Raw genomic sequence first — 108,895 nt, 5'->3', positions numbered from 1 at the left:
GCCGGGCCGCAGCGTCCTCCTGTCCCGGCAGGGCGACTACGTGGTGTGGGGCCGGGGCGTCGACCACTCCTGGTGTGCGGAGGAGGAGTCGGTGGTGCTGACGGTCCGCTGGCCCTCCGTCCCGGGCTACCGATCTATTCCTTGACACGAATATTCGCGGCGAGGAATACTACGGGGCATGGACGCACTCCTCGCCGCCCTGGCCGACCCGGCCCGCCTGCGGCTGGTCAACCTGCTGGCCGAGCGGCCGCGCCCGGTCGGGGTCCTCGCCGAACTCGCCGGGGCGCGCCAGCCGCAGACCACCAAGCACCTCCAGACCCTGGAGCGGGCCGGCGTCGTCAGCTCCCAGCGCTCTGGACAGCGCCGCGTCTACGCGCTCGACGCGGCCCCGCTGCGCGACCTGGCCGCCGCGCTCCTCCGGCTCGCCGACGCCGCGGACCGCAGCGGCGGTGCGGACACGACGTACGAGCGCTACGGGCGCAGCCTGAGCGCGGAGCGGTCCGCAGCCCAGGAGGCCGGGTGGGCCGACGGGCGCTCGTTCGCCTTCCACCGCTCGCTGGCGGCGCCGGCCGAGCTGGTCTGGCGCCACCTGACCGAGGCGCCCCTGCTGGCCCACTGGTGGACGCCCGACGACCTCCGCATGCACCACCTGGTCTTCGAGGCGCGGCCGGGCGGGCGGATCGTCCAGGAGTACCGCGACGCCGAGGACACCGACGGCTCGGGACCGGTCGCCGGACGCGCCGAGGGGATCGTCGAGGACGCACGCCCCGGCGAGCGCCTGACCTACCGGCTCTCTCCGGTCCTCCCGGACGGGAGCCCCGCCTTCACCGCCCACGTCGACCTCGCCCTGACACCGACCGGCAGCGGCACCACCGACCTGGACGTCCACTGGCGGCTCGCCGAGAGCACCGTCGACTCCGCGGACTTCGTCGCGGGGATCGAGATCGGTTTCGGCCAGAGCCTGGACAGGCTCACGGCGGCCCTCGCCGCCGACACCGACAGCACCAGCAGAAGGAGCACGACATGACCGACTCCACCGCCCGCAGGGTGACCGCCAACCTGGTCCTCAGCCTCGACGGGCGCTACAACGGCCCCGGCGGCGCGGCCGACTTCGGCGCGTTCGTCCCGTACGTGACCACCGAGGTGGCGCGGGACCAGCTCACCCGCATCTGGGAGAACGCGACGACGGCCGTCCTCGGCCGGGTCAACGCCGAGGGATTCCTGGGCTTCTGGCCGACGGTCGCGGACAGCGAGGAGGCCGACCCGCGGGACCGCGGCTACGCCAAGTGGCTCGTCCACACGGAGAAGGTGGTCTTCTCGACGACGCTCACCGAGGCCCCGTGGGAACGCACCCGCCTGGTGAACGCCCCCGCCGCGGACGTCGTGGCCGACCTCAGGAGCACCGGCGAGGGGGACATCCTCGTCAACAGCAGCGCGAGCGTCATCAAGGCCCTGCTGTCGGCGGACCTGCTCGACCGGCTGTACCTCATCGTCGTCCCCGAGGTCCTCGGCGGCGGACAGCGCCTGTTCGAGGACGGCCTGCCCGACTCCCACTGGAAACTGACCCATCACGAGGTCGGCGAGCTGGGCGAGACGGCCCTGGTCTACGACCGGGTCCGCTGAGGCCGCCCACGGCGACCCTGTCGCTCCGTCCACGGGACACCGGGCGACGCAGAGGAGCGACGTCCACGAGCTGTCCCGCCGAGCCACCGGCTCCCGGTCCCTCACCGCCTACGGGACCAAGGCGTCCTACGAACCCCAGCAGGGCGTCCGCGGCTACCAGCGTGCCCCGCGGGGCTACCAGCCCGTCTTCGCCCAGTCCGTCTCCCGGCACGGCTCGCGTGCCGCCACCGGCGGCAAGGACGGCGACCTCGTGCTCGCCCTGTGGGACCGTGCTGCGGCCGAGGGGCTCACTCCCTCCGGCCGGCAGTTCGGTCCCGACGTGCGGACGCTCCTCGCGGCCATGGACACCCTCGGGTACGGCAATCTCAGCGGGCGCGGCGAGCAGGAACTGCGGGGCGCCGCCGTACGCCTGCACGAGCGGCTCCCCGGCCTGTTCCGGCGGATCGCCGCGCACTCCGAGCCCATCGACGTCGTCACCTCCGGTGAGGCACGCGCCGTCGCCAGCGGCGACGTGTTCACCGGCGCGCTCACCTCCGACGACCCCGCCCTCAGGTTCCTCGTCCGGCCCGCCCGCTCCGACCGGGACCTGCTCTACTTCCACAAGTCGGCCGGCGGCGCCGCCTACCGCGACTACATCGACCATGACCAGCGGCTGGCCACCACCTTGAAGGACATCACCGACCAGCCGGCCACCGCGCAGGCCGCCCGGCGGGTCCTAAAGCGGATCTTCAAGCCCGCGTTCGTCCGGCGCGTCGCGGACGGCGAGTTCTCCTCCGTCGCCTCGGCCGTCGACGTCGCCCGGGCCGTCTACGGCCTCTACGCGATCGCCCCGAGCATGAGCGCCGAGATGCCGCACCACCGGGCCCTGCCCATGGGGCGCTACATCGCGCCGCGCGACGCCGCGTGGTTCGGGTACCTGAGCGACGCCGAGGACTTCTACGAGAAGGGCCCGGGGTTCGCGGACAGCGACATCACCTACCGGATGGCGGACGTCCTGCTCGATGACTTCTTCCGGCAGGTCGAGGCCAAGCGCGCCGGTACCAGCACGCTGGGCGCGGAACTGTGCTTCACGCACGCCGAGGAGATCATCCCGCTGGCCGCGCTGATGGGCCTGCCGGGCAGCACCGAGGCTGCGGTGCCCGGCCGGCCGTACACCTACGCGAACAATGCGTGGCGCGGGGCGTCCGTCGCCCCCATGGCCGCGAACATCCAGTGGGACGTCTTCCGCAAGGGCGACACCTACCTGGTGCGCATGCTCTACAACGAGAAGGAGACCGCCTTCAAGCAGGGCTGCCGCCCCGTGTCCCGGGGCAGCGCCCTCTACGACCTGGACGAGCTGGAACGCTGCTTCGGCCGCGCGAGCTGAGGCGGCGCGCCGCGCCCCACGGCCCGGCGGTGCCTATCGTGGGGGCGTGGCGGACGACGTGTCCACGTTCCCCCGACCCACCGGAGAGCACCTCATGAGGATCCACCGGCACCGAGCTGCTGCTGGAGCCGTCCGGGCACCCCGCGGTGGGGCCGTACCGGGCGGCACTCGTGCAGGACGGCATCCCGGCCGCCTCGTTCGCGGTGGACGACGTGCGGGCGGAGTTCGAGCGGCTGCGCGCCCTCGGCGTCCGGTTCACGCAGGAACCGCTGGAGACGGGGACGGTCACCACCGCCGTCCTGGACGACACGTGCGGCAATCTGGTGCAGATCGCGCACAGTGACCAGCAGCGCCGGGCGGAAGTCTGAGGCACCCCTAGTCCCGGGGGGTGCCGTCCCAGCGCCACGTGGTGGGGCGGGGGCGTCCGGGCAGGTCGGCGCGCCCGGTGGCCCACAGCAGGGTGGCCCAGGGGTCGGTGGACGTCGGGGCGTCCGGGAACAGCCGGGCGAGCACCCGCGCGCACAGGTCGGCGGGCGGGTCCCAGGGCAGGCCGAGCCCCTGGGCCAGGTCGTACGTGTGGACCACGGTCTCGACGATCCCCATGGCGGCGAAGCCCTCGGCGTCGGAGGCGCCGTGGACGTGGTGGGCGCGCACGTGCGACTGCGTCGTCCGCACCATGGCGACCAGCAGCGCCCCGCACGCCTCCAGCACCTGCAGCAGTCCCGCCGGTCCGGCGGCCCGGTCGGCGTGCACGGCGTTCGCGGGCCCGCCGGGCCGCCGGCTCTCCCACACGAACGGCACCTCACCGTTGGACGGCGGTGTCCTCGGCCCGAGTTGGACGGCGTACGCGAAGAGGTCGTCGCTGAGGTGTTCCACGGTCTCCCAGCAGTCCCACTCCAGCGAACCGGCCTTCCCCTCCCAGGCCCCGTCCGGTGCCTGGCGCAGCAGCGCCACGGCGAGCTGTACGGCGAGATCGAGGTCATCGGCGGTGACGGGCGTCCGGCGGGGGCCGCCCTCGGCTGTTCGCGACATGGCGGGACGGTATCGCGGCGGGCGGGAGCGACGCCTGTCGATTGTTTCAGGCGCCGCGCTCCGTCGGCTCCGGAGCCGGTCGGGGCGTGAGCGCGGTGAGGAAGGTGCCGGGCAGCCAGCGGGCCGCCGCCCACAGGCAGGTGCCCAGCCAGGCCGTCGCGAACAGCCAGCCGGCGACGACGTCCGTGAACCAGTGCACCCCGAGGTAGACGCGGGTCAGTCCGACCGACAGCCCCCAGCAGACGACGGCGACCTGGAGGGCCCGGCCGCCGCGGGGGGCGCGCAGGGCGAGGGCGACGAGGAGGATGCCCGCGGTGAGGGCCGCCGTGGTGGTGTGCCCGGACGGGAACGCCCAGCCGGTCGCGTGCGCGGCCCAGTCGGAGCGCGGGGGCCGGGGGCGGTGGACGCGGGTCATCGTGGCGTAGCGCAGGGCCTGGCCCGTCGCCAGGCAGCCCAGGGCAAGGGCGGCTGCCCGCAGTCTTTGCCACGTGGTCCGTCCGGCCAGAGCGCCGGCCAGGGCCGCGAGCGCGTAGGGGACGACGCCGCTGCCGGTGGCGGTCACCCCCCGGGCCAGCGCCACCAGTTCGTCGGGGCGGTGGCCGACGGACCAGGTCAGGAAGGTGCCGTCCAGCCAGAGCGGTGCGCCCGCTCCGCCCACCACGATCATCGTCAGCACCGCGAAGGCCGTCCAGGCGCCGACACCGGCGCTGCCGGCGAGGTCGGCGGCGTCCCTGCGGTTCACGGGGCCGACAGCAGGGTGCGCAGCGGTGCGGCGGCCGTCGCCCTGCGGGCCAGGTCGGGAGACCGACGGCGGACGAGGAGCATCGCCGGCAGGGCCACCAGGGCCCCCACGAGGACGCCGGTCACCACGTCGTGCGGGTAGTGGACGCCGATCCAGACACGGGAAGCCGCCATCGCGACGGCCGCCGCGCACGCGGGCGTGCCCAGTCGTCGCGAAACGAACAGCAGCGCCACCGCGGCCGCCGCGGCGATGGCCGCGTGGTTGCTGGGGAACGACCAGTCACCGTGCGGGGGACACGCCTCGAGGGTCGTCACGCGCAGGGTCCGGCACGGCCGGTCCTCACCGACGGCCGACTTGAGCACGGCGTCCACGCCGTAGGCCAGGACAGCCACCAGGGGTACGGCGAGGGCCGTGAGCGCCTGCGCGGCCCCCTGCTGCCGGGCCCGCCACCAGCCCAGGATCATGAGCACGGCGAACAGTCCCAGGCCGTACGCCGACCACACCGTCACCGCGGTGTCCAGCCAGCCGGGCGCGCGCTGCGCCCAGTCCGTGACGTCCCGGTAGGCCGAGCCGTCGACCGACGCCCCGCCGAACGCGAGGATCATCCTCAGGCCCCCTTCTCCTGGGTGCGCCTGCGGCCGCGGTACAGCTCGGCGGCGAGCGGGACGAGGGACAGCGCCACGATCAGGGCGACCAGCGGCAGCAGGTAGCGGTCCACGTCGGGGATCGACGAGCCGAGGCCGTACCCGGCCAGGGTCAGGCCGACGCTCCAGACCAGACCGCCGGCCGCCTGCCACACGGTGAACACGCGCGCGGGCACGCCCAGCGCCCCCGCGAGCGGGTTGAGCACCGTCCGCACCACCGGCACGAATCTCGCCAGCACGATCGCCTTCGCGTGCCCGTACCGGGCGAGCAGCTCCTCCGCGCGCTGCGCCCCGTCGCGCAGCCGCGCCGAGCGGCTGCGGGCGAGGAGGGCACCGCCCGCGCGGCGTCCCAGCAGGTAGCCGCACTGGGCTCCGGCGACCGCGCCGAGCGCCGCCGCGCACAGCAGCGGCCCCAGGGACAGCCGTACGCCGTGCTGCCCCGAGCCCGTGCACAGCAGGCCCGCGGTGAACAGCAGGGAGTCGCCCGGCAGGAAGAAGCCGATCAACAGGCCCGTCTCGGCGAACATCACCACGCCGACGCCCAGCACGCCGAAGGCGGCCAGCAGCGACCGCGCGTCGAGGGGATTCACGGCGAGCTGCGACGATAGAGCCAAGGGTGTGTTCATCGGCATGTCCTTTCGTGCGGACCCGTGCGGACGATCCGACCGCCGAGCGGATGCACGGCACCTGACCGACTACAATTCTGTAGACGGTCTACGACACTGTAGACGATCGCGGGGTGAGGATCGTTCCCATGACGGATGCGAAGGACCAACGCCGTCCGGCCGGCGAACTGGAGGCCGCAGTGATGGCCGCGCTGTGGGCCGCGGGCGCGCCGCTCACCCCGGCACAGGTACAGGCCGAGCTCGACTCGGGCCTGGCCCGCACGACCGTGACGACGATCCTGTCCCGGCTCCACGAGAAGGGGACCGTGGAGCGCGAGCGGCACGGCCGCGGCTACGCCTACCGCCCCCTGCAGGACCCGCACGGGCTGACCGCGCTGCGCATGCACAGCGAGCTCGACCGCGGCGACGACCGCGAGAGCGTGCTGGCGCGGTTCGTGGCCCAGCTCAGCCCGGACGACGAAGAGGTGCTGCGCCGTCTACTGCAGGAGGGCCAGTGAGCATCTCGTTCCCGCTGGTCCTGCTGGTCCCCCTGCTGGCGCCGTGCGTGGCCCCGCTGCTCGCCCGCCGGGTCCTCGACCGCTGCCCGCCGGTGGCCGCCCTGTGGACGCTGACCGTCTCGGCCCTGCTCCTGGCGGCCGGCACCGTCGCGACCCTCGGCACACTGACCCTCACCGGGCTGCTCCACGTCCCGGCCTTCGCCGCCGTCGGGGAACTGGTCCACCCCTTGCGCACCCCGTCCGAGTGGCTGGTCCTGCCGCTGGCCGCACTCGCCGCCGGGCTCCTCACGCTCGCCGCCCTCGCCCTCGGGCGGTCCGTCGTACGGCAGACCGCGGGGCTGCGCACCGCACGGTCGCAGGCCGGCCGGTGCCCCGCGGCGGGCGACCTGTGCGTCGTCGAGTCGGCGCGGCCCGACGCGTACGCCCTGCCCGGGCGGCCGCACCGCATCGTCGTCACCACCGCGATGCTGCGCAGCCTCGACGCGCGCGAACGCGAGGCGCTGTTCGCCCACGAGCGCGCCCACAACGCCGGGGGCCACCACTACTTCCTGGCCGCGGCCGAACTCGCCGCCCACTGCCACCCCGCGCTGCGTCCCGTGCGTGAGGCGATCCGGCTCGCCGCCGAGCGCGCTGCCGACGAGGCCGCGGCCAGCCGCGTCGGCGACCGGCGTCTCACCGCGCGCGCCATCGCCCGCGCCGCCCTGGCCGCCCACTCGGCGGACACGGACCGCTCCGCGGTCACCCCGGCGGCCACCACGGGCCCGGTGCCCCGTCGCGTCGCCGCCCTCCTCTCCCCCGCCCACCGCCCGCCCCGCACCAGCACGTGGATCGCGGCGCTCCTGGCCGTCTGCGCGATCCTGTCCGCCACGACGGCGGCGACGAGCGCGGTACGCGTCCACGAGGACATCGAGGTGGCCCAGGGGGAGGCGGGGGGCTGAGGAGACGGCGACGCCGCGTCGCCACAGCCGTCGCCGTCACAGGCGCGGTGAAGCGGGGGTCCTCGGCGGGTGCGATGGGGAGCGGTCAGGCCACGGGGCTGACCCGGCCACCGACTGCCTGCCGCAGCGCGGCCGCCAGCCGGTCGCGGGCCTCGGTCTGGGCGGCGATCCGTCGGTCGAGGACCGCCAGACGTCGCAGCGCGACCTGCAGCCCCCTGTCCGAGGGCGGTGCCGCGGCCACATCACCGTCCAGGCACGGCAGGAACACGCGTACGTCGTCCAGGGTGAGCCCGGCGGCCAGCAGACAGCGGATGTTGCCCACCCGCACCACGGCCCGCTCGTCGTACACGCGGTACCCGTTGGCGGCCCGTTCGGAGGAGATCAGGCCGGCCTGCTCGTAGTGCCGCAGCGCACGAGCGGTCGTCCCGGTCGCCTTGGCCAGCTCACCGATCCGCACCCGCCTCACCTCCCGGGCCACTCCTATCACGCCACGACCGCCCCGCCGTCGACCGGGAGCACCACGCCGGTGACGAACGAGGCGGCCGGCGCGGCCAGCCGGACGATCGCCCAGGCCACTTCCTCGGGGCGGCCGATCCGAGCCAGCGGGGTGTGCGCCCGTTGCCAGGTGCGCAGCGCCGCCCGCTGCTCCGGAGTGAGACCCATGTGCTCCGCGATGGGGGTGTCGACCGCTCCGGGGGCGACCGCCACCACGCGGATCCCGCGGGGCGCCAGCTCGACCGCCCAGCTACGGGTCAGCGACTCCAGAGCCGTCTTCGTCGCCGCGTAGACCGAGCTGCCCGGCCAGGCCCGTTGTCCCACCGATGTACTGACATTGACGATCACCCCGCGCGATGCCTCCAGGAGCGGCAGCGCGGCCTGCGCCATCAGCGCGGGGGCGACGACGTTGCTGGCGAGCTGGGCCTCGATCGTCTCGGACGTCAGGGTGCCGAGAGCCCCGCTGTGCACGATGCCGGCATTGTTGACGAGCACGTCCAGCCGACCGTGCGTCCCGTGCGGCGCGCAGAATCCGACCGGGCCCGCCCCTGGCGGTGACATCAGCGGTCAGCGGGGTGATCCGGGCGTCCCCGGCAGCCGTCTCCACGAGCGGCTCGAGTCGCCGCCCGACCGCGATCACGTGGGCCCCCTCGGCAGCGAAGGCACGGGCGGTGGCCCGGCCGATCCCGGTGCCGGCTCCCGTGACGGCGACAACCCTGCTGGTGCGCAGTGTGGTGCTGTCCATGCCGGTCATCGTCCGACCCTGCCGCCAACGGCAAGGTCAACGGCTACGTCCAGGAGCGCCGGTCCGTGTATCGCCGGTGTATCCGTAACCGCATACGCCCTCGCAACAGCGCCTCCCCTGCAATGGCGGTATGGATCACGCCGCTCCCCACTCGTCCCTGTCCGTACGAGCCCGGCGCGCGCGCACCGGCGCGGCCGTCGGGGTCGTCTGTCTCGCCCTCGCCGGTGCCGCCTACGTCGTGCGGCGGCCGCTCATGATGTCCGCCCCGAGGTGCATGGCGGGGCGGTGGCACGGGTGTCTCGACACGTTCAACGGGGTGGTGCTGATGACGCTGGTCGCGCTGCCGCTGTCCGGGCTGGTGGTGTGCGGGCTGACGTGGTGGCGGCGGCGCCGGGGGGTCGCCGCGGCGGGGCGGGTGTCGCTGGCCGAGGTGGGCATGGTGCACGGGACCGTGCCCTTCCTGTGGCTGACCCTGATGCCGGGCGGCGGCGTGGGCGTCGCCCCGGCCCGGATCAGCCTCGTGCCGCTGCGGGACCTCGTCACGATGGGCTCCCTCGGGATCGTCGGCAACCTGCTCGTCTTCGCGTCCCTCGGCTTCTTCGCCCCCGTGCGGTTCGCGGCCCTCGCGTCCGCACCGCGCGTCCTGGCGCTCGGCGCGGGCTGCTCGGTACTCGTGGAGGTCTCCCAGTCCGTGTTCCGGCTCGACCGCGTGTCGTCCGTCGACGACGTGCTCCTCAACGCGACCGGCGCCCTGCTCGCCGGGCTGGCGTCGCGCCGTTGGTGGCGCAGCGGCACCCGGCGAGCGACGACAGCGGGACCGGATCGTCCGGCGCCGGTGGCGGCGGGTTGACGCACGATCCGGCGGCGGGAGCGGCGCACCACTCACCGCGGCCGGCAGACTTCCTCGTATCAGCAGGTCCGAAAGGTGTACCCACCGGCTCCGCGCGGGGCGACGTCCAGGTCGCGCTGGACGATGCCGAGCCGGGCGCCGAAGCCCGCGCAGGCCCGGCTGAAGCCGCCGCTGCTGTACTCGATCACGAAGACGCGGTCCGCGTAGGCCTCGGCGTAGTCGCCACACTCGTCGTACTCGCCGCATTCCTCGGCGACGGCGAAGTCGAAGCCGATCTTCGTGCTTTCCGGCAGCATGTCGACGGTGTTCTTCTGTCCGACGGCGAGCCCCGCGGAGTGGGCCCGGGTGGCCAGAAGCTTGGCGAAGGCCGCATTGTTCGCCTTGCTCAGGAGCCCGCCCGAACGCTCGTAGGAGTCGAGGTTGTCCGGCTCCACGGCTTGGAAGCCGCTCTTGGCGCAACCGTCCACCCACGCTCCGACGACATCGGCGAGCCGCGAGCGCTTGTCCGCCGTCGAGGTGTCCAGAAGGGCCTCGTCCCAGTCCTGGTCGATCACCGGACGCTTGTTCCTGTCGCGCAGGATCAGGTCGGGGTGGTTCTTCTGCCACCAGTCGAGCGCGTCGGGCTGGACCTGGAACGCGTTGACGTAACAGACGTTGTACAGGCCGTCGACGGGCCGGGCGGACCGGTCGCGCGACACGGCGGTCACCCCCTTCGCGGGGGCGTACGGGCCGCCGATCTGATAGTCGAACGCCGCATTGGCCGTCGGAGGCACCACCTTCGGTGCGGTACCGGCCGCGAAGACGTGGGAGAGGGTCACGCCCACTCCCAGGGCAGTGACGGCGCCGACCACCCCGGCGACGACGGTGCTTCTACGGCGGAGGAGAGGTACAGCGGCGTGGTTCGGCACACGTGCTCCCGGGCGAGGTGACGGACGGACGGACACATCCTGATCCGGGAACCGTGAGGGAATCATGAGGAGGAGTCACGGCCGGCGGAACGACGCGGTGTCCTGGGGCGTCCCGTCCGCCGCTGGGCCGGACCGAGCACGAGCGCGAAGACCGTACCGCCGCCGGGCCGCCTGCGCACCGTGATGTCTCCGCCGTGGGCCGCAGCGACGTCCCGCACCAGTGACAGCCCGATGCCGGTGCCGCCACCCGGGGAGCGGTACCGGACCAGCAGAGCGGGCAGGCTCTCCGGGTCCAGTCCGGGGCCCCGATCCGCCACTGTCACTGTCGTGCCGTGGACGGCGACGTCCACCTGGGCCCGCTCCAGCGGGTCGCCGGGGGTCCGCCCGTGTCGCATCGCGTTGGCGAGCAGATTGCGCACCGCTGTCCGCACCAACTCCGGGTCGGCGGTCACCACCGACGGTTCGAGCAGCGTGCTCACCGTGTGCCGGGAAGGCGGCAACTCCTCGCAGACCTGCTCGACGAGCTGGTCCAGGCGCAGGGGGACGGGACGAGACGTATGCCCGGCCTGCAGGCGGCCGCGAGTGAGGATGTTGTCGACGACATCCGTCATCCGGTCCGCGGCCCGCCGCAGACGCGGCAGGTGCGCGGGCAGCCGGTCCGGGTCGGCGTCTGCGAGGTCGATCGAGCCTCGCATGACGGCCACCGGCGTGCGCAGCTCATGTGCCGCGTCAGCGAGCAGCCGTTCCTGGGCGTCGAGTGCCTCGGCGGCGGGACGCATACTGCGCCCGGACAGCACGTGCCCCGTCACCGCCGCCAAGAGCACCAGGAGAGCGGAGCCGGACAGTACCGCCACCACCAGCCGGTGGTGTTCGGACCGCCCCTCGGCGGGGTCGCCGATCACCACCACCGCGCCCGACGTCTTCTGCGCCACGTCGTCGTAGAAGGGCACTGCCAGGAGGTACACCGGCTGACCGGCGTGGCTACGGCCTTTCGCACGCACCGTGTCGTCGCGGGTCATCGCGCTGCGCGCCACCCGGTCGATCGCGTCCGCCCCGACGTATGCGGCGGGACCGCGTGAGATGAACACCTGCTTCAGTCCGTCGCGGCGGGCCTGGAGCACGATCACCTGGGGACGGCCACTGGTCGCCTCGTCGTCGTAGAGACCGTCGAGCTGGATCCCGGCGTCGGTGTAGTACACCAGCGAAGCGGTCACCGCCGCCCGCCTGCGCATCTCCTCGTACTCGGCGGCCTGCCAGGACCGTCCGTCCGTGCGGATCACCAGCCAGGACAGGGCTCCCACTCCGGCCAGCGTGATCAATGTGTACGCCAGGGTGAGCCGCCGCTGCAGCCGGCTCAGGCGCCGACGGGCCGGAGACGGCCGTCCGTCCGTCATGACGCGTCCGCGCTGTCCGTGAGCCGGAAGCCGTGACCGCGGACGGTGCGGATCAAGGCCGGCTCGCCCAGCTTGCGCCGCAGGCCCGCCATGACCGCGTCGACGACGTTGGAGACGGGGTCGGCCATCTCGTCCCAGCAGTGCTCGATCAACGCGGTACGGGTGACCACCTCGTCCGGGTGCAGCAGAAGGTGGTGCAGGACCGCGTACTCCTTGGGCGTCGGATACAGCAGGACGCCGGCGCGACGCACCTCGCGCCTGACCTCGTCGAGCTCGATGTCGGCGTGGCGCAGCACTACGGGCAGCCGCTCCGGTGCCCGGCGGACGAGACTGCCGACGCGCAGCACGAGCTCCACCATGGCGAACGGTTTCGGCAGGTAATCGTCCGCTCCGGCATGAAAGCCGTCCACACGGTCCGCGACCTCGTTCAAGGCCGTGAGACACAGGACCGGGGTCGTCCAGCCGCGGCGGCGGCGCTCCTGGAGCGGCAGCAGCGTGTCGCCGGACGGCACGATGCGGTCGAGCACGACGCAACTGTAGGGCGCCAGATCGAGCATGACGTCCGCCTCGGGCCAGTCGGACGCGGTGTCGACGGCGTACCCGGCGTCCTCCAGGCCCGCCGAGATCACCTGCCGCAGGTCTTCCTCGTCCTCGACCAGGAGTACGCGCATGGCTTGGATCTCGTCCTTCGGCTGGAGAGGGTTGCAGGGGAGGCGGGCCGACCAGACACACCACCCGTCGGGCCGTTGATCACCGGCCGGGGAGCACCCGTCCGGCCGGACCCGACGTGTTCACCGTCCCGCGTCATGGTAAGAGGCTCGGGACCAGGCGCCCACTACGCCCCCCAGCACGATGGATGGAAGCCGTGGTGCGACGGCGTTCCAGCCCCTGGCAGTGAGCCGTGGTGCCGTGAGATCGTCCGCAGGTGACCGACGCTGCGGATGGGGCAATGACCACGAGACGGCCGGACGACCGCGTTGCGTCCGCCCTGCGCTTCGCGACGGAACTCGTCGCGTGGGTGGCCACCCCATGGGCCCTGGCCGGCCGCTCGTCGCTGCTCGCCGCCCTGTCCGTGCTGGCCCTGATCGGCCTTCCGACGTTGTTCTCCACTCCGGGAGACAAGGCCAACGTGATCATCGCGGTGCCGGGCTGGGTCACGATCTTGCTGGTGCTGCTCCAACTCGTCGCGGCCGTGGTCTTCTCCTGGCTGGCCTGGCCCTTTTGGGCGGCGGCCGCCGTGACCCTGCTGGCTGCCGCCACCCTCGTCACGGAGCGCCGGCGCTGGCGGTGGCTCGGTGCGTGCGGTCACAGGGGTATCCGGTATCGCCGGGTTGCTTGAGCAGTTCCTCCGGTGCGGGGTCTGTACCGGGCAGTCGATGTCAGCGCCGGGTGAGAGGATCACGAGGTGCCTCTGCCTCAGCCCGATGATCTGACCTCGCTGGTCCTGCGTACCGACTTCGGTGACGAGGGTGCCTGGGACGCGGTTCGAGCCGCACTCGACGCGGCTGACGAGCACCCCCATGCCACGTATGTCAGCGAACTCAGGTTCGCCGGCGTGGGGGTCCACGCCCTGGTGGCCGAGGAGGCCGCTGCAGACGAAGACGAGCAGATCGTCTACGTGTTTCTGGCCGACGCAGCCACCATGAAGGATCCGGGTCACCCGCTCCTGGCCGTGGACCTCTGGGACGAGCCCGGGCGGACGTTCAGGGTTCCCGCTCGGTGGTTTCCTGACATCTCGGCCAACCTCAGCATCGCCAACATGGACTTCGCAGAGTTCGCCGACGCGACTGATGGATCCGGAACCTTCCGCGGCTTCGACCAGAGCTGACGCTTCTCGGAGCGGGTCGGCGGGGCTTCGTAGTCGCGCGCCAGGCGTCGGTGGGTATCAGCCGGCCGAAGGTGCTCGGGGTGCTCGCCGGCCTCGGCGGTACGGCCGGGATGGCCGGCGGTGTCGTCCTCACCAAGCGCTGGGGCCGCCCCGCCGGGACCGGGCCGCTCGCCCTCGCCGCCCCCACCGCCGATCAGGCCGACGCCGGCCCACACGAGCAGACCCATCGACGTGCGCACCCACGGCGGATACCGGCGTGTGCAGTCGCGGTACGAGAACGTTCGGCGACAGGCGGCCGGTCGCGGAGCGTCATGCCTCGTGCAGTTCGGCCTGGACGCGGCGCGAGGGGCGGAAGGTGTAGAGGTCGAGGATGCCGGGCGGGTCAGTGAGGCCGGGGCCGCCGTCCTTGATCCAGGCGGTGATGTCGGCAGTGGCCTCGGGGTCGTTGACGAGGCCGAGCCAGACGGGGCGGCCGCCGTTCCTACGGCCTTCGGCGGAGGGCTGGACGACGACGACGTTGGCGCGCTCGCAGGCATCGAGGCAGTCGGTGACGCGTACGGTCGCGATGCCGTCGAGGGCCTGGCGCAGGGCGCGGAGTTGGGCGGCGTGGTCGAGGCCGGGAATCTTGGGCGTTCCGCAGCAGCAGCCGCGGCACACGGTGACGGTGGGACGTGCGGCCCCCGGGGCGGGGGCCGCACGGCGGGTGCGTTTGCTCACGCGGTGTCCTTGGTGAGGCGGGGCCAGGCGGCCTCGCGCAGCAGGCGCAGGCCGTTGAGGCCGACGATGACGGTGGAGCCCTCGTGGCCGGCGACGCCGAGGGGCAGGGGCAGGGTGCCGATCAAGTCCCAGGCGACCAGGACGGCGATGAAGGTTCCGGCGATCAGCAGATTCTGCACGACGAGGCGGCGTGCGGTGCGGGAGAGCTGAACGATCGAAGGGACGGTGGCGAGTTCGTCGCGGACGACGACGGCGTCGGCGGTCTCCAGGGCGAGGTCGGCGCCCGCCTTGCCCATCGCGATCCCGGAGTGCGCGGCGGCCAGGGCGGGGGCGTCGTTGACGCCGTCGCCGACGACCAGCACCCGGCGTCCTTGACTCTCCCATTCCTTGACGGCCGTCACTTTGTCCTGGGGCAGCAGGTGGGCGCGTACGTCGGTGATGCCGACCTCGGCGGCCAAGTGCCGGGCGGCGCGTTCGTTGTCGCCGGTCAGCAGGACGGGCGGGTGGCCGGTCAGGCGGGTGAGGGCGGCGACGGTGGCTGAGGCGTCCGGCCGCAGCCGGTCCGCGATCCCGAGCACGCCCACCGGTTGCTGGCCGCGCAGGACGACAACCGCGGTGCGTCCGGCCTCTTCCAGTTCGGCCACCACCGCCCGGTGCGGCTGGTGGGCGGGGCGGTCCAGCAGCCGGGCGGGGGCGCCGATGGTGAGGCTGTGGCCGTCGACGGTGGCGGTGACGCCTTGGCCGGGGCTGGAGGTGAAGTCCTCGGCGTGGCTCAGGGGCAGGCCGCGTTCGTGTGCGGCGGCGACGACGGCCCGGGCGAGCGGGTGCTCACTGGGGTGCTCGGCCGACGCTGCCAGGACGAGAAGCGTGTCCTGGTCCAGGCCGCTGCCGGGCAGCGGTCGCAGGTCGGTGACGCGGGGGGTGCCTTCGGTGAGGGTGCCGGTCTTGTCCAGGGCGACGGTGTCGATCTGGCCGAGGCGTTCCATGACGACGGCGGACTTGGCGAGCACACCGCGCCGGCCGGCGTTGGCGATGGCCGACAGCAGCGGCGGCATGGTGGAGAGCACGACCGCGCACGGCGAGGCGACGATCATGAAAGTCATGGCCCGCAGCAGCGCCGAGGAGAGGGTGCTGCCGAGGGCGAGCGGGACGGCGAAGACGGCGAGGGTCGCGATCACCATGCCGATCGAGTAGCGCTGCTCGATCCTCTCGATGGACAGCTGGGTGGGGGCCTTGGTCTCGGAGGCTTCCTCGACCATCTTCACGATCCGGGCGATCACCGAGTCCGAGGGGTCGCGCTCGATGCGTACGCGCAGGGCGCCGATGCCGTTGACGGTGCCGGCGAACACCTCGTCCCCGGCCTGTTTGGCGACGGGGAGGGGCTCGCCGGTGATGGTGGCCTGGTCGACGTCGCTGACCCCGTCCAGAACCCGACCGTCCGCGCCGACCCGCTCGCCGGGCCGGACCCGGATCGTGTCCCCGACCGCCAGATGCTCGGTGTCGACCGTCTCCTCGGTGCCGTCGGGCAGGATCCGGGTCGCGGTCGTGGGGGTGAGGTCGAGCAGCCCGCGCACGGAGTCGGCGGTGCGGGCGGTCGCGACGGCTTCCAGGGCGCCGGAGGTGGCGAAGATGACGATCAGCAGCGCGCCGTCGAGGGCCTGTCCGATCGCGGCAGCCCCCAGGGCGGCGACGACCATCAGCAGGTCCACGTCCAGCGTCTTCTCCTTCAGGGCCTTGCATCCCTCCCAGCCCGGCTCCCAGCCACCCGTGACGTACGTCGCGGCGAACAGGGTGCCCCACAGCCATGCCGGTCCGCCCAGCAGGTGGACCGGCAGCGCGAGCAGGAACAGCGCGAGCGCCGCGAGCGCCCACCGGGCTTCCGGCAGCGCCAGGACGCGGGTGCGGCGCCGGGGCGGGGCCGGCCGGACGGCACCGACGGGTGGTGCGGACCGCTGCTGGTCCAGGACTGAAGGCATGACAGAACAACCCTTCACGGGCAGAACGACTGCAACACCTCCACCGTACATCTGAACAGGTCTTCAAGTGTCACCGGTATGATGGGCCCATGGGCCACGGACGCGACACCACCGCCACGAGCAGCGCCAGCACCCGCGAACGCCTCGACGCGGTCGGTACCGCCGATGTCGCCGCCACCCTCCAGGCCCTGGCCACGCCCTCCCGGCTCTACATCCTGGCCCGCCTCCAGGAAGGCCCGTGCGCGGTCGGAGAACTGGCCGAAGCCGTCGGCATGGAAGCCTCCGCCTGCTCCCACCAGCTCCGGCTCCTGCGCAACCTCGGTCTGGTCACCGGCGAGCGGCAGGGCCGCTCCATCGTCTACTCGCTGTACGACAACCACGTCGCGGAGCTCCTCGACCAGGCCCTCTACCACGTCGAGCACCTGCGCTTGGGGCTGCACGACTCCCCGGCCCCCGCGACCGTCCCGGCCGCCGCCGGGCACTGAGCCACAGCGCGGCGGACCCCGCGTCAGCTCTGTTCGCCGCCTCCGTCCTCGTCGAGCCCGGCAGCGTCCGGTCGGGCGGGCTGCGGAAGAGGCGAGCGCAGCCAGCCCCACCGGGGAAGGTTGGCCGCCGGCCTCGCATACGGCGGCGATATGCCGTGCTGCCTACGCTGCTGACATGCGTGTACTGATCGTGGAGGACGAGCCGTACCTCGCCGAGGCCGTCCGGGACGGGCTGCGGCTCGAGGCGATCGCCGCCGACATCGCGGGGGACGGTCACGCCGCCCTGGAGCTGCTCGGCGTCAACTCCTACGACCTGGCCGTCCTCGACCGAGACATCCCCGGCCCCTCCGGCGACGAGGTCGCCCGTCGCATCGTCGCCTCCGGCAGCGGCATCCCGATCCTCATGCTCACCGCCGCCGACCGGATCGACGACAAGGCGTCCGGGTTCGAGCTCGGGGCCGACGACTACCTCACCAAGCCGTTCGACCTGCGGGAACTCGTCCTGCGGCTGAGGGCGCTGGACCGCCGGCGCGCGTACGCCCGGCCCCCGGTGCGCGAGATCGTCGGGCTGCGGCTCGACCCGTTCCGCCGGGAGGTCCACCGCGACGGGCGGTACGTCGCCCTGACCCGCAAGCAGTTCGCGGTGCTGGAGGTCCTCGTCGCCGCCGAGGGCGGGGTCGTCAGCGCCGAGGAACTGCTGGAACGGGCCTGGGACGAGAACGCCGACCCGCTCACCAACGCCGTACGGATCACCGTCTCGGCGCTGCGGAAGCGGCTCGGCGAGCCGTGGGTGATCGCCACGGTGCCGGGGGTCGGCTACCGCATCGACGCGGGCCCCGAGCCGGAGCCCGGCGGCGACGGCGCTGCCGGGCCCGCTCCCCGCCCCGGGCGCCGACGTGGCTAGGCGCCCGCGGCTCGGGTCCAGTGCGCGGGCGAAGCTCGCCCTCAGCTACGCCGGGTTCCTGGCCGTCGCCGGTGCCCTGCTGCTCGCCGTGGTGTGGTGGTACCTGCTGCGCTACGTCCCCGACAACGACCAGGGCCTGCTCGGGGTCTCCCCCAACCGGTACCTCCTGGTGCACACGTTCGCCCCCGCCGCGGCCGAGGCGATGGCCTTCCTCCTCGTGTTCGGCCTGGTGGGGGGCTGGTTGCTCGCCGGCCGGATGCTCGCGCCGCTGGACCGGATCACGGACGCCGCACGGTCGGCGGGGAACGGCTCCCTGTCCCACCGGATCCGCATGACGGACCGTCAGGACGAGTTCCGGGAGCTCGCCGACACGTTCGACTCGATGCTCGACCAGTTGGAGTCCCACGTGGACGAGCAGCGGCGGTTCGCCGCCAACGCCTCCCACGAGCTGCGCACCCCGCTCGCGATCTCGCGGACGCTCCTTGACGTCGCCCGCAAGGACCCCACGCGCGACCGGGAAGAGCTCATCGCACGCCTGCACGCCGTCAACACCCGGGCGATCGGCCTCACCGACGCCCTCCTGCTGCTCAGCCGCGGCGACAGCGGGACGTTCACCCGCGAACCCGTCGACCTCTCCCTGATCGCCGAGGAGGCCGCCGAGACGCTGCTGCCCCTCGCCGAACAGCGCGGCGTCACGCTCGACGTCACCGGCGGGCCGGCCCGCACCAGCGGCTCGGCCGAACTCCTGCTGCGGGTGGTGACGAACCTCGTCCAGAACGGCATCGTCCACAACCTCCCCGCCGACGGCACCGTGACGGTCCGTACGGAGACGTCCGGTGGCGCCGCCGTGCTGCGCGTGGCGAACACCGGCCGCCCGGTCCCGCCGGACCTGGTACCGACCCTGACGGAGCCCTTCCGACGGGGCACGGAACGCGTCCGCACCGACGAGCACGCCGGAGTCGGCCTCGGCCTGGCCATCGTGCGCAGCATCGTCCGCGCCCACGGCGGGACCCTCACCCTGCACCCCGGTCCCGCGGGCGGCCTGGCCGTGACGGTCCGGCTGCCGGCCACGCCGTAGCCGCCCGACGCCGACATCCGCGCCCCCGCCCACGCGCACGCCCACCGGCGGCCTGGGCCATAGGGGTTCCTCAGCCCCTTGCCGCGTCGCCGCGTGAGCGACCGGGGAAGACCCCTCACCATGACAGCGAACGGACCCGCGTTCACCCCCGACGAGCGGACCGCCCACGGGCTGGAGGGGCTGCTCCCGCCCGCCGTGGAGTCGCTCGACGAGCAGGCCCGCAGGGCGCACGCGGCATTCCTCGGCTACGACAAGCCACTCAACCGGCACATCTACCTGCGCCAGTTGCAGGACACCAACGAGGTGCTCTTCCACCGCGTGGTCACCGAGCACCTGGAGGAGATGCTGCCCGTCGTCTACACGCCGACCGTCGGCGACGCGTGCCGGCGGTTCAGCGAGATCTACCGGCGGCCGCGCGGGCTGTTCCTGTCCTACGAGGACCGGCACCGGTTCCGGGAGATCCTGGGCAACCGCCCGCACCGGGACGTGGACGTCATCGTCGTGACGGACGGCCAGCGCATCCTGGGGCTGGGCGACCAGGGGGTCGGCGGCATGGGCATCCCGATCGGCAAGCTGAGCCTGTACACCGCGATCGGCGGCATCCATCCCGCGCGGACGCTGCCGATCCTGCTGGACGCGGGCACCGACAACGAGGACCTGCTGGCCGACCCGCACTACCTGGGGCGCCGGGAGCGACGTGTCACGGGCGCCGCGTACGACGAACTGGTGGAGGCGCTGGTGTCGGCCGTGGAGGCCGAGCTGCCCGGCACGCTCCTGCAGTGGGAGGACTTCGCGACCGCCCACGCCCGCCCGATCCTCACCCGCTACCAGGACCGCCTGCTGACCTTCAACGACGACATCCAGGGCACCGCGGCCGTGGCCCTCGGGGCGCTGCTCACGGCCATCACGGTCGCGGGCACCCGGCTCACCGACCAGCGGATCGTCGTCCTCGGTGCGGGCTCAGCGGCGGTCGGCGTGGCCGACATGATCCGCACCGCGATGACGGACGAGGGCCTGTCGCCGGACGACGCCCGCGCGCGCTTCTGGTTCGTGGACGTCGACGGCCTGCTCACCGCCTCCCGTGACGGGCTCAGCGAGGAGCAGCGCGTCTACGCCCGCGGGGACGAGCGGGAGTCGTACGGGCTCGCCGAGGTGGTGCGGCGGGTGGAGCCGACCGTGCTGATCGGTCTGTCCACCGCGCACGGCGCGTTCACCGAGGAGATCGTGCGGCAGATGGCGTCCGCCTGCGAACGGCCGGTGATCTTCCCGCTGTCGAACCCGACCTCCCACGCCGAGGCCGACCCCGCCGACCTCGCCCGCTGGACGGACGGCCGGGTCCTGGTCGCGACCGGCTCGCCGTTCCCGCCGCTGGAGGTCGACGGCCACGAGGTGCCGGTGGCGCAGGCGAACAACGTGTACGTCTTCCCGGCCATCGGCCTCGCGGTGACGGCGGCCCGGGCCACCCGGGTCACCGACCGGATGATGGTCGCGGCCGCCCGCGCCGTCGGCCGGTGTGCCGCGCGCTCCGCCACGGACGGATCGCGGCCCGCGCCGTTGCTGCCGCCCCTGCGCGACATGCGGGCGGCCGCCCGGGAGATCGCCCTGGCCGCGGCCCTGGCGGCCGTCGAGGACGGGGTCGCCCCACGGGCCGGCGAGGAGGACCTGCGGGAGGCGGTCGCGCGCGCCCAGTGGTCGCCGCGGTACGACGAGCCGTCCCGCTGAGCCCTGGAGGCGCGGCGTGCCGGTGACCGGCGTGCGGCCGGGCGCACGGGGCACCCGATCACCCCTGAGGAGCGTCGCGCGGTGGTGCGCGGGGGAACGGGAGAGGCGTCGTGCGTGGTGTGGCGGTGGCCGGGTCGCGGAGGTCCGGATGACGGTGGACGTGGGGAAGGCGGTGCGGCTGGTCGCGGAGGCCGCGGCGGACGCCCCCGACGAGGAGGTCCCCCGACGGGTGTGCGCCGCCGTGTGCGACGGGCTCGGGGTGGACGGCGTCACGTTGTCGCTGCTCACCGACACCCCGTCCCGCCAGCTGCTGGCCGCGTCCGGCGACGCCGCGCTGGAGCTGGAGGACATTCAGTTCACGGTGCTGGAGGGGCCGTGCATCACGGCCGCGCGCACCGGCGAGCCGGTGGCCGTGCACGACCTGCGGGACGGCCTGACGCCCTGGCCGCTGTTCGGCGCGACCGTGCGGGAGAGACTGCCGGAGGTGCGCTCGATCTACGCCCTCCCGCTGTTCTTCGGTGACTACGTCCTCGGCTCGGTCGACCTGCTGGCGCTCCGCGCCCACGCGCTCGGCGCGGACGAACTGGAGCAGGCGTCCGCCGTGGCCGACGCGGTGACGGCCGCCCTGATGCCCGCCCGGGACCTGCTGCTCCCCGGGCAGTCGGCCCCGGCGTGGGAGCCGCGGCACACGGTCCGCGCGCGCTGGTTCGACACGGCGCGCGCGACCCGGGCGCTGGCCGACCGACGCGGCGTCAGCCGTGAGGACGCCCTCGCGCTCATGCGCGCCGAGGCCTTCCGCACGGGCCGCACGCTGGCCGACATCACCCGGGACGTCCTGCGCGGCCCGAAGGACACGGCCTAGGTCGGCCGGAGCCGACGAACGGGCCGTTCACCCGCACGGGGTGATGGTGAGCCCGGCGATGCGTCCGTCCTCGTCGAGCGTGAAGGCGTGGGCGAGGTCGACGGTGCCGCCGGGGAAGTCGCCCTCGAGGCGCTGGGTCACCGTCCAGTGCCGGTCGTCGTGCGGGACGGCGCTCAGCGGGGTGGTCGTGTAGCTGTACTCGGACGAGGTCCGCCCCAGCCACGCCCGGACCGCCTCGCGGCCGCGGTGGGTGCAGCCGTCGTCGACGACCACCGCCCCGGCCGAAGCAGTCGGCCGCCGTGGGCACGTGCTGTCCTGGTACGCGGGCGCGATGGCGGAGCTGGACGCCGTGGTCGGCGCGCCCGCGGGTCCCTCGGGCGGCCCCTACGGCAACGCGCTGTTCAGCGAGGGCCGCGGGGACGTGCTCGGGTACGTGCCGGTCGCCGCGCCGGTGCCGGACCTGGGCCGGGTCCGGGGCACCGAGCGGCCACCCGCGGAGCTGGCGGTCACCGTGCACCCGGGCGCCCACGACACCATCGACGTCACCTACGGCGAGCTGGGCAGGTGGGTCGCCGACCACGCCCTGGCCGTGGCCGGCCCGGTGCGCGAGACCTACCTGGTGGGGCCGCGCGACACCCCGGCCGCCGACCGGTGGCAACCGAGATCGGCTGGCCGGTGTTCCGGGTCGCCGACGCGGGGCCCCGCCCGGGGTGAGCCCGCTCCGGGCGACGGGGTCCGCGGGGTGCCCTACGCGACCGCCGCCTGCCGGTCGGACGACGGCCAGAGGTAGGGCAGGTCGTCGGGGGTGCCGGGGAACAGCGGCCCGTACGTCCCGGGGTCCTTGCGCACCAGCGCGGACCGGTGGCTGAGGTGGAACGCCTCGTCGCCGAGCCAGGGCGGCAGCTCCCCGGCCTCGGCGAGGGCTGGCTGGTCGCGGACGGAGGCGTGCGGGCGGCCCGCCGCGTACCCGGCGACCAGCGAGGCGGCGCAGCTGTCCTGGTGGCCCAGCTCCCGCCACACCCGGCAGACCTCCAGGCCGTAGCGGACCAGGGCCTCCTCGTAGCCGTGCCACATCCGCACGGCCGGGTGTCTGCGCCAGCCGTACCCGGGGACGGTCAGGCCGCGCAGCACCTGGAGCGCCTCCACCCGCTGTTTGCCCAGGCGGCGGCGGTCCAGGAGTTCCGCGCTGCGGCGGAAGTCCGGGTCGGGGAGGAAGGTCTGCATGCCGGGTGTCCTCGGCGGTTCACTTCTTGTGCAGGGCCGACGGCTTGTGCACCGCCGACTTGCCCGACTTCTCGCTGCGGACCTCGTACTGGGGGTCGTCCGGGGAGGCGTCGACGGTGCGTCCGGCGGCCTTCGTGCGCTCGGTGATCTCGCGCTCGACCGTGCCTTCGGCGGTGGAGTCGTGGCTCTTCCAGGTCACCTCGTCGCCCTTGTCCAGGTCCGCCTGGGACTTGTCGCTCTGCGTCTTCTTGTCGGTCATGGCCGTTCCTTTCCTGGGCCCCCCTTGGTCTGTCCCCGGTTCAGCGCGCGCGTCCTTCCGCGAGGCGGTCGGCCTCGCCCCCGGCGCCCAGCAGGCCCGTGGGCTGCAGTGACCCCTCGGCCTCCAGGCGCGACAGGTCCCGGCGGGCCGCGCGCAGGACCACCGGCGGCAGGGCGGCCCGTACGGGCTGTACGAGGCGCAGCCAGGCCGGCGCGTACACCGCCGTGCGGCGGCGCTCCAGGCCGTCGACGATCCGGGAGGCGATCCGGCCGGCGCCGTAGACGTGCCGGGCGGGGCCCGGCATGTGGCCGCGCAGTTCGCGCAGCACGGTGTACCGGTCGGCGTCGCGGATCATGTCGGTGTCGGTCCAGTTGAGGTAGGCGATGCCCACGGCGACACCGCGGCTCGCCACTTCGGCGCGCAGGGAGTGGCTGAAGGCCTCGACGCCCGCCTTGGACGCGCAGTAGGCGCTCATCAGGGGTGCGGCGCCGAGGGACGCGAGGGACGCGATCTGCAGGTAGTAGCCGGCGGTCGCCTCCAGGTCGGGGAGGAAGGCCCGGGCGGTCTGGGCGCTGCCGGTGAGGTTGACGTCGATCACCCGGCGCCATTCGGCCGGGTCGGTCGCGGTGAAGGGGCCCCCGTCCGCGACGCCGGCGTTGGCGACGACGGCGGAGGGCGGTCCGAGGGTGCGGCGGGTGCGGTCGGCGGCCTCCCGCAGCGCGGGCAGGTCGGTCACGTCGGTCTCGAGCGCGAGCGCCGGGGTGGGCAGCCGTGTGGCCAGCTCGTCCAGCAGGTCCTTCTCGTGCCCGAGGAGCGCCACGCGGGCCCCGCGGCCGGCGATCTCGTACGCGAGGGCCGCGCCGAGGCCGCGGGCCGCTCCGGTCACCACGACGGTCCGGTTCTTCAGGGGACTGGTACGCACGGGTTCGGCCCTCCTGCGGTTCAGGCGTCGGTGGCCGGCGGGCGCGCCGTGTGGTCGGGGTGGCCTTCGGTGCGGCGGTCCTCCTTCATCTCCGCCTCGTACAGGTGGTCGCGTCCGTCGGCCAGCTCGGCCACCGCGGCGCGTTCCAGCTGCCGGAAGGGGTCGTAGTACGTGTCGTTGTAGGCCTCGACGATCTGGAACGTCCAGTGGCCCGGGATGACGTTGCGGCCGAGGACCTCGGTCTCGACCTTGTCCGCCCAGCCGGTGTGCCCGGCCTCCCGCAGCAGCCGCACCGCGCGGTCGAGTTCCAGGTCGGCGGTGCCGGTCAGCTGGTGGAAGCCGTAGAGGTGGCCGCGGGCCCGCTCGACGGTCTCCAGTGCCTTCGACAGCGATCCGAGGGCCTCGACGGTCTTGTCGTCGACGCCCGCGGGGCGGCGGTGCCGGGCGTCGGGGCCGTCGTGGTGGTGGTTCATGGGTCTCCCTCGGTGTGCGGCGGGGCGTGGCCCGTGGGGCGCGGCGGGTGGGCGTTCATCTGGGTGTTCCCTTTCCTGTGCGGTTTCGGATGCGCCCGGGAGCGTGAACGTGGGCTCCGCGGGGTGCGGCGGGAGGGGTCAGCGTTTGCGTCCGGTGCGGTCCCGGCGGGTGAGGAGGCGCTGGGCCCCGGCGAGGACGGGCAGGCGGGCGGTGCGCAGGGCGGCACGGGCCGCGTTGGCGCCGGGGGCGCCGTGCACGCCGCCGCCCGGGTGGGCGCCGGCCGAGGCGAGGTAGAGACCGGGCACCGGGGTCTCCGGGCGCCCGGTGCCGGGGACGGGCCGGAAGAAGAGCTGCTGGTGCAGGGCGGTCGTGCCGCCGTTGATGGCACCGGCCACCAGGTTGGCGTCGAGCGACTCCAGGGTGGGCGGGGCGAGGACCCTGCGGGCCCGCACGCGTGCGCGGAACCCGGGCGCGAAGCGCTCCACCTGCCGTTCCACGCGGTCGGCCATGCGTTCCTGGTCGTCCGGGCCCCAGGCGCCGGTGATGCCCTCGTCCCCCGCGTCCTCGCGGATCTCCCGCGGCACGTGGGTGTACGCCCAGGCCGACTCGGTGCCCGCCGGGGAGCGGCTCGGGTCGGAAGTCGTCATCTGGCCGAACAGGCTGAAGGGCCGGTCGGGCACCTGGTGCATGGCGATCTGCGCGGCGAAGCGGGTCAGCTCGTCCACGCCGTCGGCGAGGTGGACGGTCCCGGCCCGGCTCGCCTGCTCGGCCCGCCACGGCACGGGGCCGTCCAGGGCCCAGTCCACCTTGAAGGTGGCGAAGTCCCACTGGAAGCGCCGCACGTCGTCCATGACCTGGCCGGGGAGGTGCTCGGGGCCGACGAGCTCCCCGTACAGGGCGGGTACGGCCACGTCGGCGAGCACGGCGCGGCCGGCGGGCACGGACGCCCCGGCGGAGGTCCGCACGCCCACGGCGCGTCCCCCGCGCACGATGACGCGCTCCACGCGCTCCCCGCACCGCAGTTCTCCGCCGTGCGCGCGCAGCCGCCGCACCAGGGCGTCGGTGAGGGCGCCGGACCCGCCGACGGGGACGGGGAAGCCGTAGGTCTGTCCGAGCATCGACATCAGCCAGCCGAAGCCGCCGCTGCCGGCCGCCTCGGGGGCGAGGTCGGCGTGCAGGGCGTTGCCCGCGAGCAGCAGCCGTCCGCCTTCGCCGGTGAACTCCTCCTCCCCCAGCCGGCGCACCGGCAGCACGAGGGACCGGGCGGCGCGCAGACCGCCGGCCGCCCGCAGCTTGCGCAGCAGCCGGGCCCCCGCCTTGACCGGCGGGAACGGGGTCATGAGGGCGTCCAGCACGTCCTGGTGCAGGGTGTCCCACAGGCGGCACAGGCGTCGCCAGCCCTCGCCGTCCCCGGGGGCGAACGCCTCCAGGGAGTCGGCGGTGACGTCGATCCGCCGGTCCAGCACGGCGCACCGCCCGTCGGTCAGCGGGTGGGCCAGCACGTGCGGGGCGTGGCTCCAGCGCAGGCCGTGGTCCTCCAGGTGCAGGGAGGCCAGGACGGGCGAGGCGGCGGCCAGCGGGTAGAAGGAGCTGAAGAGGTCGTTGACGTAGTCGGGGTGGACGCCCCGGTCGTGGCGGACCGCGCCACCCGGTTCCGGCTGTTCCTCCAGGACGACCACGCTCCAGCCGGCGCCCGCGAGGAGGTTGGCGGCGACGAGCCCGTTGGGGCCCGCGCCGATGACCACGGCGTCAGGCATGGCCGGGGTTCTCCTGCACGCCGAGGCCGCGGGCGGCCGGCTCGTGGCTCTTTTCGGCCTGCTCCTCGCAGCAGTGGGCGAGCCGGGCCAGCATGGTGCGGTGGCGGAGCTGGATCACTGCCTCCGCGCCGAAGTTGTGCAGCGCGCCCCCTGCGCCCTGCAGCGGATGTTCGTCCGCGATGACCAGGCAGTACTCGCCCCACTCGCGCAGCTCGATCGAGAAGCGGGCGGTGCCGAGGGGGCCGGCCAGGATCTCCAGTTCGAGCTGGCGGCCCTCGTCGCAGCGGCGCACGATCGTCTCGTTGCTGAGCCGCCACGGCCCGATCGGCACCTCGTACTCGATCGAGGCGCCCTTCTCGGGCCACTGGCCCCGGCTCGGGCGCGAGGCGCCGGTGCCCACGACCCAGTCTGCGTACCTGTTGCCGTCGGCGATCACGTCCCACACCACGGACGGGTCGGTCTTGATCAGACGGTGACGAACCGCCATGCGCACCTCCGAGCACACTTCACGGACGGGCCCCCCGGGTGCCCGGGAAGCGGCGGCTCCAACCGTCGTCCCCCACGTCCGGCCGACCGGGTGCCGGGGCGGGGCCCGGGTCCGGGCGAACGCGTTCGTTACGATCCGCCCATGGATGCGAAGCGAGACCCGATCAGCCGCCGCGAACGCCCCGCCAAACCGGCCCTGACCCGCGCGGGGATCGTCGGCACGGCCCTGCGCATCCTGCGCGCCGAGGGGCTGGCGAAGGTGACCATGCGCCGTCTCGCCCAGGAGCTGGACACGGGGCCCGCCTCGCTGTACGTCTACGTGGCCAACACCGCGGAACTGCACGCCGCCGTGCTGGACGCGCTGCTCGGGGAGGTCGACCTGACCGGCGGTGACGTGCAGGCGGACTGGCGGGAGCAGCTCCTCGCGGTGCTCAAGTCGTACACCGACGTCCTGTTCCGGCACCCGCAACTGGCCCGCTCGGCGCTGGTGGCGCGGCCCAGCGGGGAGAACTACCTCGCCCTGGTGGAGCGCGTCCTCGACCTGCTGTCCCGCGGTGGTGCCGCCCCGGACCAGGTCGCCTGGGGCCTCGACCTGCTGCTCCAGCACGCCACGGCCGTCGCCGCGGAACACGCCACCCAGGAGGACTCGCCCGCCTCGCAGGACGACTGGAACGCTTTGTCGCGTGCGGTGCACGGGGTGGACGAATCCACCCACCCCATGATCAGGGCTCATCTCCCCGCGCTGCTCGCGGGCCCGGTGGACCACCGGCTGACCTGGGGCTTCGACGTCCTGATCAACGGCATCGCCGGGACACCGCTCCCCCGTCGGACCGACTGACGGGGCGCGACCCGCGGTGCATGACGGGGACCCTCACGCATGCGACGAACTTGTTCGTCACGAACATGTTCGTTAGCCTCTGGGTGTCAGCACGTCCCGCGTCCCGCCAGGAGGCACCAGATGAGCACCCACCATCCCGTCGCGGTCATCGGCGCCGGCCTCGGCGGTCTCACCGCCGCCCGCGTCCTGCACGTGCACGGCGTCGAGGCGGCCGTCTTCGAAGCGGAGGCGTCGGCCTCGGCCCGCACCCAGGGCGGCATGCTCGACATCCACGAGGACAGCGGCCAGGAAGCCCTGCGCGCCGCCGGGCTCTACGAGGAGTTCCGCCGGATCGTCCACCCGGGCGGCCAGGCGCTGCGCCTGCTCGGCCCGGACGGCACCGTGCACGTCGCCGAGGAGGACGACCCCACGGGCGGGCGGCCCGAGGTGGACCGGGGAGAGCTGCGCGACCTGCTGCTCGCCTCCCTGCCCGAGGGCACGGTCCAGTGGGGCCGGAAGGTCACCGGCGCGCGGCCCCTGGGCGACGGCCGCCACGAGGTGACCTTCGCCGACGGCTCCGCCCTCACCACCGACCTGCTCATCGGGGCGGACGGCGCCTGGTCGCGGATCAGGCCCCTGGTGTCCGACGCCCGGCCCGCGTACACCGGTGTCTCCTTCGTCGAGACCGACCTCCTGGACGCCGTGACCCGGCACCCGCGCAGCGCGGCCCTGGTCGGCGGCGGGTTCTTCCTCTGCCTGGGTGAGCGCCGGGGCTTCCTCGCCCACCGGGAGGCCGACGGCAGCCTGCACGTCTACACCGCCCTGCGCGTCGACGAGGGCTGGCTGGACACCGTCGACTTTGGTGACGCCGCCGCCGCGAAGGCCGCGGTCCTCGCGCACTTCGACGGGTGGGACGAGGGTCTGCGCGGCCTGGTCGCCGACGCCGACGGCGCGCTCGTCCCGCGGCGCATCCACGCCCTGCCGGTCGGGCACCGCTGGGACCGCGTCCCGGGCGTGACCCTGCTCGGTGACGCGGCCCACCTGATGTCCCCGTTCGCCGGCGAGGGCGCCAACCTGGCGATGCTGGACGGCGCCGAGCTCGCCGGGGCCGTCGCCGCCCACCCGGGCGACCCGGAGGCGGCCCTCGCCGCGTACGAGGAGGCGCTGTTCCCGCGCAGCGAGGCGTCCGCCGCCGCGTCCGCCGCGAGTCTGGAGACGATGTTCGGCGAGCAGGGGCTGGAGCGGACGACCGAGTTCTTCACGTCCGTGCGGGGCGGTGCGTGACGGCGGCTCCGCCCCGCCCGACGGCGACGCCGGTGCTCACGTGACCGCGTCGAGGCGGGTGATCTGCTCGGCGACACTCCTTTCGATCACGGCGGCGAGGTCCTTCGCCTGCTCGGCGCTCCCCGACGTGCGTTCGCTCGCGCAGAGCATGCGGACCTGGACGAGATGGGCCCGCAGGCTCTCGGCGAGGAGGCGGTCGAAGTGCTCCCCGGACACGGTCCTCGCCCTGCGCACCGTGTCGAGGCTCACCATCCCGGGCATGGTGTGACCCTCGTGGGGGCGAGTGTCGGGCACGCCTGACAGACGCAACAGCTCGCGCAGGTCGACGAGTTCGTCACCGAGTCGCTTGCGCGCCTCCTTCGCCCGGGCGGCCAGGGCCGGCCGCCCGGCGCGTGCGGGCGCCAAGTCGGTGAGCAGCACGGCCCGTTCGTCCATGGGGATCATGAGCTGGATCCACGCGGTGTCGGTGTCGTTGAAGGCGGCCGGTGCGGGCCGGTCGGCCGCCGGCTGCGGGGTGCAGCCGGCGACCGCCAGGCCCAGGAGCAGGGCGGCCGCCGTCCGCCGGGTCAGAACGTTCCGGCGGAGTTGCACTTGGCGCTCTGCACGATGCAGTCCTTCACGCGCTGCCCGAGGGCCGCGGTGTCCCAGGCGTTGAAGAAGTCGCCGTGGATGGACGAGGCCATGCCCGACGCCAGGGAGAACCCGTCGGCGCTCCCGCTGGTCGGGTAGCTGATGACGAACGAGACCGAGGGGATCGCCACCGGGTAGGCGCCGCTGCACTTGCCGTCGTAGGTGAAGGCGACGTGCGACTTGTGGTCCGGGCTGTCGAGGTGCTTGCCGTCCCAGCAGTCCGGGAAGACCAGTTGGTACACCAGCTTGGCGGTCGGTGCGCACAGCGGCCAGTTGCCGTCGGCGCTGCGGCCCGTCTCGCCGCCCGGTCCCGCGCACCAGAACTGGTTGGGCGAGCCGGCCGGGGTCGCCACCTGCAGCTTGGCGTTGCCCGCGATCATGCGGAAGCCCTGCGGGAAGGGCACGGTCGCCGTGGGGTCGGGCAGCCGTGAGCCGTAGTAGACGATCATCCCGTCGGGTTCGACCGCCTTGCCGCGCTCGTAGAGCGTGGGGATCCAGTAGGCGGAGAGGTCCTTGGCGGGCGTGCAGCTCGTGGCCGTGGTGCCCAGCAGGCTCTGGGTCGTGGTGAAGGCGTCGGTGCTCTTGTTGCCGAAGAAGCTGTGCATGTGGGAGGCGCCCGGCAGACCGGGGAAGACGATCGGGTCGTCGGGCTTGGAGTGGCTGTAGGTGCAGGTGGCGTTGAACTCGGGGACGCGCACCGCGTTGGCGGGCACCGGCGCCGGGGTCATGGCGCGGAACTGGTTCAACTGGGCCTGCCACTTGGCCTGGTCGACGTCGACCCAGCCCGGCGCGGGCTCGTCGCCGCCGCTGACGAACGAGAACCAGTTGATGTTGACGAAGTCACCGGGCGTGGTGCTGCGCAGCACCGCGAACACGGTTTGTGGACCGGTCGGATGGGTGGTGACGTCGGCGCTGCGGGTGGCCCAGGTCTGCCAGCCTCCGGTGGGGCTGACCTGGATCACGGCGAGCAGCGGACCGGTCAGGGAACCGGTGCGCAGTTCGACGGACCCGGTGCCCGTGGCGGAGGCCAGGCGCGCCGACACCGTCAGACGGCCGGCCGCCCCGAGGTCGACCTGGTCGAACCGCATCCAGTCGCCGTCGGCGAGGTAGGCGGCGTTCTGCCCGCCGCCCAGGTCGGCGGTCGTCTCCAGGGTGACGCCGGACTGTGCCGCGTAGGACTCGGCCTGGACCGTGACCGTGGCGGCCCGCGCGGCCGGTGCGCCGAGGGTGATGCCGAGGGCGGCGGCCAGGGCGATCGCCAGGGCACCGACCAGGACGGGATAGAGGTGTAAGGAGTATCTGCGCATGTCACTTCCTGATCTGAGGGGCGGGGCGTGGTGCGGCTGCGGTCCGGCCCGGAACGGAGGTGTCCGGGCCGGACCTGACAAGGGGGGCCGGTGCCGGCCGCGCTACTGGTACACGCGCACGTAGTCGACGAGCATCCGGGACGGGAACGGCGTCGACGCGTCGGTCGGGCCGGGCCAGTCGCCGCCGACGGCGAGGTTGAGGATCATGTAGTGGGGGTGGTCGAAGATCCAGGGGCCCCGGGTGCGCTCCACCTGGTCCTTGTCCAGGGTGAACACGGGGCTCCCGTCGAGGCTGAAGACGATGCCCTTGCTGTTCCAGTCGGCGGCCCAGGTGTGGAAGTCGTCCGAGAAGTCGGCGCCGGAGGGCAGCCGGTAGGGCGAGCCGATCCCGTTGCCGCCGTTGTAGGCGGGGGCGTGCACGGTCGAGTAGGACGTCTTCACGTCCTTGCCGAGGACCTCCATGATGTCGACCTCGCCGTTGTACGGCCACGGACGGCCGGTGAGGAAGTCGGCGCCCATCATCCAGAACGCGGGCCACAGCCCGTTGCCCTTGGGCACCTTGATGCGCGCCTCGACCCGCCCGTACGTGAACTGGAACGTCGCGCCGGTGTTCATGCGGGCCGAGGTGTACTGGCAGGTGGTGCTGCCGGTCAGCGGGTCGGGCGGGCAGGCCCGGCCGGGGCTGGCCTCCTTGCGGGCCTCCATGACGAGGTGGCCGCCGCCGTCGAGCGCGGCGTTGCGGTGGTCGGTGTAGTACTGCAGCTCGCCGTTCTGCCCGGTGCCGGGGTCGGCCCGCCACTTCGCCGGGTCGGGCGTGCTCCCGGCGGCGCCGTCGAACTCGTCGCTCCACACCAGCCGCGGCGGCTGCGCCGGGTCCGGGGGCAGCGGCGGCGCCGGGACCGGGGCGCCGCCCGTGCCGTACACCTGGAACTCCCACAGGGAGTAGCCGTAGGGGGTGGCGCGTTCGGTGCCGTACATCCGCACGTAGCGTCCCGTGCCGGAGACGGCCAGGGTCTGCTTGAAGCCGGTGCCGGACGTGGTCGAGTAGACGGGCGTCCAGTCGGTGCCGTTGGGCGAGACCTGGATCTGGAAGGACTTGGCGTAGGCCGGGTCCCACTCCAGGACCACCTTGGAGATCTGCGCGGTCGCGCCGAGATCGACGGAGATCCAGCCGGGGTCGGTCCAGCCGGTCGTGGAGCTGGTCGCCCAGCGGGAGGCGGGGTCGCGGTCGAAGGCCCGGGCGGGCGTGCACTCCCAGCAGTTCTGGTCGCTCTGCGAGGACGAGGCCGCGCCCGTCTTCCCGTACGACAGCAGCGTGTCGCCGCCACCGCCGCCCGGGTCGCCGCCGGTGCCGCCGGTCCCGAAGACCTGGAACTCCCAGAGGGAGAAGCCGTATCCGGTGCCGCGCTGGGTGCCGTACATGCGGACGTAGCGGCCGGTGGCCGACACGGTCAGGTTCTGGGTGCCGCCGGTGCCGTCCGTCGTCTCGTGGACGGTCGACCAGGTCTGGGCGTCGTCCGACACCTGGATGCGGAACGCCTTGCCGTAGGCCGCCTCCCACTGGAGGGAGACGCGGCTGATGCGGGCCGGGGCTCCGAGGTCGACCCTGATCCACTGCGGGTCGGAGAAGGCGCTGGACCAGCGCGTCGCCGGGTTGCCGTCGACGGCTCCGGGCGCGCCGAACGGTTCCTCGGTGCTCGACGCGACGACGGGACGGCCCTGCGACAACAGGGTCTCGGCGGCGTGGGCGCGGGGCGCGGGCAGGCTGACGAGGGTGAGCAGGACGGCCGCGACGACGGCGGGTAAGCCGATGCGGCGGAGCAGGGGATGCACGGGCGACTCCTCAGTGGGGGAAGGGTGAGGGAGCGCTCCCTGAGGGGTGAGAATGGGCCGGTGCCGAGGGACTGTCAAGGCTTTGAGCAACAGGCTCGTAACACCCCTGACGCACACGGCTGGTTCCGGGGAACGGTTCCTGAGATCCATTCCGGCGGTGTGCACGGCACCCGCCGACGGGCCCCGGGAACCGCTCAGTTGGCGGAGAGCGGCCCCAGCGGTCAGCGAGAAAAGGCCCGTTGACAGCCGGATCGGGCCGAGGTCATCCTGAGGGGAAAACGCTCCCTGGAACTCGAGGGCCGGGCACCGGCGATCGGAAGGCGATGAAACGACCCACGCTCGCGGTGGTCGCCGCCCGGGCCGGCGTGTCCAAGTCGAGCGTCTCCCGGGTCATCAACGGGGAGACCACCGTCGCGCCGGAGATCCGGGACGTCGTCATGCAGGCGGTGCAGGAGCTCGGGTACGTGCCGAACGCCGCCGCCCGCAACCTGGTCACCCGCCGCACGGACGCCGTGGCCGTGGTGGTCTCCGACCCGCCCAAGGGCGTGGTGTCCGACGACCCGCTGTTCTCGACCGTGGTGCGCACCGTCAGCCGCGAGCTGGAGGCCGTCGGCAGACGCGTGGTGCTGATCCTCGCCGAGTCCGACGAGAGCCGGGCCCGGGTGGAGCGCTACGTGGCGGGCGGCCACGTGGACGGCGTGATGCTCGTGGCCCTGCACGGCGCCGATCCCCTGCCGGTCGCGCTCGCCCGCATGGGCCTGCCCGTCGCGTCCTTCAACCGCACCGCCGCGACGGACGTGCCGTACGTGGCGCTGGACAACGCGGGCGGCGCGGAGCTGGCCGTACGGCACCTGCTCGACCGGGGCAGGCGCCGGATCGCCACCATCACCGGGCCGCTGGACCTCTACGAGTCCCGCGAACGACTGGAGGGGTACCGGGCGGCCCTGCGGGGCACCGGGCGCCGTTCGATCGTCGCGCTGGGCGACTTCACCCGGGTGTCGGGCGCGGAGGCCATGCGGCAGCTCCTCGAGGACGACCCGGACCTCGACGCGGTGTTCGCGGCCAACGACCTCATGGCCATCGGGGCGTTGCGGGCCCTGCACCAGGCGGGCCGACGGGTCCCGGACGACGTGGCCGTGGTCGGGTTTGACGACATAGAGGCCGCCGCCTACACCACGCCCGCACTCACCTCGGTGCGCAGTTCCATGGCCGACCAGGCGACCGCGACGGTGCGGCTGCTGCTGGCGCTCATCGAGGGCGGCCCGAGGAAGCCCGTGATCATGCCGAACGAACTTGTGGTCCGCGAGTCGAGCTGAAGGGACGGCCGGAGCCGCCCCGTTGCCCTCGCGGACGCGGCCCGGCGCCGTGCTGCGATGAGCACGGCGCCGGGCCGGAACGTGACGCCGCCCGCCTCAGCGCGTGGCGGTCGGTTCCAGGGCCGCCGGGCGCCCGGCGGAGGCTTCGGTCACGCCGGCCTCCGCCTCGTCGGAGGACGCGTCGGGCTCCGCCGACTCCCTTGCGGTGAGGCCCTGTCGGGCGGGTATCACCAGCGCGGCGAAGGCGCCGAGGACGACGAGCAGCGCACCGGCCACGACGGCGGGCCGCAGGCCGTCCACGAAGCTCTGGGCGCTCTCGTAGCCGCCCTGGGCGGAGAAGATCGACGACATGATCGCGATGCCGAGCGCGCCGCCGACCTCGCGGAGCGCGTTGTTGGCACCGGAGGCGATGCCCTGTTCGTGCGGGAGCACGCTGGACATCACCAGGTTGGCGGCCGGTGCGAAGTACAGGGCCATGCCGATGCCGCTGAGGACGAGGCCGGGGAGCTGGGAGGCGTAGGAGGCGTCGGCGGTGGCCACGGCGGCGAGCCAGGCGAGACCCGCGGCCTGGAGGAACAGGCCCGCGGCGACGACCGGACGGCCGCCGATCCGGTCGGAAAGGATGCCAGCGACGGGGGCGACCAGCATCGGCATGCCGGTCCACGGCAGCATCCGCAGGCCCGCCTCGGTGGGCGAGTAGCCGAGCACGCCCTGCATGTACTGGCTGAGCAGGAAGATCGAGCCGAACATGCCGACGAACATCAGCAGGCTGGCCGCGTTGATGCCGGAGAAGGCACGGGAGCGGAACAGCCGCATCGGCAGCATCGGCGCTGCCGCACGGGAGCTGTACAGGACGAACCCGGCGATCAGCACGGCGCCCGTGAACAGCGAGGTCAGCACGAGGGGGTCGGTCCAGCCGTCGGCGGGCCCGCGGACCAGGCCGTACACGATGCCGAAGAGTCCGCCGCTGGCGAGCAGGGTGCCGGGGACGTCGAGCCGGGCCCCGGCGCCGTGCGACTCGGCGAGCCGCAGCCGGGCGAGCGGCAGCAGGGCGAGGCCGATGGGCACGTTGATCCAGAAGATCCAGTGGTACGAGACGTGTTCGGTGAGGCTGCCGCCGATGAGGGGGCCCGCGGCGACGGCCAGCCCGTTGACCGCGCCCCAGATGCCGAACATCATGCCGCGCTTGGCGGCGGGCACGGCCGCGGTGAGCAGGGTCAGGGTGAGCGGCATGAGCACGGCGGCCCCGACGCCCTGCACCGCGCGGGCGGCGATCAGCGCGCCAATGCTCGGCGCCATCGCGGCGGCCGCGGAGGCGCCGGTGAAGACGGTGAGCCCCACGAGGAAGAGGCGGCGGCGTCCGAAGCGGTCGCCGAGGGCCGCGCCGAACATCAGCAGGACGGCGAAGGTCAGCGTGTAGGCGCTGACGGTCCACTCCAGGTCGTCCAGGGCGCCGCCCAGGTCCTCGCGGATCGAGGGCAGCGCGGTGGTGACGACGAGGTTGTCGAGGGCCGCCATGAAGCCGGCGACGCTGGTGATGACGAGGGCCCACCACATGGACCGTGCGGACGGGGCGCTGTCCGGTTCGTTCTTCGACATCTCTCCCCCAGGGGGTGGTCGGTGGCTGGGTCGGCAGCCGAGAGGGTGGCTGGTCGACGCAGTTAGTTATTGATGACTAACTTCTCAAGGCAGAAAAAAGCGACGGTCCGGACGGAACGACGCTTGCGGGGGGACCCGCTCGACGTCACTCCCTCGGGCGGGCCTTGCCGGCGTCCGCCGGGAAACATCCCGCCCAGACCCGGTGATCCGGCGGAAATCCCATGGCCACCAGGCAGTTGATCAGCATGCCCGAGGCCATGAAGGCGGTCGTGTCGTCGTCCCCGCCGAGGGGCGCGCGGACGGTGTCCCACAGCCGCATCCAGTCACGGCGCACGGACTCGCCGAACTCGTGGTCGCCCTCCTGCTCGGCGGCCGCGACGGCGACGTACATCTGCATCTGCATCATCAGCGCGTCCGGCCGCTCCGCGATGAGGCGCTTGTACGCGTCGGCCATGGCCTGCAGGGCCTCTCCCCCGCTCAGCCCCTCGGACGCCTCCTCGAAGATGCGGGTGGTGTCGTGCAGACACCGCTCGACCACGGCGAGGAAGATGCCCTTCTTGCCGGGGAAGAGCCGGAAGAGGTACGGCTGCGAGACGCCGACACGCTTGGCGATCGCCTCCGTGGACGTGCCGTGGTAGCCACCGCGGGCGAACTCGGCGGTGGCCGCACGGATGACGCTCTCGCGCCGCTCCTCCGCACTCATCCTGGCCATGCGACGAAGTTAGTACTCAATTACTAACTTCGTCAACCGCGGAGGACCGCGGGTTCCGTACCCTGGTCGCATGCGGATGCGCCCCACCCTGGCCTGGACCCCGCCCGAGGACCTGCCGCCGGGCACCACCGACTGGGAACCGGTCGCCGAGGCGCTGAGCGCCGGGGGTGTGCTGGTGCTCAGCGGCGCGGGCCTGTCCACGGAGTCCGGCATCCCCGACTACCGGGGCGAGGGCGGCAGCCTGAGCCGGCACACCCCGATGACCTACCAGGAGTTCACGGCGAGCGCCCGGGCCCGGCGCCGGTACTGGGCGCGCAGCCACCTCGGCTGGCGCACCTTCGGCCGGGCCCGCCCCAACGCCGGGCACCGGGCCGTGGCCGCGTTCGGGCGGCACGGGCTGCTGACCGGGGTGATCACCCAGAACGTCGACGGCCTGCACCAGGCCGCCGGCAGCCAGGACGTCGTGGAGCTGCACGGCAGCCTGGACCGCGTCGTCTGCCTGTCCTGCGGCGCGCACAGTCCCCGCCGGGAACTCGCCCTGCGCCTGGAGGAGGCCAACGAGGGCTTCGCCCCGGTGGCCGCGGGCATCAACCCCGACGGCGACGCCGACCTCACCGACGAGCAGGTCGGCGACTTCCGTGTGGTGCCGTGCGCGGCGTGCGGCGGCGTCCTCAAGCCGGACGTGGTCTTCTTCGGCGAGGCGGTGCCGCCGGGCCGGGTGGAGCACTGCCGCACCCTGGTCCGCCGAGCGACGTCGCTCCTCGTCCTCGGCTCCTCGCTGACGGTGATGTCCGGCCTCCGCTTCGTCCGCCAGGCGGCCCAGGAGGACAAGCCGGTGTGGATCGTCAACCTGGCACCCACCCGGGGTGACACCCACGCGGTGGCCCGGGTGGCGCTGCCGCTGGGGGCGACGCTGACGGCGATGGCGGAGCGGGTGGGAGTCGGGGGGCTAGGGAAGCTCGGAGGGCCGGAGACGGCTGCGGGTGCGGGGGCGGGCGGACGGGGCGGGGCGGTCGGGGGTTCGTAGGGGTCATCCGCCGTCGTGCCGCCCGCGCGGCCGGGAGACACCGTGCGTTCGAACTCACGGCTACTCCGCTTCCGGAGCAGATACGTTGTTCCGGTTCGCTGGCATTTCCGGCGCGGGAACGGCCTCAGGCCTTCGGCGGGCCATCCAGGAGTGTCACGCCGTACTGAGCCAGCAGGTCGGTATGGTCCGTGTCGTGACGCGCGTCGGCGGAGCCGATCGACCGGAAGTAGCCCTCGATGGCCCCGGGGTTGTTGATCTGCAACACCTCGGCCGTCGAAGTGATCGGCTGGAAGGTGTGGGGAACCAGGCGAGGGCCGAAGACGTAGGCGCCCGGCCCGGCGTCATGGACGTCACATTCGTCAAGTGAGGCCGATCCGACCCAGAACCGGACGCGGCCGGAGAGGATCACCCAGCTTTCGTCCTCCCGGCTGTGGCTGTGCAGGGGCGGCGCGTCCGACGGGCGCATGGTCAGCCGCAGGACGGTGGACACTCCTCGCGTCTCGGAGGTCGACACGACCTGCTCCTGGACGGTGTCGTAATAGCGGTAGAGGGTGCCTTCGCCAGGGTTGCGCACGAGCGGGAAGCTCATGTCAGTGCTCCTCTGATGTGGGTCGAGCACGAGGGATTGCCAGGTCGCCGGGGCCACTACCCGACGGGCCCATTTGGTTGACGCTTCAATTATCGCCCGTGGCAAGGGGAGGGCGCCAGGGACGGAACCCCATTCGGCTGGATTTCTGCGCCCTCGCGCCGCGCACGGCTGGCCGTGCCGGAGTCGGCGGCTGTCACTCCGGTCCACGACTCCCCCGTGCTCACGGCTGTCCCCAGATCGGCAAGCGGCCGCTCAGCATGCGATGTGGCTCGGTGGGACGACGTAGTCGGTGGAGGCGCCCCATGCAGGCATGCGGATCGGGCTACGACTTCGACAAGTACGTCGGCTGCTGTGGAAGCGGGGCATCAAAGCCGTTGATCGCTCGACGTGGCGTCGCCCACGGTTCAGGACTGGGCAAGGCGCGTTGGGTCGTCGAGCGTGCCTGCGCCAGGCTGCACCGGTTCAAGCGGCTCCACATCCGCTACGAGCGACGCGCCGATCTCCATCAGGGGACTGCTCTCCCCGGCGCCTGCAGGACCGTGGGACACCATCTAGCCTGCAGTCCTGGCCAGGCGAAACAGGACCCGGGCGTACACGAGGGTCGCCGCCGTGATGATCGTCGGGATGACCGCCAGCGCGAGTATGCCCACCAGCGTGCGACTGCCTTCGGTGGAGGCAAAGAGTCCCGGGTCGTCGTCCAGCAGGAAGCGGTAGCCGAACCACGCCCACAGCGCCAGGGACAACAGCATCCACCCGACCGCCCACTTCTCGATCCGGTGCCCGTCCTGGCGCAGCTGCTCCGCCCCTGCCGTCATCGTTTCCCCCTGGGCTGTACCGCTGATCAGTGCTCAGTTCGCCACAGCGTAGGCGCTGAAGGGCGGGCGGCCTTCCGCACTCCGCCATGCGATGACCCAGCCCCGACAGCAGACGCACTCCGTGCACGAGGCGGCCCCGGCCACGGCTGGCGCCGTTGTCAGTGGCGGCCGCTAGCCTGCGCGCATGATCGAGACGACCGGTGACGACCGCCGCTTCCCGCCCGCCCTGGCCGCCGTCGCACAGGTGGAGTTCGACTACGACGACGGCGAGGGCGTGGACTTCGAGCCCTACGACGCCTTCGACTCCGCCGAGGAGACCACCGACTGGATCCGCAACTGGACCGGTAACCACGAACTGGATGGCGACGCCTACCGGGTCTTCGGACAGGACGGCACCGGTGGCCTCGTCGCCCTGTGGCGTGTGCGCCCGGGCCGGCCTCTCGCCGACCAGCCCGTTGTGTTCCTGGGCTCGGAGGGCGAGCGTGGCGTCGTGGCCGGGAACCTGTCCGACTTCCTGTGGCTGCTGGCCGACGGCCTCGGCCCGATGGAGGTCGTCGAGTACGAGCAGCGCGAAGCGCGACCGACCCCCGCACTGGCCGAGCTCGCCGAGCGCCACGCCACCACGGCGCGCCGACCCGCCCGGGACATCATCACCGAGGCACAGGCCGAGTTCCCGTCCTTCTCGGAGGACCTGGACAGGCTGTGCCGCTGACGCGGTCCGCTCTCGCGCTCAGCGCCTGAGCCCGAACTGACCCGCCAGGGTGGCGGAACGCCGAACTACCTATATGCAGTCGGTGCTGGGGCTGGTGATGCCACTGTCAGCCGCAACTCCTGCGCTGGCGTCGCCTGCGCAGGAAGTCCCGAAAACTGGACGACTGTACCCAGCCAGCCAGAATGACCAGACCCACTGCGACCACTACAAGAAGGACCTTGGCCGCACTTCCCATTCCCTACCTCCAGCACTGCGGCGATCCCCGCGCGGGTGCGGTTGCACGGGGAGCGCGTCAGATCAAAGAACCTGCAGACGGGCCATGATGGGATCTCTTACATCTTGGGCGTCCCCGACCCAGCTCAAAGCGCCTCCTGTTCCTCATCGACGTAGTCGCCCACGGCGCCCACGGCAACGCTTTCAGCGCGTCCGGCTCCGAAGTACTGGCCGCTGCCCCCGGTCCTCATGCCCACCAGCGTGCCCGAGGGTTCACGGGCGAAACGGTCGCCCTCCCGGACGCGCTCTGGCCCGTGAGGCCGACGGTGGCGTTGGTGAACGTGGTCGCGTCGCGGGTCGGGCGCTGGGTGTTGTCGACGCCGACGTACGTGTGACTGGTGGTCCCGCCGGACCGGGCTTAAGACGTCGTTTCTTATGGCTGCGGCGCGGAGTGGGCAGTTTCAGGGAAGCCCAGTTCGTCCAGCAGCGCGTCGAACAGCTCCTCCACGAAGGTCTCCTGTGCGCGCAGCAGTTCCTCGATCCGAGACTGCTGTGCCGTGACCTGGACACCAGCTGCTGAAGCCCAGATGCGAGCGCCTTCGGCGTCGGTCGGCACCTCTGCATCGAGCTCTGAACGCTTATGTCCGATGGCTTCTTCGAACTCCGGAGTGGCTATCCATAGGCTCAGGTCGTCCACGTCTTCGGGTTCCTCGACGAGGAGAGCTGCGGCGTTGTCCAGGTTGAGCCATGCCTGCCAGCGGTGCCCGCCGGTGTCCAGACCGGTCAGAAGGGCGACGCTGCTGTCGGAGACATCGGCGACGCAGGCCGGGGCACCGGTCCATTCGACCAAGGCGAACAGGTACCCGTCCTCCCAGACGCCTTGCTCCAACTGCAGAGTCTGCCAGCCGCCCAGTCGCGGCTGGCACTCATGCACGTCGTCCCTCAGCCCTGGACCCGTGCTGCCGAAGATGGGTGCTTCCAGCAGTGGGCGCTTGCTGCGCGCAAAGACCAGATGACCGGAAAAGCCCATGGAACCTCCTCGTCGAATACCAGCGCACCCTACGAGCTGCCACTGACACCACCGGCGCTGGCCGGCTGTTGCTCTCGACCGACTGGCTCACCGGATCAGTCGGCGGTAGCCGATGAGGGCTGCGGCTATGCCGACGAAGGCGAGGAAGTGCTCGGCCTTGCGCTCGTAGCGTCGGTGGAGGCGTCGGCAGCCGGCCAGCCAGGACACGGTTCTCTCGACTACCCAGCGGTGGCGGCCCAGTCGCTGCGAGGACTCGACACCCTTACGGGCGATGCGGTGGCGGATGCCCCGCGAATGGAGCCAGCGGCGCAGGTGGTCGTAGTCGTATCCCTTGTCTGCGTGCAGTTTCGCCGGCCGCCGGCGGCGCGGGCCGCGGCGGGAACGGATGGGCGGGATGCCGCGCACGAGCGGTTGCAGGCCCTGGCTGTCGGGCATGTTCGCGCCGGAGATGCCCAGCGACAGCGGCAGCCCGTTCCTGTCGGTGACCAGGTGGATCTTCGATCCCAGCTTGCCGCGATCGGTCGGATTCGGTCCCGTCAATGGCCCCCTTTTGCCGCCCTGACGCTGACCGAGTCGATCGCGCACCGCGACCAGTCCAGCTCGCCTCGCGCTCCGAGCTCGTCGAAAATCACCCGGTAGAGCCGAGCCCAGACCCGGTCCCGGCTCCACTGGGCGAACCGGCGGTAGACCGTGGGCCAGGGGGGGCCGAACACCGGGGGCAGCTGCCGCCAGGTGCAGCCTGACGTCGCCACGAAGATGATCGCGGCAAGGACCTCGCGGTCACCTGCCCGACGCCGTCCCCCACCCTGCGGACGCTTCACCTCAGTCGGCGGCACCACCCGCCTGAACAGCACCCACAACTCGTCCGGCACCAGCCGCTCAACGAGATCCGTCATGCACGGCTCAACGGACGATCACGTCATAAGAAACGACGTCTAAGCGGTGAGCTGGGTGAATGACCAGACGGGCCGGCTCCGTGCGACCTTGGCGACCACTGGGCGGCCATAGGCACCTTCGGAGGCCACCCGCCCGCGCGTCCTACATGTCTGGTGAGTGGAGTTACCTCTTACGCGCCTTGCTCACCAGGAACGCTGTCCCGACGATCACCACCAGGGCGATGGCGATGATCCAGAAGGGCGGAGTGCCCTCCCCGGCCCCCTTGGCGAGGAACTGGCCGTATGACATGCGGTCCTCCTGTCGGTCGCGGCTTTCTCTCCCACTGGACCAGTTCCCCAGCGCCGTATCCGACGCCTGAGCAGGGGGCGGCGACGGCTACCCCTCCCCTACCCGCGGTGGGCGCACTCGCTGCGGCAGCGAGGTCCGACGGGTGGGGGGCCTCCGCTCGGCCCGGAGCTCCGGCAGTCAGCTCCCCGGCGTCCGCACCGGCGAGTTCTCGACTCCCTGCGGCGCGCTGTCCGCAATCTTGTGCAGCAGCCCCAGCAGTGCCTCCCGCTCAGCCGGCGTCAGCGCTTCGAAGCACTCCGCGAGCACCGCGTCCGCGACCGCGTGACCGGCCTCGAGGCGCCGTTCCCCTTCGGGGGTGAGGTGGTGTTCGATGCGGCGACCGTGTCCGGGGCGGCGGTCCACGAGCCCTTGGGCCACCAGTCGTCCGGCGAGCGTGCCGAAGGCCTGTTCGCTCTGGAACGTGGCTGCGGCCAGCTCCCGCGCACTGGCACCCGGCGCCCGGCTGATCGCGCGCAACGCGTCCCACTGCGCGAGCGTGCTGCCGACGGACGCGAGGCGGCTGTCCAGCGCCCGGTGCTGGCGGTACTGGACAGCCTTCACGGCCCGTCCGAGGATCTGCAGTTCAACGGCCATGGGGTCAGGCTAACACCTATACTAAGCTTGCTTAATTAAATAAGTTTAGTTACTGTCGACGGCATGACTCACCTGACGCTCACCTCCTACGGCCCCGCCGCCGGCCGCCCCGTCCTGGTCCTGCACGGCGGGGGCGGCCCCGCCACGGTCACCCCCATCGCGGAGCACCTCGCGGCCACCGCGCCCGTACTGCTCCCCACCCACCCGGGCTGGAACGGCACACCCCGGCCCGACCACTTCCTCCGCGTCGCCGACCTGGCGACCGCCTACCTCGACCTCCTGCGCGAGCGAGACCTGTCCGACGTCCTGGTCATCGGCTCCTCGCTCGGCGGATGGATCGCCGCCGAGATGTCGGCCGCGGACACCGAGAGCCGCATCAGCGGGACGGTCCTGGTCGACGCCGTCGGCATCGAGGTCGACGACGCACCGGTCCAGGACTTCTTCGCCCTGGACGCGCGAGGGGTGGCCGAGCACGCCTACCACGACCCGGAGCGCTTCTACCGGGACCCGGCGACCGTGCCGGCCGAACAACGCACCGTCATCCAGGGCAACATGGCGAGCCTGCGCCTCTACTCCGGCGGCCCCGCCATGAGCGACCCCACACTCCGGGCCCGCCTCGCGGCCGTGACCGTCCCCACCCTCGTCCTGTGGGGAGAGAGCGACCGCATCGTGACGCCGGCCTACGGCAGGGCGTACGCCGCCTCGTTCCCGCAGGCCCGGTTCGAAGTCGTCGCCGAGGCAGGCCACTTGCCGCACCTCGAACAGCCGGAGCACACCTTCGCACTCCTCGACGCGTTCGCCGCACGGTCAGCCCTGCTCCGCCCCTGACCCGCCGGGCGCGGCCCGGCCCGCCCTCTTCACACCCAGCACACCCTCGCGTCCGCCGATGTGGCGCCCGTCACCCCCAGCTCCCCAAACGAAACGTTGCCGTTTCGCTAGAACTGTTCTAGCCTCGATGTGTACGAAACGGTTTCGTTTACGGTCCACGTGAGCTTCCCGGAGTGGTTTCCCATGCCCCAGAAGACTGTCGGCGACAGCACCCGTACGGGGGCCCTCGCAACGGCTCCCGCCGAGGCGCCGAGCCACCGGTGGTGGATCCTCGCGGTCATCGCCGTCGCCCAACTGATGGTGGTCCTCGACGCCACCATCGTGAACATCGCCCTGCCGTCCGCCCAGGCCGACCTCGGCTTCTCCGACGGCAACCGGCAGTGGATCGTGACCGCCTACGCGCTGGCGTTCGCCTCGCTGCTGCTCCTCGGCGGACGCATCGCCGACCTGTTCGGCCGCAAGCCCGCCTTCCTCGTCGGCATCGTCGGCTTCGCCGCGGCCTCCGCGCTCGGCGGTGCCGCGAACGGCTTCACCATGCTGGTCGTCGCCCGCGCGCTCCAGGGCGCCTTCGGTGCGCTGCTGGCGCCGGCCGCGCTGTCGCTGCTCAACACCACCTTCACCGACGCCCGGGAGCGGGCCCGCGCGTTCAGCGTGTACGGCGCCATCGCCGGCGCCGGCGGCGCGGTCGGCCTGCTGCTCGGCGGCGTGCTGACCGACGCGTTGGACTGGCGCTGGACCCTGTACGTCAACGTGGTCATCGCCGTGGTCGCCTTCGTCGGCGGCTGGGTGCTGCTGGGCAGCCACCGGGACGCGGCGGACGCCAAACTGGACGTGCCGGGCACGGTCCTGGTCGCCGCGGGTCTGTTCTCCGTGGTGTACGGCTTCTCCAACGCCGAGACCCACGACTGGGGCTCGCCGCTGACCTGGGGCTTCCTGATCGCGGGCGGCCTGCTGCTGGCGGCCTTCTCCTGGTGGCAGACCCGGGCCGCGCACCCGCTGCTGCCGCTGCGCATCCTGCTCGACCGCGACCGCGGCGCCTCGTTCATCGCGGTGCTCCTGACCGGCGCCGGCATGTTCGGCGTGTTCCTCTTCCTGACCTACTACCTCCAGCTCAACCTCGGCTTCAGCCCGACGAGGACCGGTGTCGCCTTCCTGCCCATGGTCGGTGCGCTGATGGTGGCCGCCCAGGTCGGCACCACCGTCCTGATGCCCCGGATCGGCCCGAAGGCGGTCATCCCGCTGGGCTTCGCGATCGCCACGGCCGGCATGGCCTGGCTGACCGGCATCGACCTCGGCTCCTCCTACCCGAGCGCGGTGCTGCTCCAGGTGATCGTGATCGGTGTGGGCCTCGGCCTGGTCATGCCGCCCGCCATGCAGCTGGCCACCGGCGGGGTCGCGGCCGAGGACGCGGGCGTCGCCTCCGCCACCGTCAACGCCATGCAGCAGGTGGGCGGCTCGATCGGCACGGCCCTGCTGAACACGCTCGCCGCGAGCGCCGCCACCGACTACCTGGCGGGCCACAACCCGGCGAGCAGGCAGGTGCAGGCGCAGGCGACGATCGAGAGCTACACGACCGCCTTCTGGTGGTCCGCGGTCCTCTTCGGCGCGGGCACGGTCATCGCCTTCCTGCTCTACCGGCGCGGGGTGCCCCAGCAGAACGCGGACGCGGCACCGGTCGTCCACATGTGAGCCACCGTCGCCGGGCGTTCCGCTCGTCGCGACGCGACCGTCCCCGAGGGGCCGCCGTCACCACGACGGCGGCCCCTCGCAGGCCCGGGGCAGCGTCGGCGGGTGATCCCGAAACGGATCATGACGACCCATCCGCTCGGGCCGGCGCGACGAGCGGGGTACCACCCCGCCCGCCATCGGCCGTCGTGCGACCGTCAGCGCACGGACGTCTCCTCCGCCGTCCACGTCACCCCCCGTTCCCTGTCCCGTGTCCGCCCCACGAGGCCGAGGAGGAAGCCCGCCGGGATCGTGAGGAGGCCGGGCGTCTGGAGGGGGAACCAGTGGAAGTCGTGCTCCGGGAACAGGGAGATCGGGGTGCCCGAGACCGCCGGTGAGGCCGCCATCAGCACGACGATGAGCGGGAGCGTGCCGCGTACCGTCCAGCGGGCGCCGGTGGCGTCGAAGCCGGGCAGGAAGAGCGCGTACAGCAGGATCGGCGCGAGGACCGACGCGGCGACCGCGAGGGACGTCGAGATCAGGGTCAGCCGGCCGCGGTCCTCGAGCAGCACCGCCAGCAGGACCGCGGTCGCGCCGACGAGGAGGACGCCCGCACGGGCCCGGCGGATCTCGGCGGCCCGCGACCGCACGGAGGCCGTGTCGCCGGACGGCCGGGCGCAGTCGCGCACCAGGCTCGACGCGGCCGCCAGGGTGATGCCGGCGACGGCCGCGAGGGTCGTGGCGAACACGGCGCAGGCGACGAGCGAGAACAGCATGCTGTGCCGCGGCCCCCCGGTTCCGGGATCGAGCGCGCTCGTCACCATCAGCAGCGCCGTCGACCCGGAGGGATCGGCCGCCCGTACCGCCTCCCGGCCGACCAGCGCACCGGCCCCCAGGCCGGCCACCACGACGGCGAGGCACACCAGCGCGATCGGGCCCACCGCCCACCCCGCCGCCCTGCGGGCCGTGCGCGCGTCCCGCAGCGGATGGAGCCGCATGGTCAGGTGGGGCAGACAGGCCGCGCCGAGCAGCAGGGTGACGCAGAAGCTGAGCAGGTCGAGCGTCCCGACGGCGGAGTGCCCGAAGTGCAGCCCGGGCAGGGCGTAGTCGCCGCCCGCGCCCGAGCGGTCCCGCGCCGCGTCGAAGAGCGCGGTGGGCGACCACCCGTGCCGGGCCAGGACCAGCCCCGCGACGAGCAACAGCGCGGCCAGGACCACCCCGACCTTGAGGATCTGCACGTACCCGGTTCCGCGCATCCCGCCCAGCGCGGCGTAACAGACCATCAGCAGCCCGCTGGCGACGGTGCACCCGGTGCGCGCGCCCTCAGGCAGCCCCAGCATCGCCACCATGATGTGTCCCGCCGTCGACAACTGGACCAGCAGCAGCGGTGCCAGCACGGCGAGGGTGGCGACGGCCAGCGCCCGCCCCGCGCGCAGGTCGCCGAGCCGGCGGCCGACGAAGTCCCCGAGCGTGAACACGCCTTCGCCGCGCAGGCGTTCGCCGACGACGCGCATCACCAGGTACAGCGAGCCGACCGTGGCGCAGGCGAACAGGATGCCGTCCGTGCCGTCCAGCGCGACCGCGCCCGTGGTGCTGAGCAGCGTCGCCGCCGACACGTAGTCGCCGCAGACGGCGAGGCCGGCGGCGACCGGCCCGAAGGCCGCGCTGCCGCCCGCGTAGAAGTGCTCCGGGTCGTCCAGGTCAGCCGCGGCCAACCCGCACAGCAGCAGGGAGACGGTGACGAAGGCGAGGAAGACCATCAGGGCCAGCGACTGGCCGTCACCGGAACTCACGGCCGTCTCCTCGTGCCGCCCGCCGCCGGGCCCCGCCCTGCCGCGGCGCCGGTCGGGGGCGCGTCGGAGGACGCCGTGGGGCGCCGGACCGCGGGACGCGCGGGGACGAGCGGGCGTACCGATGCGGAAGTGGCGGGAGACATGCCGATCATGGCATCAGCGGCCGGTCGTGCCGTCCAGCGGCCCGCGCGGGCGGGATGCGGGCGCACAACGGGGACGTACGGGGCCTTGTGCGGGCGCACAAGCGCGCCGAGCGGTCGGCCCGGCACGCCCTCCCGGTGATCGGGTTCCCGGCGATCGGGGCACGTCCCGGGGTGCGGTCCGCCCCGTACGGGGAAACCCTTGTTCCTATGAGCAAGGACGCACTGATCGTCATCGACATGATCACCACGTACGACCACGAGGACGCCGACCTCCTCCTCCCGTCGGCCCGGCAGGTGGTCCCGGTGGTGGCCGACCTGCTGCAGCGGGCCCGGTCCCAGGACATCCCGGTGATCTACGTCAACGACAACTTCGGCGAGTGGCGCTCCCACCACGGCGAACTCCTGGACAAGGCCCTCTCGGGACCGCACGCGGACCTCGTGGACCCGCTGCGGCCCGACGACGCGTCGCTGTTCGTCGTCAAGGCCCGCCACTCGATCTTCTTCGAGACCCCGCTGACCTACCTGCTCCAGCAGCAGGGCTTCGAGCGGCTGGTGCTGTGCGGGCAGGTGACCGAGCAGTGCGTGCTCTACTCCTGCCTGGACGCCCACATCCGCCACTTCGACGTGACGATCCCCCGCGACGCCACCGCCCACATCCACGAGGACCTCGCGGACGCGGCCCTGCGGATGATGGAACGCAACATGGGCGCGCACGTGTGCGACAGCGACGAGCTGTGGCGGTGACCGTGACCGTGTCGAACGACCGGTGATCCGTCCGATCGCGTCGGCCTCGGCGACCCCGGTGGCGATCACGGCGATCACGGCGAATACCGTGATCACAGGGGTGCAACGACGCCGCAAACGAGTGATCACCCGCGCTCGTCGCGGCGCCGCTCCCGCCTACCCTGCCGCGTAGGGCGGGGCGCGGGAGAGCGTCCACGCGAGCGGGGGCGGGGGCACTGGTGCGGTCGACGAAGTCATGTGGGGGGATCCTCCGGCGCCTCGCCTGCGGCATCGCGGTGGGCGTGACACTGACGGCCCTCTCGGGGTGCACGGTGCCCGTGGACGCCGTCGCCGGGATCTCCGTGAGCGCCGACGGCCACCTGCTCGGCGTGATGCTGGTCTGCGGGCACCACATCGACGGGGCGACGCTCTACGTCGACGACCCCGACCCCGACCCCGACCACCTGGTGAAGGCGGGCGAGTGGATCGCCTCCCGTCCCCTCACCGAAGGTCTGACCACCTGGACCCTGGACGCCCCGTCCGCCGGCTGGACGACGACGACCCCCCTCACACCCCTGGCCGCCCGAACGACCTACGTCCTGTACGGAGGGACGAAGGACAACTCCTGGTCCTCCACGAGTACCGGCTTCACCCTCGCCGACCGGGCCGTACTCCGCCCGGGGACGGTGCGCTACGAGCGCGTCACGGAGGACGGCGACGAGAGGGCGGTCACGGTCTCCGTGTCGGCCTTCGAGGCCGAGGGTTGCGACGGGTTCTAGGACTCCCCCCACACCCGTCGGAAGGACGGAACAGCGCGCACGTACCCGGCCCTTGATCGGGTACCCGCCCCGGCATGGGATCTCTGAGCTCACCCGTGCTGTTGTTGCTGTTCATCGGCAGTGCCGGCGTCATCTGGTACGCGGGCGTCAAGTTGTCCGACACCACCGACGTGCTGGCCGAGCGGCTTCATCTGGGCAGCGCGCTCGGCGGGTTGATCATGCTGGCCATCGCCACCAATCTGCCCGAACTCGCGATCACGGTCAGCGCCGCGCTGGCCGACCAGCTCGACGTCGCCGTCGGCAACATCCTCGGCGGCATCGCCGTCCAGACCGTCGTGCTGGCCGTCCTGGACGCCGCCGGCGTGCGGCCGCGGGCGCCGTTGACGCGGCTGGCCGCCAGTCTCCAACTCGTCCTGGAGGGCGCACTGGTCGTGGTCGTGCTGGCCGTGGTCGTCATGGGCACCCAGCTCTCCCCCGACCTGCACGCCGCCCGCCTGGCACCCGCCTCCGTGGCGATCGCGGTGCTGTGGGTGATCGGGCTGCTCCTGCTCGACCGGGCCGGGCGCGGGCTGCCGTGGCGCGAGGGCGGGGACGCGCCCGACAGCCAGCCGGAGCCGCGCGGGCACTCCCGCGGCAAGAAGGAGAAGGCCGCCACCGACAAGGGGGTCGGCACCGGCCGCGCCGCGCTCGTGTTCGGGGGCGCCGCCCTGGCCACCCTCGTCGCCGGTGTCGTGATCGAGCGCAGCGGTGAGGAGTTCTTCGCCCGGCAGGGGCTCAGCGGGGTGCTGTTCGGCGCGACCGTGCTGGCCGTGGCCACCGCCCTGCCCGAGATCAGCACCGGCCTGACCTCGACCCGCCTCGGCGACTACCAGCTCGCCGTGAGCGACATCTTCGGCGGCAACGCCTTTTTGCCCGTGCTGTTCCTGGTGGCCGCGCTGATCTCGGGCAAGCCCGTCCTGCCCGCGGCCCACGACACCGACATCTACCTCACGGCCCTCGGCATCATCCTCACCGTCGTCTACATGACCGGTCTCATCTTCCGGCCCCGGCGCCAGTACGCCCGCATGGGCGTCGACAGCATCACCGCCGTCGTGATCTATGTCATCGGCATCGCCGGGCTCGCGACCATCGCCACCTGAGCCCGGTCGGCGGACGGGTCACGGGCGAGGGGTGCGGCGGCGCGCCGCAGTGGTGCTCACGTGCCCGCCGTCGCCCGGGTGAAGAGGCAGAACGGGTGCCCCGCCGGGTCGTACAGGACCCGTACGTCGTCCTGGGGCTGGGAGTCCGCCGGGCGGGCCCCCAGGGCGAGGGCCCGTTCCACGGCGGACGGCAGGTCGGTGACCTCAATGTCCAGGTGCATCATCATCTGCTGGGCCGAGTGCTCGGAGGGCCACCGGGGGCGGGCGTACAGCGGCTCCGTCTGGAACGACAGGCCCGCCCCGCCACCGGGCGGGGCGATCTCGACCCACCCGGGCTCCTCCTTGCGCACGGGCCAGCCGAGCAGGTCCCGGTAGAAGCGCGCCAGGGCGTGGGCGTCCGGGGCGTCGAGGGTTGTCGCGGCCAGCGTGCAGTGCGGCCTCACCGCCGTTTCCGCACGATCACCGCCACGATGCCGGCCACCACCGCGCCCGCCACCCCGGCGAGCGCCTTCCGCACCGCGGAGCCGGGGGCGCTCAGGCCGAAGAGGTCGCGCACCCGGTCGTAGAAGCTGAGCGGGACGCCCAGGACGGCGTTGCCGGGCGGGCGCCGCGGGACCACCGGGTGGGGATGGGTGGGGGCGCTCCGGCGGACCGTCTCCCAGGCCGCGCCGAGCCGGCGGAGCCGGTCGGGGGGCAGGGCCTGCTGCAGCCGGGGCAGCAGGAGGTCCTCCTCGTCGCGGATGTCCTGCCGGATGAGGGCGAAGGCCTGCCGCACCTTGTCCTCCCGTTCCGGGGAACCTGGGTCGAGGCGTTCGATGTCGGCGACGAGGTCGTTGATCTGCTGGTGCTCCTCCTCGACCCGGGAGGTCAGCTCCTCCCCGTCCTCGACCAGGCGCCGGACGGCCGGCCACAGGACGGTCTCCTCCGCGAAGGCGTGGCTGAAGACGAGCTGGACGGTCTGCTGGAGGACCCGTTCGCGTTCCTCGCCGTCCGGGAGGGCGCCGTAGCGCTCCATCAGCCGGTCCAGTTCGGCGTGGTCGCGCCGCTGCCGCGCGAGGACGCTGCCGGGGCCGCCCAACTGGTCGAGTGTCTGGTCCTCGATGGTCCTGGGCATGGACCGCTCCTTCCCGCGGGCCGCGGACGACGCCGCGGTTCGACGTACCGGGGCGTCCCCGGGTACCCCGGCGGCGCCGGGGAGCACACCGGCACTCCGGTCCGGGGCCTCAGCCCGCCGTCAGCACCTCCACGCCCCGCCCCGTCAGGTGCTCCAGGACGGGGTGGCTCGCGTCGGTGTCCGTGATGAGCCCGGTGACCCCCTCCCAGGGCAGGACCCGGAAGCGGGACGCCGTGCCGATCTTCTCGGACGAGGCGAGGATGTACGTCTCGGCCGAGCGTGCCGCCAGGGCGCGCTTCGTCGCGGCCTCCTCGGCGTCCCCGGTGGTCAGGCCCGCGTCCGGGTGGACGCCGGTCACCCCCAGCAGGCACAGGTCGGCGGCGACGCCCTGCGCGGCCTCGACGGTGGCCGCGCCGCAGGTGACCGCCGAGTGCTTGAAGAGGCGTCCGCCCAGCAGGAAGACCTCGGCCAGCGGGTGGCCGATCAGTGCGGCGGCGACGGTCGGGCTGTGGGTGATCACCGTGCAGTCCAGGTCCGGGGGCAGGGCGTGCGCCACGGCGAGTGCGGTGGTGCCGCCGTCCAGGATCAGCGCGCTGCCGGGCCGGACCAGTCCCACCGCCGCGGCGGCGACCTTCTGCTTCCCCCCGGGGGTGACGCTCTGCCGTGCGGTGTAGTCCGCGACGGCCGGGGAGACCGGCAGCGCGCCGCCGTACACCCGCTGGCACAGCCCCTCGGCGGCGAGGTCGCGCAGGTCCCGGCGCACGCTGTCCTCGGAGATCCCGAGGTCCGCGGCGACGTCCTTGGCGACGATCTTTCCCTGCCGGGCGAGCAGGTCCAGCAGGTGGGCACGGCGTTGGGCGGCCAGCATTCACGGTCCTTCCGGTTGTTGCACGTTCTTGCCGGTATCGTAGTCCCCATGACCGACGCACCGCTGCCGTACCTCCCCGAGGAGACCGCGTGACCTCCCGCCCCGGCATCGACACCCCGGACCACCGCGGCCGCACCGGCCTGGACCGCGCCGGGCGCGGTCTCGACCGCAACCCCGACGTCGTGGTCCGTGACGTGGAGCTGACTTCCCAGGGGTGGCACGTCCTGCGCCGCACCACCTTCGACCTGCGGCGCCGCGACGGGCGCTGGGTCACCCAGCAGCGCGAGACCTACGACCGCGGCAACGGCGCCGTCGTCCTGCCGTACGACACCGCCCGCGAACGCGTCCTGCTCACCCGGCAGTTCCGCTACCCCGCCTACGTCAACGACCACCCGGACGGCATGCTGGTCGAGGCGGCCGCCGGACTGCTCGACGGTGACGACCCGCTCGCCGCGATCCGGCGCGAGGCCGCCGAGGAGCTCGGTGTCACGCTCGGCCCGCTCACCCTCCTCTGGGACGCCTACATGAGCCCCGGTTCGGTCACCGAGCGCCTGCACTTCTACGCCGCTCCCTACACGCCGGCCGACCGCACGGCGCGGGGCGGCGGGCTGGAGGAGGAGGGCGAGGACATCGAGGTGCTCGAACTGCCCTTCGCCGAGGCCCTCGCCATGACCGGCGACGGACGCATCCGCGACGGCAAGACGATCATGCTCCTGCAGTGGGCCGCCCTGCACGGCCCGTTCGCCCCGGCCCGGCGGGGCGAGCAGGCCCAGTAGGCACCGCACGAAGGAAGGCCCCAGGCGTCACACGGTGAACGTGTCCGGATCGGCGGCCTTCCAGTCGGCCTCCCACGCGGCGGGCGGCTCCGCCAGCAACTGGCCGGGCTCCAGCCAGTCGTACAGCTCGGCGTAGGAGCGCTCCGTGTACGGGTCGATGCGCCGGCGCAGCATGTGCGGGCGCAGCTCGGCGGGGTCGGACACGCCCATGGCGGCCATGATCTGCAGGGCGCTGGCCACGGTCGACTCCTGGAAGCGCCGCACGCGGGGCGTCTTGTCGCGGACGTCGAGGGCCCGGGCGCGCCGGGGGTCCTGGGTCGTGACCCCGGTGGGGCAGGTGTTGGTGTGGCAGCGCTGGGCCTGGATGCAGCCGACGGCGAACATCATGGCGCGGGCCGCGTTGCCGTAGTCGGCGCCCTGCACCAGGCGCTTGACCAGGTCGGTGCCCGTGGCAATCTTGCCGCTGGCCCCGATCCTGATCCGGTCCCGCAACCCCGTGCCGACGAGGGCGTTGTGCACGGCGTGCAGGCCCTCGGTCAGCGGGGCGCCGACGTGGTCGGCGAACTCCAGCGGCGCCGCACCGGTGCCGCCCTCCCCGCCGTCGACGATGATGAAGTCCGGGGTGGTGCCTTCCTCCAGCATCGCCTTGCACACGGCGAGGAACTGCCGGCGCGAGCCCACGCAGAGCTTGAACCCGGTCGGCTTGCCGTCGGCCAGCTCCCGCATGTGCGCGATGAACCGGACGAGTTCGCGGGGCGTGGAGAACACCCGGTGGTACGGCGGCGAGATCACCGTCTGCCCCTGGGGCACGTCCCGGACCTTCGCGATCTCGGCGTTGACCTTGGCGCCGGGGAGCACCCCGCCGATGCCGGGCTTGGCGCCCTGGGAGAGCTTCAGGGACACGCACTTGACGTGTTCGTGCGCGGCCTTCTCGGCGAACTCGCCGGGGTCGAAGTCGCCGTCGCGGGTGCGGCAGCCGAAGTAGCCGGTGCCGATCTCCCAGACCAGGTCGCCGCCGGGCCGCAGGTGGTACTCGGACAGCCCGCCCTCGCCGGTGTCGTGGGCGAAGCCCCCGGCCGCGGCACCGCCGTTGAGGGCGAGGATCGCGTTGGCGGACAGCGAGCCGAAGCTCATCGCGGACACGTTCAGCAGGGCCATGTCGTACGGACGGCGGCAGTCGGGGCCGCCGATCCTGACCCGCGGCGGGGTGTCGGGCACCTCGCAGGGGGCCATCGACGGCACCAGGTACTCGTAGCCGGGCTGGTAGACGTCCTGTTCGGTGCCGTACGGCTGCTCGGCGTCGGTGCCCTTGGCCCGCTCGTAGACGATGTTGCGCACGTCCCGGTCGAAGGGGCGGCCGTCGAAGTTCCGCTCGATGAAGTACTGCTGGAGCTCCGGGCGGATCCGCTCCAGGAGGAAGCGGGCGTGCCCCAGGATCGGGTAGTTCCGCAGCACGGAGTGCCGGGGTTGGACGAGGTCGGCGACCCCCAGCAGACCCAGCAGGCAGAGCGGTACGGCGGCCAGGCACCACCAGGGCGACACTGCCACCGCGGCGACGGCCGCCGCCAGTCCGGCGACCAGGATCAGGACGACGATTCCCGTACGTTTCACCCCAGCCGCATTGCCCCGCCCCGGGATCCCAGTCCCGCGCCTTCGTCAAAAGAGCCGCAAAGTATGGCAAAAGTCGAGGCGTTGCGGTGCCGATCCGTGCGGTGTTCCCCCTGTTGAGCCAATGCTCCGTACCCTCCGACCAACACTTGCCGTTTGACAACTATAGCCGTGAGACAAGAAAGTAGCGGTGTCGTCGCGCCAGGGAGAGGATCAGGGATGTTCCGGTCGGCGGAGGTCATGCCGCACGTCGGCCGCGCGCCGCGGCCGACGGTCGCCTCGGCGGCTCCTGGGTCGTACGGTCAGGCCGTCCGGCTGCCGGGCTCGTCCTCGTGCCCGGTGAGCTGTTCCGCGGCCACGGCGCAGAACGCCTCCAGGCCGACGAGCAGCGCGCTGCGCGCGGTGGCCGGCATCTTCTCCAGCACGCCGCGCAAGGTGGCCTCGCGCCGGTCGCGCAGATCGGCGAGGAACGCCCGGCCCCGGACGCTGAGGTACAGCCGTACCTCGCGCCGGTCCTCCCGGCTCACCTCCCGCTCGACGAACCCGGCGGCCTGGAGCCGGTCGCAGAGCCGGCTGGTGGACGGCGGCGTGGAGGCGAGCAGGTCGGCCAGCGTGCGCAGGTTGATGCCCTCGTGGTGTTCGAGGATGAGCAGCACGCGCAACTGGGAGGCGGAGGCCGGCGCCGTGGAGGCGCGCCCCCACAGGACCTCCAGCAGCTCCGCGGCCGTGGAAGTGACGCGCGCGACCTCGTCGGGTTCGGGGCGGGGGTGGATGGACGTCACGGTCACACTCTCGCAGGCACGGGGACGCCCCTCAGCGTACTAGGCAGGGGCGCCGTACAGGGATGGTCGGGACGACGCGCGGGTGTCCGCGCGCGGCCGGCCCCACCGGACGGCCCCCCACAGGGCCGGACGACACGTCACTTCGGGTGAGAGATTGGCATATCTACGATCGTGAACAGATTCATGGCTGTCGAGCGGGCGCTGCGCAGGGCGGCCCCCCAGGACCTGGCCCACGCCGCGCGCGAGGAGCTGGGCCGGCAGTACGGTGCGGACTCCGTGGACCTGCTCATCGTCGACTACGGCCTCAGCGTGCTCCAGCCCGTGACCGAGCCGCCGCACGCGCGGACACCCGTGTCCGTCCACAACAGCCCGGCCGGGCGCGCCTTCGCCTCCCAGGAGCCCTTCGTGGAGGCGCTCGGGGAGGGCCGGGTCCGCGCGCACCTGCCGGTGAGCGTGCGCGGTGACCGGCTCGGCGTCCTGACGGTGACCCTGTCGGACGCGGAGGAGGGCCGCGCCCGGCTGGCCGAGCTGGCGGAGCTGGCCGAGGTGCTGGGCCACGAGGTGCTGATCGCCGAACGCGACACCGACCTGTTCCTGCGGGCCCGGCGGCAGGACCGCCTCACCCTGGCCGCGGAGATGCAGTGGCAGCTCCTGCCCGGCACCTCCTGCTCCCGGCCGGAGTTCGACCTGGGCGCCCAGCTCGAGCCGGCCTACGCGATCCACGGCGACAACTACGACTGGTCGGCCACCGCGGACAGCCTCGTGCTGTACGTCTCCAACGGCATGGGCGAGGGCACCGAGGCGGCGCTGCTGACGAACCTCGCCGTCAACGCCCTGCGCAACGCCCGTCGGGCCGGACTCCCCCTGGCCGACCAGGCCGCCCTCGCCGACCAGGCGGTGTTCGGCCACTACGGCGGCCACCGGTACCTGTCGGTGCTGATGTTCGACTTCGAGATCGGCACCGGGCGGGCCCGGGTGGTGGACGCCGGCTCACCCCGGATGATGCGGCTGCGCGGCGGCACGGTGGAGCGGGTCGCCTTCGAGCCGCAGCTCCCGCTGGGCATGTTCGAGGAGACCGACTACGTCACGCAGGAGCTTCGCGTCGAGCCCGGCGACCGGCTGGTGTTCGTCAGCGACGGGGTGTACGCCGTGGCCTCGCCCCGCGGTGAGGCGTACGGTGACTCCGCGCTGGCCCGGGCGATCCAGGCCACGCGGCTGCTGCCCGCCGCGGAGGTCCCCGCGGCGGTGCTGCGGGAGCTGACCGGCCACCGGGGTCACCGCACCGCGGACGACGACGCGCTGGTGGTGTGCCTGGACTGGCGGGGACGCTGACGTCACCCGCCGGTACCCCGCCGGGTCGGGGGCGCGGACGGGGCACGCTAGTGTGAAGGTCATATGCCGAAAGGGTGAATGCCGTGAGCGCGTCTGAACCGGTCCGGACCGCGGAGAGCGCGCTGCGCGCGGCCCCGCCGCACGCCGTGGTCGACACGGCCCGGAACCTGCTCGCCGAGCGCGCCGGGGCCCGGGAGGTCACCCTGTGGCTCGCCGACTACGCGATGCGCGTGCTGCAACCGGTCACCCGGCTGCCGTACACCGGGGAGCCCCTGTCGGCCCACGACGGTCCCGCCGGGCAGGCCTTCTCCACCCAGACGCCCGTCGTGCAGCCCGCCGAGGACGGAACGGCCACGGTGCACCTGCCCGTCACCGTGCGCGGGGACCGGCTCGGGGTGCTCTCGGTGCGCGTGTCCGCCGACGAGGCGGTCCCGGCCGGGGTGCTGCGGCTCTCCGACTTCGCGACCGCGCTCGGGCACGAGGTCGTCACGGCGGAGCGCGACACCGACCTGTACCTGCTGGCCCGGCGCAGCCGCCGGCTGACGCTGGCGGCCGAGATGCAGTGGCAGCTGCTGCCGGGCCGCGGCTGCGCCCGCCCGGAGTTCGTCATCGGCGCCCACCTGGAGCCCGCGTACGCCGTCGGCGGCGACAATTTCGACTGGTCGACCGACGGCGACCACCTGATCCTCACCGTGACCGACGGCATGGGCCGGGGCATCGACGCCTCCTTGCTGACCAACCTCACGGTGAGCGCCCTGCGCAACGCCCGCCGGGCGGGCCTCGGCCTCGCCGACCAGGCCCGCCTGGCCGACCAGGCGGTGTACGCCCAGTACGGCGGCAAGGTGTACGCCTCGACCCTGCTGCTCCGCTTCGACCTGGCGACCGGCAGCGTGCAGGCCGTGGACGCGGGCTCGCCGCACCTGTTCCGCCTGCGCGACGAGTCGGTCGAGCGGGTCGAGCTGGACGCCCAGCTTCCCCTCGGCATGTTCGAGGAGACCGCCTACGAGGAGCAGGTCTTCACCGTGCGGCCCGGCGACCGGCTCGTCGTGGTGAGCTCCGGAGTCCACGGGGCGCGGTCCCCGGAGGGCGGCGTGTTCGGCGAGCAGGCCCTGCGCCAGACCCTCGGCGCGGCCCGGTCGCAGGACACGAACGAGGCGGCGCGGGCCGTCGTGGCGGGCCTGGTGGAGCACTCCGGCAGCTCGGACCTCACCGCCGACGCCGCGGTGGTCTGCCTCGACTGGCACGGCCGGCCGCCCGCCGAGAACTGAGCGGTCCGGCGCCCGTACCGGTCCGGCGCGGTCCGCCACGGCCGTCGTACCGGTGGCGTGCCGGTGTCACTCCGGCGGTGGGAGGTTCTTCTGCACCTCGGCGAACGCCCGCAGGCTCCGGTCCAGGGCGTCCAGGACGTCCGGGTCCATGGCGTGCAGCACCTCGGCCAGGGCACGGTTCCTCAGCCGCGCCACCTCGGCCAGGACGTGCCGCCCGTGGGTCGTCAGGCGCAGCTCCACCTCACGGCGGTTGTGGGGCGCGGCGTCCCGGACGACCAGGCCGGCCGCCTCCAGCCGGTCGCAGAGTCTGCTGACCGAGGGCAGGCCGGCGTCGAGGCGCTCCGCCAAGGCCGTCAGATTGGCGCCCGGCAGGTCCTCCAGGATTCGCATGGCCCGCAACTGGTGCGGCGACAGCCGCACCGAGGCCCGGCTCGCCGCCGCGGCCCACAGCCCGGTCAGGCTGTCCACCGCGTCCGCGATCCGGCCAGCGACGACGTCCGGCCCGTCGGCCCGCGCCGGTTCTCGATCAGCGTCCCCGTATTCCGCCATGGACCGAGGCTCTCAGGGGAGCCGGCAGTGTGGTGATCCTCCGGTCATGTGGTCGCTGTACCCGCGAATGCGGAGGCCAAGCAGGCGTCTACCCGCGCGGCCCCCCGGTCATTCGTCCCGGCGGCCCCGGTGGCGGCCCGTACAGCGGGTGCCGCGCGGACCGCCGGCGGGGCTCAGCGGTTCTTGGGGAGGCGGACCACCTGGACGAAGAAGTCGTCGATCTGGCGGACCGCGGCGATGAACTGGTCCAGGTCGACCGGCTTGGTGACGTAGGCGTTGGCGTGCAGCTTGTAGCTGCGCAGGATGTCTTCCTCGGCCGCCGAGGTGGTCAGCACGACGACCGGGATGAGCGACAGGTCCGGGTCCGACTTGATCTTCTCCAGCACCTGGCGGCCGTCGTACTTCGGCAGGTTCAGGTCGAGCAGGATCAGGTCGGGCCGCGGGGCGTCGGTGTGCTGGCCGCGCCGGTAGAGGAAGTCCAGGGCCTCCTCGCCGTCCCGGACGACGTGCAGCGTGTTGCCGATCTTGTTGTCCTCGAACGCCTCGCGCGTCATCAGTTCGTCGCCGGGGTCGTCCTCGACGAGGAGCACGTCGACGGGGGTGGCGTCAGGGGTGGTCATGTCAGGGCCTTCTCTTCGGTGGCGTCGGTGGCGTCGGTCGAGGGGCTTTCGGCATCGGCGTCGGTGGCATCGGCGGCCGTGGGAAGAGTGAAGCAGAAGCGGGTGCCGTCCGTGTGGCCGGTGTCGATCCAGATCCGGCCGCCGTGGTGCTCGACGATCTTCTTGCACAGGGCCAGGCCGATGCCGGTGCCCCCGTAGGCGTCGCGGCCGTGCAGCCGCTGGAAGATCACGAACACCTTCTCCGCGAACTGCTCGGGGATGCCGATGCCGTTGTCCGTGACGCTCAGGCGCCACATGCCGGGCGCCTCCGGGTCGGCTTCGCAGGTGACGCGGACGTGCGGGGTGCGGTCGGCGTGGCGGAACTTCAGCGCGTTGCCCACGAGGTTCTGCCAGAGCATGGTCAGCAGGGTCGGGTCGCCAGTGATCTCGGGCAGGTCCTCCGGCCGGTCGACGACCGCCCCGGACTCCTCGACGGACGCGGTGAGGTTGCGCAGCGCCTTGTCGAGGGCCTGGTCGAGGTCGACGGGCTCGCGGGCGTCGTTGAGCCGGCCCACCCGGGAGAAGGTCAGCAGGTCGTTGATGAGGACCTGCATGCGCTTGGCGCCGTCCACGGCGAAGTCGATGTACTGCCGGCCCCGGTCGTCGAGCTGGTCGCCGTAGCGTTTCTCCAGGAGCTGGCAGAACGAGGCGACCTTGCGCAGCGGCTCCTGGAGGTCGTGCGAGGCGACGTAGGCGAACTGCTCCAGCTCGGCGTTGGAGCGGCGCAGCTCCACCGTCTGCGCGTCCAGTTCGGCGGCCTGCCGGGTCAGCTCGTCCTGGATGTCGCGGGAGGCGTGCAGCTCGGCGACGATCCGCTTGCGCATGTCCTCGACGTCGCCGGCCACCGCGGTCAGGTCGGCGGGGCCGTCACCGGGGATCTCGTACGCGAAGTCACCGCCCGCGACGCGTCGCGACGCCGCACGCAGGGATTCCAGGGGACGGGCCACCAGCATGCGCACCAGGACGGACAGGGCGATGCCGGTCAGCAGGAAGACGGCCACCATGCCGGCCAGGACGGAGTTGCGCACCAGGCGCTCGTGGGTGATGCGCGCGCGCCCGTCCTGGACGGCGCGGGTCAGGTCGTCGTTCTGCTTCGTCCACAGGGCACGGACCTGGTCGAACTCGGCCTTGCCCCGCTCGGCGGACCGCTGGTCCAGGGTGCGCGGCTGTCCCGGTGTCACGGACGCGGCCAGCGGCTCGGCGAACTTCTCGCGCCACTGGTCCGCCTCGCGCTCGACCGCGTCGAGGTCCGCGAGCAGCTCGGGCCGGCCCTCGAGCAGCTCGCGCAGCCGCCGTACGGAGCGGGCCTCGTCCTGCTTGCCCTGGGTGTAGGGGGCGAGGAACTGCCGGTCGGCGGCGATGGCGTAGCCCCGGATACCGGTCTCCTGGTTGACCTGCGCGGCCTGCAGCCGGTACGCCTCGGTCCGGGCCGGCTGGATGTCCATGGTCAGCTCGTCGGTCACCCGCGCGGTCTGCGCCAGCAGGGTGCCGCCGATGACCGAGCCGACGACCACGAGCAGCACCATCAGCGACAGCGCCAGGAAGAACCAGCCCTGTACCGTCAGCCGTCGCCCGGCACCCGTTCCGCCCGTCACGTCCCTCACCGTTCGCCTCGACACTTCTCGGTCAACTTCCGTCAGTCCCAACTCAGATGCATCACGGCCACGTCGTCCGCCAGGCCGCCCTGCTCCTCGGCGAGGCCCTCGGCGCGCACGATCAGCGCGTCGACGAACTCCTCGGCCGGCAGCGCCGTGCACTCACGGGCCAGCGCCAGCAGGCCGTCCTCGCCCAGCCGCTCCTGTCCGCGCCCCACGTGCCCTTCGAACAGGCCGTCGGTGAACAGCACGACCGCGGCGCCCTCCTCCACGGTCATCTCGGCCACGGGCCAGCGCGCGAGGCCCGGGACCACGCCCAGCGCGGGGCCGCCCGGGGGTTCGAGCCACTCCACGCCGCCGCCGGTCCGCCGCAGCAGCCCGTGGTGCCCGGCCCGCACCAGGCGGACCGTGCGCTGCCCGGGTACGGCGCTGAGCGTGACGAGCGTGGCGAAGACCTCGCTGCGGGTGCGCTCGGCCACCAGGATCTCCTCCAGGCGCGCCACCTGGTCGGGACCCGTGACGCCGGTGAGCACCAGGGTGCGCCAGGCGATGCGCAGGGCCACGCCGAGGGCGGCCTCGTCGGGGCCGTGCCCGGAGACGTCGCCGATCAGCGCGTGGACCGTGCCGTCGGCGCCCTGCACGATGTCGTAGAAGTCACCGCCGAGCAGGGCGTGCGCCCGGCCCGGGCGGTACCGGGTGACCACTTCGACCCCCTCGCCGCGCAGCAGCGGGCGGGGCAGCAGACCCCGTTCCAGGCGGGCGTTCTCCTGGGCCTGGAGCCGGCTGGCCTGGAGCGCCACGGCCGCCCGCTCGGACTGCTTGCGCTGGATCGCGTAGCGCATCGCCCGCACGAACAACTCGGGCTCGACGCGTCCCTTGACCAGGTAGTCCTGGGCTCCGGCGGCCACGGCGGCCAGGCCGGTCTCCTCCTCGGCGAGGCCGGTCAGGACGACCACGGCCGCCTGGTCGGCGCTCGCACGGACCCGGGAGACCGCCTCGAGTCCTTGGGCGTCGGGCAGGTGCAGGTCGAGCAGGATGCAGTCGGGCACCTCGGTGGCGAGCGCCTCGACGGCCTCGGCCATGGAGCGGACCCACGTCAGGCGCACCTTGAGCGCGCTGTCGGCGACCAGTTCCTCGACCAGTAAGGCGTCCCCGGCGTCGTCCTCGACCAGCAGGACCGACGGTTCGCCGGACACCCAGGACGGCTGTCCCATCCCGTCGTCGTTCCTGGGCAGGCCGTCGGTTCGCGTCTGTGGCATCACCCTGCTCCCGCCCTCCTCACCGGCCCTTTTGGCACCCTACTGTTGTCGCTGGACAACGGTTGTGAGCATACCCGCCCTGCATAGGCCACTCGCCTCCTCCCCCTCACCGGGCACGGCAGCGAACGCCTCCGCAGGCGGGGCGTGGGAGCGCTCCTACGGGGTCACCGGGTCGAGGAGGTGCGGGCCGTCGTTGCGGACGTTGTTCACGGCCGTGGAGACGGGCCGGGCGTCGAGGTGGCCGTCCGCGGGCTGCCCCAGCAGGGCGCGCAGGTGGCCGGGGTCCTGGTGGCGGGGGTCGAGCCAGGCGTCGTAGTGGTCCGGGGTGAGGGCCAGGGGCATCCGGGGGTGCACGCGCCCGGCGGCGTCGGTGGCCTCGGTGGTGATGACGGTGCAGGTCAGCAGCCAGGCCCCGGGGTCGTCGTCGTCCTTCACCCCGGGGTCGCGCCAGTACTCGTACAGCCCGGCGAGGGCCATCACCTGGTCGTCCTCGGGATGGATGAAGTAGGGCTGCTTGCGGGCCTTGCCGGTGGCCGGGTCCGTCACCTGCTCCCACTCGTAGAAGCCGTCGGCGGGCAGCAGGCAGCGGCGCTTGACGAAGGCACGGCGGAACGCGGGCTTCTCGTGCACGGTCTCCACACGCGCGTTGATCATGCGTGCGCCGACCTTGACGTCCTTGGCCCACGACGGCACCAGGCCCCAGCGCAGCGGGCGCAGTTGCCGCTCCACCGCCGCGGTGTCGTCCTGCGCGCCGCGCGGGGCACGTTCGAGGACCGCCCACACGTCGTCCGTGGGCGCGACGTTCCAGCTCGGCTCCAGCCTCTCGTCGGGGTGCCACTCGGTGACCCCGAAGAGCTGCACCAGGTCCTGCGGACTGCGGGTGGATGCGTAACGGCCGCACATGCAGCCAGTCTCCCCTCGTCGTCGGCCACGCCCGCGGTCGCCGGAACCCCAGGGCCCGGCGACACGGCGAGCCGTACGGCCTCACGCCGTACGGCTCACGCTCCGTCGTCCGTCGGGGCCCGGAACTCCGGGTCGAGCGGATCCTCGTCCTGCGGCTCGTACCCGGTCAGCTCGGCGACACTCGTGTCGTCGTCGATGGCGCGGCGCACGTCGGCCCGCTCCTCCAGGGCGCTCCCCGGCTCCTCGGTCGCCTCGGGCTCCTCGGGCTCCTCGGCCTCGGTGTGCCGCGGCCAGCCGGCGTCCTCGGCGGTGGTGCGGTCGTCGTGCTCCGCGCGCATGCCGCTCGCCGGAGCGGGACGTCGCGCCTCGTGCTCGGTCATCGTCTTCTCCCCTGCCGTCGCTCACGTCCCGGAGTAACCAGGGGCCGCCCGGCCAACCGTGACCCGGGCGGCCGAGGGACCACCGGACCGGGTGAGCTGGACCGGCACTCCGCCCGGCCGCGACCGGACCCCCGTTAGTGTGGTCGTGGGCACACCAGTGGTACGGCGCCCGTGCCGAGCCGATGACGGGGTACAGGTCCTGCGGGCAGGACACTCGTGTACAAGGCCCGGGCGACCTCGAGGAGGGGGGAAACAGTGCTGGAAGTCATGCACCGTGACGACGACCTGGTGGTGGCGGCCCTTCCCGAGGACGTGGACCTGTTCGCCGCCGAGTCCATGCGCGCGGAGATCGAACGGCTGCTCGGACAGGGCTGCCGCCGGCTGGTGCTGGACGCCTCGCGCACCGCCTACCTCGACTCCACGGGCGTCTCCCTGATGCTGTCCTGGCGGCGTCGCCTGGAGGAACGGCAGGGCACGCTGGTCCTGGCCGGGCTGAGCGAGCACCTGCGCCGGATGATGTGGATCCTGGGCCTGGAGGAGATCCTGCCGGCCTACGCCACGGTCCTGGAGGCCCAGGCCCGGGTGGCCCGCGGCCTGCAGCAGCGGTCGGCGCCCGCGGACGTCGACACCGCGGAGAACACCTCCGAGGTCTGACGGGTCCTCCGGCCGGACTGCCGGCCCGCCGCCGCGCCGGACGCACCGGAACGACCGCGGGCCGGGGAGCCTCAGGACACCCGTTCGCCGTCCCGCTGCAGCGCGTCCCGCATGAACCGCAGGCGTTCCAGGGAGCGCCGGCGCATCCAGAGGACCGAACAGGCGAACGCCGCGACACCGGCCGCGAAGACCGCCGGGAACACCCAGGAGCCGCGCACGGCGCCCAGGACGAACATCCCGGCCGCGAGCAGTCCGAGCAGCCCCAGGTAGTACGGCAGCCAGCGGCGTCCCCGCTCGATCTTCCGCAGGGAGTCGGCGACCAGTCGGCGCATCATCGCCCGCTCCCGCGGGTCCTCGGGCACGTCACGGCGCTGGATCCTGATGGCGAGGTCGGCGAGCCCGCCGGAGTCGGTGCCCACGGACCGGGCGGCGCGCCGGCGCTGCCAGGTCGCGGCTCCGACCGCGACGGCGGTGTAGAAGGCCGCGTGGACCACCCACACGACCGGGTGGTCGTCCCGGCGGAACAGTGCGGTGATGCCCAACGCCAGCACGAACGCGAGGACCGACTGCGCGGCCAGGCTGCGTTCGAGCCGGCGCTTCAAGACGTCCACGGCACGTGTCTCCTTCCCTTCGACGGCTGATCGCTGTCGCTACCGGTTACCCCGCAACCCCGCAGGGTGCACCGGAGGGGAACCGTCCTCTTGGCGGTCTCCGGGCCACGGACGTGTCCGCATCCGAGTGGGTCGTGGCCGGACCGAGGCGGCGCCGCGGGACGGGAGTCGGCACCGTGGAAGGCAGAAGCACACGACAGGCACGAACAGTGCGGGCGCGCGGGCCGTCCCGCTCGCCCCCGCACCCCACCGGAAAGCGCGGGCACCATGACCGACCTCATCGCGGGGGTGGAGATCCCCGAGACCGCAGCCGTGGCGGAGGCCACCTCGTTCCTCGGGCGGACGATCCCTCCCCTGCTGTTCCACCACTCCCGGCGTGTCTTCCTCTTCGGCTCGCTGCACGCGCGCGACCTGGGCCTCACACCCGACCCGGAGCTGCTCTACCTCGCCGCGCTGTTCCACGACGCGGGTCTGCTGACGCCGTTCTCGGCGACGGAGCAGCGCTTCGAGTTGGACGGCGCCGACCACGCCCGCGCGTTCCTGCTCGAGCGGGGCTTCCCCGCGAGCGCCGCCGACGTCGTGTGGACCGCGATCGCCGTGCACACCACGCCGGGGCTGCCCGGGCGGATGGGCCCGGAGATCGCGGCCACCGCCTACGGCGTCCTGACCGACGCGATCGGCTGGAACCTGGACCGGCTGGACGGGGGCCAGGTGGAGGAGATCGTCGCCGCCCATCCGCGCGGGGAGTTCAAGAAGGAGTTCCTCCAGGCTTTCGTGGAGGGGCTCAAGGACCGCCCGGACACCACCTACGGCACCGTGAACGCGGACGTGCTGGAGCACTTCGTGCCCGGGTTCCACCGCACCAGCATGGTCGAGCGCGTCACGGGGGCGCCCTGGCCGAGCTGAGCGGACGCACCGGGAACGACCGAGGAGAGAAAGGACACCACCATGCGAGCCCTCACCGTCTCGGACCGTGACGCGGGCACCGACGGGCTGGCCCTGACGGACCTGCCGCACCCCCATGCCGCCGAGAACGACGTCGTCGTACGGGTCCACGCCGCCGGGTTCACCCGGGGCGAGCTGGCCTGGCCGGCGACCTGGACGGACCGCGCGGGCCGCGACCGCACCCCGAGCGTGCCCGGGCACGAGGTCTCGGGCGTCGTGGCGGAGCTCGGCTACGGCACCACCGGCCTGACCGTGGGCCAGCGGGTCTTCGGGCTGACCGACTGGGCCCGCGACGGCACGCTGGCCGAGTACGTCGCCGTCGAGGCCCGCAACCTCGCGCCGCTGCCCGCGGACGTCGACCACGCCATCGCGGCGGCGCTGCCGGTCTCCGGGCTCACCGCCTGGCAGGGGCTCTTCGACCACGGCGGCCTCACCGCCGGCCGGACGGTGCTGGTCCACGGGGCCGCCGGGGCGGTCGGCTCGATCGCGGTGCAGCTCGCGCGCGCGGCGGGCGCCCGGGTCGTCGGCACCGGCCGGGCCGCCGACCGGGACACCGTCCTCGCCCTCGGCGCGCACGCCTTCCTCGACCTCGGGTCCGACCCGCTGGACGCCGCGGGTCAGGCGGACGTGGTGTTCGACGTGATCGGCGGGGAGGTGCTGCGGCAGTCGGCGGCGCTGGTGCGTCCGGGCGGCACGCTGGTCACGATCGCCGAGCCGCCGCCCGTACGGCCGAGCGACGGGCGGGCGGTCTTCTTCGTCGTCGAGCCCGACCGCACCCGCCTCGCGGAGCTGGTGCGGCAGGTCCGCGACGGGCGCCTGGAGGTGCGGGTCGGCGCGGTGCGGCCGCTGGCCGAGGCCGCCGCCGCGTTCACCCCGGAGCGGCGCGTCCCCGGCCGGACGATCATCCGCGTCGCGCAGGACTGAGCGGACACCGCCGGACGCGGTACGGCCGGGCGGCGGGGGTCAGCCGTCCTCCGGGCGGCGGCCGCCACCGGAAGGGCGGTGCTCCGGTGCCCCGCCCAGGGCGGGCACCGCCCGGTCGGCCGGGTCGCCCCCACCGGGGCGGGCCGGGGAGTTGTCCGGCGCCCGGTCCGCGGCGCGGACGATGTTGCGGGCCATGCCGCCGAAGACGACCGCGTGGAACGGCGAGACGCTCCACCAGTACAGGTGACCCAGCAGGCCGCGCGGATGGAACACCGCCCGCTGCCGGTAGAGCACCGGTGCGCTCCCCGCCGTGCCCTCCCCCGGCGTCTCGACCCGCATCTCCAGCCAGGCGAGCCCGGGCAGGCGCATCTCGGCGCGCAGGCGCAGCAGGCGTCCGCGTTCGATCTCCTCCACCCGCCAGAAGTCCAGCGAGTCACCGACGCGCAGCCGCCGTGCGTCGCGGCGCCCGCGGCGCAGGCCCACCCCGCCGACCAGGCGGTCCAGCCAGCCCCGCACCGCCCACGCCAGCGGGAAGGAGTACCAGCCGTTCTCGCCGCCGATGCCCTCGATGACCTGCCACAGTGCCTCCGGCGCCGCGTCGGTCTCCCGCTCGCGCACGTCGGTGTACAGGCTGCCGCCCGCCCAGTCCGGGTCGGTGGGCAGGGGGTCGCTGGGCGCGCCGGGCACGGAGGCGGAGGACCAGCGGGTGGTGACCTGCGCGTCGCGCACCCGCTGCAGCGCCAGCGCCACCGCGCGGTCGAAGGGCAGGGGGTGCCCGGGCGGGCTGGGCACGTACCGCTCGATGTCGTGCTCCCGGCACACGACCTCATGGCGCAGCGACTCGGTCAGCGGGCGGGCGATCGAGGCGGGCACCGGGGTCACGATGCCCACCCAGTGGCTCGACAGGCCCGGTGTCAGCACCGGTACCGGCACGATGAGCCGGCGCGGGAGGCCGGCGACGGCGGCGTGGCGCTGCATCATCTCCAGGTACGTCAGCACCTCGGGTCCGCCGATGTCGAAGGTGCGGTTCACGTCCGCCGGCAGGGTCGCGCAGCCGACGAGGATGCGCAGGACGTCGCGGACGGCGATGGGCTGGATCAGGGTGTGCACCCACCGGGGGGTGACCATCACCGGCAGGCGTTCGGTGAGGTAGCGCAGCATCTCGAAGCTGGCGGAGCCCGAGCCGATGATGACGGCGGCCCGCAGGACGGCGGTGGGCACGCCCGAGTCGAGCAGGACGCGGCCGACCTCGGCGCGGGAGCGCAGGTGCGGCGACAGCTCCCTCTCCGGCACCCCCTCGGGTGTCAGTCCGCCGAGGTAGACGATCCGGCCCACGTCGGCCGCCCTGGCCCGTTCCCCGAAGATCCGGGCCGCGGTGCGGTCGGTCTCCTCGAAGGAGCGGCCGGTGCCCAGCGCGTGCACCAGGTAGTACGCCACGTCCACCCCGGCCATCGCCCGGGCGACCGAGCCGGCGTCGGTGACGTCGCCCTGGACGATCTCCACCCGGTCGGCCCAGGGCTGGTCGCGCAGCTTGTGCGGGGTGCGGGCGAGGCAGCGCACCCGGTGGCCGGCGTCCAGCAGCTCGGGGACCAGTCGGCCGCCGATGTACCCGGTGGCGCCGGTGACCAGGCAGGTGAGGGAAGGAGAGCGGTCCGTGCCGCCGCCCGGCCGGCCGGTCGTGTGCGTCGGTTCGTCGTTCATGGCTCTGTCGTCACCTGTTCCGTCGCGTCGTCCGCCGGTGGTGTCCCGTGCGCTTCGCCGGGCTCCGTCTGCGGTCTCTACCCTGCGGCGTCCCCGTACGGATGCGACCCGGCGGTGGGCCGTTCGGAGGACATCGGCGCACCGTGCGACCGGGCCCGCTCGCGCCGGTACCGGAAACGACTGAGCCTGAGGTCACAGGCATGTGATCGCGCAGGCCGGTCACACGTAGGGCTATCAACCCCCCAGACCAAGGAGTTGCTGACATGGCGAAGGACTTCACCCCCAAGTACACCGTCCCGGGCATCGAGCGCGAGGCGGCGGGCCGGCTCATCGACGTCCTCCGCCTGCGGCTGCACGCCCTGAACGACCTGCACCTGACGCTGAAGCACATCCACTGGAACGTCGTCGGCCCGCACTTCATCGCCGTGCACCAGATGATCGACCCGCAGGTGGACCGGGTGCGGGACATGGCCGACGACGTGGCCGAGCGCATCGCGGCCCTCGGCGGGGTCGCCCAGGGCACGCCGGGCTCGCTGGTCAAGGAGCGCACCTGGGACGACTACTCCATCGGCCGTGAGGACGCGATCGCGCACCTCGGCGCGCTGGACGTGGTGTACACGGGCCTGCTCGAGGACCTGCGCACCGCCGTCAAGACCGTGGGCGAGATCGACCCGGCGACGGAGGACCTCCTCATCGAGCAGCTCCGGGACCTGGAGCAGTTCCAGTGGTTCGTCCGTGCCCACCTGGAGAACGCCGGCGGCAGCCTGACGACCGCCCGGGAGACCACGGAGGCGGGCGCCGCCCAGGCCGCCAAGGGCTGAGCACGCGGAACAAGGAACACGACGAACACGAGGAACACGAAGAGCGCGAGGCCCCGGGACAGGGGCTGAGCACCAGGGCCGAGCGTCGGCCCGAGCCGAACGCGGCGCCGGTCACGGACCCCGGGACCGGCGCCGCGGCATGTGCGCGGCCGCCGCGTCGCTCCGGGCGTACGTCCGGGTGTCACGTGGGCGTGTGCACCGTGGCGAGGTCGGCGATGCCGGAGACGGCCAGCACGGGCGCGAGCAGGGCGCCGGCGAGGATCTCCAGGCGGTCGGCGTGCTCGAACAGCACGTTGAGGGCCGCGCTGTCGAGGTATTCCACCCGGGTGAGGTCGAGGACGACCCGGCCGGGCGTGCCCCGCAGGGAGTCGGCCAGCACCCCGGCGTTGCTCATGTCGATCTCACCGACCGCGGTGAGCTGCGCGGTGCCGTCGGGCCGCCGGCCCGGTGTCAGTGTCAGCGGTGTGGTCATCACACGATCCTGGTGTGCATGTCGACGGTGGTGCCGACGGGGCCGGGGGTGATGGTGACGTCCTGCATGAGGGCGTGCATCAGTTGCACGCCCCGTCCGCGGTGGGGGTTCAGCTCCGGTCGGGGGGTCTTCCAGCGGCCGCTGTCGGAGACGGTCAGCCGCAGGGTGTCGGCGAACGCCTCGGCGCGCAGGGTGATGGGGGCGCCGGGGGCGTCGCGGTGGCCGTGCTCGATGGCGTTGGCACACGCCTCACCGGCGGCGACCAGGACGTTCTGCACGGTGCGGGGCGGCAGGTCGCACCGGCCGAGCCAGTCGCGCAGTGCTCCGCGCACGACCGCCAGCCGGGACGACTCGGCGGGGAACGACACCTCCAGGGGCGCCGGGTGGCGGTACAACAGCAGGGCGACGTCGTCGTCGTAGCCGCCCTCGGGGACCATCCGGTCCATCACGTGCGCGGCGAGGTCACCGAACACGACGTCCCGGGCCTGTACGAGGGCGGCGCCGGCGAGCTCGATGCCGACGCTCAGGGGGCGGCCGCGGCGTTCGACGAGCCCGTCGGTGTACAGCAGCAGGGTCGCGCGCGGCGGGATGGTGCAGGTGGCTTCGGGGCGCGGCGTCCCGGGGCGGGCGGCCAGCGGCAGGGAGCGGCCGTCCTCCAGGAGGGTGACGGTGCCGTCGGGACCGGCGAGGACGCCCGGCGGGTGCCCGGCGCTGGAGTAGCGCAGTTGCCCGGTCGTGGCGTCCAGGACGCCGCAGAAGACGGTGGTGCACAGCGCGCCGGGCACGCCCACGGCGAACCGGTCGAGGGCGAGCAGGGCCTGGGCGGGGCCGGCGTCCTGCAGCAGCAGCGCGCGGCACGCGCTGCGCAACTGCCCCATGACGGTGGCGGCTTCCAGGCCCCGGCCGACGCAGTCGCCGACGATGATGCCGATGCGGCCGTCGGGCAGCGCGACGGTGTCGTACCAGTCGCCGCCGACCTCCAGGGGCGGGGTGGCCGGTTCGTAGGCGACGGCGAAGCCGTTGGGCAGCCGGGACGGGCCGAGGATGGCGCGCTGCAGGGCGATGGCGGTCTCGCGCTGCTGGTCGATCTGCTGGGCCCGGGCGAGTCCCTGCGCCAGGTGGCCGGCGAGCAGGGAGAGCAGCAACTGGTCCTCGCCGGTGAAGGGCCGGGACTCCCCCGGGTCGACCCAGAGGGCGAGCGGCCCGTCGGGGTGCTCCAGCAGGGTGCCGGCGCCGCTGCTGCCGGCGAGGGGGGTGAGCAGCGGGCGCTGCCGCAGGCCGGTGAGCGCCGCACGCTCCTCGGGCTCCAGCTCCTGCCAGGTCAGGGACTTCTCGGTGGAGACCAGGGTGGCCGCTCCCCCGTCGCCGCCGGGGTCGAAGACCGCCGCGAGGACCCGCCGGGCCCCCCAGAGCTTCTTCAGTTCGTCCAGGGCGCCGTCGAGTGCGTCGGCCAGTCCGGTCGCCCGGGACAGCCGGGTGCTCAGGGCGGCGAGGGCGCTGTCGCGCTGGACGGCGTAGTGCTCGGCCGTCACGTCGCGGAAGGTGCCCACGACGACGGTGCGGCCGGTGTCGGGGTCGCGGACCCGGCTGAACGCGGCGCTGATCCACAGCCGGTGGCCGTCCCGGTGCCGGACGGGCACGGTCTGGGTGCCGCGCGTCTCGGCGACGAGCCGGCGGAAGGCGGCGGTGGCCTTCGCGTGGGCGTCGGGGTGGGACTCGGCGTCGGGCCACCACGGCTTGACCGCCTCGTAGGGCAGTCCTTCGGGGCCGTAGCCGAGGATGTCGGTGAACGCCCGGTTGATCTCGATGACGGCGCCGTCCTCGTCGCAGACGAAGAACGCCTCCTGCAGGGAGTCGATCAGGGCGGCCCGCCAGCGGGCGTGGTGGCCGCGCAGCCGGGCCAGTTCGATGGCGGCCCGGACCCGGGCGAGCAGTTCGGCGGCGGCGAACGGCTTGACGAGGTAGTCGTCGGCGCCGGCCCGCAGGCCCTCGATGGAGGCTTCCTGCCCGGCCCGCGCGGACAGCAGCAGGGCCGGTACGGACGCGGTGCGCGGGTCGGCGCGCAGCGCGCCGACGAGGGCGAGGCCGTCCAGGCCGGGCATCATCACGTCGCTGACCACGAGGTCCGGCGCGTGCCTGCGGGCGGCTTCCAGCGCCTGCCGGCCGTCCCGGACCGCGTCGACGCGGTAGCCCGCGCCGCGCAGCAGCCGGGTGAGGTACTCGCGCATGTCGGCGTTGTCGTCGGCGACCAGGACGCGCGCGGCGTCGGCCGGGGAGGCCGTCCGGGCGGCGACGTCCGGGTCCCCGGCGAGGGTGACGGGGTCCGGCCCGGCCGGCGTCTCGTCGTCGGGCAGCCAGCGCAGGGCCTCCCGTACGTAGGGGTCGGCGGTGCCGGAGGGCGCGTCGGAGCCCGTCGCGGGGACGACGGCGCCGGCGGGCAGGTGCGCGGAGCCGAAGGGCAGCCTGATCGTGAAGCGGGTTCCCTCGCCCTCGACGGAGGTCGCGTCGATCGTGCCGCCGTGCAGGGTGACGAGTTCCTTCACCAGGGCGAGGCCGATGCCGCTGCCCTCGTGGGACCGCGACCGCGCGTTCTCGATGCGGTGGAAGCGCTCGAACAGGCGGGGCATCTCCTCGGCGCAGACGCCGATGCCGGTGTCCTCGACGGTCACCACGGCCTCGCCCTCGCCGGTGTGCACGGCGAGGGCGACGGACCCCTCGAAGGTGAACTTCAGGGCGTTGCTGAGGAGGTTGAGGACCACCTTCTCCCACAGCCCCCGGTCGACGTACACCGGTTCGGGCAGGGGTGGGCAGTCGACCTCGAAGCGCAGCCCGGCCCGCTCGACGGCGGAGCGGAAGACACTGGCGAGTTCCGCGGTGACGGCGGCGAGGTCGACCGGTTCGTACCGGGCCTCCATGCGGCCGGCCTCGATGCGGGAGAAGTCCAGGAGCGTGTTGACGAGCTTGCCGAGACGCAGTCCGTTGCGGTGGACGACGTCCAGGTCCTCGGACAGTTCCGGATCGGCGGGGGCGAGCCGGGCGGTCAGCTCCTCCACCGGTCCCATGATGAGCGCGAGGGGGGTGCGGAACTCGTGGCTGACGTTGGAGAAGAACGTGGTCTTGGCGCGGTCCAGCTCGGCGAGTTCCTCGGCGCGGCGCTGCTGGGCCCGGTAGCTGCGTGCCCCGGCGATCCCGGCGGCCACGTGCCCGGCGACCAGGTCGAGGAACGTGCGGTAGCCCTCGTCCAGGGGGCGGTAGCGGTTGAGTCCGGCCACCAGGAAGCCGTACGGCGATCCGCCCTGGCGCAGCAGGGGCACCGCGAGCGCGTGCGTGGGCGGTTCGGCCCATGCGCCGGACGGTGGATCGGGGTACCGGGCGCCGTGCAGCGGCACCAGGACCGACTCGCCCCGGGCCGGCTCGGTCACCGGCCAGGGCGCGTCGCGGTCCGCGGTGAGGGCCGGCGCGAGCAGCGGGTGTCCGGCCGGTACGCCGGTGGTGGCGGCGAGGCGGGCGTCGCCGCCGTCCTCGAACAGGTACGTCAGGGTGAACGGCAGGTCGTAGGGGTTGAGGCCGAGCTGGGTGCCGGCGAAGTCGAGCATCTCCTGTTCGGTGCGCACCACGCTCGGGTCGGAGCCCAGGTCGCGCAGGGTCGCCATCCGGCGCTCGCCGATGACGCGGTCGGTGTCCTCGCTGACCACGCAGAGCATGCCGACGACCCGGCCCGCGTCGTCGTGCAAGGGGCTGTAGGAGAAGGTGTGGTACGTCTCCTCCGCGTAGCCGGAGCGCCTCAGGAACAGCCGCAGTGCCTGGTCCCACGTCGCCTTGCCCGTGGTGAGCACGGTGTCGATGCGCGGGCCGATGTCGTCCCAGATCTCCGCCCAGACCTCCCGCGCGGGGCGGCCCAGCGCCCAGGGGTACTTCTGGCCGAGGGTGTCGCGGCGGTAGGCGTCGTTGCAGAAGAAGGTGAGGTCGGGGCCCCATGCCATCCACATCGAGAACTTCGACGACAGCAGGATGCTCACCGCGGTGCGCAGGCTCTGCGGCCAGTCCTCGGGCGGACCCAGGGGGGTCGCGGCCCAGTCGACGGCGGCGAGGTGGCGGCCGACCTCGGCGTCGGCGGCGAAGACCTCGCTCCGGGGCGATGCGCCGGGTGCGGCGTCGTCGGGAGGCGTCACCGGTCCCTTTCTTTCGGTGGGCGGGGTCAGAATAGGACAGCCCCCGGGCTGCTGCCGGGGGAACGGCCATCAGGTACCCGCGCCTCCGACCAGCACGCCCGCAAGCGCGGGTCGGAGGCCCGTCGCCCGCGTCGCCCGGACCGTTGCGCCGACCGGGGTGGCCCGGCGCAGCGGTCGGATGTGAGGATGGCTCCATGCATGCGGCCCCTGATACGAAAGTGCACGTCACCCGCCACGAGGACACCTTTGTGATCACGGTGCGCGGCGAAGTGGACCACGACGACACGGAGGACTTCGTCGAGGCGTGGGCCGCTGCCGACCGGGCGGCCCTGCCGACCACCGCGGTGGACCTCTCCCAGATCACCTTCGCGGACAGCATGCTCCTCAACGCCCTCCTCGACGCGCGGCGCCGTCACGCGGACAGCGGCCGTGAACTCGTCCTGCTGGGTCCGCTTCCGCCGCCGGTGAGCCGTCTGCTGACGGTCAGCGGCACCCTGGAGCACTTCGCGGTCGCCGACCCCGGCGACGGTGTCGCCGCTCCCCCCGTCGCGCGCCCCGACCCCGACGGCCGAGAAGACGACCACCGTGAGTGACCGAGACCGACAGAACTGCGACTGCGCGTGAACACAGGACTCTCCCGTACAACCCTCAGGGCCCCTTCGACCGTCATCCCGCTCGTGCGACAGACAGTGAACGACCACGACACGTCGGCGGCCGTCCGGTACTGCGTGGTCTGGGACGGCGCGGGCGTGGCGATCGGCGATGCCCGGCGGGCGGTGCGCACGCTCCTCGCGCGGGTCGGCCACCCGGCCGAGGAGCGGGCGAGCCAGGACGCCCAGCTGGTGGTCAGCGAACTGGTCACCAACGCGGTACGGCACGCGCCCGGCGACGGCGGTCTGCTGCTGGAGCTGACGCCCGACGCCGGGGTGCTCACGGTGACGGTGCGCGACAGCTCACCCAGCGAGCCGCAGCAGCGCCCCCACGACGCGGGGCGCGTCGGCGGTCACGGCATGTACCTGGTCGCCCGGCTGTGCGAGCGCGTGCAGACCGTCGCCCTCGCCGACGGCAAGCAGGTCATAGCCCGGATGGTGCTGAACCGGACCGTCTGAGGGCGCCCCGCGCGGCCGGCCCCAGGGCCGTCAGGGGACGCCCGCTTCGGTGGCGCCGTCGTCCTGCTCGGCCTCCACGGCTTCCTCGCGGTGTCCCCCCGCGGTGAGGTGGTCCAGCACGTTGGTCATCGTGAGCATCCGCTCCAGGAACTCCGGCCGGTGGTCCAGGTGCAGGAGCGCACCGGCCGCACTGGTCCGGCGGTGGATCATCAACAGGGCGGACAGTCCCGTCGAGTCGATGTACCCCAGGTCCCGGAAGTCCAGCCGGACGTCGCGGAAGGCACACGGTTCGGTCAGTTGCTCGACGACGGCTCTGAGCAGGTCGTCGCTGGTGTCGTAGTCGAGTTCGCCGGACACCCGCACGGTGAGCGTGAGGGGGTCGCGCAGGACGGTGAGGACGAACTCGTCGGAATGCAGATCGGTCATACGCCAAGGTCGGGGCCGAGGACAGGACGGGGGGCGGGCCGGCCGCGCACGGCGGCACTGCCCTGTTCGATGAGGCTCACGGTGCGTGGGAAGTCACGGAGTTGGCCGGCCAGGGCGTCCAGGCCCGCCAGCAGGGAGTGCGGGGGCACGTGCCGGGCCTCCAGCACGCCCGCGGTCCACTCGAGGAAGCCGGTGAAGACCTCGGGGTCGTCGACGTACAGGGCGGTCGCCAGGTAGTCGACGATGTGGGCGAGGTCCTCGGCGGTGCGCTCACGCTGGACGTCGCTGTAGTGGCGGACGGCCGGGAAACGCGTCTCCAGTTCGACCAGGGTCTGCTTGACGAGCTGCGGACGGGACTGGACGACCATCGTGTACTCCTGGTCGACCAGGTGCGGGAGGTCCTCGGAGACCTGCCGTACGGCCGCCGGGCGGGGCCGGGCGAGTCCCGCCGCGAGCACCTCGACCGCGCCGCGGGCGTCGGGCGCCCACCGGTCGGCGCCCAGGGCCCGCGCGTACCGGCCTCCCGGGCCGAAGGCGCGGCCGCCGGCCAGGACGGGCACGCCGATGGCCTGACAGGCCGTCACGGCCGCGTGCGCGGTCGGCAGGTGGGTGGCGATGGACCCGGACAGCAGCACCGCGTCGGGGTCGGTGTGGTGCAGGTGGGCGACCAGGTGCGGAGTGGGGGTCTGGGCGCCTAGGTAGTCCACGCGCCACCCGTGCAGGCCGAGGACCTCGGCGACGAGCCGGGCGGGGAACGCGTGCCACTCGCCGTCGATGCAGCTCACCGTCACCCGGCCCCGCGGGGCCTGCGTACGCCCGGCGGCACGGCGGCGGTCGGCCAGGGAGGCGACGACCCGTTCGTTGATGGCCGTCGCGGCGTGTTCCTGGGCCACGGTGAGGCGGTCGGCGGCCCATTCGACGCCGATCTTCTCCTGGACGCGCGCGATCACCTCCAGCAGCAGGGTCTGCTCGTCCACGCCGTCGGCCGCGGCCGCGTGGACGACGTCGACGGCCCGGTGTTCCTCGCCGTCGACCACCGCCTGCCACAACTGCTCCCTGAGCCGGTCCGCGAGCCGGTTCTCGGGGGTCCCGCCCCTCACCTGTTCCTCCGCCCTTCCTGGCCGCTCGCCCGCCCGTTGACGACCGTCAGACGTCCGGTCTTCGGAGCCGTGATGGCGACGGCGGCCATGTCGTCGTGACGTCCGGCCCCCACCCACTGGGAAGCCAGCATCTGCACCCGCTCCACGACCGCCTCCGCGGGCATGCCCGCGCACTGCGTGAGGGCGCGGCGCAGCCGGTGGTCGCCGAAGAGGTCGTCGCCCAGCGGGCCGCCGCGGGCCTCCGTGATGCCGTCGGTGAACAGCAGGCAGGTCTCGCCGGGCGCGAGCACGGTCCGCACCGTGGAGGCCGTGACCGCCGGCAGCGCCCCGACCAGGGTGCCGCGGGTGTCCACCTCCTCCACCGTGCCGTCGTTGCGGACGATCAGCGGCGGCAGGTGCCCGGCGCTCGTCAGCCGCAGGTGCACCTTCCCGCCGCGGCGGGACACCGAGGCGAGGACGAGGGTGGCGAAGCGGGTGTGCCGGGAGGTGAGCAGCGCGCCGTTGAGCAGGTTGAGCAACCGCTCGTGGTCGTCGGCCAGCGGCAGCAGGGCGTGCAGGGTGTTGCGGATCTTGCCGGTGAGCACGGCCGCGTCGAGGCCCTTGCCGGCGACGTCGCCCAGGACCACCAGGGATTCCTGGGAGGGGTGGGCGGCGGGGTGGACGTCGTAGAAGTCGCCTCCCACCCGGTCCTGTTCCTTCGCCGCGCGGTAGCCCCCGGCGAAGTCGACGCCGTGCACGGAGGTCAGCGTCGGCGGGAGGAGTTCCTGCATCAGCGTCTCGGTGATGCGGGTCTGTTCGCTGTACAGCCGGGCCGCCGACAGGGCGGCGCCGGCCCGGGCCGCGAACAGGCGCGCGAAGAGCTCCTCGCCCTCGGTGAAGGCCTGCTCGGTGCTGGAGCGCAACAGGATCAGCGCGCCCGCGGGCACGCCGTGACCGGGCAGCGGGGTGACGATCACCGAGCCCACGGGCCCGGCGAAGCCGTCGGGCACCGCCCAGTCGGGGAGGTCGTCGGGGTTGATCCAGCGGGCCGGCACCGGCGGGAAACCCTGGAGGGCCTCGCCCAGGCCCGGTACGGCGGCCACGTCGATCCGCTGGGTGACATGACTCACCCGTCCACCGCGCTGGGCGTGGGTCAGCGGGTACCGGCGCCCTTGCGACGGAGCGACCAGAACGGCGGCTTCGGCGAGGTGTTCGGCGGCCATCGCGGTGGCGGTCTCCATGCAGCGGGCCACGTTCAGCGTCGACAGGAGCGTGCTCGACACCTCGGTGAGTATCCGGGAGCGCCCCTGGGCGTCGTCCAGTGCCTGGGCCAGGCGGCGGTCGGTCTCCTCGACCAGCCACCACACCACGTCGCCGTCGGCGCCGGGCGTGGGGTGCGCCGCGAAGAAGCGGTCGTCGATGCTGCCCGCGAGGGGCGCGTCGGCCGGGGCGTGCAGCCCCTGGGTGACGCGCAGGTGGGCGTCGGAGAGCCAGACCGGGACCCGCCGGTCCAGGGGCTCACCGTCGACGGCGCCAGGCAGCAGGGTGCGGGCCGCGCCGTTCATCCGGACGAGGCCGCCGTCGCGGTCGGCGACGAGGACAGGACAGGGGGCGTCAGACCACGTCGTGCCGACCGTGCGGTCGGCGTCGGACGGGCGGGCGGGAATGCCGCGGGAAACAGCCACAAGCGGAGGCACGCATCGTGCGCACCTCACCACCTTCCTGCGATGGGAAAAAGATGTCGTACGGCAACCGTCCCGCATCTCCTCCCGGGTTGCAACCTCCTCCTTCCGGTATCACCGTGACAGCACCCATCAGAATGACCCGAAACGTGACCGGCGCGGCGAATGGTAACGAGGCCGCCCCGCGCGCCAGTAACCTTGTCACCCGGCCCGGTGTCCCCTCGCCAAGGTGTTCGCCCCAGCGACAGCCCGGCCGGTGATCCGGAGGTACGGCCGTGCTGCATGTCACCGACCGCGCAGGTGACCATGTCACCGCGAGGCTGCCGGAGGACGTCGACCTGGACACCACACCCGGTCTGCGCGCGGTGGGCGACCGGATGATCGACGAGGGCTGCCGGCACCTCACCCTGGACGCCTCCGGCGTGGTGACCCTCGACTCCACCGGGATCACCGCGCTCATCGCCTGGTACCAGCGCCTGCTGCCGCTCGACGGCTCACTGACGGTGACCGGTCTGAGCGATCACCTCTCCGCGCTGCTGGTGCGTCTCGGCCTGCACGGCGTCATCACCGAGCCGGACGCTCCCGTGACCGGCCCGCCCAGCGGCGTGTGACGACCCGTCGGAAGCCGCCTGTCCGTCCCGCGCCCGTCCCGCGCCGAAAGCTCGTCAGGATCCCTGAGCAACAGACACGTTTGTACGCGCGTATTCGGTACACACGATGTTCTGACACGTTCTTTATACGACGAGACGGAGACGCACATGGGCATCCTCGCGTGGATCATCATCGGTCTGCTCGCCGGCGCCATCGCCAAGGCCATCATGCCGGGCAAGGACCCGGGCGGCATCATCATCACCATGCTCATCGGCATCGCCGGCGGTCTGCTCGGCGGCTGGCTGGGCAAGGTGATCTTCGGCGTCGACTCCGTCGACGGGTTCTTCGAGCTGTCCACCTGGATCGCCGCCATCGTGGGCTCCCTCATCCTGCTCGCGCTGTACCGGGTCTTCACGGGCAACCGACACTCGCACCGTCACGCCTGACCCTGACGCGGCAGCTACCGCGACACCACACGACGGCTCCCACCTGCCGGGCAGGGGGAGCCGTCGGTGTGTGTGCGGGGCCTTCCGATTCCGACCGGACGAGCCCTGCACGCGCACGAGTTCGTTCCGGCGGCGTCAGCCTTCCGTGCCGCGGGCGATGCGGTAGAGCACCTGCGGACGCAACGGACCCTCGGGTGCGGTGGGGTCGTCGAAGTCGCCGTCCGGGTCCCGGGTCATGCCGATCCGGCGCATCACCGCCTGGGAACGGAAGTTGGTGGCCGTGGTGACGGCGAGGATCTCAGGGAGGCGGAGGGCGTCGAATCCGAACGTCAGGACGGCGGACGCGGCCTCGGTGGCGTAGCCGTGCCCCCAGGCCGGGCGGGCGAGCCGCCAGCCGATCTCCACGCCGTCGAACGGCAGGCCGTCGTCCACCGGGTCCAGGCCCGCGAAACCGATGAACTCCCCCGTGGCCGCCACCTCGACGGCCCACCATCCGTGGCCCCGCTGCTCGAACTCGGCCCGGAACCGCGCCACGGAGGCGTCGCTCTGCTCACGGGTCAGCAGGTCGCCCAGGTGTTCCCGGACCTCGGGATCGGCGTTCATCGCCGCCCACGGTGCGAGGTCGGAGTCACGCCATCGACGGAGGGCGAGGCGGTCGGTGCGCAGTTCGGTCATGGCGCCCAGCCAAGGTGACGCGCTCCCCCGGCGCAATCCGATTTGGCCGACCGGAGAGGGCTAGAGACGGACGGGGCCCGGATCGCGGTGGTCGTCGGTGCCGGCGGGTTCGTCGGTCAGCGCGATGCGCGCCGTGATGCGCTTGCCCACCGGTTCCTGCTCGACGAAGAAGCCCTCGGCGATCGCCTTGACGATCTCCAGACCGTGCTGGCCGATGCGGCCCGGGTCGGCCGGGCGTGCCTCCGGGACCGTCGGGTCGCTGTCCCACACCACCACCTCGACGGCCCGGGTGGTGAGGCGCAGCTCCATCATGATCGGCCCTGGCGCGTACTTGCGGGAGTTGGTGACCAGTTCGCTGACCACGAGCTGGGTCAGGTCCCTCGTGCGGTCGGAGACGGGCACGTGGTGGTCGGTGCCGGCGCTGTCGAGGAAGGCGGCGGCGTGGTCGCGCGCCTGCGCGATGCAGCCGTTCTCGTCGCGCAGCGCGTGGCCCACGCGCATCAGGTGCGCGTCCGGCCCCGGGCAGCCGTCACCGTCTGTTGGAGAAGTCACTGGCCTCGCCCTCACTCCCCGTTCACACGGGCGCCCGTACCCGTCAACTCGTACCGCATGCCACACCGTTCGCCGAAGCCACCCGGGTGCACCAGAACCGGACAGTGCCGACCGCGGTCCTCACGCACGTCGGCCCCGGCCGGCCCGAAAGCCGTCCCGGGGTCGGTCGGCGGCGCCGCCGCCGGTCGCACGGAGGTCATTCGGGCGGATCCGTCCGTGCCTGGAGCTGCTGCCAGCAGTGGTGGACGTACCGTTCGGCCTCCTGCACGGCCGAGCGGGCGGTCTGGTCGTCCGGGACGGTGACCGGGACCGTGGCGCGCGCCACGCCCCGGCGGACGGGGACCCGGGCGCCGGCGTGCCGCCGGCCCTGGTGGAGGACCGCGGCCCGGGCCACCAGGACCGCGGCGACGACTGCCGCGGCGGTCAGTGCGGCGGCTACTTGCTGATCGGACATGGGCGCCTGGGTACTCCGTTCGGTTCTCGGTCGGGGCAGGGCGAAGGCCGACGGTCACCCGACGCGTCGGCCCTCCCCTCGCTTCGGCGGTACTGCCGACCCCCGTCAGCCCTTGCGGCGGAAGGCCAGCCACGCCACCACGGCCACGCCTGCGGCCACCAGCAGCGCCTTGCGGTTGTCCCGCGCCAGTCGTGCGCCCTGAGCGGCCTTCTGCCGCACCGGCTCGGGTGCCTTGTCCTGCCAGAGCTGTCCGGCCTGGCCGGCCGCGGTCCGGGCCTGTTCGGCGGCCTGGGCCGCCTTGTCCTTGACCGGGTCGGGCAGCTTGTCCTGCGCCTGGTGCGCCAGTTCGGCGGCCTTGGCCTTCAGCTCACCGGCCTTCAGGGCGGTCTGCTCCTTCAGCTCGGCGGCCTTCGCCGTGGCCTGCTCCTTGACCTCGGCCGCCTTGGCGGTGGCCTGCTCCTTGACCTCGGTGGCCTTCGCCGTGGCCTGCTCCTTCACATCGGTGGCCTTCGCGGCGGCCTGTTCCTTCACCTCGGCGGCCTTCTCCTGCGTGCGCGCCTTGACGTCGGCCTTGGCCGCCAGCGCCTCGACCGTCTGCCCGAGTTCGGCCCTGGTCTGCTCGACCTGCTCCCGCAGTTCCTCCGGGCTGCCGGCGGTGGGCTCGTCGTGCGGCGGTTGGGTCATCGGTGTGCACTCCCCTTGATCTCGGCCACGTCGGCCTTCACGTTCTCGATCGTCTGCTCGGGCTTGGGCGGGGCGGCCTGCTGCATCTGCTTCTTGCCGCTCAGGGCCATCACCGCGGCGATCACCCCGAGCACCGCTGTGACGATGAGCGCCGCCGCCCACACCGGCAGCGGGACCGCCAGCGCCGCGATGGCGGTGGCGACCAGCGCCTGGAGCATCAGGAAGCCCACGACCCCGGCGCCGCCGAACAGGCCACCGCCCTTGCCGTAGCGCTTGCCCTTCTCCTTCATCTCCGCCTGCGCCAGCCTCATCTCGCCGCGCACCAGCTCCGTCAGCTGCTGCGAGGCCCGTTGGACCAGCTCGCCCACCGGCTCCTGGCCGGTGCGCGCGGTGCTGCTGCCGGCTTCGGCATAGTGCGGCTGCGTGTTCGACACAGCGGTCACCTCCCGTCCCTGTCCGTAGCGGTCGGCCCGGCTCTCCTGGTGGCCGGCCGTCCCCTGAGCGCGCGAGTACCCCGAACTGTCGAGTTCAGGGCGTGCGAACACGGTCAGGTACGGATCCCGGACCGGGATGCCCCCGGTGGCGTGCCGACGTTCACACGACCCTTACACGCCCGCGTCGGGTCCTGCCGTGAGGGTGGGCACCCGTGGGGAGGTCGTGAGCCGAGGAGGGAACGTCGTTGTGATGGTCATTGCGGTCCTGGTCCTGCCCGCGCTGGGGCTGACGCTCCTGCTGATGGACCGAGTGGAGAACTGGATGTCCGGGCCGTCCGCGACGCCCCGGCACGCGGGCGCACGGCGTCATCTGCGGCTGATCCCCGGTGGACGGCAGTCGTCCTCGGCCTCCCGGGCGGCGCACGCCTCGGGCGCGCGCCACCGCGACGCGGCGTGAGGCGCGGTTCGGGGCGACGGGGTGGCCCGAGCCTTGCGCGACGAAGGTGAGCCCCAGAGCCCCAGCCGGGCTCAGGGGCGCTAAGCCGCCAGCGTCGCGGTGCCCTTGGCCGCGTCCAGGCGTTCGGTGCGGCAGCGGTCGAGCAGGGCGTCCGCCTCGCTGAGCGCTTCCTCGACGGTGGTGGTGCCGGTCATCGCGCACAGCGCCCGGGTGACGTCCTCCAGGGCCAGGCTGGTGGTGCCGGTGGGGCGTACGTCGTGCTCGATGCGCACCTGCGCGAACCGAGCCAGCGCGGTCCGCAGGTCCTTCTCCGCCGGAAGCAGCATCACGATCCCTCTTCTCATCCGCACACACCCGCACCCGTGGCCGTGCTCCAGGAGCAGCGGACGGCCGGTGACACGACCGGGACCGCGCCCCGAGCCGGGCGGCGCCGGCACGCCTACGTGTTCCCCGAGTTCACAGGCGTACACCTGTCACCCACCGGGGAACGGGTGCAAGGGTGACACCGGTACCGGTGGCCGAACGCCTCACCGGGGTGCGTGTCGCCGACTATTTCCGGGAGCGCCCACCGGGGTTCGGACACGCGGCGGGGCCCGGCCGTGAGTCGGCCGGGCCCCGCGTGTGTGCCGTGGGTGAGGTGGACGTCACCACCTGTACCAGCGGCCGCGGCCACCGCCTGCGCTGGTGGACCGCATGACGAAGCCGAGAAGCCACACCACCAGGACGGCGATGGCGATCCACCACAGGATCTTCACGGCGAAACCGGCGCCGAACAGAATCAGCGCGAGAAGCAGAACGAGAAGCAAAGGAACCATGGTTGTCGACCTCCTGCGCTTCGTCTGCCCTGCGTCCGACCCTTCATGCCCGGACCTCGCCTTGTTCCCGCAGGGGTCAGGACCGGGTGGCCTTGTCGCTGTCCGGGTGCAGGGTGAAGATCTGGTCGAGGCCGACCATGTGCAGGATGCGCCGGGTGTGGGCGGGGACCGCGACCAACACCACCTCGGCACGGGCGGCTTGGGCGTGGCTGTGGGCGGCGATCAGGGCGGTGATGCCGCTGGAGTCGCAGAACTCGAGCCCGGCCAGGTCCAGCACGAGGCGCCGGCCCGGCGGGACGACGAGCCGGCTGATGTGTTCCCGCAGCTCGGGAGCGTGGACGAAGTCGAGGTCGCCGACGACCTCCAGGACCGGACCGGTCTCGGCGTCACGCCTGATGATCTTCAGTGGGCTCATCGTCCGTCCGGCGCCGTGCGGTCGGCGGGGATGCCGAGGGCGAGCAGGGCGGTGTCGTCGTCGAGCCCGTCGCCGAACCCCTCCAGCAGGTTGATCAGCGCCTCGACCAGGTCTTTCGCGGCCCGCCCGGCGTGCGCGGCCACGAAGCCGCGCAGGGCCTCCTCGCCGAACAGGCTGGTGCGGTCGCTCCCCGTACGGGCCTCGGTGAGGCCGTCGGTGTAGAGCAGCAGGGTGTCGCCGGGGGCCAGCACGGCCGTGGTGGTGACGAACCGCGCCGCGGGCAGGACGCCGACCAGCAGACCGCCGGGTGTGTGCAGGGAGTCCACCGTGCCGTCGGCGCGGACGACGAGCGCCGGCGGGTGGCCGCCCGAGGCGAGGTGGACGCGCATCCGGCCGGTGGCCGCGTCGGGCTCCAGCGTGCCGAACACCGCGGTGCAGAAGCGGGGGTCTCCGCTGCCCGTGTAGCGCTCGTGCAGCACCTTGTTGAGGGTGGTGAGGGTGGCGACGGGGTCGGGGTCGTGCACGGCGGCGGCACGCAGCGTGTAGCGGGTCAGTGAGGTGACCGCGGCCGCCTCGGGCCCCTTGCCGCACACGTCGCCGAGGAAGAACCCGAACCGCTTGCCGTCGACCGGGAAGACGTCGTAGAAGTCGCCGCCGAGCTGGTCGGGGGAGGCCGTGTGGTAGTGCGTGGCCGCCTCCACGCCGGGGATGGCCGGCAGGGTGTCCGGCAGCAGCGACTGCTGGAGCACGGCCAGCGCGTGCTGCAGACGGGCCCGGTCGGCCTCGGCCCGGCGGCGGGCCTCCTCGGCGACCTTGCGGCCGCGCAGGAGCTCCTCCTCGTAGGCGCGCCGGTCCCGGGCGTCGAACACGGTGGTGCGGATCAGCAGGGGCTCGCCGGTGGTGCCGTGTTTGACCGCCGACGACACGAGGACGGGGATGCGGCCGCCGCCCGACTGCCGCATCTCCAGGGCGATGCCGCTGATCTCCCCCTGCATCCGCAGCAGCGGAGCGAAGTGGGTCTCGTGGTAGAGCTTGCCGCCCACGGACAGCAGGTCGCTGAACCGCATCCGGCCCACGACCTCCTCGCGGCGCAGGTCGAGCCAGGTCAGCAGGGTCTCGTTGATCTTGGCGACGGTGCCGTCCATCAGCGTGGACAGGTAGCCGCAGGGCGCGTTCTCGTAGAGTTCCTCGACGCTGTCCTCCAGGAGGGAGGCGAACGCCGCGTGCGAGACCCCTCCGTCCCCGGCACCGTGGGGATCCGGTTGTTCCCCGGCGGAGCACATCATCACAGCGCCGTCAGGAAGGACCTGATGGCCGCGTTGGTGGCCTCGGGCGCGGACAGGTGCGGGCAGTGCCCGGTCGCCTCCAGGGTCACGAGGGTCGAGCCGGGGATCGAGCGGTGCACGAAGGCGCCGACCTCGCGGGGCGCGATGACGTCCTGGGTGCACTCGAGGACCAGCGTCGGCACGGACACGGTCTTCAGGTCGTCCCGGGAGTCCGACAGGAACGTGGTGCGCGCGAAGACCCGCGCCATGTCCGGGTCGGTGGCGCAGAAGCTGTTCTTCAGCTCGTCGCCGAGTTCGGGCCGCTCCGGGTTGCCCATGATCACCGGGGCCATGACGGCCGACCAGCCCAGGTAGTTCGACTCCAGGGAGTCCAGCAGTTCGTCGATGTCCGCCGCGCTGAACCCGCCCCGGTAGTCCTCGTCGTCGATGTACCGCGGGGACGGGCCGACCATCACCAGCGCGCCGATCCGCTCGGGGACCCTGGCGGCGGCGAGCACGCCGATCATCGCGCTGACCGAGTGGCCCACGAACACCGCGTCGTCGAGGTCCAGCGCCTCGCAGACGTCCACCACGTCCTGGGCGTAGCCGTCCAGGGAGGCGTAGCGCTCCTCGGAGAAGGCGGAGGCGTCGGCGCGGCCGGAGCCGACGTAGTCGAACAGCACCACACGGTAGTCGTCCGACAGGGCGGGCACGGTCAGCCGCCACATGTTCTGGTCGCAGCCGAACCCGTGGGCCAACACGACCGTCCGGCCGTTCGGGTTGCCGGTGACGGTCACGTTGTTCCGACGGATTATGTCCATGCGCACCAGTCTCTCAGTAACCAGGGTTCGGGCCGACCGCCCGGTCTGGGACGCCACGGTCCCACGGAGGGTAACGCGTACGGCGCGCCGGTGCGTCGGTGCGTCGGCTCGTACGACGCGTCGACGCGCAGGGAGCCGGTCCTGGCCGGGCGGCCCGCTCAGACGTGCGCGAGGAGGAGGTCGAGCGGGGCGGGGGTGCGGTCCGGGTCCAGCGCCTCGACCAGGACCCGGCCGTAGTGGATCTTCCGGCCCGACTTCGTGCCCAGAAAGCGCCTCAGCTGCTCCGGGGCGGGGCGGCCCTGCTGGGCGGGCTGGTGCAGGAAGGTCTGCAGGGGGCGTTCCTCGCCCTGCGCCCGGACGAGTTCGCACACCCGCGGCACGCCCAGGGCGCGGATCAGTTCGTCCTCCAGGTCCGCGGCGCACACGAAGACGTCGCCGGCCGCCCCTGCGTGCTCCAGGGCGCGGTCGTAGTACCGGCGCTCCCCCGCGTCGCACAGGCCGGTGAGGCGCAGGCCGAGGCCGGCCGGCCCAAGCAGGCGGGCGAAGCGGCCGACGTTGGTCGCGCCGCCCATCGGCAGCACGCAGACGCCCTCGGCGGCCAGGTCCCGGCCGCGGCGCGCGGCCAGCGCGTCGACGGCGGCGGCGTCGCTCAGCCCTTCGAGCAGGACGGCCGACCGGACGGGCAGCCGTGCGGCCAGCTCCCGGGCCAGGTCGCCCCGGCCCTCGGAGCCCGTGGCCGACCATGCGGTGACCGCCTCACGGAACGCCCCCATGTCAGCCATGGGGAGAGTCTTCGCCTTCCGCCCCGCACGCGCCAGGCATTTTCGCATCGTCTCCGGTCGTCCTCGATCGCCCTCGGTCGCCGGTGATCGCACCGGGTGACCACGCGGGTCCGGGCCCGTGCGTACCGGCGCGCGGACGTGCGGGAATCCCTCTACACGGTGCGCCCCTCCCCCGTCCACACCCTGCTGACCCGCGCCTTTCGCTGTGCCATGCTCTACGCGTGACGCCACGGGAAGAGCCGCTCCGGCAGCAGGCGGGGTCCGAGTCCTCCGCCCTGGCCAAGGTGGTGGCCCGCCAGCGGGCCGAGATCGTCGACCTGCAACGGGTCGCCGCGCTGCTGCCCGTGCTGGAGCGCGCCAAGGGTGCCGTGATGGTGCAGGAGGGCTGCTCCGCGGAGGATGCCTACGAGCAGCTCCTCGAGCGGTCCGTCGCCGCCGACCGCACGCTCGTCGAGGAGTGCTGGCTGACCCTGGGGGCCATCCGTCCGCTGCGGGGCCGGCGCGGGCGACGGCGGCGGCGTCCGCAGCCCGTGCCCGGTGGTTCGGCGTTCGCGTCCGAGCAGTACCTGGTTCCCGCCGGGCCGGCCGAGCCGGGCGCCGCCCCCGGTTCCGCCCGCGAGGCCGCCCTGCTGCTGGGCCGGCTGGGCCTGGGGCTGGCCACGGTGCGGGACCGGCAGGCGCTCGCGCACTGCCTGCTGGACCACCTGGCGGGCGGCGCCGGGATCGAGGCCGTCCTGGTCTACAGCGCGACCGGCGACGGGATGCGGCTGACCGGCCACGCCGGTGTGGACGTGGTCGAGGCGGCCCGGTGGGACGGCCCGGGCGCCGGCGGGCGGGCGTCCGCCCGCGATCCGCAGCAGGGGCCCAAGCCGGTCTGGGTGGAGGGGCCCGAGGCGCACGAGGCCTACGACGTGCCCGACGGCGCCGCGCGCCGGTGGCCCGCGCGGGCCTGGCTGCCGGTGGAGGCCGGGGGCGAGGTCGACGAGGTCGTCGCCGTCCTGCGCGGCACCGACCGGCCGTTCACCCCCGTGGAGCGCGAACTGCTCGTCGGAGCGGTGCAGTTGTGCGCCGGCCGGATGGCGACGCTCGACTCGGCGCCGCCGCACCGCGACCCGTCCGTCGACAGCGTGCAGCAGATCCTCGACGCCCTGCCCGGGTCGGTGATCCTGCTCGCTCCCCTGCACGGACCGGACGGCACCCTGGAGGACTTCCGCATCGAGGCGGCGGCGCCCGAGTCGGTGGACGTCGCGGGCCGCCGGGGACGCGGACTGGTCGGACTGAGAGTGCTGGAGTGCTACCCGACCTTCGCCGGAACGGAGTTGTGGGAGGGCTACCAGGAGGTCCTCGCGACCGGCAAGCCGTTCGCGAGCGGGCCGTTCACCTACGAGGAGGTCGTGGCCGGCGTCCCGCACCACTCCAGCTACTCGCTGCGGGTGTCCCGGCTGGGCCACCACCTGGTGGTGTCCTGGATCCGCCACGACGTCGTCGACCGGCAGGAGCGCCGGCTGGCCGCCGTGCAGCGCCTGGGCAACCTCGGCTGGGCCGACTGGGACCTGGTGACCGACACCATCACCTGGTCCCCGCACGTGTTCACCATCTTCGACCGGGACGAGAGCCTCGGCCCGATGCGGCTGGAGGACCTGCCCGAGCACGTCCTGCCCGAGGACCTGCCGCAGCTCACCGACGCGGCCCAGCGGCTGCTGAGCGACGGCGACGCGATCGACCAGCCGTTCCGCATCACCACCCGCGGCGGGGTGCGTCACCTGCGCATCGTCGCCGAGGCGGTGACCGACGCGGACGGTACGCCGCTGGAGGTGCACGGTTTCTTCCAGGACCTCTCCGGCCAGCGGGACGCCGAACTCGCCCTGCTGAGCAGCGAACGCGCGGTCTCCGCGCAGCGCGGCCTGCTCCAGGCGGAGCGCCGGATGGCCGCCCGGCTGCAGCAGGCGCTGCTGCCGCTGCCGACCGGCCCCACGCGGCTCGCCGGTCTGTGGTCCAACGCCCTGTACCACCCGGCGGAGCGCGGGATCAGCGTGGGCGGCGACTGGTACAGCGCCGTCGAACTGCCCGACGGCGACGCCCTGTTCGTCATCGGTGACGTGATGGGCCACGGCATCAGCGCGGTGGCGACGATGGCGCAGTTGCGCTTCACCGCCAAGGGCATGATCGTCACCGGGTCCTCCCTCACCGACGCGCTGACCCGTCTCAACGCCCTGCTGATGCACCTGAACTCGCCGTCCGGCAAGCACACCACGGCCACCATGACCGTGGCCCGCTACCGTCCCGCCGACCGCGTCCTCACCTGGGCCCAGGCGGGCCATCTGCCGCCCCTGCTGGTCCGGGACGGCCGGGCCCGGACCGTCGAGCGCCCGGCGGGCATCCTGCTCGGCGCCACCGAGACCCCGGTGTTCGGCGAGGCCACCCTGCGACTCCAGGACGAGGACCAGCTGTTGTTCTTCACGGACGGGCTGATCGAGCGCCCCGGGCAGGACCTGCGGACGGGGCTGGAGACGCTGGCCACGGCGGCCGAGGCCCTGCTGCACACCGCCGAGGCGGACAGCCTGCCCGCCCTGCACGCCGCGCTCGCCGTGACCGAACACCGCGACGACGTCTGTGCGCTGCACATCAGCCTCCCGTCGCAGCGCGCCGGCGACTGACCCCCGACTGACGGCTGTCGGCGCCGGGTATCCGGGACGGGGGGCGCTGTCCGGCGGGTTCACGCCGCGCGGGGTCACTCCCCGTACGCGTGCGCTCACTTGACCGATCCGCCGCTCGAAAGAGCGTTCATGATTGAGCACCGGTCAGCGGGGAACTCCGAAGGGCACCCATTCGGGCCGATTCGAGCCCGTCGTTCCGAGGAGTGGTCGTGACCGTGCGTATCGGCGTGGAGGAAGAGTTCCACCTGGTGGAGATCGAGACCGGGCAGCTCGTGCCACGGGCCGACCAGGTGCTGGAGAGACTGCCCGCAGACACCTTCACGACCGAGTTGCAGCAGGCGGCCGTGGAGTCCAACAGCGCCGTGCACACGACGCTGGACACGCTGTACGACGACCTGGTGGGCAGCAGGCGGCGGCTGGACCGGGCGGCCTCGGCGCACGGTCTGGCCGTGGTCGCCGCCGGCACGGTGCCCCTGGCCCGCCCCGCGTCGAGCTTCCCGACCGGCGGGTCCCGTTACGAGCACATGGTCGACGAGTACCGGCTGCTCGCCGACGAGCAGCTCATCTGCGGGGCCCACGTCCACGTGGACGTCCCGGACCGCGACACGGCCGTCCGTGTCATGTGCGAGGTGTCGCCGTCGCTGCACACCTTGCTCGCGCTGTCGGCCTCCTCCCCGTTCTGGCAGGGCGAGGACACCGGCTACGCGAGCTGGCGGACCATGCTCTGGCAGCGCTGGCCCACCGCCGGACCGATCGGCTGCTACGCCGACGCCGACGCCTACGACCGGTCCGTGCGGGGGCTGATCGACTCCGGCGTCATCAGCGACCCGGGGATGATCTACTACGACGTCCGCCCCTCCGACCACCTCAGCACCCTCGAACTGCGCATCTGCGACGCCTGCCCGCGCGCCGAGACGGCGGTGCTGGTCGCCGGACTGTTCCGCGCCCTGGTCATGGACGCCCTCCAGCGGCTCGGGACCTCGGATGCGCGCCCCTGCGACGGCCGTCACGAGTGGCTGCGCGCCGCCACCTGGCGGGCCGCCCGCTCGGGCCTGGAAGGGGCCCTGGTCGACCCGGAGACCCGCCACGAGGCCCCGGCCGCCGACGTCGTGCGCGGCATGCTGCGCCGGCTGCGGCCGACGCTGGAGGCCAACGGCGACTGGGACACCGTGCGCGCCCTCGCGGAGCGGGCCCTCCGGGACGGCAGCGCCGCCCACCGCATCCGCCGTACGGCCCAGCGCGAGGACCTGCTGGCCGGGACCGACCTGGCGATCGCGGAGACCCGGGGCGAGCGCACCCGGCGCCGCCGGCCCGCCCCGGCCGCCGCCCCGCTCACCTCCGCGCGGCTGAACGTCAACGGCACCCTCGGCACCCCGCCGGCCGCACTGCCCGGCGCGTGAGGCGGCCCGAGCGTGTGCCCGTCACCCCCTGCTTCCCTCCCCACCCGACGGACCACCCCACGGACCGCTCGTCCCGGTCCCCCGATCAAAGGAGATGCACCCGCCATGCCGACCAGTCCGGCTCAGGTCCCGACCAGCAGGTCCGCCCCCACGCCTTCGGCGCGGGCCTCGTACACCCGGCGGCGGGGTGATGCGTGATGTGCGGACTGTGCGGTGAGATGCGCTTCGACGGCCGCAGGCCCGATCTCGCGGCCGTGGAGCGGATGACGGACCGGATGGCCGCCCGCGGGCCCGACGACGAGGGAACCTGGTCGCACGGCCCGGTGGCGCTGGGCCACCGGCGGCTGAAGATCATCGACCTGTCCGAGCGCGGCGCCCAGCCGATGACCGACGCCGAGCAGGGCGTCACCGGTGTCTTCAACGGCTGCGTCTACAACTACCGGCAGCTGCGCGAGGAACTGACCGGCCTCGGCCACCGCTTCGCGTCCACCTCCGACACGGAGGTCGTGCTCAAGGCGTACCAGCAGTGGGGCACCGACTGCGTGCAGCACTTTCACGGCATGTTCGCCTTCGCCGTCTTCGAGCACCGGACCGGACGCCTGGTGCTGGCCCGCGACCGGCTCGGCATCAAACCGATGTACCTGGCCGAGACCCCCGGCCGGCTGCGGTTCGCCTCGTCGCTGCCGGCCCTGCTGGCGGCCGGCGACGTCGACACCGGCCTGGACCCGGTCGCCCTCCACCAGTACTTCAGCTGGCACGCGACGGTCGCCGCGCCCCGCACCGTGCTGCAGGGCGTGCGCAAGCTGCCCCCGGCGACGGTCCGCGTCGTCGAGCCCGACGGCAGCCACCGCGACCACCGGTACTGGCAGCCGTCGTACACCCGCCGCCCCGAGCACGAGGGCATGGGCCCCGACGAGTGGCGCGACGCGGTCCTCGAGGCGCTGCGCACCGCCGTCCGGCGCCGGATGGTCGCCGACGTGCCGGTGGGCGTGCTGCTCTCCGGCGGCCTCGACTCCAGCCTGATCGTGGCGCTGCTCGCCGACGAGGGACAGCGCGACCTGGCCACCTTCAGCGTCGGCTTCGAGTCCGAGGGCGGCGCCGAGGGGGACGAGTTCCACTACTCGGACCTCGTGGCCAGAGAGTTCGCCACCGACCACCACCAGCTCACGGTGCCCTCCGCGCGGGTGTCCGCGGCGCTGGACTCCGCGGTCGCCGCCATGAGCGAGCCGATGATCAGCCACGACGTGGTCGCCTTCCACCTGCTGTCCGAGCAGGTGTCCAAGGAGGTCAAGGTCGTGCAGAGCGGCCAGGGCGCCGACGAGGTGTTCGCCGGCTACCACTGGTACCCGGACATCGCCGCCGCTCCCCGCCACCGTGCCGCGGACCAGTACGCCGAGACGTACTTCGACCGCTCGCACGCCGACCTGGCGAAGATCCTGCAGCCCGCGATGCTGGCCCCGGACGACGTCTCCGCGCGCTTCGTGCAGGAGCACATGGCCGCGCCGGGCGCCGAGACCACGCTCGACGCCGCGCTGCGCCTGGACACCCACGTGATGCTCGTGGACGACCCGGTCAAGCGCGTCGACAACATGACCATGGACTGGGGCCTGGAGGCCCGCGTGCCGTTCCTCGACCACGAGCTGGTGGAGCTGGCCGCCGCCTGCCCGCCGGAGCTGAAGCTGGCCGACGGCGGCAAGGGCGTGCTGAAGGAGGCGGGCCGCAAGATGCTGCCCCGCGAGGTCGTCGACCGGCCCAAGGGGTACTTCCCGGTCCCGGCGATCACCCACATGGCCGGCCCCGTCCTCCAGCGCGTGCGGGAGGCGCTGCACGCCCCCGAGGCCCGGGGGCGCGGCCTCTACCGGGACGGCTACGTCGACGAACTCCTGTCCGCCCCCGACGACCACCGCACCCGGCGCGGGGCGAACGCCCTGTGGCAGGCTGCTCTGCTGGAGATATGGCTTCAGACGCACGGGATATGACCGAAGCGCGCCCCACCACCTACGGCAGCGGACCGGCGGCGTTCGGCCGACGGCCCGACGCGCCGCGGCCCGCCGCGTACCCACCGTCCGGGCCGCACCCGCTGCCCCGGCAGCCGGATGCGGGTCCGGACGGCGCGGACGGGCGGGGCCAGGCGTACGCCGCTCCGGCGCGGGCCCCGCTGGCGGACGCCCGCGGCCCGCGCGAACCCACCACCCGGCTCACCTCGCACGGCTGCTGGTACCCGTCGGCCGACCCGCGCGGGGACCAGGTGGCGTTCATCTGCGACCGCGGCGGTGTGCCCCAGCTGTGGGCGGGCCCCGTGGCGGGCGACGACGTACGGCTGCTAGACGCGGGACCCGACCCCGTCCGTGAGGTGTCCTGGTCCCCCGACGGCCGCTGGATCGCCTACACCACGGCGCCCGGCGGGGGCGAGCACACCCGCGTGCTGTGCGTACGGCCCGACGGCACCGACCGGCACATCCTCGCCGGGGCCGAGCCGGGCACCTCTGCGTACCTGGGCTGCTGGGCGCACGACGGCTCGGCCCTCGCCGTGACCGTCGCCGTCCCGACGGCGCCCTACGGAGCGCCCGTGACCGTGACCGCCGCGGGCGGGGACCCCGACGGCCTGCCGGCCGGCTGGTCGAGCCGGGACGGTACCGCCGTCCTCCTGGGCGCCGGGGCCCGCTACGACGCGGGAGCCACCGCACCGGCGCCCACGTCCCCGTTCGCGGCCCTCACCGGCCACGGGCAGGACGAGACCGGCGCGGGCACCTCGCCCGGCTTCGCGGACGGCCTGTCCGCCTACCTGCTCGACCCGGACGGGATCGGCGCCCCCGTGCTGCTCGCCACCGAGGCGGACGCGGCGACCCTGCGCGTGTGCGACCTCAGCCGCGACGGCTCGCTGGCCCTGCTGCGCCGGGGGCCGCGCGGGCGGCGGGAGGCCGTCGTCCTGCGCACCGCCGACGCCACCCCGACCTACGTGGTGCCGGTGGCCGACGGCGACCCGTGGATCGGCCGGTTCTCGCCGCAGGGGGACACCCTGTGGCTGCGCAGCAACGCCCACCGGGAGTTCGCCGCCCTGGTCGCCGCGTCCCTGGACGCTGAGGGCCACGTGCACGGCTGGTCCGTCGCCGCCGAGCGCGACGGCTGCGACCTGGAGCTGCTGGGCTTCGGCCGGGACGGTCGGACCGCGGTACTGGCCTGGAACGTCGGCGGAGCCACCGAGCTGGACGTCGTCGACGCCCCCGCCGGGGCGGCCGACTCCCCCGCCGGTGCGCCCCGGCCGGTGCCCCTGCCGCACGAGGTCGTCACCCGGATCGTCCCGGCGGGCGGCGCGGGCCTGGTGCTCGCCCTGTCCGGCTCCCAGCGCCGCCCCGGCGTGTGGTGGCTGTCCGGCGGCACCTCCCTGCTGCGCACCCCCTGGTCCTCCCGGGACGAGGACGCCGTTCCGCCGGGCCGCCCGCCCACGCGGCCGGTGCCGCTGCGTCCCACCGCGCGGGACGGGCTGTCGCTGCACGGCTGGTACTACCGCGCGCCCGGACGGGACCCGGGCGAACCGGCGCCCTGCGTGATCCACCTGCACGGCGGCCCGGAGGAGCAGGAGCGTCCCGTCTTCAACCCGCTGTACCACGAGATCCTCGGCCGGGGTCTCGACGTGTTCGCCCCGGACGTCCGCGGCTCCTCGGGGCACGGGCGCTCCTTCGTCGACGCCGACCTGGGCGAGGGCCGCTTCGCCGCGCTCGACGACGTGGCGGACTGCGCCGCCCACGCGGTCCTCGCCGGGCCGGCCGACCCCTCGCGGCTGGCCGTCATGGGCCGCTCCTACGGCGGCTACCTCACCTTCGCCTCGCTGGTGTGGCACCCGGACCTGTTCCGGACCGGGGTGGCGGTGTGCGGCATGTCCGACCTGCTGACGTTCTTCGAGGGCACCGAGCCGTGGATCGCGCAGTCGGCGGCCCACAAGTACGGCCACCCGGAGCGGGACCGCGACCTGTTGCGCGCGCTGTCGCCGATGAGCCGCATCGACGCGCTGCGGGCCCCGGTGCTGGCCGTGCACGGCGAGCACGACACCAATGTCCCGCCGCAGGAGTCGGAGCAGTTCGTCCGCGCGGCCCGCGCGCGGGGGCGCACCGCCGAGCTGCTCACGCTGCTCGACGAGGGGCACGACTTCCAGCGCGCCCCCAACCGCCGGCTGTTCCGGCGGGCGGCCGCGGACTGGCTGCAGCGGTACCTGACGAGCTGACCGGGGGCGGGGGGCCGGGGGTCGGCCCGTCCGTCCGCCCCTCCGCACGCGTCCGCCCCTCCGCATGCGTCCGCACGCGAAAACGTCCATCGGCCGGCCACCACGGGGAACGTGGGGACCGGCCGATGGACGTCGGCTCAGCGGGGAGGGGTGACCGTACGCCGGAGCGGAGGGTCAGTCCTTGGGGAACATGCCCGCGCGCAGACGGGCCAGGGTGCGGGACAGCAGGCGCGAGACGTGCATCTGCGAGACGCCGAGGCGCTCGCCGATCTGGGCCTGGGTCAGCTCCTCCACGAACCGCATGTGGATGATCTGGCGGTCGCGCTCGTCGAGGTCGGCGATCAGCGGGGCCAGGGTGTGGAAGTCCTCCACCAGGTCCAGCGCGCGGTCCTCGCTGCCGATGAAGTCCTGCAGGGCGGCCTCGCCGTCCTCGCTGCCGTTGATGGTGGCGTCGAGCGAGGAGGAGTTGTAGCCGTTGGCGGCCAGGCGCGCCTCGCGCACCTCGTCCTCGGGCAGGCTCATCAGCTCCGACAGTTCCTTGACCGTCGGGGTGCGGCCCAGGCGGCTGCTCAGCTCCTCCGTGGCGCGGGCGAGCTGGACGCGGGCCTCCTGCAGGCGCCGGGGCACGTGGACCGCCCAGGTGGTGTCGCGGAAGAACCGCTTGATCTCCCCGACGATGTAGGGGATCGCGAAGGAGGTGAACTCCGCCTCCCGCGAGAGCTCGAACCGGTCGATCGCCTTGATCAGGCCGATCATGCCGACCTGGACGATGTCCTCCATCTCCTCCGGGCCACGGCTGCGGAAGCGGCCGGCCGCGAAGCGGACGAGGGACATGTTCATCTCGATCAGCGTGTTGCGGGCGTAGCTGTACTCCGGCGTGCCCTCCTCCAGCACGGACAGCCGGTCGAAGAACACCTTCGACAGCTCACGGGCATCCTTCGGCGCGAGCTTCGAAGGGTCGGCGATCTCAGGCAGGTCCGCCGTCCGAGTGCCCGTCGTCGTCATACCCATGAGCGTCATGGGGTGTCCCCTCCCTGAAGCCGTATCCAGATCTCGAGCCCACCGCAGGGGTGGGCGACACACCGCCTACCCTCTCATCCCGGGTCCATGCGTGCCATCCGAGCGATTTCTTTTCACTTTTTTCTCGGGCTCTCCTCACCTCCCGCCCGGGCCTCAGGTGGGCCGGGCCTGCCGGGTGTGGCGCGGCCGGTGGGCCACCGCCGTGGTGCCGTGCAGCCGCCAGGCCGCGGCCAGGGTCAGCAGGCCGGCGATCATGGCGTACACGCCGATGACCTGGGTCATGCCGAGCGCGCCGGCGTCGGGGCGCGCCCACACCAGCACCCCGGCCACCACCGAGGCGCCGCCGGCCGCGAAGAGCATCCACTCGTGGTGCAGCTCGTGCCGGAAGCGCGCGGCGGCCCAGATCTCCGCGGCGCCGCTCCCCACGGCCCACGCCCCGATCAGGCTGGCCAGCGCGAGCGCGGTGACCCCGGGCCAGGCGATGGCGGTCACCCCGACCACGATGCCCAGCACTCCCCCGGCGGTGTGGGCGGTCCGGTGACCGGCGTCCCCTTCCCGGCGCAGGGCGCTCGTGAGCAGGGTGAGGCCGTCGGCCAGGGCGTACGCGCCGAACAGCAGCGCCAGCGCCAGGACGGTCACCTCCGGCCACACCAGGGCCAGCGCCCCGAACATCAGAGCCGCGAAGCTCCGCACCACCAGCGTCCACATCAACTGCCGCCGCATCCCTCGCCCTTCGCTCGGCCGACACCGTCCTGGAACGGCGGGTACCCTCCTGGGCGCGTATCGCGCACACCGCGGCGGACCCGTGGCCGGCCGCCGGAGACTGGGGGATCCACCATGCAGATCGTGTCCGCCGAGGTCGTCGTCACCAGCCCGGGTCGGAACTTCGTCACCCTGCGCCTGACCACCGAGGACGGCGTGGTCGGCCTCGGCGACGGCACGCTCAACGGCCGCGAACTGGCCGTCCGTTCCTACCTCGACGACCACGTCGTGCCGCTCCTGCTGGGCCGGGACGCCTCCCGCATCGAGGACACCTGGCAGTACCTCTACCGGGGGGCGTACTGGCGGCGCGGTCCCGTCACGATGGCCGCCGTCGCGGCCGTGGACACCGCGCTGTGGGACATCAAGGCCCAGTGCGCCGGCATGCCGCTCTACCAGCTCCTCGGCGGCGCCTGCCGGACCGGCGCGCTCGCCTACGGTCACGCCTCCGGCCGCGACGTGCCCGAGCTGCTGGACTCCGTGCGGGCCCACCTGGAGCAGGGCTACCGGGCGGTCCGCGTGCAGACCGGCATCCCCGGCTTCGACTCGGTGTACGGGGTCGCCGCCTCGGCCGCCGGGGGCGGGGAGCGGTACGACTACGAGCCCGCGCGGCGCGCCGCCGGATCCGCGCCGCGGCCGGCGGTCGAGACGTGGGACACGCGCGCGTACCTGCGGCACCTGCCCGCGGTCTTCGAGGCGGTCCGGGCGGAGTTCGGGCCCGAGCTGCCGCTGCTGCACGACGGACACCACCGGATGACACCGGTCCAGGCGGCCCGGCTCGGCAAGGACCTCGAACCGTACGACCTGTTCTGGCTGGAGGACGCCACCCCCGCGGAGGACCAGTCGGCTCTGCGGCTGATCCGGCAGCACACGACGACGCCGCTCGCGATCGGCGAGGTGTTCAACTCCGTGCACGACTACACGACGCTGTTGAGCGAGCGGCTCATCGACTACGTGCGGTCGGCGGTGACGCACGCCGGCGGGGTGACCGCCATGAGGAAGCTGCTGGACCTGGCGGCCGTGTACGGCGTCCGGTCCGGGATGCACGGACCGACCGACATCTCCCCCGTCGGCATGGCCGCGGCACTCCACCTGGACCTGGCGGTGCACAACTTCGGCATCCAGGAGTACATGCGGCACTCCGAGCAGACCCTCGAGGTGTTCCGCACCTCCTACCGGTTCGAGGACGGCCTGCTGCACCCGTCCGACACCCCGGGGCTCGGCGTCGAGCTGGACGTCGAGGCGGCCCGCCGCTTCCCGTACCGGCAGGCGTACCTGCCGGTCAGCCGGTTGCGGGACGGCACCGTGCACGACTGGTAGCGCGGACCGGCGTCGGGGCGTCAGGCGCCGAGGCGCGTCACCGTGCTGTCCAGGCGGGCCGCGACCTCCTCCAGCTCACGGCGCGAGGGGGCGTCCGTGTCGAGCTGGGCGCGCAGGTCCCGCCGGGTGACGACCTGCAGCGCGCCCCGGTAGTCGTCGGTGTCCAGTGCCGTCCCGGGGACGACCGCGGCGGCACCGGCCACCACCACCAGCACCGCGCGCTCGTCGTCCGAGGCGAGCAGTTCCTCCACGTGCTCCGGGGTGATCACGTCGGTACGTCCTTCCGGTCGGCTGACTCCTCGTGGCCCTCCCCCGGTTCCCCACCCCGGCACCGGCCATGCCCGCTTCCGCCCCACGGCGACGGCGACCGAGCGACGGCACGCACATGGCGCGGGTGCGGTGCTTGTGCAGGGCTGTGTTGGTGTAGAGGCCGCGGGTCGTGGGAGGCGATGTGTTCGGCGAGGTCGCCGACGGCCCACAGCACGGAGTCCTCTTCGTCCATCTGCCGGCGGGTGCCGTCCCACCGGTCCTGCCTCGAGGCCGCTGCGGATGATCTGTTCGATGCGCTGCGCCTGGCCCGCGTGTTCGCAGGAGACCGTGACCTCTTACGGTGATCCACCACAGGAGGCGCGGTCGCGAGGCCATTTCCTCCAGCGGTTGCCCGTGGCGCCCTCCCGCAGTCGCAGCCGACGTCCGGCTCGAGCCGCAGCGCCCCGCTTTTTCGGCGACGACAGGGGTCTGGTCCAGGGCAGAGGCCATGTTCTCCGCCCAGGCCGTATGGCGCTCACTCCATCGACTTCATGCTTGGCCTCCATTGGTTCCTGTGCGGTTCCCTGGGCCGGGGTCCCGGCCGTGAGGTCAGACATGACCGGCGACCGCAGGTCGCACCCGGGTACTGGTGTCCCCGTCCGCTCCCGCCTCATCCGTAGGAGTGAGGGGCACATCAGGCCGGGGGCCGTGCCCGCCGGTGTTGCGTCGGCGGCGGATGCGGGTGCACAGCACTCCCGCTGCGGCCGCTGCGGCCGCTACGCCGACGAGCAGGGGGCCTCCCAGCGTGAGCGCGTGCTGCAAGGAGGCGGTCGCGGTGTACCCGGCGCCGGCCTCGAGCGTCGCCCACACAGGAGCGGCGACGCAGCTATAGGGGGCGATGCGACGGTAGGGCAGACGGGCGGCGCCGGGCGCGAGAGTGCGGACGACCGGGAGGAAACGGGCCACGAGGATGGTCTGGCCGCCCTGGTGGGCCGTCAGGGTATCGGTGCGCCGCCATGCGGTGGCAGGGATGCGGCGCCCGAGGCGTCCGGTGCGCAGACGGCTGCCGAGCACCCGCCCGGTGCGGTGGGCGAGGAAGTCGCCCACCACGACGGCGCAAGCGGCGGTCGTGACCAGCGTCCACAGGTCGAGGCTCCCGGTGCGGGCAAGTGCGCCGGCGGTCAGCAGCAAGGTGAGGGTGGGGATGAACGCCCCGATCAGCAAAACCGACTCGGCCAGGACCGCCGCGGCCAGCAGAGCATAGGCGCCTTCGGGGGTCACCTGGCCGAGGATGTCGGTAAGGACGTTCACGCGTCCGCTCCGCTCGAGGCAGGCTTCGGCGCGGGGGCAGTCTCGGCGGGGCGCGTCAACTGCCACACCCTGGCGGGAGGGAGATTGGCCCAGACCGTCCAGCAGCCAGTGGCGCATTGGCGCTGGTAGCCGGCCAGCACCTCCTCCACGGCCCGGTGCCGGCGACTGTCTGCTCGGGAAGACAGCAGCGTACGGGCTTGCCGGGTGCCGCGGTAGGTGAAGTAGGTCAGGATGCCGCCCGGGTGCAGCAGGTTCAGGTAGCGCTGCATGATCGTGTCGACCAGATCCGGAGTGAAGTTGGTGAAGGGCAGCCCGGAGATGATCACGTCGTGACGCAGGCCGATCGTCAGCTCCTCCACGGGTGTGGTGTGCAGATGGACCTGTGAGTACGCCCCGACCATCGGCTCGATATCGGCCTGTGCCGGCGCCATGAGCCGGCTGGACCGCAGGGGCCGTAGGGCGTCCCATCGTCAACGCACGACGACGTCCTCCAGGCTGATGGAGACGATGACGGGTTCGCGCTGTGGCAGGTTGTCCGCTCCCCGCCCGTAGACGGTTCGGGTGCGCGGCACGAGGATGCCGTCCACTTCGTCATGGTCCTCTACGTAGTGGATGCCGGGAACCCCGCCGATGACGTCGACGGTGTAGTCCCGTCGGCGCAGAAGGCCGTCCGGGTCCACGTAGACCACCTGCTGAGTGCTGTGCGACGCGAGCGCCGGCGGATAGGTGACGGCCAGGCGCCGCCACCTCTGCCCGCCCTCCCGCCAGGGGCCGATCTCTTCGGTGCGGACGCCTGGCAGGGTGAGCGAGTACGGCTCAGTGAGGTACGTCCACATCGCGTAACCCGCGAAGTAGCCAAGCTGCAGCGGGTTCCAGGGGGTCTGCAGTGAATGGCCCTCGAACGACTTCCGCGGTTGACTGAGGACGTCGACCTCGCGGTTGGCCAGCCCGGTGATGCGAACCTCTTCGGGGGTGAACGTCAGTTGCTGATCGTCCGCGAGGAACGGCGTGAAGACCGCCTTCTCCTCCTGGACCGACACGGTCACCGTACCGTCGTCCAGAATGCCCGCCACCCCCTTGGCGGGCCAGGTCACACCGCCGAACTTCTTGCGCGCGGTGATGGTCCGGATCTCCTTCCAGCGCTCGATCCCACCGTAGGTATCGACAAGGATGCTCAGCAGATCGGTCACGATTGGTCCAATTCTCGCCAGGAGGGGGGACCCCTCAGATCTCAAATGACGACTTGCCGATGAAATTTTCCACTCGGGTGGGCAAAGTACGTCGGCCCGACGAACGTGCTGCCGATCGAGTTCTCATCTTCACAGTGGACCACTACGCGACAGAAGTCAATCCACTATGATTACGTTGCCTAGTGGCGCTCGGCAAAGCCAGGACACATGAAGGCACTGCTAAGATAGCTGCCGAAACCTGGCAACCTCAGAGCCAACAAGACACGCGACACGGTGAGCGAAATAGTCAAAGTTGGTTACGAGGCGCAGTCATGGTCTGAGCTTCGTCACCCTTCTTGAGCCCTCAGGGCTGCGGAACAGCAACGCGGCCTATCTGCCGTCCGATGCCTGATAGGCCTCGGCCTACCAGGCCTTGTCCGACAGCGCGCCACCACTGGGGCCTGACCATTCCCGCCGCCACCGTGTCACTTCGCCGTTTCGTGGGCCGCAGCGAAGAGTTCCCGCGCAGATCTCCACCGGTCCCTGACCCGCTCCTCTCGCTCCGCGAGTTCCGGAGGAAGCGCCCATGCAGCGGACCGAACCACCACCGACACCACCCACAAGGAGCACACACACCATGTCCACGTCCATCAACTACTCCTTCGACTTCTCGGGGCGAATCGTCCTGATCACCGGCGGCAGCAACGGCATCGGCCTCGCGACCGCGGCCGCCTTCGCCCGGGCGGGAGCAACCGTCGTGATCACAGGCCGGGACCAGGAGCGGCTGGACAAGGCGGCGGGACAGATGCCCTCCGGCCGCGTCGAAGCCGTCCGGGCGGACGTCGCCGTGCCGGCGGACATCCAGCGGCTGGTCCACGGGATCATCGAGCGACATGGCCGACTCGATGCGGTCGTCAGCAACGCCGCCGCTTACGTCCCCGGGGAGATCACCGATGTGAGCGCAAGGCAGTGGGAGCACCTGCGGCAGACGAATGTCGACGGATTCTTCCACCTCGCCAAGGCCACACTGCCGCTGCTGGCCGAGACCGGCGGGACCTTCACTGCCACGAGCAGTGTCTCGGGGCTGTCCGGGGACTGGAAGGGCTCGGTGTACAACGCCAGCAAGGGCGCGGTCTCACAGTTCGTGCGGGCGCTGGCGCTCGACTGGGGATCGCGCGGAGTCCGGGTGAACGCCGTGGCTCCGTCCCTGACCCGGACCGACGCTGTTGCGGCCGTTACCGCCAACCGAGAACTCACCGCCAAGTTCGAGGAGCGTGTCGCGCTGGGACGGCTAGGGGAACCGGAGGACGTGGCATCGGTCTTCCTCTTCCTGGCCAGCGAGGCGGCGCGTTACGTCACAGGCGTCGTTCTCCCCGTCGACGGCGGTACGACCGCTTCCAGCGGTCAGGCCCGCGTCTGACCATCACGGTGTGGCGCTCCGACGGCCCGGAGCGCCACACGCATACGCCGGGTAGCTTCCTACCCTCGTCCGTCAACCGCCGGATTCCCTGCGGGGTCGTCCGCACCAGAACTCGACTACGACGACCACGGGTCGCCGTTGCTCCGTGCTGCCCCTGTACACGGTTCAGGCGACCGGATCAGTGCAGTGACGCACGAAGAGGGCTGTGGGGATCGCCATGACGAGCGGGGTGACACCGCCGGCGAGCGACGACGTCGGTGAAGGCGCGGGCCGCGGAGCTGGTGACGGTGTGGGCGAGCTCGGGGGCAGATGGGCCGTCGGGCCGCTGTGGACCGCGCCGGCGGTGAGGCGGGAGGCATCCGGGCCCCACTTCTTCCGCGCCCCCGGCACCGACACCTCTCAGTCCGGCACCTACAGCGGTACGTTGCGTGCACGACCTCTTGTCGGCATGCGGATCGCATCGATCGGGACGGTCGGCACGCCCACTGGTAGCGCACCGCGGCTGCTGCCACGGTGACCATCAATCAGTCCTCGGGCAGCCCCCAGAACGGGCCTCGCAACCCAACCGAAGCAAAGTAGGCCGCAGCAGAGGCAGGATCGCGCCGTTGATAACCGTGGCTGAGACGACCCGCATACCAGCCGCGGGCCAATCGCCACAGCGTCCCCAGGTCCATGACGTAGCCACGCTGCTGACCCGTGCGCTCCAGCCAGCCCTCGACGCAGTCGACAGAGCAGAACAGGCGCTGATTCTCGCAGGTATGGATCACGTTGTCCCATACATGATCAGCCGGTGTGAGGAAGTGAGCAACCTGGTTGCCCTGCGGGGGTTCCTTCGCGGTCACGGTCCAGGCATGCGGCGTGGCACAAAAGGGGCAGCGCGTTGCGACAAGGACCTCGGGCAGCCACTCCAGGAGATGCGGGATAGCGAAGGAGTCCCATGCGCAGCCGCCCCACCACAGGGTGTCCGGCCCCATCACGGAGAAGTGCATGGGGATGCTGGAAAAGGGGTGTGCCATGACGATGCGTTCGCGGTCCGACGGGTCCAGAACGATGTCCCTGCTGCCGTGCAGTTGCTCAAGGGCGGACCGAACCTCATCTGTCGACAAACCAGTGGTGGCAGCCAAGGTGTCGGTCTGCGGTGCCTGACCAGTGCGGGCGAATCCCTTGTACACCGCGAGCCTTACGTCCTCTGCGGCCATGTCGCTCCTTTCGATCGGCGCTCTCGCACCCTTGTCATAATGCGGCGGATAGCCAGGCGTGGGGCGCCGACTGTCACCGGGCGTTGCTGGTGCCGGCAGGTCTGAAGAGGATCTTCCCATGGCGTCCGACGGCTCTGGCGTGTGTCATGGCCCGGATGTAATCGGTCAGGTCGTATCGTGCTTCGATCGGGGTAGAGAGCACGCCGTCGGCAACAAGGTCGATGATGTGGTCGTAGACCTGCACGATTTCCTCGCGAGGTGCGTAGTCCAGCCAGTTGTGCATCCAGAACCCGTGGACGTGCAGGTTCTTGAAGTTGAGGTACATGGGGTGCACGGCCACGGCTTCACGGCTGGGCGCCGCATAGTTGACGATACTTGCCTCCCGCGCCATGAACGGGGCTAGGGGCTGCGTCGCCAGGCCTCCCACGCCGTCGAGAGCGAGGGCGAGCCGCTGATCGGCCAGCACCTCAGCCACTTCGCCCTGGAGGTTATCGCCGCTGACAAGCACGATATCCGCGCCGGCGTCGAGAAGGGGTTGCACCGCCTCGCTTCGTCGCACGATGTTGAGGGTGCGTAGGCCTGCCTTCCGGGCCAGGGCAATGACGAAAAGCCCAACGTTGGAGTTGGCCGCGGTCTGAGCGATCCAGGTTCCGGGCGCCATCTGCCCTCCATAGCGCAACAGCAGATGCGCGGTCGCACCATTGATGCCCACGGTGGCCAACTGGTCCGTATCCACCTGGCGCTTGATCGGCACGGTGAGACGTTCGTCGACGACATGCTCCTCCTGCCAGGTCCCCTGCCGCTGCGAGGGAAGTATCAGAACGCGATCGCCGACTGCGGTGAGAGTGACGTCGTCGCCGGTCTCCACGACAGTGCCGACGCCTTCTGCACCGGTCGCAGACGGCAGAGGCGGGCGGTAGGCGTATATACCGTCGATCAGCATGAAGTCCGACGGGTTGAGGGGGGCGGACTCGACCCGTATGCGCACTTCCCGGGGGCCGGGCCGCGGCACGTCCACATCCGCCAAGAAAACGGATTCGGGTGACCCGTATGCGGTAAATCGGACTGATTTCATGGGACCTCTTCAATGTCATGGCCGGGCCTGGACAGCGGTGAGCCAAGGGAGCGGGGCAGACTTCCGACAGCCGTGCGCCTCGTACGGTGGCCGGCCACCGCAGGCAGTGTCATGCCCGGCTGGAGAGAGGGCACGGAGCGCCAGCCCTTTCACCCTGAACCACGAGTCAACGCAAGTCAAACGCTGTTGGCTATGTTTTACTCCCCCACCAGTTCAAGGCCGGCTACCGGCGGCGTTACGCAGATGTCGGGGGATGGCCCAGTTCTGCAGATGTCGCCAGCACGTCACCCACTGCGGCCTCGCACAGGACGTAGACGATCTCCGCGCAGCACCGCGCAGTCAGGTGAGGTCCGAGAGGAATCGGTAGAAGGCCTCAATGCCGGCGCCCCTCAATGGGGTTCCGTGCGCGAAGCCGGCGGTTCGCAGGCCGTGGGGAAGTCTGCCCAGGCTGTCGATGCGCAAAGCGGGGTCGGCGGCGAGAGCCGCCGGGCCCACGGCAAGGCCACCGCGATGGAAAACTGCGTCACCCATGAGAGCGGTTCCTGTCGGCTCGTGGCACAGCACGATGTGCCCGGGTGTGTGGCCAGGCGTATGAACGACGCGCAAGCCGCCGGAGCCGTCCAGGACCTCACCGTCGGAGACCGTCCCGTCTGCCGAGAAGGGGGTCCAATGCAGTTTCGGCAAGCGATCGAGGAGGCGCCCGGCGCAACCGGACCTGCCGGCGGGCGGGACACGGCCGACTTCCAGCCACGGCAGGTCCGCGGGATGGATGAGGATCCGCGCGTGCAGACGACGCTGCAACTCCGCCGCGCCCTGGACGTGGTCGGGGTGGGCATGGGTGAGGACGACGCGGCGGATGTCCGACGGCTTTCGGCCCAGGTCCGCCACCGCCTTGAGGAGAGCCACCGGGGCTCTGGCCCAGCCGACGTCGACAAGGGTGAAACCGTCGTCGCCCTCGACGAGGAAGGCGTTGTCCCGCTTGGTCGTGGCGATCTGAGTGATTCCCGGAGCGATCATCTGATGCATGTGCGGTGTCCTCAGTAAAGGCCCCGGCCGGCCAGGGGAGGCGCCGACCAAGGCGGTATCGCGGGTGAGGCAACGCGGAGGCTGTCCCGGATGGAGCACCGGAAGTAGCGGAGCACTCCGGAGGCCTCGCTCACGACAGAGTCAATCACGGTACGATTCATTGAATCAACCAGCGTTCGGCCGTCGAGTACCCGTCCGTCCGGGCCGCCGCCTGCATCGCCCGGCCTGCGGATGCAAGGGGGCCACGCTTCACTCCTTGGCGTACTGAGCCCGGCGTCTCAGAACTCGATGACGCCTTGCCCAGGTGAGCCCCTGAGTCGAAGCAGTCAAGCCCATGCGGCAGTTCGTCGATGGGGTAGCTGTGGTCGATGACGGGGCGCAGGCTGGCGTTCTCCAGTGCCGCCACCAGGTCTTGCTGGTCTTGGCGGCTTCCGACGCCCCCCAGGAGAGGGCAGTTGCGGCCGGAGGGGGTACTGGCCCTCGATCAGCAGGAAGTCTGAGGGGTTGAGTGGCGCTGCGTCGATGGTCACCCGCACCTGCGATGGTCCGGGATGCCTTGCCGAACGTCGCGTGCCGTCCGGATGCCGCGGTCCGTCAAGGGTACCGAGCACCGCGACCGTGATCATGACTCATCAAGTTAAGGCGACACCACCACTCCTCCCAATATTGACATATCCAAACCTAATACATCCATGTCGACTAGCCTGAGTTGCGACAGATACACCTAGATCGACCACCGGATGGCAGTACACACCGGTCGCGAGGCCATGGAGCCTGCCGTACGTCCCGCCGCAACCTTCAGCCTGTCGCCGAAGAACAGAGGTGTAGGCGCTTCGCATCGATCGAGCACAAGGAGGGGTTGCGGGCTTGCAGGTACGCCGCGTTTAGATTACGGTGATAATCTAAGACACCAGCAGGGAGGTGCTAGATGCCTCGCGTCTCGCGTGAACGGGCAGCCCAGACCCGACGTGATGTGGTCGCAGCGGCTTCCAGACTGTTCAGGCAACGCGGTACAGGAGTGAGCCTGTCGGAGGTCACCGCCGAGGTCGGCCTCACCAATGGAGGCTTCTACAAGCACTTCCCGTCGAAGGAGGCGCTGATCAGCGAAGCAACTGATCAAGCATTCGAAGACCTCCGGCGCCGACTCGACGATTTCATGGTTGCCAACAACGGAGATCATGAAGCCGCCAGAGCGGCACTGATCGACTACTACCTTTCGCCGGCGCACCGTGACGATCTGGCTGCCGGCTGTCCGGCATCCGGCTTCGCAGCGGACGTCGTGCGCGGGCAACTGGGCGAAGACACCAAGGACCACTATGTCCGCGGTGTTAGGGAGCTGACGGCCTGGATCGGGGGCGCTGCGACGGACCCCACGCCGGAGACGGACAGCGAAGCCCGCTCCCGGAGCGGCGACCTGTCCGATGAAGCTGTGGCGACACTTTGCACCATGGTCGGCGGGCTGATGCTCTCCCGAGCGACAGTCGGCTCGCCTCTCTCGGAGCGCTTCCTCAGCCAGGCCCGCCAAGCCCTGCTCGACACCAAACCACCCAAGGCCCAAGGGCCAGCACAGGGAGAATGACAATGAGCGACCTGATCAATTTCGTGATCGAAAAGCACGGCGGTCTCAAGCTGTGGGAAGAGGCGTCTCGCGTGAGCGCGACGGTGCACGTGAGGGGAGGCTTCTGGGCGTACAAGGGACAGCCCGATCTGCTGGGCGTCGAGGAGGTCACCGCGGACCTGCGTCGTCGCCACATTGAGATGAGCCCGTTCGGCGAGGGGCAGTCCCTGTCCTTCGACGCAGAGGACGACCGGGTTGTCATCACACGGACCGACGGATCGGTGGTTGAGGAGCTGGACCGCCCTCGTGCCAGCATGGCCGGCTTCGCCGGTGACACGCAGTGGACGGCAGCTCAGACCGGCTACTTCATCTCGTACGCCACGCGCATGTACCTCCTGGAGCCCTACCTGTTCACTCTGCCGGGCATCACCACACGCGAGGTGGAGCCGTGGAGCGAGGCGGGCGAGACCTGGCGTCGGCTGGAGGTCACTTTCCCCGACTCCTTCCTTCCCACGCACAACTCGGTGCAGACCTATTACTTCGACGCCGAGACCGGCCTGCAGCGGCGCATGGACTACTCCCCCGATGTCAACGGCAATCCGCCGGTGGCCCACTACACCAGTGAGCACCAGAACTTCGGTGGTCTGATCGTGCCGACACGTCGACGCGTGCTGCTGCGCAGGGACGACAACACGGCCATTCACGAAGCGGCCGCGATTCTGCTGGACGTCACGGACGTCCGCCTCGAGCGCTGATGTCCACCGGCCGGTGCCGACTGCTTCTTGGACACCCATTCCCCAGAGAGGCTGACCATGCTGCACGACAACATCGAGCAGGAGATCGCCCTTCTCACGGAGGCTGATCGGCGCGCTCGCGCCTACACGGCGGGTATCGGACACCGGCCGGTCTTCCCCTCCTCGGACTCGCTCGAAGGGCTGAGCCAGTTCGAGGAGGAGCTTCCGGCCCGCGGGCTGGGAGACGCCTCGACCCTGGCGCTGCTCGACGATGCCGGTTCGCCGGCTGCGGTCGAGAGCAATGGCTCCCGCTACTTCGGGTTCGTTGTGGGAGCAACCCTTCCGGTAGCAGCAGCAGCCGACCGGCTTGTGCTCGCGTGGGACAACGGTGCGCTGGGACAGGTGACCTCACCCGTGGGCGCCGCGGTCGAGAAGACGGCTGCACGATGGCTGCTGGAGATTCTGGATCTACCGCGCGAAAGCGCTGTCGGCTTCGTCACCAGCGCCACCTCCGGCACACTCATCGCACTCGCCTCCGCCCGTCGTACACTGCTGGCGCGTCATGGCTGGGACCTCGACCGACGAGGCCTTCGCGCCGCACCGCCTCTGCGGATCGTGACATCCGCGCTCGTCCACGTAGTCGTCAAGAAGGCGCTGAGGGTGCTCGGCTTCGGAACCGACGACGTCATTGTGGCGCCGGTCGACGAGCACGGGCGCATCGACCCCGCTCAGATGCCCGAGCTCGACGAGCGCACGATCGTCATCCTCCAGGCAGGGGAGGTCAACACCGGGGAATTCGATCCGTTCTCCTCCATCATTCCGGCGGCCCGGGCAGCAGGAGCATGGGTGCATGTCGATGGTGCCTTCGGGCTCTGGGCCCGCGCATCAGCCCACGCAGCCCTGACCGTCGGTGTCGATGCGGCGGACAGTTGGACGGTCGACGGCCACAAGTGGCTCAACACTCCGTACGACTCCGCCATGGTAATTGTCCGCGACGCGTCGGCACTGACGGCAACGATGACGTCCGACGCCACTTACACGCAGGCCGATGATGATGCTCAACGCAACCGCACCATGGAGTTCTCGCGGCGGGCCAGAGGGGTTCCCGTGTGGGCTGCACTGCGCGCTCTGGGCCGCGATGGAGTCGCCGACCTCATCGAGCGGACCACGGCACTCGCCTCGCACGGCGCGGCAGGACTGCGCGCTGCGGGATACACGGTGGTCAACCGTGTAGTGCTCAATCAAATCATCGCCAAGGCCGCCACACCGCAGGAGACCCTCCGCATCACCGCCGCCGCACAGTCGTCAGGAGCGGTCTGGTTCGGCACCAGCCGATGGCAGGGTGATCCGGTCATGCGCATATCCGTCTCGTCCTGGCGCACGACCACCGAAGACATGGACGCACTGGTCGCACTGCTCTCCTCGCTGCGGACCTGACCTCAGGAAGGATCGATCCGCGCAGTCTGCCCGTCCGGCAAGGGAATATCGCGTCTGCGCCCACTCACATGAGGTCACGCACCGGTGCTTGGTTACACGACTCGGGGCAGGCGAGTGCCGGACGATCCTGTTGGGTGGCGATCAAACAGGCACCGACTCATCCGCCGTCTGCCGGAAGGAGCAGTAGTAGGCGCTTTGTGAGTCTTCTCCCCCACCAGACCGGGTAAGGGTCATAGCTTTCAAAGTTCTGTCGGCCTGTGTGCGAGACTGGTGACAACGTCACCAGGAGGAGGCCGGGAACATGGCTTGGGAGGCTACGCAACGATACGGGCTGCAAACCGCACCTGGCACCCTCGGCTTGGTGCAAGAGTTCCTCAACACTGTGCCGGCTGGAGCACCGCCGCTGCCTGATCTGCTCGCTGACCTCGCGAGTGCGCAGCATTGGGCGACACAGGCGGTCCAGGATTGGTCGGCCGTCTCTGGTGGGCCCGGCGTCACCGTCGAGATCGACGTGGTGGGCTTGGTCGAGCTCCGCGCCTTGCGGGACGATCTGCGCCGGATGATCGCTGAAGGGCCAGCCGATATGCGGACGGCACCCGCAGTTGTCCGAACCACTGCGGCCACACTGCGCATGGACACCGACGGACAGGTCCGTATGGAGCCGCGCGGTACCGGGTGGCGGACGATGCTCTCCATGCTCTTCGCCGCGCTGCTGCAGGCGCAGCTCTCCGAGACCTCTCACCGATTGAAGATCTGCCGCAATCCCTACTGCCGTACAGCCTTCTACGACCGCTCGCGCAACAACAGCGGAGTCTGGCATGACGTGAAGACATGCGGTAACGCGGCCAACTTGCGGGCTTACCGGGCTCGCCAGAAGGCTCAGAAGGCCTGACCCCTGCCCCGTGACCCTTGCCGTCGTCTACTCTCTGCCCG

Annotated in this window: 114 protein-coding genes and 4 pseudogenes (1 of these 118 cut by a window edge); 50 read left to right on the top strand and 68 right to left on the bottom strand. The window is 72.5% G+C overall.

Translation table 11 applies throughout. From position 1 onward, the window contains the following. The 5 genes and pseudogenes from E4U92_RS19265 to E4U92_RS19245 form a co-directional block, all read left to right on the top strand. On the top strand, window positions 1-145 hold the final stretch of the coding sequence (locus tag E4U92_RS19265) for a cupin domain-containing protein (RefSeq protein ID WP_137301670.1). The gene continues 221 nt to the left of window position 1, outside the view; only the last 145 of its 366 coding nucleotides appear in the window; the start codon falls outside the window, past its left edge; it ends in the stop codon at window positions 143-145. A 33-nt stretch (window positions 146-178) separates the two neighbouring features. Continuing rightward, on the top strand, window positions 179-1,027 hold the full coding sequence (locus E4U92_RS19260; RefSeq protein ID WP_137301669.1) for a metalloregulator ArsR/SmtB family transcription factor: 849 nt from the start codon (window positions 179-181) through the stop codon (window positions 1,025-1,027). Further along, window positions 1,024-1,623 (top strand): dihydrofolate reductase family protein, encoded by a 600-nt coding sequence (locus tag E4U92_RS19255; RefSeq protein WP_137301668.1) that lies wholly within the window; start codon window positions 1,024-1,026, stop codon window positions 1,621-1,623. The genes E4U92_RS19260 and E4U92_RS19255 overlap by 4 nt, the downstream gene beginning before the upstream one ends. A 70-nt stretch (window positions 1,624-1,693) precedes the next feature. Further along, window positions 1,694-2,989 carry a histidine-type phosphatase gene (locus E4U92_RS19250; RefSeq protein ID WP_137301667.1) on the top strand — a complete coding sequence of 432 codons (1,296 nt, stop codon included), beginning with the start codon at window positions 1,694-1,696 and terminating at the stop codon, window positions 2,987-2,989. Window positions 2,990-3,096: 107 nt separating this feature from the next. Further along, window positions 3,097-3,357, top strand: a pseudogene (locus E4U92_RS19245) (VOC family protein); the annotation flags it as partial. A gap of 7 nt (window positions 3,358-3,364) precedes the next feature. On the opposite strand, the gene E4U92_RS19240 reads toward E4U92_RS19245, so the two are convergent. Genes E4U92_RS19240 through E4U92_RS19225 form a run of 4 tightly spaced genes read right to left on the bottom strand, consistent with a single transcriptional unit; the run spans window position 3,365 to window position 6,033 of the window. Continuing rightward, a complete protein-coding gene (locus E4U92_RS19240; protein ID WP_137301666.1) occupies window positions 3,365-4,021 on the bottom strand; it encodes a maleylpyruvate isomerase mycothiol-dependent enzyme family protein in 657 nt (218 codons plus the stop codon). A 46-nt stretch (window positions 4,022-4,067) separates the two neighbouring features. After that, window positions 4,068-4,763 (bottom strand): phosphatase PAP2 family protein, encoded by a 696-nt coding sequence (locus tag E4U92_RS19235; protein ID WP_137301665.1) that lies wholly within the window; start codon window positions 4,761-4,763, stop codon window positions 4,068-4,070. Next, entirely contained in the window at window positions 4,760-5,368 is a 609-nt protein-coding gene (locus E4U92_RS19230; protein WP_137301664.1) for a phosphatase PAP2 family protein, read from the bottom strand. Before E4U92_RS19230 ends, E4U92_RS19235 begins: the two co-directional genes overlap by 4 nt. Window positions 5,369-5,370: 2 nt before the next feature. After that, window positions 5,371-6,033: a DedA family protein gene (locus tag E4U92_RS19225; protein ID WP_168725152.1), complete on the bottom strand. Its 663-nt coding sequence runs from the start codon at window positions 6,031-6,033 to the stop codon at window positions 5,371-5,373. A 128-nt stretch (window positions 6,034-6,161) separates the two neighbouring features. Between E4U92_RS19225 and E4U92_RS19220 the strand changes: the two genes are divergently transcribed. Together E4U92_RS19220 and E4U92_RS19215 are read left to right on the top strand one after the other, a co-directional pair. Beyond that, window positions 6,162-6,530 carry a BlaI/MecI/CopY family transcriptional regulator gene (locus tag E4U92_RS19220; RefSeq protein ID WP_137301662.1) on the top strand — a complete coding sequence of 123 codons (369 nt, stop codon included), beginning with the start codon at window positions 6,162-6,164 and terminating at the stop codon, window positions 6,528-6,530. A 2-nt stretch (window positions 6,531-6,532) separates the two neighbouring features. Further along, the gene (locus E4U92_RS19215; protein ID WP_137301729.1) at window positions 6,533-7,468 is read left to right on the top strand and encodes a M48 family metalloprotease; all 936 of its coding nucleotides are present in this window, start codon (window positions 6,533-6,535) and stop codon (window positions 7,466-7,468) included. An 85-nt stretch (window positions 7,469-7,553) separates the two neighbouring features. On the opposite strand, the gene E4U92_RS19210 is transcribed toward E4U92_RS19215, so the two are convergent. Continuing rightward, window positions 7,554-7,925 (bottom strand): MerR family transcriptional regulator, encoded by a 372-nt coding sequence (locus E4U92_RS19210; RefSeq protein ID WP_195826321.1) that lies wholly within the window; start codon window positions 7,923-7,925, stop codon window positions 7,554-7,556. Window positions 7,926-7,951: 26 nt separating this feature from the next. Beyond that, a pseudogene (locus tag E4U92_RS19205) lies at window positions 7,952-8,717 on the bottom strand (SDR family NAD(P)-dependent oxidoreductase). A 121-nt stretch (window positions 8,718-8,838) separates the two neighbouring features. On the opposite strand from E4U92_RS19205, the gene E4U92_RS19200 reads away from it, so the two are divergent. Further along, a complete protein-coding gene (locus E4U92_RS19200; protein WP_137301661.1) occupies window positions 8,839-9,558 on the top strand; it encodes a VanZ family protein in 720 nt (239 codons plus the stop codon). A gap of 59 nt (window positions 9,559-9,617) precedes the next feature. Here the strand turns inward: E4U92_RS19200 and E4U92_RS19195 are convergent, their stop codons facing one another. The 3 genes from E4U92_RS19195 to E4U92_RS19185 all read right to left on the bottom strand — a co-directional run bounded on the left by E4U92_RS19195 (window position 9,618) and on the right by E4U92_RS19185 (window position 12,531). Continuing rightward, window positions 9,618-10,466 carry an endo alpha-1,4 polygalactosaminidase gene (locus tag E4U92_RS19195; RefSeq protein ID WP_137301660.1) on the bottom strand — a complete coding sequence of 283 codons (849 nt, stop codon included), beginning with the start codon at window positions 10,464-10,466 and terminating at the stop codon, window positions 9,618-9,620. A gap of 62 nt (window positions 10,467-10,528) precedes the next feature. Next, window positions 10,529-11,860, bottom strand: coding sequence for a sensor histidine kinase (locus tag E4U92_RS19190; RefSeq protein ID WP_137301659.1), 1,332 nt, complete (start codon window positions 11,858-11,860; stop codon window positions 10,529-10,531). After that, window positions 11,857-12,531 carry a response regulator transcription factor gene (locus E4U92_RS19185; protein ID WP_137301658.1) on the bottom strand — a complete coding sequence of 225 codons (675 nt, stop codon included), beginning with the start codon at window positions 12,529-12,531 and terminating at the stop codon, window positions 11,857-11,859. The genes E4U92_RS19190 and E4U92_RS19185 overlap by 4 nt, the downstream gene beginning before the upstream one ends. Window positions 12,532-12,809: 278 nt before the next feature. Here E4U92_RS19185 and E4U92_RS19180 point away from each other — a divergent pair, with 278 nt between their 5' ends. From E4U92_RS19180 to E4U92_RS36675, 3 genes and pseudogenes are all read left to right on the top strand, one after another. Beyond that, window positions 12,810-13,199: a hypothetical protein gene (locus tag E4U92_RS19180; protein WP_137301727.1), complete on the top strand. Its 390-nt coding sequence runs from the start codon at window positions 12,810-12,812 to the stop codon at window positions 13,197-13,199. A 66-nt stretch (window positions 13,200-13,265) separates the two neighbouring features. Next, on the top strand, window positions 13,266-13,688 hold the full coding sequence (locus E4U92_RS19175) for a DUF6924 domain-containing protein (RefSeq protein WP_137301657.1): 423 nt from the start codon (window positions 13,266-13,268) through the stop codon (window positions 13,686-13,688). 74 nt (window positions 13,689-13,762) lie between these two features. Beyond that, a pseudogene (locus E4U92_RS36675) lies at window positions 13,763-13,867 on the top strand (EamA family transporter); the annotation flags it as partial. 130 nt (window positions 13,868-13,997) lie between these two features. Here the strand turns inward: E4U92_RS36675 and E4U92_RS19165 are convergent. Then, a complete protein-coding gene (locus tag E4U92_RS19165) occupies window positions 13,998-14,405 on the bottom strand; it encodes a (2Fe-2S) ferredoxin domain-containing protein (protein ID WP_137301656.1) in 408 nt (135 codons plus the stop codon). After that, window positions 14,402-16,381, bottom strand: a complete 1,980-nt coding sequence (locus tag E4U92_RS19160; protein WP_174863938.1) for a heavy metal translocating P-type ATPase — start codon at window positions 16,379-16,381, stop codon at window positions 14,402-14,404. Before E4U92_RS19160 ends, E4U92_RS19165 begins: the two co-directional genes overlap by 4 nt. Before the next feature lie 89 nt (window positions 16,382-16,470). Between E4U92_RS19160 and E4U92_RS19155 the strand changes: the two genes are divergently transcribed. The 5 genes from E4U92_RS19155 to E4U92_RS19135 all read left to right on the top strand — a co-directional run bounded on the left by E4U92_RS19155 (window position 16,471) and on the right by E4U92_RS19135 (window position 21,432). After that, window positions 16,471-16,866 (top strand): ArsR/SmtB family transcription factor, encoded by a 396-nt coding sequence (locus E4U92_RS19155; protein WP_137301655.1) that lies wholly within the window; start codon window positions 16,471-16,473, stop codon window positions 16,864-16,866. Window positions 16,867-17,041: 175 nt separating this feature from the next. After that, a complete protein-coding gene (locus E4U92_RS19150; protein WP_137301654.1) occupies window positions 17,042-17,770 on the top strand; it encodes a response regulator transcription factor in 729 nt (242 codons plus the stop codon). Continuing rightward, window positions 17,763-18,848, top strand: a complete 1,086-nt coding sequence (locus E4U92_RS19145; protein ID WP_137301653.1) for a sensor histidine kinase — start codon at window positions 17,763-17,765, stop codon at window positions 18,846-18,848. The genes E4U92_RS19150 and E4U92_RS19145 overlap by 8 nt, the downstream gene beginning before the upstream one ends. Before the next feature lie 120 nt (window positions 18,849-18,968). Next, window positions 18,969-20,570, top strand: coding sequence for an NAD-dependent malic enzyme (locus E4U92_RS19140; protein ID WP_137301652.1), 1,602 nt, complete (start codon window positions 18,969-18,971; stop codon window positions 20,568-20,570). A 148-nt stretch (window positions 20,571-20,718) separates the two neighbouring features. After that, window positions 20,719-21,432 carry a GAF domain-containing protein gene (locus E4U92_RS19135; protein WP_137301651.1) on the top strand — a complete coding sequence of 238 codons (714 nt, stop codon included), beginning with the start codon at window positions 20,719-20,721 and terminating at the stop codon, window positions 21,430-21,432. 27 nt (window positions 21,433-21,459) lie between these two features. On the opposite strand, the gene E4U92_RS19130 is transcribed toward E4U92_RS19135, so the two are convergent. After that, a complete protein-coding gene (locus E4U92_RS19130; protein WP_137301650.1) occupies window positions 21,460-21,705 on the bottom strand; it encodes a nuclear transport factor 2 family protein in 246 nt (81 codons plus the stop codon). Between the two features lie 58 nt (window positions 21,706-21,763). On the opposite strand from E4U92_RS19130, the gene E4U92_RS19125 reads away from it, so the two are divergent. Next, window positions 21,764-22,222, top strand: a complete 459-nt coding sequence (locus E4U92_RS19125; RefSeq protein WP_206666475.1) for a GyrI-like domain-containing protein — start codon at window positions 21,764-21,766, stop codon at window positions 22,220-22,222. Here E4U92_RS19125 and E4U92_RS19120 read toward each other — a convergent pair. From E4U92_RS19120 to E4U92_RS19095, 6 genes are all read right to left on the bottom strand, one after another. Then, the gene (locus E4U92_RS19120; RefSeq protein WP_137301649.1) at window positions 22,180-22,656 is read right to left on the bottom strand and encodes an MSMEG_6728 family protein; all 477 of its coding nucleotides are present in this window, start codon (window positions 22,654-22,656) and stop codon (window positions 22,180-22,182) included. The genes E4U92_RS19125 and E4U92_RS19120 overlap by 43 nt on opposite strands. Window positions 22,657-22,675: 19 nt before the next feature. Beyond that, complete coding sequence (locus tag E4U92_RS19115) at window positions 22,676-22,915, bottom strand: hypervirulence associated TUDOR domain-containing protein (protein ID WP_137301648.1); 240 nt, start codon at window positions 22,913-22,915, stop codon at window positions 22,676-22,678. Window positions 22,916-22,955: 40 nt separating this feature from the next. Continuing rightward, window positions 22,956-23,837: an SDR family oxidoreductase gene (locus E4U92_RS19110; protein WP_137301647.1), complete on the bottom strand. Its 882-nt coding sequence runs from the start codon at window positions 23,835-23,837 to the stop codon at window positions 22,956-22,958. A 20-nt stretch (window positions 23,838-23,857) separates the two neighbouring features. Further along, a complete protein-coding gene (locus E4U92_RS19105) occupies window positions 23,858-24,310 on the bottom strand; it encodes a hypothetical protein (RefSeq protein WP_137301646.1) in 453 nt (150 codons plus the stop codon). Window positions 24,311-24,448: 138 nt separating this feature from the next. Further along, window positions 24,449-26,068: a phytoene desaturase family protein gene (locus E4U92_RS19100; RefSeq protein ID WP_137301645.1), complete on the bottom strand. Its 1,620-nt coding sequence runs from the start codon at window positions 26,066-26,068 to the stop codon at window positions 24,449-24,451. Next, window positions 26,061-26,555: an SRPBCC family protein gene (locus tag E4U92_RS19095; RefSeq protein ID WP_137301644.1), complete on the bottom strand. Its 495-nt coding sequence runs from the start codon at window positions 26,553-26,555 to the stop codon at window positions 26,061-26,063. The genes E4U92_RS19100 and E4U92_RS19095 overlap by 8 nt, the downstream gene beginning before the upstream one ends. 141 nt (window positions 26,556-26,696) lie before the next feature. Between E4U92_RS19095 and E4U92_RS19090 the strand changes: the two genes are divergently transcribed. Further along, entirely contained in the window at window positions 26,697-27,392 is a 696-nt protein-coding gene (locus E4U92_RS19090; protein WP_137301643.1) for a TetR/AcrR family transcriptional regulator, read from the top strand. A 120-nt stretch (window positions 27,393-27,512) separates the two neighbouring features. Then, complete coding sequence (locus E4U92_RS19085) at window positions 27,513-28,655, top strand: FAD-dependent oxidoreductase (RefSeq protein WP_137301642.1); 1,143 nt, start codon at window positions 27,513-27,515, stop codon at window positions 28,653-28,655. A gap of 36 nt (window positions 28,656-28,691) precedes the next feature. On the opposite strand, the gene E4U92_RS19080 is transcribed toward E4U92_RS19085, so the two are convergent. From E4U92_RS19080 to E4U92_RS19070, 3 genes are all read right to left on the bottom strand, one after another. Beyond that, a complete protein-coding gene (locus E4U92_RS19080; RefSeq protein WP_229862966.1) occupies window positions 28,692-29,246 on the bottom strand; it encodes a DUF305 domain-containing protein in 555 nt (184 codons plus the stop codon). Then, window positions 29,222-30,592, bottom strand: a complete 1,371-nt coding sequence (locus E4U92_RS19075; RefSeq protein WP_137301641.1) for a DUF1996 domain-containing protein — start codon at window positions 30,590-30,592, stop codon at window positions 29,222-29,224. Before E4U92_RS19075 ends, E4U92_RS19080 begins: the two co-directional genes overlap by 25 nt. 102 nt (window positions 30,593-30,694) lie before the next feature. Continuing rightward, entirely contained in the window at window positions 30,695-32,425 is a 1,731-nt protein-coding gene (locus tag E4U92_RS19070) for a discoidin domain-containing protein (protein ID WP_137301640.1), read from the bottom strand. A 323-nt stretch (window positions 32,426-32,748) separates the two neighbouring features. On the opposite strand from E4U92_RS19070, the gene E4U92_RS19065 reads away from it, so the two are divergent. Beyond that, window positions 32,749-33,741 carry a LacI family DNA-binding transcriptional regulator gene (locus tag E4U92_RS19065; RefSeq protein WP_137301639.1) on the top strand — a complete coding sequence of 331 codons (993 nt, stop codon included), beginning with the start codon at window positions 32,749-32,751 and terminating at the stop codon, window positions 33,739-33,741. Between the two features lie 96 nt (window positions 33,742-33,837). Here E4U92_RS19065 and E4U92_RS19060 read toward each other — a convergent pair whose 3' ends face one another. Then, window positions 33,838-35,340, bottom strand: a complete 1,503-nt coding sequence (locus E4U92_RS19060) for a DHA2 family efflux MFS transporter permease subunit (RefSeq protein WP_137301638.1) — start codon at window positions 35,338-35,340, stop codon at window positions 33,838-33,840. A gap of 145 nt (window positions 35,341-35,485) precedes the next feature. Continuing rightward, a complete protein-coding gene (locus E4U92_RS19055; protein ID WP_174863936.1) occupies window positions 35,486-36,052 on the bottom strand; it encodes a TetR/AcrR family transcriptional regulator in 567 nt (188 codons plus the stop codon). Window positions 36,053-36,122: 70 nt separating this feature from the next. Between E4U92_RS19055 and E4U92_RS19050 the strand changes: the two genes are divergently transcribed. Beyond that, entirely contained in the window at window positions 36,123-37,079 is a 957-nt protein-coding gene (locus tag E4U92_RS19050; RefSeq protein ID WP_137301637.1) for an NAD-dependent protein deacetylase, read from the top strand. A 124-nt stretch (window positions 37,080-37,203) separates the two neighbouring features. On the opposite strand, the gene E4U92_RS19045 is transcribed toward E4U92_RS19050, so the two are convergent. Further along, window positions 37,204-37,668: a cupin domain-containing protein gene (locus E4U92_RS19045; protein WP_137301636.1), complete on the bottom strand. Its 465-nt coding sequence runs from the start codon at window positions 37,666-37,668 to the stop codon at window positions 37,204-37,206. 275 nt (window positions 37,669-37,943) lie between these two features. Between E4U92_RS19045 and E4U92_RS37255 the strand changes: the two are divergent. Continuing rightward, window positions 37,944-38,180, top strand: a pseudogene (locus tag E4U92_RS37255) (IS5/IS1182 family transposase); the annotation flags it as partial. A 39-nt stretch (window positions 38,181-38,219) separates the two neighbouring features. On the opposite strand, the gene E4U92_RS35955 reads toward E4U92_RS37255, so the two are convergent. Next, a complete protein-coding gene (locus E4U92_RS35955; protein ID WP_168375090.1) occupies window positions 38,220-38,483 on the bottom strand; it encodes a hypothetical protein in 264 nt (87 codons plus the stop codon). 184 nt (window positions 38,484-38,667) lie between these two features. Between E4U92_RS35955 and E4U92_RS19035 the strand changes: the two genes are divergently transcribed. Next, window positions 38,668-39,195, top strand: coding sequence for an SMI1/KNR4 family protein (locus E4U92_RS19035; RefSeq protein ID WP_137301635.1), 528 nt, complete (start codon window positions 38,668-38,670; stop codon window positions 39,193-39,195). Window positions 39,196-39,841: 646 nt separating this feature from the next. Here E4U92_RS19035 and E4U92_RS19030 read toward each other — a convergent pair. From E4U92_RS19030 to E4U92_RS19020, 4 genes are all read right to left on the bottom strand, one after another. Continuing rightward, a complete protein-coding gene (locus E4U92_RS19030; protein WP_137301634.1) occupies window positions 39,842-40,438 on the bottom strand; it encodes a hypothetical protein in 597 nt (198 codons plus the stop codon). An 87-nt stretch (window positions 40,439-40,525) separates the two neighbouring features. After that, window positions 40,526-41,334 (bottom strand): IS5 family transposase gene (locus tag E4U92_RS19025; RefSeq protein ID WP_137301633.1). Its coding sequence is split into 2 segments (ribosomal slippage): window positions 40,526-40,984 and window positions 40,987-41,334, totalling 807 coding nucleotides; the frame shifts between segments, so codons are not numbered across the junction. Window positions 41,335-41,497: 163 nt separating this feature from the next. Then, complete coding sequence (locus E4U92_RS37050; protein WP_268253534.1) at window positions 41,498-41,623, bottom strand: hypothetical protein; 126 nt, start codon at window positions 41,621-41,623, stop codon at window positions 41,498-41,500. Between the two features lie 177 nt (window positions 41,624-41,800). Beyond that, entirely contained in the window at window positions 41,801-42,256 is a 456-nt protein-coding gene (locus E4U92_RS19020; RefSeq protein WP_137301632.1) for a MarR family winged helix-turn-helix transcriptional regulator, read from the bottom strand. A gap of 63 nt (window positions 42,257-42,319) precedes the next feature. On the opposite strand from E4U92_RS19020, the gene E4U92_RS19015 reads away from it, so the two are divergent. Together E4U92_RS19015 and E4U92_RS19010 are read left to right on the top strand one after the other, a co-directional pair. Beyond that, entirely contained in the window at window positions 42,320-43,084 is a 765-nt protein-coding gene (locus tag E4U92_RS19015) for an alpha/beta fold hydrolase (protein ID WP_137301631.1), read from the top strand. 183 nt (window positions 43,085-43,267) lie between these two features. Then, a complete protein-coding gene (locus E4U92_RS19010; protein WP_137301630.1) occupies window positions 43,268-44,773 on the top strand; it encodes an MFS transporter in 1,506 nt (501 codons plus the stop codon). Window positions 44,774-44,967: 194 nt separating this feature from the next. Here E4U92_RS19010 and E4U92_RS19005 read toward each other — a convergent pair whose 3' ends face one another. Next, window positions 44,968-46,542, bottom strand: a complete 1,575-nt coding sequence (locus E4U92_RS19005) for a sodium:solute symporter family transporter (protein ID WP_229862964.1) — start codon at window positions 46,540-46,542, stop codon at window positions 44,968-44,970. A gap of 350 nt (window positions 46,543-46,892) precedes the next feature. Between E4U92_RS19005 and E4U92_RS19000 the strand changes: the two genes are divergently transcribed. The 3 genes from E4U92_RS19000 (at window position 46,893) to E4U92_RS18990 (ending at window position 49,326) form a co-directional block, all read left to right on the top strand. Further along, window positions 46,893-47,429: a cysteine hydrolase family protein gene (locus E4U92_RS19000; RefSeq protein WP_137301629.1), complete on the top strand. Its 537-nt coding sequence runs from the start codon at window positions 46,893-46,895 to the stop codon at window positions 47,427-47,429. 281 nt (window positions 47,430-47,710) lie between these two features. Beyond that, entirely contained in the window at window positions 47,711-48,187 is a 477-nt protein-coding gene (locus E4U92_RS18995) for a hypothetical protein (protein WP_229862962.1), read from the top strand. Between the two features lie 74 nt (window positions 48,188-48,261). Then, a complete protein-coding gene (locus tag E4U92_RS18990) occupies window positions 48,262-49,326 on the top strand; it encodes a sodium:calcium antiporter (protein ID WP_137301628.1) in 1,065 nt (354 codons plus the stop codon). 56 nt (window positions 49,327-49,382) lie between these two features. On the opposite strand, the gene E4U92_RS18985 is transcribed toward E4U92_RS18990, so the two are convergent. The 3 genes from E4U92_RS18985 to E4U92_RS18975 all read right to left on the bottom strand — a co-directional run bounded on the left by E4U92_RS18985 (window position 49,383) and on the right by E4U92_RS18975 (window position 51,308). Further along, window positions 49,383-49,769, bottom strand: coding sequence for a VOC family protein (locus E4U92_RS18985; protein ID WP_229862960.1), 387 nt, complete (start codon window positions 49,767-49,769; stop codon window positions 49,383-49,385). Continuing rightward, a complete protein-coding gene (locus E4U92_RS18980) occupies window positions 49,766-50,440 on the bottom strand; it encodes a hemerythrin domain-containing protein (protein WP_137301627.1) in 675 nt (224 codons plus the stop codon). Before E4U92_RS18980 ends, E4U92_RS18985 begins: the two co-directional genes overlap by 4 nt. 109 nt (window positions 50,441-50,549) lie before the next feature. Then, the gene (locus E4U92_RS18975) at window positions 50,550-51,308 is read right to left on the bottom strand and encodes a DeoR/GlpR family DNA-binding transcription regulator (protein WP_137301626.1); all 759 of its coding nucleotides are present in this window, start codon (window positions 51,306-51,308) and stop codon (window positions 50,550-50,552) included. A gap of 89 nt (window positions 51,309-51,397) precedes the next feature. Here E4U92_RS18975 and E4U92_RS18970 point away from each other — a divergent pair, with 89 nt between their 5' ends. Beyond that, window positions 51,398-52,084: an NUDIX domain-containing protein gene (locus E4U92_RS18970; RefSeq protein ID WP_137301625.1), complete on the top strand. Its 687-nt coding sequence runs from the start codon at window positions 51,398-51,400 to the stop codon at window positions 52,082-52,084. Window positions 52,085-52,111: 27 nt separating this feature from the next. Here E4U92_RS18970 and E4U92_RS18965 read toward each other — a convergent pair whose 3' ends face one another. Beyond that, complete coding sequence (locus E4U92_RS18965; protein ID WP_137301624.1) at window positions 52,112-53,695, bottom strand: FMN-binding glutamate synthase family protein; 1,584 nt, start codon at window positions 53,693-53,695, stop codon at window positions 52,112-52,114. Window positions 53,696-53,994: 299 nt separating this feature from the next. Next, on the bottom strand, window positions 53,995-54,480 hold the full coding sequence (locus E4U92_RS18960; RefSeq protein ID WP_137301623.1) for a MarR family transcriptional regulator: 486 nt from the start codon (window positions 54,478-54,480) through the stop codon (window positions 53,995-53,997). A 177-nt stretch (window positions 54,481-54,657) separates the two neighbouring features. Here E4U92_RS18960 and E4U92_RS18955 point away from each other — a divergent pair, with 177 nt between their 5' ends. Together E4U92_RS18955 and E4U92_RS18950 are read left to right on the top strand one after the other, a co-directional pair. Continuing rightward, window positions 54,658-55,806 carry a PP2C family protein-serine/threonine phosphatase gene (locus tag E4U92_RS18955; protein ID WP_137301622.1) on the top strand — a complete coding sequence of 383 codons (1,149 nt, stop codon included), beginning with the start codon at window positions 54,658-54,660 and terminating at the stop codon, window positions 55,804-55,806. Between the two features lie 74 nt (window positions 55,807-55,880). Then, window positions 55,881-57,074: a PP2C family protein-serine/threonine phosphatase gene (locus E4U92_RS18950; protein ID WP_137301621.1), complete on the top strand. Its 1,194-nt coding sequence runs from the start codon at window positions 55,881-55,883 to the stop codon at window positions 57,072-57,074. A 66-nt stretch (window positions 57,075-57,140) separates the two neighbouring features. On the opposite strand, the gene E4U92_RS18945 is transcribed toward E4U92_RS18950, so the two are convergent. The 6 genes from E4U92_RS18945 to E4U92_RS18920 all read right to left on the bottom strand — a co-directional run bounded on the left by E4U92_RS18945 (window position 57,141) and on the right by E4U92_RS18920 (window position 62,419). Further along, window positions 57,141-57,623: a MarR family winged helix-turn-helix transcriptional regulator gene (locus tag E4U92_RS18945; protein WP_137301620.1), complete on the bottom strand. Its 483-nt coding sequence runs from the start codon at window positions 57,621-57,623 to the stop codon at window positions 57,141-57,143. A gap of 173 nt (window positions 57,624-57,796) precedes the next feature. Next, window positions 57,797-58,243 (bottom strand): response regulator, encoded by a 447-nt coding sequence (locus tag E4U92_RS18940; protein WP_137301619.1) that lies wholly within the window; start codon window positions 58,241-58,243, stop codon window positions 57,797-57,799. Further along, the gene (locus E4U92_RS18935; protein ID WP_373311609.1) at window positions 58,240-59,877 is read right to left on the bottom strand and encodes a sensor histidine kinase; all 1,638 of its coding nucleotides are present in this window, start codon (window positions 59,875-59,877) and stop codon (window positions 58,240-58,242) included. Before E4U92_RS18935 ends, E4U92_RS18940 begins: the two co-directional genes overlap by 4 nt. Window positions 59,878-59,918: 41 nt before the next feature. Further along, window positions 59,919-61,091 (bottom strand): PP2C family protein-serine/threonine phosphatase, encoded by a 1,173-nt coding sequence (locus tag E4U92_RS18930; RefSeq protein ID WP_229862992.1) that lies wholly within the window; start codon window positions 61,089-61,091, stop codon window positions 59,919-59,921. A 201-nt stretch (window positions 61,092-61,292) separates the two neighbouring features. Continuing rightward, window positions 61,293-62,039 carry an SOS response-associated peptidase gene (locus tag E4U92_RS18925; protein ID WP_137301617.1) on the bottom strand — a complete coding sequence of 249 codons (747 nt, stop codon included), beginning with the start codon at window positions 62,037-62,039 and terminating at the stop codon, window positions 61,293-61,295. A 95-nt stretch (window positions 62,040-62,134) separates the two neighbouring features. Further along, window positions 62,135-62,419: a hypothetical protein gene (locus E4U92_RS18920; RefSeq protein ID WP_137301616.1), complete on the bottom strand. Its 285-nt coding sequence runs from the start codon at window positions 62,417-62,419 to the stop codon at window positions 62,135-62,137. Window positions 62,420-62,674: 255 nt separating this feature from the next. Between E4U92_RS18920 and E4U92_RS18915 the strand changes: the two genes are divergently transcribed. Next, window positions 62,675-63,073: an STAS domain-containing protein gene (locus E4U92_RS18915; RefSeq protein WP_137301615.1), complete on the top strand. Its 399-nt coding sequence runs from the start codon at window positions 62,675-62,677 to the stop codon at window positions 63,071-63,073. A 71-nt stretch (window positions 63,074-63,144) separates the two neighbouring features. On the opposite strand, the gene E4U92_RS18910 is transcribed toward E4U92_RS18915, so the two are convergent. Further along, the gene (locus E4U92_RS18910; RefSeq protein WP_137301614.1) at window positions 63,145-63,684 is read right to left on the bottom strand and encodes a hypothetical protein; all 540 of its coding nucleotides are present in this window, start codon (window positions 63,682-63,684) and stop codon (window positions 63,145-63,147) included. Window positions 63,685-63,951: 267 nt separating this feature from the next. On the opposite strand from E4U92_RS18910, the gene E4U92_RS18905 reads away from it, so the two are divergent. Together E4U92_RS18905 and E4U92_RS18900 are read left to right on the top strand one after the other, a co-directional pair. Beyond that, window positions 63,952-64,590, top strand: a complete 639-nt coding sequence (locus E4U92_RS18905; protein WP_168725150.1) for an HD domain-containing protein — start codon at window positions 63,952-63,954, stop codon at window positions 64,588-64,590. Window positions 64,591-64,632: 42 nt separating this feature from the next. After that, window positions 64,633-65,553, top strand: a complete 921-nt coding sequence (locus E4U92_RS18900) for an NADP-dependent oxidoreductase (RefSeq protein ID WP_137301613.1) — start codon at window positions 64,633-64,635, stop codon at window positions 65,551-65,553. A gap of 39 nt (window positions 65,554-65,592) precedes the next feature. On the opposite strand, the gene E4U92_RS18895 is transcribed toward E4U92_RS18900, so the two are convergent. Further along, window positions 65,593-67,254, bottom strand: a complete 1,662-nt coding sequence (locus E4U92_RS18895; RefSeq protein ID WP_137301612.1) for an SDR family oxidoreductase — start codon at window positions 67,252-67,254, stop codon at window positions 65,593-65,595. Between the two features lie 263 nt (window positions 67,255-67,517). Between E4U92_RS18895 and E4U92_RS18890 the strand changes: the two genes are divergently transcribed. Beyond that, on the top strand, window positions 67,518-68,075 hold the full coding sequence (locus E4U92_RS18890) for a Dps family protein (protein ID WP_137301611.1): 558 nt from the start codon (window positions 67,518-67,520) through the stop codon (window positions 68,073-68,075). Between the two features lie 181 nt (window positions 68,076-68,256). On the opposite strand, the gene E4U92_RS18885 is transcribed toward E4U92_RS18890, so the two are convergent. Both E4U92_RS18885 and E4U92_RS18880 read right to left on the bottom strand, forming a co-directional pair. Further along, complete coding sequence (locus E4U92_RS18885) at window positions 68,257-68,547, bottom strand: STAS domain-containing protein (protein WP_137301610.1); 291 nt, start codon at window positions 68,545-68,547, stop codon at window positions 68,257-68,259. Beyond that, window positions 68,547-72,536: a SpoIIE family protein phosphatase gene (locus E4U92_RS18880; RefSeq protein ID WP_373311619.1), complete on the bottom strand. Its 3,990-nt coding sequence runs from the start codon at window positions 72,534-72,536 to the stop codon at window positions 68,547-68,549. Before E4U92_RS18880 ends, E4U92_RS18885 begins: the two co-directional genes overlap by 1 nt. Before the next feature lie 377 nt (window positions 72,537-72,913). Here E4U92_RS18880 and E4U92_RS18875 point away from each other — a divergent pair, with 377 nt between their 5' ends. Together E4U92_RS18875 and E4U92_RS18870 are read left to right on the top strand one after the other, a co-directional pair. Then, window positions 72,914-73,312: an STAS domain-containing protein gene (locus tag E4U92_RS18875; protein WP_174863934.1), complete on the top strand. Its 399-nt coding sequence runs from the start codon at window positions 72,914-72,916 to the stop codon at window positions 73,310-73,312. Between the two features lie 84 nt (window positions 73,313-73,396). Then, complete coding sequence (locus E4U92_RS18870) at window positions 73,397-73,828, top strand: ATP-binding protein (protein WP_229862955.1); 432 nt, start codon at window positions 73,397-73,399, stop codon at window positions 73,826-73,828. Window positions 73,829-73,858: 30 nt separating this feature from the next. On the opposite strand, the gene E4U92_RS18865 is transcribed toward E4U92_RS18870, so the two are convergent. From E4U92_RS18865 to E4U92_RS18855, 3 genes are read right to left on the bottom strand one after another with little or no spacing between them, the layout of a single operon-like run. Beyond that, window positions 73,859-74,254 carry an STAS domain-containing protein gene (locus E4U92_RS18865; RefSeq protein ID WP_137301607.1) on the bottom strand — a complete coding sequence of 132 codons (396 nt, stop codon included), beginning with the start codon at window positions 74,252-74,254 and terminating at the stop codon, window positions 73,859-73,861. Further along, entirely contained in the window at window positions 74,251-75,354 is a 1,104-nt protein-coding gene (locus E4U92_RS18860) for a cobalamin B12-binding domain-containing protein (RefSeq protein ID WP_137301606.1), read from the bottom strand. The genes E4U92_RS18865 and E4U92_RS18860 overlap by 4 nt, the downstream gene beginning before the upstream one ends. Further along, window positions 75,351-77,018, bottom strand: coding sequence for a PP2C family protein-serine/threonine phosphatase (locus tag E4U92_RS18855; protein WP_373311607.1), 1,668 nt, complete (start codon window positions 77,016-77,018; stop codon window positions 75,351-75,353). The genes E4U92_RS18860 and E4U92_RS18855 overlap by 4 nt, the downstream gene beginning before the upstream one ends. 272 nt (window positions 77,019-77,290) lie before the next feature. On the opposite strand from E4U92_RS18855, the gene E4U92_RS18850 reads away from it, so the two are divergent. After that, window positions 77,291-77,626 carry an STAS domain-containing protein gene (locus E4U92_RS18850; protein WP_137301604.1) on the top strand — a complete coding sequence of 112 codons (336 nt, stop codon included), beginning with the start codon at window positions 77,291-77,293 and terminating at the stop codon, window positions 77,624-77,626. A gap of 147 nt (window positions 77,627-77,773) precedes the next feature. Beyond that, entirely contained in the window at window positions 77,774-78,052 is a 279-nt protein-coding gene (locus tag E4U92_RS18845; protein WP_137301603.1) for a GlsB/YeaQ/YmgE family stress response membrane protein, read from the top strand. Between the two features lie 135 nt (window positions 78,053-78,187). Here E4U92_RS18845 and E4U92_RS18840 read toward each other — a convergent pair whose 3' ends face one another. The 5 genes from E4U92_RS18840 to E4U92_RS18820 form a co-directional block, all read right to left on the bottom strand. Continuing rightward, a complete protein-coding gene (locus E4U92_RS18840) occupies window positions 78,188-78,727 on the bottom strand; it encodes a GNAT family N-acetyltransferase (protein WP_137301602.1) in 540 nt (179 codons plus the stop codon). 60 nt (window positions 78,728-78,787) lie between these two features. Continuing rightward, window positions 78,788-79,279 (bottom strand): ATP-binding protein, encoded by a 492-nt coding sequence (locus E4U92_RS18835; RefSeq protein WP_373311605.1) that lies wholly within the window; start codon window positions 79,277-79,279, stop codon window positions 78,788-78,790. Window positions 79,280-79,475: 196 nt separating this feature from the next. Further along, window positions 79,476-79,733 carry a hypothetical protein gene (locus E4U92_RS18830; RefSeq protein ID WP_137301601.1) on the bottom strand — a complete coding sequence of 86 codons (258 nt, stop codon included), beginning with the start codon at window positions 79,731-79,733 and terminating at the stop codon, window positions 79,476-79,478. A 105-nt stretch (window positions 79,734-79,838) separates the two neighbouring features. Beyond that, a complete protein-coding gene (locus E4U92_RS18825) occupies window positions 79,839-80,417 on the bottom strand; it encodes a DUF3618 domain-containing protein (RefSeq protein ID WP_137301600.1) in 579 nt (192 codons plus the stop codon). Further along, the gene (locus tag E4U92_RS18820; RefSeq protein ID WP_067229004.1) at window positions 80,414-80,785 is read right to left on the bottom strand and encodes a phage holin family protein; all 372 of its coding nucleotides are present in this window, start codon (window positions 80,783-80,785) and stop codon (window positions 80,414-80,416) included. The genes E4U92_RS18825 and E4U92_RS18820 overlap by 4 nt, the downstream gene beginning before the upstream one ends. A 316-nt stretch (window positions 80,786-81,101) precedes the next feature. On the opposite strand from E4U92_RS18820, the gene E4U92_RS18815 reads away from it, so the two are divergent. Beyond that, entirely contained in the window at window positions 81,102-81,308 is a 207-nt protein-coding gene (locus E4U92_RS18815; RefSeq protein ID WP_210718835.1) for a hypothetical protein, read from the top strand. Between the two features lie 80 nt (window positions 81,309-81,388). Here E4U92_RS18815 and E4U92_RS18810 read toward each other — a convergent pair whose 3' ends face one another. From E4U92_RS18810 to E4U92_RS18785, 6 genes are all read right to left on the bottom strand, one after another. After that, entirely contained in the window at window positions 81,389-81,634 is a 246-nt protein-coding gene (locus E4U92_RS18810; protein WP_137301716.1) for a DUF5133 domain-containing protein, read from the bottom strand. Window positions 81,635-81,952: 318 nt separating this feature from the next. Then, entirely contained in the window at window positions 81,953-82,123 is a 171-nt protein-coding gene (locus E4U92_RS18805; protein WP_067228451.1) for a hydrophobic protein, read from the bottom strand. A 76-nt stretch (window positions 82,124-82,199) separates the two neighbouring features. After that, window positions 82,200-82,538 (bottom strand): STAS domain-containing protein, encoded by a 339-nt coding sequence (locus E4U92_RS18800; protein WP_137301598.1) that lies wholly within the window; start codon window positions 82,536-82,538, stop codon window positions 82,200-82,202. Then, the gene (locus E4U92_RS18795; RefSeq protein WP_137301715.1) at window positions 82,535-83,821 is read right to left on the bottom strand and encodes a SpoIIE family protein phosphatase; all 1,287 of its coding nucleotides are present in this window, start codon (window positions 83,819-83,821) and stop codon (window positions 82,535-82,537) included. Before E4U92_RS18795 ends, E4U92_RS18800 begins: the two co-directional genes overlap by 4 nt. 2 nt (window positions 83,822-83,823) lie before the next feature. Next, on the bottom strand, window positions 83,824-84,624 hold the full coding sequence (locus E4U92_RS18790) for an alpha/beta fold hydrolase (protein ID WP_137301597.1): 801 nt from the start codon (window positions 84,622-84,624) through the stop codon (window positions 83,824-83,826). Window positions 84,625-84,782: 158 nt separating this feature from the next. Beyond that, window positions 84,783-85,406 (bottom strand): TOPRIM nucleotidyl transferase/hydrolase domain-containing protein, encoded by a 624-nt coding sequence (locus E4U92_RS18785; protein WP_137301596.1) that lies wholly within the window; start codon window positions 85,404-85,406, stop codon window positions 84,783-84,785. A 221-nt stretch (window positions 85,407-85,627) separates the two neighbouring features. On the opposite strand from E4U92_RS18785, the gene E4U92_RS18780 reads away from it, so the two are divergent. The 4 genes from E4U92_RS18780 to E4U92_RS18765 all read left to right on the top strand — a co-directional run bounded on the left by E4U92_RS18780 (window position 85,628) and on the right by E4U92_RS18765 (window position 93,685). Then, a complete protein-coding gene (locus tag E4U92_RS18780) occupies window positions 85,628-88,063 on the top strand; it encodes a SpoIIE family protein phosphatase (protein ID WP_229862951.1) in 2,436 nt (811 codons plus the stop codon). 209 nt (window positions 88,064-88,272) lie between these two features. Next, window positions 88,273-89,463 (top strand): carboxylate-amine ligase, encoded by a 1,191-nt coding sequence (locus tag E4U92_RS18775; protein ID WP_137301595.1) that lies wholly within the window; start codon window positions 88,273-88,275, stop codon window positions 89,461-89,463. A gap of 197 nt (window positions 89,464-89,660) precedes the next feature. Next, window positions 89,661-91,442 carry an N-acetylglutaminylglutamine amidotransferase gene (locus tag E4U92_RS18770; protein ID WP_137301594.1) on the top strand — a complete coding sequence of 594 codons (1,782 nt, stop codon included), beginning with the start codon at window positions 89,661-89,663 and terminating at the stop codon, window positions 91,440-91,442. Next, window positions 91,439-93,685 (top strand): S9 family peptidase, encoded by a 2,247-nt coding sequence (locus E4U92_RS18765; protein WP_137301593.1) that lies wholly within the window; start codon window positions 91,439-91,441, stop codon window positions 93,683-93,685. The genes E4U92_RS18770 and E4U92_RS18765 overlap by 4 nt, the downstream gene beginning before the upstream one ends. Window positions 93,686-93,859: 174 nt before the next feature. Here the strand turns inward: E4U92_RS18765 and E4U92_RS18760 are convergent, their stop codons facing one another. Both E4U92_RS18760 and E4U92_RS18755 read right to left on the bottom strand, forming a co-directional pair. Then, complete coding sequence (locus E4U92_RS18760; RefSeq protein ID WP_371558318.1) at window positions 93,860-94,696, bottom strand: RNA polymerase sigma factor SigF; 837 nt, start codon at window positions 94,694-94,696, stop codon at window positions 93,860-93,862. Window positions 94,697-94,858: 162 nt separating this feature from the next. Further along, complete coding sequence (locus E4U92_RS18755) at window positions 94,859-95,428, bottom strand: HdeD family acid-resistance protein (RefSeq protein WP_137301592.1); 570 nt, start codon at window positions 95,426-95,428, stop codon at window positions 94,859-94,861. A gap of 114 nt (window positions 95,429-95,542) precedes the next feature. On the opposite strand from E4U92_RS18755, the gene manD reads away from it, so the two are divergent. After that, a complete protein-coding gene (gene manD, locus E4U92_RS18750; RefSeq protein ID WP_137301591.1) occupies window positions 95,543-96,784 on the top strand; it encodes a D-mannonate dehydratase ManD in 1,242 nt (413 codons plus the stop codon). A 20-nt stretch (window positions 96,785-96,804) separates the two neighbouring features. Here manD and E4U92_RS18745 read toward each other — a convergent pair whose 3' ends face one another. The 4 genes from E4U92_RS18745 to E4U92_RS18725 form a co-directional block, all read right to left on the bottom strand. Beyond that, the gene (locus E4U92_RS18745; protein ID WP_137301590.1) at window positions 96,805-97,053 is read right to left on the bottom strand and encodes a hypothetical protein; all 249 of its coding nucleotides are present in this window, start codon (window positions 97,051-97,053) and stop codon (window positions 96,805-96,807) included. Between the two features lie 589 nt (window positions 97,054-97,642). Then, window positions 97,643-98,344 (bottom strand): DedA family protein, encoded by a 702-nt coding sequence (locus E4U92_RS18735; RefSeq protein ID WP_137301589.1) that lies wholly within the window; start codon window positions 98,342-98,344, stop codon window positions 97,643-97,645. After that, window positions 98,341-98,775 (bottom strand): hypothetical protein, encoded by a 435-nt coding sequence (locus E4U92_RS18730; protein WP_373311602.1) that lies wholly within the window; start codon window positions 98,773-98,775, stop codon window positions 98,341-98,343. The genes E4U92_RS18735 and E4U92_RS18730 overlap by 4 nt, the downstream gene beginning before the upstream one ends. Before the next feature lie 39 nt (window positions 98,776-98,814). Next, window positions 98,815-99,534: a hypothetical protein gene (locus E4U92_RS18725; protein ID WP_137301588.1), complete on the bottom strand. Its 720-nt coding sequence runs from the start codon at window positions 99,532-99,534 to the stop codon at window positions 98,815-98,817. Window positions 99,535-100,150: 616 nt separating this feature from the next. Here E4U92_RS18725 and budC point away from each other — a divergent pair. Then, the gene (gene budC / locus E4U92_RS18720) at window positions 100,151-100,933 is read left to right on the top strand and encodes a meso-2,3-butanediol dehydrogenase (protein WP_137301587.1); all 783 of its coding nucleotides are present in this window, start codon (window positions 100,151-100,153) and stop codon (window positions 100,931-100,933) included. A gap of 524 nt (window positions 100,934-101,457) precedes the next feature. Here budC and merB read toward each other — a convergent pair. From merB to E4U92_RS18705, 3 genes are all read right to left on the bottom strand, one after another. Continuing rightward, window positions 101,458-102,132, bottom strand: a complete 675-nt coding sequence (gene merB / locus E4U92_RS18715; RefSeq protein WP_137301586.1) for an organomercurial lyase — start codon at window positions 102,130-102,132, stop codon at window positions 101,458-101,460. A 73-nt stretch (window positions 102,133-102,205) separates the two neighbouring features. Next, on the bottom strand, window positions 102,206-103,207 hold the full coding sequence (locus E4U92_RS18710; protein WP_137301585.1) for a zinc-dependent alcohol dehydrogenase family protein: 1,002 nt from the start codon (window positions 103,205-103,207) through the stop codon (window positions 102,206-102,208). A 339-nt stretch (window positions 103,208-103,546) separates the two neighbouring features. Continuing rightward, window positions 103,547-104,233 (bottom strand): MBL fold metallo-hydrolase, encoded by a 687-nt coding sequence (locus E4U92_RS18705; RefSeq protein ID WP_137301584.1) that lies wholly within the window; start codon window positions 104,231-104,233, stop codon window positions 103,547-103,549. Between the two features lie 928 nt (window positions 104,234-105,161). Between E4U92_RS18705 and E4U92_RS18700 the strand changes: the two genes are divergently transcribed. The 4 genes from E4U92_RS18700 (at window position 105,162) to E4U92_RS18685 (ending at window position 108,854) form a co-directional block, all read left to right on the top strand. After that, window positions 105,162-105,812 (top strand): TetR/AcrR family transcriptional regulator, encoded by a 651-nt coding sequence (locus E4U92_RS18700; protein WP_137301583.1) that lies wholly within the window; start codon window positions 105,162-105,164, stop codon window positions 105,810-105,812. 2 nt (window positions 105,813-105,814) lie between these two features. Continuing rightward, window positions 105,815-106,546 carry a hypothetical protein gene (locus E4U92_RS18695; RefSeq protein WP_137301582.1) on the top strand — a complete coding sequence of 244 codons (732 nt, stop codon included), beginning with the start codon at window positions 105,815-105,817 and terminating at the stop codon, window positions 106,544-106,546. A 57-nt stretch (window positions 106,547-106,603) separates the two neighbouring features. Beyond that, complete coding sequence (locus E4U92_RS18690; protein ID WP_137301581.1) at window positions 106,604-107,962, top strand: pyridoxal phosphate-dependent decarboxylase family protein; 1,359 nt, start codon at window positions 106,604-106,606, stop codon at window positions 107,960-107,962. A gap of 361 nt (window positions 107,963-108,323) precedes the next feature. Continuing rightward, a complete protein-coding gene (locus tag E4U92_RS18685; protein WP_229862945.1) occupies window positions 108,324-108,854 on the top strand; it encodes a CGNR zinc finger domain-containing protein in 531 nt (176 codons plus the stop codon). The last annotated feature ends 41 nt before the right edge of the window (window positions 108,855-108,895 follow it).

Origin of the sequence: Streptomyces galbus, assembly GCF_005280195.1 — a bacterium.
GTDB lineage: Bacteria > Actinomycetota > Actinomycetes > Streptomycetales > Streptomycetaceae > Streptomyces > Streptomyces galbus.
The sequence above is the reverse complement of the archived record's forward strand: the minus strand, read 5'-3'. Positions and strand labels throughout refer to the sequence as shown.

What these genes read in the sequence shown, in the direction of transcription:
- E4U92_RS19260 (WP_137301669.1), top strand. Translation starts at nt 179, where the DNA reads ATGGACGCACTCCTCGCCGCCCTGGCCGACCCGGCCCGCCTGCGGCTG.
- E4U92_RS19255 (WP_137301668.1), top strand. Translation starts at nt 1,024, where the DNA reads ATGACCGACTCCACCGCCCGCAGGGTGACCGCCAACCTGGTCCTCAGC.
- E4U92_RS19240 (WP_137301666.1), bottom strand. Translation starts at nt 4,021, where the DNA reads ATGTCGCGAACAGCCGAGGGCGGCCCCCGCCGGACGCCCGTCACCGCC.
- E4U92_RS19230 (WP_137301664.1), bottom strand. Translation starts at nt 5,368, where the DNA reads ATGATCCTCGCGTTCGGCGGGGCGTCGGTCGACGGCTCGGCCTACCGG.
- E4U92_RS19225 (WP_168725152.1), bottom strand. Translation starts at nt 6,033, where the DNA reads ATGAACACACCCTTGGCTCTATCGTCGCAGCTCGCCGTGAATCCCCTC.
- E4U92_RS19220 (WP_137301662.1), top strand. Translation starts at nt 6,162, where the DNA reads ATGACGGATGCGAAGGACCAACGCCGTCCGGCCGGCGAACTGGAGGCC.
- E4U92_RS19200 (WP_137301661.1), top strand. Translation starts at nt 8,839, where the DNA reads ATGGATCACGCCGCTCCCCACTCGTCCCTGTCCGTACGAGCCCGGCGC.
- E4U92_RS19190 (WP_137301659.1), bottom strand. Translation starts at nt 11,860, where the DNA reads ATGACGGACGGACGGCCGTCTCCGGCCCGTCGGCGCCTGAGCCGGCTG.
- E4U92_RS19185 (WP_137301658.1), bottom strand. Translation starts at nt 12,531, where the DNA reads ATGCGCGTACTCCTGGTCGAGGACGAGGAAGACCTGCGGCAGGTGATC.
- E4U92_RS19180 (WP_137301727.1), top strand. Translation starts at nt 12,810, where the DNA reads ATGACCACGAGACGGCCGGACGACCGCGTTGCGTCCGCCCTGCGCTTC.
- E4U92_RS19160 (WP_174863938.1), bottom strand. Translation starts at nt 16,381, where the DNA reads ATGCCTTCAGTCCTGGACCAGCAGCGGTCCGCACCACCCGTCGGTGCC.
- E4U92_RS19155 (WP_137301655.1), top strand. Translation starts at nt 16,471, where the DNA reads ATGGGCCACGGACGCGACACCACCGCCACGAGCAGCGCCAGCACCCGC.
- E4U92_RS19150 (WP_137301654.1), top strand. Translation starts at nt 17,042, where the DNA reads ATGCGTGTACTGATCGTGGAGGACGAGCCGTACCTCGCCGAGGCCGTC.
- E4U92_RS19140 (WP_137301652.1), top strand. Translation starts at nt 18,969, where the DNA reads ATGACAGCGAACGGACCCGCGTTCACCCCCGACGAGCGGACCGCCCAC.
- E4U92_RS19135 (WP_137301651.1), top strand. Translation starts at nt 20,719, where the DNA reads ATGACGGTGGACGTGGGGAAGGCGGTGCGGCTGGTCGCGGAGGCCGCG.
- E4U92_RS19125 (WP_206666475.1), top strand. Translation starts at nt 21,764, where the DNA reads ATGGCGGAGCTGGACGCCGTGGTCGGCGCGCCCGCGGGTCCCTCGGGC.
- E4U92_RS19120 (WP_137301649.1), bottom strand. Translation starts at nt 22,656, where the DNA reads ATGCAGACCTTCCTCCCCGACCCGGACTTCCGCCGCAGCGCGGAACTC.
- E4U92_RS19115 (WP_137301648.1), bottom strand. Translation starts at nt 22,915, where the DNA reads ATGACCGACAAGAAGACGCAGAGCGACAAGTCCCAGGCGGACCTGGAC.
- E4U92_RS19105 (WP_137301646.1), bottom strand. Translation starts at nt 24,310, where the DNA reads ATGAACCACCACCACGACGGCCCCGACGCCCGGCACCGCCGCCCCGCG.
- E4U92_RS19100 (WP_137301645.1), bottom strand. Translation starts at nt 26,068, where the DNA reads ATGCCTGACGCCGTGGTCATCGGCGCGGGCCCCAACGGGCTCGTCGCC.
- E4U92_RS19095 (WP_137301644.1), bottom strand. Translation starts at nt 26,555, where the DNA reads ATGGCGGTTCGTCACCGTCTGATCAAGACCGACCCGTCCGTGGTGTGG.
- E4U92_RS19090 (WP_137301643.1), top strand. Translation starts at nt 26,697, where the DNA reads ATGGATGCGAAGCGAGACCCGATCAGCCGCCGCGAACGCCCCGCCAAA.
- E4U92_RS19085 (WP_137301642.1), top strand. Translation starts at nt 27,513, where the DNA reads ATGAGCACCCACCATCCCGTCGCGGTCATCGGCGCCGGCCTCGGCGGT.
- E4U92_RS19075 (WP_137301641.1), bottom strand. Translation starts at nt 30,592, where the DNA reads ATGCGCAGATACTCCTTACACCTCTATCCCGTCCTGGTCGGTGCCCTG.
- E4U92_RS19065 (WP_137301639.1), top strand. Translation starts at nt 32,749, where the DNA reads ATGAAACGACCCACGCTCGCGGTGGTCGCCGCCCGGGCCGGCGTGTCC.
- E4U92_RS19060 (WP_137301638.1), bottom strand. Translation starts at nt 35,340, where the DNA reads ATGTCGAAGAACGAACCGGACAGCGCCCCGTCCGCACGGTCCATGTGG.
- E4U92_RS19055 (WP_174863936.1), bottom strand. Translation starts at nt 36,052, where the DNA reads ATGGCCAGGATGAGTGCGGAGGAGCGGCGCGAGAGCGTCATCCGTGCG.
- E4U92_RS19050 (WP_137301637.1), top strand. Translation starts at nt 36,123, where the DNA reads ATGCGGATGCGCCCCACCCTGGCCTGGACCCCGCCCGAGGACCTGCCG.
- E4U92_RS19045 (WP_137301636.1), bottom strand. Translation starts at nt 37,668, where the DNA reads ATGAGCTTCCCGCTCGTGCGCAACCCTGGCGAAGGCACCCTCTACCGC.
- E4U92_RS35955 (WP_168375090.1), bottom strand. Translation starts at nt 38,483, where the DNA reads ATGACGGCAGGGGCGGAGCAGCTGCGCCAGGACGGGCACCGGATCGAG.
- E4U92_RS19035 (WP_137301635.1), top strand. Translation starts at nt 38,668, where the DNA reads ATGATCGAGACGACCGGTGACGACCGCCGCTTCCCGCCCGCCCTGGCC.
- E4U92_RS19030 (WP_137301634.1), bottom strand. Translation starts at nt 40,438, where the DNA reads ATGGGCTTTTCCGGTCATCTGGTCTTTGCGCGCAGCAAGCGCCCACTG.
- E4U92_RS37050 (WP_268253534.1), bottom strand. Translation starts at nt 41,623, where the DNA reads ATGTCATACGGCCAGTTCCTCGCCAAGGGGGCCGGGGAGGGCACTCCG.
- E4U92_RS19020 (WP_137301632.1), bottom strand. Translation starts at nt 42,256, where the DNA reads ATGGCCGTTGAACTGCAGATCCTCGGACGGGCCGTGAAGGCTGTCCAG.
- E4U92_RS19015 (WP_137301631.1), top strand. Translation starts at nt 42,320, where the DNA reads ATGACTCACCTGACGCTCACCTCCTACGGCCCCGCCGCCGGCCGCCCC.
- E4U92_RS19010 (WP_137301630.1), top strand. Translation starts at nt 43,268, where the DNA reads ATGCCCCAGAAGACTGTCGGCGACAGCACCCGTACGGGGGCCCTCGCA.
- E4U92_RS19000 (WP_137301629.1), top strand. Translation starts at nt 46,893, where the DNA reads ATGAGCAAGGACGCACTGATCGTCATCGACATGATCACCACGTACGAC.
- E4U92_RS18990 (WP_137301628.1), top strand. Translation starts at nt 48,262, where the DNA reads ATGGGATCTCTGAGCTCACCCGTGCTGTTGTTGCTGTTCATCGGCAGT.
- E4U92_RS18980 (WP_137301627.1), bottom strand. Translation starts at nt 50,440, where the DNA reads ATGCCCAGGACCATCGAGGACCAGACACTCGACCAGTTGGGCGGCCCC.
- E4U92_RS18975 (WP_137301626.1), bottom strand. Translation starts at nt 51,308, where the DNA reads ATGCTGGCCGCCCAACGCCGTGCCCACCTGCTGGACCTGCTCGCCCGG.
- E4U92_RS18955 (WP_137301622.1), top strand. Translation starts at nt 54,658, where the DNA reads ATGGCTGTCGAGCGGGCGCTGCGCAGGGCGGCCCCCCAGGACCTGGCC.
- E4U92_RS18945 (WP_137301620.1), bottom strand. Translation starts at nt 57,623, where the DNA reads ATGGCGGAATACGGGGACGCTGATCGAGAACCGGCGCGGGCCGACGGG.
- E4U92_RS18940 (WP_137301619.1), bottom strand. Translation starts at nt 58,243, where the DNA reads ATGACCACCCCTGACGCCACCCCCGTCGACGTGCTCCTCGTCGAGGAC.
- E4U92_RS18930 (WP_229862992.1), bottom strand. Translation starts at nt 61,091, where the DNA reads ATGGGACAGCCGTCCTGGGTGTCCGGCGAACCGTCGGTCCTGCTGGTC.
- E4U92_RS18925 (WP_137301617.1), bottom strand. Translation starts at nt 62,039, where the DNA reads ATGTGCGGCCGTTACGCATCCACCCGCAGTCCGCAGGACCTGGTGCAG.
- E4U92_RS18920 (WP_137301616.1), bottom strand. Translation starts at nt 62,419, where the DNA reads ATGACCGAGCACGAGGCGCGACGTCCCGCTCCGGCGAGCGGCATGCGC.
- E4U92_RS18905 (WP_168725150.1), top strand. Translation starts at nt 63,952, where the DNA reads ATGACCGACCTCATCGCGGGGGTGGAGATCCCCGAGACCGCAGCCGTG.
- E4U92_RS18900 (WP_137301613.1), top strand. Translation starts at nt 64,633, where the DNA reads ATGCGAGCCCTCACCGTCTCGGACCGTGACGCGGGCACCGACGGGCTG.
- E4U92_RS18895 (WP_137301612.1), bottom strand. Translation starts at nt 67,254, where the DNA reads ATGAACGACGAACCGACGCACACGACCGGCCGGCCGGGCGGCGGCACG.
- E4U92_RS18890 (WP_137301611.1), top strand. Translation starts at nt 67,518, where the DNA reads ATGGCGAAGGACTTCACCCCCAAGTACACCGTCCCGGGCATCGAGCGC.
- E4U92_RS18885 (WP_137301610.1), bottom strand. Translation starts at nt 68,547, where the DNA reads ATGACCACACCGCTGACACTGACACCGGGCCGGCGGCCCGACGGCACC.
- E4U92_RS18880 (WP_373311619.1), bottom strand. Translation starts at nt 72,536, where the DNA reads ATGTGGATGGCATGGGGCCCCGACCTCACCTTCTTCTGCAACGACGCC.
- E4U92_RS18875 (WP_174863934.1), top strand. Translation starts at nt 72,914, where the DNA reads ATGCATGCGGCCCCTGATACGAAAGTGCACGTCACCCGCCACGAGGAC.
- E4U92_RS18865 (WP_137301607.1), bottom strand. Translation starts at nt 74,254, where the DNA reads ATGACCGATCTGCATTCCGACGAGTTCGTCCTCACCGTCCTGCGCGAC.
- E4U92_RS18845 (WP_137301603.1), top strand. Translation starts at nt 77,774, where the DNA reads ATGGGCATCCTCGCGTGGATCATCATCGGTCTGCTCGCCGGCGCCATC.
- E4U92_RS18840 (WP_137301602.1), bottom strand. Translation starts at nt 78,727, where the DNA reads ATGACCGAACTGCGCACCGACCGCCTCGCCCTCCGTCGATGGCGTGAC.
- E4U92_RS18830 (WP_137301601.1), bottom strand. Translation starts at nt 79,733, where the DNA reads ATGTCCGATCAGCAAGTAGCCGCCGCACTGACCGCCGCGGCAGTCGTC.
- E4U92_RS18825 (WP_137301600.1), bottom strand. Translation starts at nt 80,417, where the DNA reads ATGACCCAACCGCCGCACGACGAGCCCACCGCCGGCAGCCCGGAGGAA.
- E4U92_RS18815 (WP_210718835.1), top strand. Translation starts at nt 81,102, where the DNA reads ATGGTCATTGCGGTCCTGGTCCTGCCCGCGCTGGGGCTGACGCTCCTG.
- E4U92_RS18810 (WP_137301716.1), bottom strand. Translation starts at nt 81,634, where the DNA reads ATGCTGCTTCCGGCGGAGAAGGACCTGCGGACCGCGCTGGCTCGGTTC.
- E4U92_RS18805 (WP_067228451.1), bottom strand. Translation starts at nt 82,123, where the DNA reads ATGGTTCCTTTGCTTCTCGTTCTGCTTCTCGCGCTGATTCTGTTCGGC.
- E4U92_RS18800 (WP_137301598.1), bottom strand. Translation starts at nt 82,538, where the DNA reads ATGAGCCCACTGAAGATCATCAGGCGTGACGCCGAGACCGGTCCGGTC.
- E4U92_RS18795 (WP_137301715.1), bottom strand. Translation starts at nt 83,821, where the DNA reads ATGTGCTCCGCCGGGGAACAACCGGATCCCCACGGTGCCGGGGACGGA.
- E4U92_RS18790 (WP_137301597.1), bottom strand. Translation starts at nt 84,624, where the DNA reads ATGGACATAATCCGTCGGAACAACGTGACCGTCACCGGCAACCCGAAC.
- E4U92_RS18785 (WP_137301596.1), bottom strand. Translation starts at nt 85,406, where the DNA reads ATGGCTGACATGGGGGCGTTCCGTGAGGCGGTCACCGCATGGTCGGCC.
- E4U92_RS18770 (WP_137301594.1), top strand. Translation starts at nt 89,661, where the DNA reads ATGTGCGGACTGTGCGGTGAGATGCGCTTCGACGGCCGCAGGCCCGAT.
- E4U92_RS18765 (WP_137301593.1), top strand. Translation starts at nt 91,439, where the DNA reads ATGACCGAAGCGCGCCCCACCACCTACGGCAGCGGACCGGCGGCGTTC.
- E4U92_RS18760 (WP_371558318.1), bottom strand. Translation starts at nt 94,696, where the DNA reads ATGGGTATGACGACGACGGGCACTCGGACGGCGGACCTGCCTGAGATC.
- E4U92_RS18755 (WP_137301592.1), bottom strand. Translation starts at nt 95,428, where the DNA reads ATGCGGCGGCAGTTGATGTGGACGCTGGTGGTGCGGAGCTTCGCGGCT.
- manD (WP_137301591.1), top strand. Translation starts at nt 95,543, where the DNA reads ATGCAGATCGTGTCCGCCGAGGTCGTCGTCACCAGCCCGGGTCGGAAC.
- E4U92_RS18730 (WP_373311602.1), bottom strand. Translation starts at nt 98,775, where the DNA reads ATGGCGCCGGCACAGGCCGATATCGAGCCGATGGTCGGGGCGTACTCA.
- budC (WP_137301587.1), top strand. Translation starts at nt 100,151, where the DNA reads ATGTCCACGTCCATCAACTACTCCTTCGACTTCTCGGGGCGAATCGTC.
- merB (WP_137301586.1), bottom strand. Translation starts at nt 102,132, where the DNA reads ATGGCCGCAGAGGACGTAAGGCTCGCGGTGTACAAGGGATTCGCCCGC.
- E4U92_RS18710 (WP_137301585.1), bottom strand. Translation starts at nt 103,207, where the DNA reads ATGAAATCAGTCCGATTTACCGCATACGGGTCACCCGAATCCGTTTTC.
- E4U92_RS18705 (WP_137301584.1), bottom strand. Translation starts at nt 104,233, where the DNA reads ATGCATCAGATGATCGCTCCGGGAATCACTCAGATCGCCACGACCAAG.
- E4U92_RS18700 (WP_137301583.1), top strand. Translation starts at nt 105,162, where the DNA reads ATGCCTCGCGTCTCGCGTGAACGGGCAGCCCAGACCCGACGTGATGTG.
- E4U92_RS18695 (WP_137301582.1), top strand. Translation starts at nt 105,815, where the DNA reads ATGAGCGACCTGATCAATTTCGTGATCGAAAAGCACGGCGGTCTCAAG.
- E4U92_RS18690 (WP_137301581.1), top strand. Translation starts at nt 106,604, where the DNA reads ATGCTGCACGACAACATCGAGCAGGAGATCGCCCTTCTCACGGAGGCT.